Origin of the sequence: Pseudomonas sp. BP01, assembly GCF_022760795.1 — a bacterium.
In the GTDB taxonomy this organism is placed as follows: Bacteria; Pseudomonadota; Gammaproteobacteria; order Pseudomonadales; family Pseudomonadaceae; genus Aquipseudomonas; species Aquipseudomonas putida_Q.
Map to the genome: position 1 here is coordinate 1 of NZ_JAFBKA010000018.1, position 112,796 is coordinate 112,796.

General features: G+C 63.0%; 103 protein-coding genes, 2 tRNA genes and 2 pseudogenes. 65 read left to right on the top strand and 42 right to left on the bottom strand.

Annotated elements, in window-relative coordinates:
- Positions 1 to 65: 65 nt before the first annotated feature.
- The gene (cytX, locus tag JOY50_RS17095) at positions 66 to 1,349 is read left to right on the top strand and encodes a putative hydroxymethylpyrimidine transporter CytX (RefSeq protein WP_132845071.1); all 1,284 of its coding nucleotides are present in this window, start codon (positions 66 to 68) and stop codon (positions 1,347 to 1,349) included.
- Here cytX and JOY50_RS17100 read toward each other — a convergent pair.
- Complete coding sequence (locus JOY50_RS17100) at positions 1,318 to 2,064, bottom strand: RsiV family protein (RefSeq protein WP_132845069.1); 747 nt, start codon at positions 2,062 to 2,064, stop codon at positions 1,318 to 1,320. The genes cytX and JOY50_RS17100 overlap by 32 nt on opposite strands.
- 185 nt (positions 2,065 to 2,249) lie before the next feature.
- On the opposite strand from JOY50_RS17100, the gene JOY50_RS17105 reads away from it, so the two are divergent.
- The 9 genes from JOY50_RS17105 to JOY50_RS17145 all read left to right on the top strand — a co-directional run bounded on the left by JOY50_RS17105 (position 2,250) and on the right by JOY50_RS17145 (position 11,553).
- Positions 2,250 to 2,867, top strand: a complete 618-nt coding sequence (locus tag JOY50_RS17105) for an NUDIX domain-containing protein (RefSeq protein ID WP_016501906.1) — start codon at positions 2,250 to 2,252, stop codon at positions 2,865 to 2,867.
- On the top strand, positions 2,858 to 3,310 hold the full coding sequence (locus JOY50_RS17110) for a DUF1249 domain-containing protein (protein WP_016501905.1): 453 nt from the start codon (positions 2,858 to 2,860) through the stop codon (positions 3,308 to 3,310). Before JOY50_RS17105 ends, JOY50_RS17110 begins: the two co-directional genes overlap by 10 nt.
- 1 nt (position 3,311) lies before the next feature.
- Complete coding sequence (cpdA, locus tag JOY50_RS17115; protein ID WP_138736294.1) at positions 3,312 to 4,109, top strand: 3',5'-cyclic-AMP phosphodiesterase; 798 nt, start codon at positions 3,312 to 3,314, stop codon at positions 4,107 to 4,109.
- Positions 4,110 to 4,355: 246 nt separating this feature from the next.
- A complete protein-coding gene (locus tag JOY50_RS17120; protein ID WP_132845065.1) occupies positions 4,356 to 4,964 on the top strand; it encodes a YqiA/YcfP family alpha/beta fold hydrolase in 609 nt (202 codons plus the stop codon).
- Between the two features lie 35 nt (positions 4,965 to 4,999).
- Positions 5,000 to 6,904 (top strand): DNA topoisomerase IV subunit B, encoded by a 1,905-nt coding sequence (parE, locus tag JOY50_RS17125; RefSeq protein WP_016489465.1) that lies wholly within the window; start codon positions 5,000 to 5,002, stop codon positions 6,902 to 6,904.
- Complete coding sequence (locus JOY50_RS17130; RefSeq protein WP_243055565.1) at positions 6,901 to 7,887, top strand: esterase-like activity of phytase family protein; 987 nt, start codon at positions 6,901 to 6,903, stop codon at positions 7,885 to 7,887. Before parE ends, JOY50_RS17130 begins: the two co-directional genes overlap by 4 nt.
- Complete coding sequence (locus tag JOY50_RS17135; RefSeq protein ID WP_132845061.1) at positions 7,884 to 8,402, top strand: TIGR02281 family clan AA aspartic protease; 519 nt, start codon at positions 7,884 to 7,886, stop codon at positions 8,400 to 8,402. The genes JOY50_RS17130 and JOY50_RS17135 overlap by 4 nt, the downstream gene beginning before the upstream one ends.
- Positions 8,403 to 8,412: 10 nt before the next feature.
- The gene (gene parC, locus JOY50_RS17140) at positions 8,413 to 10,671 is read left to right on the top strand and encodes a DNA topoisomerase IV subunit A (RefSeq protein WP_243055566.1); all 2,259 of its coding nucleotides are present in this window, start codon (positions 8,413 to 8,415) and stop codon (positions 10,669 to 10,671) included.
- Between the two features lie 171 nt (positions 10,672 to 10,842).
- Positions 10,843 to 11,553 carry a membrane integrity-associated transporter subunit PqiC gene (locus tag JOY50_RS17145; protein WP_132845059.1) on the top strand — a complete coding sequence of 237 codons (711 nt, stop codon included), beginning with the start codon at positions 10,843 to 10,845 and terminating at the stop codon, positions 11,551 to 11,553.
- Between the two features lie 168 nt (positions 11,554 to 11,721).
- Here JOY50_RS17145 and JOY50_RS17150 read toward each other — a convergent pair whose 3' ends face one another.
- Positions 11,722 to 13,179, bottom strand: coding sequence for an AhpA/YtjB family protein (locus JOY50_RS17150; RefSeq protein ID WP_132845057.1), 1,458 nt, complete (start codon positions 13,177 to 13,179; stop codon positions 11,722 to 11,724).
- A gap of 134 nt (positions 13,180 to 13,313) precedes the next feature.
- Between JOY50_RS17150 and serB the strand changes: the two genes are divergently transcribed.
- Positions 13,314 to 14,528, top strand: a complete 1,215-nt coding sequence (serB, locus tag JOY50_RS17155) for a phosphoserine phosphatase SerB (protein ID WP_165931638.1) — start codon at positions 13,314 to 13,316, stop codon at positions 14,526 to 14,528.
- Positions 14,529 to 14,711: 183 nt separating this feature from the next.
- Here serB and asd read toward each other — a convergent pair whose 3' ends face one another.
- Genes asd through JOY50_RS17170 form a run of 3 tightly spaced genes read right to left on the bottom strand, consistent with a single transcriptional unit; the run spans position 14,712 to position 17,974 of the window.
- Entirely contained in the window at positions 14,712 to 15,575 is an 864-nt protein-coding gene (gene asd / locus JOY50_RS17160) for an archaetidylserine decarboxylase (RefSeq protein WP_019471321.1), read from the bottom strand.
- Positions 15,576 to 15,584: 9 nt separating this feature from the next.
- Positions 15,585 to 16,394 (bottom strand): rhodanese-like domain-containing protein, encoded by an 810-nt coding sequence (locus tag JOY50_RS17165; RefSeq protein WP_019471322.1) that lies wholly within the window; start codon positions 16,392 to 16,394, stop codon positions 15,585 to 15,587.
- A 44-nt stretch (positions 16,395 to 16,438) separates the two neighbouring features.
- Entirely contained in the window at positions 16,439 to 17,974 is a 1,536-nt protein-coding gene (locus JOY50_RS17170) for an HDOD domain-containing protein (RefSeq protein ID WP_019471323.1), read from the bottom strand.
- 130 nt (positions 17,975 to 18,104) lie between these two features.
- Here JOY50_RS17170 and motA point away from each other — a divergent pair, with 130 nt between their 5' ends.
- A complete protein-coding gene (gene motA / locus JOY50_RS17175; protein ID WP_019471324.1) occupies positions 18,105 to 18,956 on the top strand; it encodes a flagellar motor stator protein MotA in 852 nt (283 codons plus the stop codon).
- A gap of 3 nt (positions 18,957 to 18,959) precedes the next feature.
- Positions 18,960 to 19,994, top strand: coding sequence for a flagellar motor protein MotB (gene motB, locus JOY50_RS17180; RefSeq protein ID WP_132845052.1), 1,035 nt, complete (start codon positions 18,960 to 18,962; stop codon positions 19,992 to 19,994).
- A 153-nt stretch (positions 19,995 to 20,147) separates the two neighbouring features.
- Here motB and rsgA read toward each other — a convergent pair whose 3' ends face one another.
- Positions 20,148 to 21,179 (bottom strand): small ribosomal subunit biogenesis GTPase RsgA, encoded by a 1,032-nt coding sequence (gene rsgA / locus JOY50_RS17185; protein WP_026034441.1) that lies wholly within the window; start codon positions 21,177 to 21,179, stop codon positions 20,148 to 20,150.
- Between the two features lie 152 nt (positions 21,180 to 21,331).
- Here rsgA and orn point away from each other — a divergent pair, with 152 nt between their 5' ends.
- Both orn and JOY50_RS17195 read left to right on the top strand, forming a co-directional pair.
- Positions 21,332 to 21,874, top strand: a complete 543-nt coding sequence (orn, locus tag JOY50_RS17190; protein ID WP_243055567.1) for an oligoribonuclease — start codon at positions 21,332 to 21,334, stop codon at positions 21,872 to 21,874.
- Positions 21,875 to 21,965: 91 nt separating this feature from the next.
- The gene (locus tag JOY50_RS17195; RefSeq protein ID WP_003249516.1) at positions 21,966 to 22,577 is read left to right on the top strand and encodes a trimeric intracellular cation channel family protein; all 612 of its coding nucleotides are present in this window, start codon (positions 21,966 to 21,968) and stop codon (positions 22,575 to 22,577) included.
- A 123-nt stretch (positions 22,578 to 22,700) separates the two neighbouring features.
- Here JOY50_RS17195 and queG read toward each other — a convergent pair whose 3' ends face one another.
- A complete protein-coding gene (queG, locus tag JOY50_RS17200) occupies positions 22,701 to 23,765 on the bottom strand; it encodes a tRNA epoxyqueuosine(34) reductase QueG (protein ID WP_132845050.1) in 1,065 nt (354 codons plus the stop codon).
- A 65-nt stretch (positions 23,766 to 23,830) separates the two neighbouring features.
- Between queG and JOY50_RS17205 the strand changes: the two genes are divergently transcribed.
- The 20 genes and pseudogenes from JOY50_RS17205 to JOY50_RS17295 all read left to right on the top strand — a co-directional run bounded on the left by JOY50_RS17205 (position 23,831) and on the right by JOY50_RS17295 (position 43,397).
- The gene (locus tag JOY50_RS17205) at positions 23,831 to 24,691 is read left to right on the top strand and encodes an NAD(P)H-hydrate dehydratase (protein WP_132845048.1); all 861 of its coding nucleotides are present in this window, start codon (positions 23,831 to 23,833) and stop codon (positions 24,689 to 24,691) included.
- Positions 24,679 to 25,152: a tRNA (adenosine(37)-N6)-threonylcarbamoyltransferase complex ATPase subunit type 1 TsaE gene (gene tsaE, locus JOY50_RS17210; RefSeq protein WP_016489449.1), complete on the top strand. Its 474-nt coding sequence runs from the start codon at positions 24,679 to 24,681 to the stop codon at positions 25,150 to 25,152. The genes JOY50_RS17205 and tsaE overlap by 13 nt, the downstream gene beginning before the upstream one ends.
- Before the next feature lie 11 nt (positions 25,153 to 25,163).
- Complete coding sequence (locus JOY50_RS17215; RefSeq protein WP_019471331.1) at positions 25,164 to 26,594, top strand: N-acetylmuramoyl-L-alanine amidase; 1,431 nt, start codon at positions 25,164 to 25,166, stop codon at positions 26,592 to 26,594.
- Positions 26,591 to 28,489 carry a DNA mismatch repair endonuclease MutL gene (gene mutL, locus JOY50_RS17220; protein WP_132845045.1) on the top strand — a complete coding sequence of 633 codons (1,899 nt, stop codon included), beginning with the start codon at positions 26,591 to 26,593 and terminating at the stop codon, positions 28,487 to 28,489. Before JOY50_RS17215 ends, mutL begins: the two co-directional genes overlap by 4 nt.
- A 1-nt stretch (position 28,490) precedes the next feature.
- A complete protein-coding gene (gene miaA / locus JOY50_RS17225) occupies positions 28,491 to 29,462 on the top strand; it encodes a tRNA (adenosine(37)-N6)-dimethylallyltransferase MiaA (RefSeq protein ID WP_132845043.1) in 972 nt (323 codons plus the stop codon).
- 94 nt (positions 29,463 to 29,556) lie between these two features.
- A complete protein-coding gene (gene hfq / locus JOY50_RS17230) occupies positions 29,557 to 29,817 on the top strand; it encodes an RNA chaperone Hfq (protein WP_016489445.1) in 261 nt (86 codons plus the stop codon).
- Between the two features lie 12 nt (positions 29,818 to 29,829).
- Positions 29,830 to 31,131, top strand: a complete 1,302-nt coding sequence (gene hflX / locus JOY50_RS17235) for a ribosome rescue GTPase HflX (protein WP_016501882.1) — start codon at positions 29,830 to 29,832, stop codon at positions 31,129 to 31,131.
- Positions 31,132 to 31,227: 96 nt separating this feature from the next.
- The gene (gene hflK / locus JOY50_RS17240) at positions 31,228 to 32,409 is read left to right on the top strand and encodes an FtsH protease activity modulator HflK (RefSeq protein WP_019471334.1); all 1,182 of its coding nucleotides are present in this window, start codon (positions 31,228 to 31,230) and stop codon (positions 32,407 to 32,409) included.
- The gene (gene hflC / locus JOY50_RS17245; RefSeq protein WP_012274454.1) at positions 32,409 to 33,278 is read left to right on the top strand and encodes a protease modulator HflC; all 870 of its coding nucleotides are present in this window, start codon (positions 32,409 to 32,411) and stop codon (positions 33,276 to 33,278) included. The genes hflK and hflC overlap by 1 nt, the downstream gene beginning before the upstream one ends.
- A 301-nt stretch (positions 33,279 to 33,579) precedes the next feature.
- Positions 33,580 to 34,767 carry an ATP phosphoribosyltransferase regulatory subunit gene (locus JOY50_RS17250; RefSeq protein WP_019471335.1) on the top strand — a complete coding sequence of 396 codons (1,188 nt, stop codon included), beginning with the start codon at positions 33,580 to 33,582 and terminating at the stop codon, positions 34,765 to 34,767.
- A gap of 56 nt (positions 34,768 to 34,823) precedes the next feature.
- Positions 34,824 to 36,116: an adenylosuccinate synthase gene (locus JOY50_RS17255; protein WP_019471336.1), complete on the top strand. Its 1,293-nt coding sequence runs from the start codon at positions 34,824 to 34,826 to the stop codon at positions 36,114 to 36,116.
- Positions 36,117 to 37,228: 1,112 nt separating this feature from the next.
- Positions 37,229 to 37,441, top strand: a pseudogene (locus tag JOY50_RS29305) (methyl-accepting chemotaxis protein); the annotation flags it as partial.
- 201 nt (positions 37,442 to 37,642) lie between these two features.
- Positions 37,643 to 38,347, top strand: coding sequence for a methyl-accepting chemotaxis protein (locus JOY50_RS29310; RefSeq protein WP_405045993.1), 705 nt, complete (start codon positions 37,643 to 37,645; stop codon positions 38,345 to 38,347).
- 174 nt (positions 38,348 to 38,521) lie between these two features.
- On the top strand, positions 38,522 to 38,974 hold the full coding sequence (locus JOY50_RS17265) for a DUF2867 domain-containing protein (protein ID WP_132845038.1): 453 nt from the start codon (positions 38,522 to 38,524) through the stop codon (positions 38,972 to 38,974).
- Positions 38,975 to 39,223: 249 nt separating this feature from the next.
- Positions 39,224 to 39,712, top strand: coding sequence for a type VI secretion system tube protein Hcp (locus JOY50_RS17270; protein WP_243055568.1), 489 nt, complete (start codon positions 39,224 to 39,226; stop codon positions 39,710 to 39,712).
- A gap of 9 nt (positions 39,713 to 39,721) precedes the next feature.
- The gene (locus tag JOY50_RS17275) at positions 39,722 to 40,693 is read left to right on the top strand and encodes a hypothetical protein (protein ID WP_243055569.1); all 972 of its coding nucleotides are present in this window, start codon (positions 39,722 to 39,724) and stop codon (positions 40,691 to 40,693) included.
- A 379-nt stretch (positions 40,694 to 41,072) separates the two neighbouring features.
- On the top strand, positions 41,073 to 41,732 hold the full coding sequence (locus JOY50_RS17280) for a hypothetical protein (RefSeq protein ID WP_238341947.1): 660 nt from the start codon (positions 41,073 to 41,075) through the stop codon (positions 41,730 to 41,732).
- A gap of 12 nt (positions 41,733 to 41,744) precedes the next feature.
- Positions 41,745 to 42,119, top strand: a complete 375-nt coding sequence (locus tag JOY50_RS17285; protein WP_138736289.1) for a hypothetical protein — start codon at positions 41,745 to 41,747, stop codon at positions 42,117 to 42,119.
- A 447-nt stretch (positions 42,120 to 42,566) separates the two neighbouring features.
- A pseudogene (locus JOY50_RS17290) lies at positions 42,567 to 42,755 on the top strand (chemotaxis protein); the annotation flags it as partial.
- Between the two features lie 174 nt (positions 42,756 to 42,929).
- Positions 42,930 to 43,397, top strand: coding sequence for a DUF2867 domain-containing protein (locus JOY50_RS17295; protein ID WP_132845028.1), 468 nt, complete (start codon positions 42,930 to 42,932; stop codon positions 43,395 to 43,397).
- 103 nt (positions 43,398 to 43,500) lie between these two features.
- Here JOY50_RS17295 and JOY50_RS17300 read toward each other — a convergent pair whose 3' ends face one another.
- From JOY50_RS17300 to JOY50_RS17315, 4 genes are all read right to left on the bottom strand, one after another.
- Positions 43,501 to 45,066 carry an iron ABC transporter permease gene (locus JOY50_RS17300; RefSeq protein ID WP_243055570.1) on the bottom strand — a complete coding sequence of 522 codons (1,566 nt, stop codon included), beginning with the start codon at positions 45,064 to 45,066 and terminating at the stop codon, positions 43,501 to 43,503.
- Positions 45,066 to 46,079, bottom strand: a complete 1,014-nt coding sequence (locus JOY50_RS17305; RefSeq protein WP_132845026.1) for an extracellular solute-binding protein — start codon at positions 46,077 to 46,079, stop codon at positions 45,066 to 45,068. The genes JOY50_RS17300 and JOY50_RS17305 overlap by 1 nt, the downstream gene beginning before the upstream one ends.
- Positions 46,080 to 46,261: 182 nt before the next feature.
- Positions 46,262 to 46,348, bottom strand: a tRNA-Leu gene (locus tag JOY50_RS17310).
- Positions 46,349 to 46,436: 88 nt separating this feature from the next.
- A tRNA-Leu gene (locus JOY50_RS17315) sits at positions 46,437 to 46,523 on the bottom strand.
- Positions 46,524 to 46,795: 272 nt separating this feature from the next.
- On the opposite strand from JOY50_RS17315, the gene rnr reads away from it, so the two are divergent.
- The 7 genes from rnr to dnaB all read left to right on the top strand — a co-directional run bounded on the left by rnr (position 46,796) and on the right by dnaB (position 53,989).
- Positions 46,796 to 49,381 carry a ribonuclease R gene (gene rnr / locus JOY50_RS17320; RefSeq protein WP_243055571.1) on the top strand — a complete coding sequence of 862 codons (2,586 nt, stop codon included), beginning with the start codon at positions 46,796 to 46,798 and terminating at the stop codon, positions 49,379 to 49,381.
- Positions 49,378 to 50,124, top strand: a complete 747-nt coding sequence (gene rlmB / locus JOY50_RS17325; RefSeq protein WP_016489436.1) for a 23S rRNA (guanosine(2251)-2'-O)-methyltransferase RlmB — start codon at positions 49,378 to 49,380, stop codon at positions 50,122 to 50,124. Before rnr ends, rlmB begins: the two co-directional genes overlap by 4 nt.
- A 305-nt stretch (positions 50,125 to 50,429) precedes the next feature.
- Positions 50,430 to 50,855, top strand: a complete 426-nt coding sequence (rpsF, locus tag JOY50_RS17330; RefSeq protein WP_003249557.1) for a 30S ribosomal protein S6 — start codon at positions 50,430 to 50,432, stop codon at positions 50,853 to 50,855.
- 28 nt (positions 50,856 to 50,883) lie between these two features.
- Complete coding sequence (rpsR, locus tag JOY50_RS17335) at positions 50,884 to 51,114, top strand: 30S ribosomal protein S18 (protein WP_003249563.1); 231 nt, start codon at positions 50,884 to 50,886, stop codon at positions 51,112 to 51,114.
- Between the two features lie 33 nt (positions 51,115 to 51,147).
- Positions 51,148 to 52,011 carry a hypothetical protein gene (locus JOY50_RS17340; RefSeq protein ID WP_016489435.1) on the top strand — a complete coding sequence of 288 codons (864 nt, stop codon included), beginning with the start codon at positions 51,148 to 51,150 and terminating at the stop codon, positions 52,009 to 52,011.
- Between the two features lie 20 nt (positions 52,012 to 52,031).
- Positions 52,032 to 52,478, top strand: a complete 447-nt coding sequence (rplI, locus tag JOY50_RS17345) for a 50S ribosomal protein L9 (protein WP_012316464.1) — start codon at positions 52,032 to 52,034, stop codon at positions 52,476 to 52,478.
- A 113-nt stretch (positions 52,479 to 52,591) separates the two neighbouring features.
- Positions 52,592 to 53,989 (top strand): replicative DNA helicase, encoded by a 1,398-nt coding sequence (dnaB, locus tag JOY50_RS17350; RefSeq protein ID WP_019471349.1) that lies wholly within the window; start codon positions 52,592 to 52,594, stop codon positions 53,987 to 53,989.
- A 181-nt stretch (positions 53,990 to 54,170) separates the two neighbouring features.
- On the opposite strand, the gene JOY50_RS17355 is transcribed toward dnaB, so the two are convergent.
- Entirely contained in the window at positions 54,171 to 55,775 is a 1,605-nt protein-coding gene (locus JOY50_RS17355) for an ATP-binding cassette domain-containing protein (RefSeq protein WP_243055572.1), read from the bottom strand.
- 719 nt (positions 55,776 to 56,494) lie between these two features.
- Between JOY50_RS17355 and JOY50_RS17360 the strand changes: the two genes are divergently transcribed.
- Together JOY50_RS17360 and JOY50_RS17365 are read left to right on the top strand one after the other, a co-directional pair.
- Positions 56,495 to 56,758 carry a DUF3077 domain-containing protein gene (locus JOY50_RS17360; protein ID WP_243055573.1) on the top strand — a complete coding sequence of 88 codons (264 nt, stop codon included), beginning with the start codon at positions 56,495 to 56,497 and terminating at the stop codon, positions 56,756 to 56,758.
- Positions 56,759 to 57,041: 283 nt separating this feature from the next.
- A complete protein-coding gene (locus JOY50_RS17365; RefSeq protein WP_132845019.1) occupies positions 57,042 to 59,342 on the top strand; it encodes a YgiQ family radical SAM protein in 2,301 nt (766 codons plus the stop codon).
- A gap of 135 nt (positions 59,343 to 59,477) precedes the next feature.
- Here JOY50_RS17365 and JOY50_RS17370 read toward each other — a convergent pair whose 3' ends face one another.
- On the bottom strand, positions 59,478 to 60,065 hold the full coding sequence (locus JOY50_RS17370; protein ID WP_243055574.1) for a TIGR00730 family Rossman fold protein: 588 nt from the start codon (positions 60,063 to 60,065) through the stop codon (positions 59,478 to 59,480).
- Positions 60,066 to 60,414: 349 nt separating this feature from the next.
- Between JOY50_RS17370 and azu the strand changes: the two genes are divergently transcribed.
- Positions 60,415 to 60,864 (top strand): azurin, encoded by a 450-nt coding sequence (azu, locus tag JOY50_RS17375; protein WP_132844083.1) that lies wholly within the window; start codon positions 60,415 to 60,417, stop codon positions 60,862 to 60,864.
- Between the two features lie 114 nt (positions 60,865 to 60,978).
- Here azu and nadE read toward each other — a convergent pair whose 3' ends face one another.
- Both nadE and pncB read right to left on the bottom strand, forming a co-directional pair.
- Positions 60,979 to 61,806: an ammonia-dependent NAD(+) synthetase gene (gene nadE, locus JOY50_RS17380; protein ID WP_132844085.1), complete on the bottom strand. Its 828-nt coding sequence runs from the start codon at positions 61,804 to 61,806 to the stop codon at positions 60,979 to 60,981.
- Between the two features lie 3 nt (positions 61,807 to 61,809).
- A complete protein-coding gene (gene pncB / locus JOY50_RS17385; protein WP_132844088.1) occupies positions 61,810 to 63,015 on the bottom strand; it encodes a nicotinate phosphoribosyltransferase in 1,206 nt (401 codons plus the stop codon).
- Between the two features lie 525 nt (positions 63,016 to 63,540).
- Here pncB and JOY50_RS17390 point away from each other — a divergent pair.
- The 6 genes from JOY50_RS17390 (at position 63,541) to JOY50_RS17415 (ending at position 70,096) form a co-directional block, all read left to right on the top strand.
- Entirely contained in the window at positions 63,541 to 64,677 is a 1,137-nt protein-coding gene (locus tag JOY50_RS17390; protein WP_025752459.1) for a branched-chain amino acid ABC transporter substrate-binding protein, read from the top strand.
- A gap of 154 nt (positions 64,678 to 64,831) precedes the next feature.
- Complete coding sequence (locus tag JOY50_RS17395; protein ID WP_016489422.1) at positions 64,832 to 65,746, top strand: ABC transporter permease subunit; 915 nt, start codon at positions 64,832 to 64,834, stop codon at positions 65,744 to 65,746.
- 2 nt (positions 65,747 to 65,748) lie between these two features.
- On the top strand, positions 65,749 to 67,050 hold the full coding sequence (gene livM, locus JOY50_RS17400; protein WP_243055575.1) for a high-affinity branched-chain amino acid ABC transporter permease LivM: 1,302 nt from the start codon (positions 65,749 to 65,751) through the stop codon (positions 67,048 to 67,050).
- Entirely contained in the window at positions 67,047 to 67,922 is an 876-nt protein-coding gene (locus tag JOY50_RS17405) for an ABC transporter ATP-binding protein (protein WP_019471451.1), read from the top strand. The genes livM and JOY50_RS17405 overlap by 4 nt, the downstream gene beginning before the upstream one ends.
- Entirely contained in the window at positions 67,919 to 68,635 is a 717-nt protein-coding gene (locus tag JOY50_RS17410; protein WP_019471450.1) for an ABC transporter ATP-binding protein, read from the top strand. The genes JOY50_RS17405 and JOY50_RS17410 overlap by 4 nt, the downstream gene beginning before the upstream one ends.
- A gap of 693 nt (positions 68,636 to 69,328) precedes the next feature.
- A complete protein-coding gene (locus JOY50_RS17415; RefSeq protein WP_243055576.1) occupies positions 69,329 to 70,096 on the top strand; it encodes an SDR family oxidoreductase in 768 nt (255 codons plus the stop codon).
- A 101-nt stretch (positions 70,097 to 70,197) separates the two neighbouring features.
- Here the strand turns inward: JOY50_RS17415 and JOY50_RS17420 are convergent, their stop codons facing one another.
- The 3 genes from JOY50_RS17420 to JOY50_RS17430 form a co-directional block, all read right to left on the bottom strand.
- The gene (locus tag JOY50_RS17420; protein WP_138736283.1) at positions 70,198 to 71,295 is read right to left on the bottom strand and encodes an AGE family epimerase/isomerase; all 1,098 of its coding nucleotides are present in this window, start codon (positions 71,293 to 71,295) and stop codon (positions 70,198 to 70,200) included.
- A gap of 175 nt (positions 71,296 to 71,470) precedes the next feature.
- Positions 71,471 to 72,103, bottom strand: coding sequence for a TetR family transcriptional regulator (locus JOY50_RS17425; RefSeq protein WP_019471447.1), 633 nt, complete (start codon positions 72,101 to 72,103; stop codon positions 71,471 to 71,473).
- Between the two features lie 122 nt (positions 72,104 to 72,225).
- Positions 72,226 to 72,588: a hypothetical protein gene (locus JOY50_RS17430; protein ID WP_132844095.1), complete on the bottom strand. Its 363-nt coding sequence runs from the start codon at positions 72,586 to 72,588 to the stop codon at positions 72,226 to 72,228.
- A 340-nt stretch (positions 72,589 to 72,928) separates the two neighbouring features.
- Here JOY50_RS17430 and JOY50_RS17435 point away from each other — a divergent pair, with 340 nt between their 5' ends.
- Entirely contained in the window at positions 72,929 to 74,995 is a 2,067-nt protein-coding gene (locus JOY50_RS17435) for an AsmA family protein (RefSeq protein ID WP_243055577.1), read from the top strand.
- 111 nt (positions 74,996 to 75,106) lie between these two features.
- Here the strand turns inward: JOY50_RS17435 and JOY50_RS17440 are convergent, their stop codons facing one another.
- Together JOY50_RS17440 and osmE are read right to left on the bottom strand one after the other, a co-directional pair.
- Positions 75,107 to 75,637, bottom strand: a complete 531-nt coding sequence (locus tag JOY50_RS17440) for a bacterioferritin (protein ID WP_132844100.1) — start codon at positions 75,635 to 75,637, stop codon at positions 75,107 to 75,109.
- A 47-nt stretch (positions 75,638 to 75,684) separates the two neighbouring features.
- Positions 75,685 to 76,026 (bottom strand): osmotically-inducible lipoprotein OsmE, encoded by a 342-nt coding sequence (gene osmE / locus JOY50_RS17445; protein WP_019473586.1) that lies wholly within the window; start codon positions 76,024 to 76,026, stop codon positions 75,685 to 75,687.
- A 123-nt stretch (positions 76,027 to 76,149) separates the two neighbouring features.
- Between osmE and JOY50_RS17450 the strand changes: the two genes are divergently transcribed.
- The gene (locus JOY50_RS17450) at positions 76,150 to 77,040 is read left to right on the top strand and encodes a triacylglycerol lipase (protein WP_019473587.1); all 891 of its coding nucleotides are present in this window, start codon (positions 76,150 to 76,152) and stop codon (positions 77,038 to 77,040) included.
- 10 nt (positions 77,041 to 77,050) lie between these two features.
- Here the strand turns inward: JOY50_RS17450 and JOY50_RS17455 are convergent, their stop codons facing one another.
- A complete protein-coding gene (locus JOY50_RS17455) occupies positions 77,051 to 77,923 on the bottom strand; it encodes a DMT family transporter (RefSeq protein WP_132844102.1) in 873 nt (290 codons plus the stop codon).
- A gap of 127 nt (positions 77,924 to 78,050) precedes the next feature.
- Between JOY50_RS17455 and JOY50_RS17460 the strand changes: the two genes are divergently transcribed.
- From JOY50_RS17460 to JOY50_RS17470, 3 genes are all read left to right on the top strand, one after another.
- Positions 78,051 to 78,839, top strand: a complete 789-nt coding sequence (locus tag JOY50_RS17460; protein WP_132844105.1) for a helix-turn-helix transcriptional regulator — start codon at positions 78,051 to 78,053, stop codon at positions 78,837 to 78,839.
- A 62-nt stretch (positions 78,840 to 78,901) separates the two neighbouring features.
- Entirely contained in the window at positions 78,902 to 79,189 is a 288-nt protein-coding gene (locus JOY50_RS17465) for a PsiF family protein (RefSeq protein WP_016501850.1), read from the top strand.
- Positions 79,190 to 79,259: 70 nt separating this feature from the next.
- Positions 79,260 to 80,267, top strand: a complete 1,008-nt coding sequence (locus tag JOY50_RS17470) for an AI-2E family transporter (RefSeq protein WP_016501849.1) — start codon at positions 79,260 to 79,262, stop codon at positions 80,265 to 80,267.
- A 134-nt stretch (positions 80,268 to 80,401) separates the two neighbouring features.
- On the opposite strand, the gene JOY50_RS17475 is transcribed toward JOY50_RS17470, so the two are convergent.
- Entirely contained in the window at positions 80,402 to 81,673 is a 1,272-nt protein-coding gene (locus JOY50_RS17475; RefSeq protein ID WP_243055578.1) for an Hsp70 family protein, read from the bottom strand.
- A gap of 164 nt (positions 81,674 to 81,837) precedes the next feature.
- On the opposite strand from JOY50_RS17475, the gene cbpA reads away from it, so the two are divergent.
- Together cbpA and JOY50_RS17485 are read left to right on the top strand one after the other, a co-directional pair.
- A complete protein-coding gene (cbpA, locus tag JOY50_RS17480; protein ID WP_019473592.1) occupies positions 81,838 to 82,791 on the top strand; it encodes a curved DNA-binding protein in 954 nt (317 codons plus the stop codon).
- Between the two features lie 2 nt (positions 82,792 to 82,793).
- Complete coding sequence (locus JOY50_RS17485; RefSeq protein ID WP_019473593.1) at positions 82,794 to 83,099, top strand: chaperone modulator CbpM; 306 nt, start codon at positions 82,794 to 82,796, stop codon at positions 83,097 to 83,099.
- 126 nt (positions 83,100 to 83,225) lie between these two features.
- Here the strand turns inward: JOY50_RS17485 and JOY50_RS17490 are convergent, their stop codons facing one another.
- From JOY50_RS17490 to cbiE, 17 genes are all read right to left on the bottom strand, one after another.
- Complete coding sequence (locus JOY50_RS17490; RefSeq protein ID WP_243055579.1) at positions 83,226 to 83,741, bottom strand: GNAT family N-acetyltransferase; 516 nt, start codon at positions 83,739 to 83,741, stop codon at positions 83,226 to 83,228.
- A 31-nt stretch (positions 83,742 to 83,772) separates the two neighbouring features.
- Complete coding sequence (gene urtE, locus JOY50_RS17495) at positions 83,773 to 84,471, bottom strand: urea ABC transporter ATP-binding subunit UrtE (protein WP_043200837.1); 699 nt, start codon at positions 84,469 to 84,471, stop codon at positions 83,773 to 83,775.
- A gap of 146 nt (positions 84,472 to 84,617) precedes the next feature.
- On the bottom strand, positions 84,618 to 85,475 hold the full coding sequence (urtD, locus tag JOY50_RS17500; RefSeq protein WP_192902499.1) for an urea ABC transporter ATP-binding protein UrtD: 858 nt from the start codon (positions 85,473 to 85,475) through the stop codon (positions 84,618 to 84,620).
- Complete coding sequence (gene urtC / locus JOY50_RS17505) at positions 85,472 to 86,551, bottom strand: urea ABC transporter permease subunit UrtC (protein WP_132844114.1); 1,080 nt, start codon at positions 86,549 to 86,551, stop codon at positions 85,472 to 85,474. Before urtC ends, urtD begins: the two co-directional genes overlap by 4 nt.
- On the bottom strand, positions 86,551 to 88,071 hold the full coding sequence (urtB, locus tag JOY50_RS17510; RefSeq protein WP_405045992.1) for an urea ABC transporter permease subunit UrtB: 1,521 nt from the start codon (positions 88,069 to 88,071) through the stop codon (positions 86,551 to 86,553). Before urtB ends, urtC begins: the two co-directional genes overlap by 1 nt.
- Before the next feature lie 106 nt (positions 88,072 to 88,177).
- A complete protein-coding gene (gene urtA, locus JOY50_RS17515; RefSeq protein ID WP_132844117.1) occupies positions 88,178 to 89,443 on the bottom strand; it encodes an urea ABC transporter substrate-binding protein in 1,266 nt (421 codons plus the stop codon).
- 272 nt (positions 89,444 to 89,715) lie between these two features.
- A complete protein-coding gene (gene cycA / locus JOY50_RS17520) occupies positions 89,716 to 91,122 on the bottom strand; it encodes a D-serine/D-alanine/glycine transporter (RefSeq protein WP_243055580.1) in 1,407 nt (468 codons plus the stop codon).
- A gap of 237 nt (positions 91,123 to 91,359) precedes the next feature.
- Complete coding sequence (locus JOY50_RS17525) at positions 91,360 to 92,727, bottom strand: PepSY domain-containing protein (protein WP_243055581.1); 1,368 nt, start codon at positions 92,725 to 92,727, stop codon at positions 91,360 to 91,362.
- Positions 92,728 to 92,785: 58 nt separating this feature from the next.
- Positions 92,786 to 94,852 carry a TonB-dependent copper receptor gene (locus JOY50_RS17530; RefSeq protein ID WP_243055582.1) on the bottom strand — a complete coding sequence of 689 codons (2,067 nt, stop codon included), beginning with the start codon at positions 94,850 to 94,852 and terminating at the stop codon, positions 92,786 to 92,788.
- Between the two features lie 66 nt (positions 94,853 to 94,918).
- On the bottom strand, positions 94,919 to 95,350 hold the full coding sequence (locus JOY50_RS17535; protein ID WP_132844125.1) for a DUF2946 domain-containing protein: 432 nt from the start codon (positions 95,348 to 95,350) through the stop codon (positions 94,919 to 94,921).
- 22 nt (positions 95,351 to 95,372) lie between these two features.
- A complete protein-coding gene (locus tag JOY50_RS17540; RefSeq protein ID WP_063422750.1) occupies positions 95,373 to 95,858 on the bottom strand; it encodes a copper chaperone PCu(A)C in 486 nt (161 codons plus the stop codon).
- A gap of 46 nt (positions 95,859 to 95,904) precedes the next feature.
- On the bottom strand, positions 95,905 to 96,294 hold the full coding sequence (locus JOY50_RS17545) for a DUF2946 domain-containing protein (protein WP_019473766.1): 390 nt from the start codon (positions 96,292 to 96,294) through the stop codon (positions 95,905 to 95,907).
- A gap of 207 nt (positions 96,295 to 96,501) precedes the next feature.
- On the bottom strand, positions 96,502 to 97,356 hold the full coding sequence (locus JOY50_RS17550) for an SPFH domain-containing protein (protein WP_132844128.1): 855 nt from the start codon (positions 97,354 to 97,356) through the stop codon (positions 96,502 to 96,504).
- Between the two features lie 26 nt (positions 97,357 to 97,382).
- Positions 97,383 to 97,820, bottom strand: a complete 438-nt coding sequence (locus JOY50_RS17555) for an NfeD family protein (protein ID WP_019473767.1) — start codon at positions 97,818 to 97,820, stop codon at positions 97,383 to 97,385.
- Positions 97,821 to 97,974: 154 nt separating this feature from the next.
- A complete protein-coding gene (locus JOY50_RS17560) occupies positions 97,975 to 98,718 on the bottom strand; it encodes a cobalt-precorrin-6A reductase (RefSeq protein ID WP_132844130.1) in 744 nt (247 codons plus the stop codon).
- Entirely contained in the window at positions 98,715 to 99,809 is a 1,095-nt protein-coding gene (locus JOY50_RS17565; protein ID WP_132844132.1) for a cobalt-precorrin-5B (C(1))-methyltransferase, read from the bottom strand. Before JOY50_RS17565 ends, JOY50_RS17560 begins: the two co-directional genes overlap by 4 nt.
- Positions 99,802 to 101,013 carry a precorrin-6y C5,15-methyltransferase (decarboxylating) subunit CbiE gene (cbiE, locus tag JOY50_RS17570; RefSeq protein ID WP_243055583.1) on the bottom strand — a complete coding sequence of 404 codons (1,212 nt, stop codon included), beginning with the start codon at positions 101,011 to 101,013 and terminating at the stop codon, positions 99,802 to 99,804. The genes JOY50_RS17565 and cbiE overlap by 8 nt, the downstream gene beginning before the upstream one ends.
- Positions 101,014 to 101,256: 243 nt before the next feature.
- On the opposite strand from cbiE, the gene cobG reads away from it, so the two are divergent.
- From cobG to JOY50_RS17605, 7 genes are all read left to right on the top strand, one after another.
- Positions 101,257 to 102,588 carry a precorrin-3B synthase gene (gene cobG, locus JOY50_RS17575; RefSeq protein WP_243055584.1) on the top strand — a complete coding sequence of 444 codons (1,332 nt, stop codon included), beginning with the start codon at positions 101,257 to 101,259 and terminating at the stop codon, positions 102,586 to 102,588.
- Entirely contained in the window at positions 102,581 to 103,207 is a 627-nt protein-coding gene (locus tag JOY50_RS17580; protein ID WP_016489386.1) for a precorrin-8X methylmutase, read from the top strand. Before cobG ends, JOY50_RS17580 begins: the two co-directional genes overlap by 8 nt.
- Positions 103,207 to 103,938, top strand: a complete 732-nt coding sequence (locus JOY50_RS17585) for a precorrin-2 C(20)-methyltransferase (RefSeq protein WP_132844139.1) — start codon at positions 103,207 to 103,209, stop codon at positions 103,936 to 103,938. Before JOY50_RS17580 ends, JOY50_RS17585 begins: the two co-directional genes overlap by 1 nt.
- On the top strand, positions 103,926 to 105,623 hold the full coding sequence (gene cobJ / locus JOY50_RS17590) for a precorrin-3B C(17)-methyltransferase (protein ID WP_243055585.1): 1,698 nt from the start codon (positions 103,926 to 103,928) through the stop codon (positions 105,621 to 105,623). The genes JOY50_RS17585 and cobJ overlap by 13 nt, the downstream gene beginning before the upstream one ends.
- Before the next feature lie 92 nt (positions 105,624 to 105,715).
- Complete coding sequence (locus JOY50_RS17595; RefSeq protein WP_132844143.1) at positions 105,716 to 106,396, top strand: hypothetical protein; 681 nt, start codon at positions 105,716 to 105,718, stop codon at positions 106,394 to 106,396.
- An 83-nt stretch (positions 106,397 to 106,479) separates the two neighbouring features.
- Complete coding sequence (locus JOY50_RS17600) at positions 106,480 to 107,145, top strand: hypothetical protein (protein ID WP_238341924.1); 666 nt, start codon at positions 106,480 to 106,482, stop codon at positions 107,143 to 107,145.
- Complete coding sequence (locus JOY50_RS17605; protein WP_243055586.1) at positions 107,142 to 107,765, top strand: hypothetical protein; 624 nt, start codon at positions 107,142 to 107,144, stop codon at positions 107,763 to 107,765. The genes JOY50_RS17600 and JOY50_RS17605 overlap by 4 nt, the downstream gene beginning before the upstream one ends.
- Here the strand turns inward: JOY50_RS17605 and JOY50_RS17610 are convergent.
- From JOY50_RS17610 to purD, 3 genes are all read right to left on the bottom strand, one after another.
- Positions 107,762 to 108,358, bottom strand: coding sequence for a MarC family protein (locus JOY50_RS17610; RefSeq protein ID WP_132844149.1), 597 nt, complete (start codon positions 108,356 to 108,358; stop codon positions 107,762 to 107,764). The two genes, JOY50_RS17605 and JOY50_RS17610, sit on opposite strands and share 4 nt — an antisense overlap.
- Positions 108,359 to 108,532: 174 nt before the next feature.
- Positions 108,533 to 111,304 (bottom strand): hybrid sensor histidine kinase/response regulator, encoded by a 2,772-nt coding sequence (locus JOY50_RS17615; RefSeq protein ID WP_132844152.1) that lies wholly within the window; start codon positions 111,302 to 111,304, stop codon positions 108,533 to 108,535.
- Between the two features lie 150 nt (positions 111,305 to 111,454).
- The gene (gene purD, locus JOY50_RS17620; RefSeq protein ID WP_019472784.1) at positions 111,455 to 112,750 is read right to left on the bottom strand and encodes a phosphoribosylamine--glycine ligase; all 1,296 of its coding nucleotides are present in this window, start codon (positions 112,748 to 112,750) and stop codon (positions 111,455 to 111,457) included.
- Positions 112,751 to 112,796 lie beyond the last annotated feature (46 nt).

Genomic DNA, 112,796 nt, shown 5'->3' on the forward strand with positions numbered 1-112,796 from the left:
GCGACACAAGGCCGCTCCTACAACGACCGCGTACATCCATATTCCTCTGCCGAGCGCCAGCAAGCATGACCACCCCCAGCCGATTCTCCCCCGACCACCCTGTCCCCACCCACCAGCGTATCTTCGGCGCCCGAGACCTGTTCTCGCTGTGGTTCTCCCTCGGCATCGGCCTGATGGTGCTGCAGGTCGGCGCGATGCTGGCCCCAGGCCTTGGCCTCGCCGGCGCGGTACTGGCCATCGCTCTGGGCACCGGGGTCGGGGTGCTGTTGCTGGGCGCCGCTGGCGTCATCGGCAGCGACACCGGCCTGTCGGCCATGGGCACCCTGAAACTCAGCCTGGGCAGCCATGGCGCGCGCTTGCCGGCTGTGCTCAACCTGCTGCAACTGGTGGGTTGGGGCGCCTTCGAGATCATCGTCATGCGCGATGCCGCCAGCCTGCTGGGCGCGCGGGCGTTCAGCGATGACAGTGCCTGGAACAGCCCGATGCTCTGGACCCTGTGTTTCGGTGCCCTGGCCACCCTGCTGGCCGTCAGCGGGCCCCTGGCCTTCGTGCGCAAGGTCCTGCGCGCCTGGGGTATCTGGGTGTTGCTGGGCGCTTGCCTGTGGCTGACCTGGAACCTGTTCGCCAAGGCCGACCTGGCTGAACTGTGGGGCCGCGCCGGTGACGGTTCGATGTCGTTGGCCGTGGGTTTCGACATCGTCATCGCCATGCCGCTGTCCTGGCTGCCGCTGATCGCCGACTACTCGCGCTTCGCCCGCAACGGCAAGCATGTGTTCGGCGGCACGGTCATTGGCTATTTCATCGGCAACACCTGGCTGATGAGCCTGGGCGTGGCCTACACCCTGGCCTTCGCCGCCAGTGGCGAGGTCAATGCCCTGTTGCTGGCCCTGGCGGGCGCCGGCATGGGTATTCCGTTGCTGCTCATTCTGCTGGACGAGTCGGAAAAGGCCTTCGCCGACATCCACTCGGCAGCGGTTTCCACCGGCGTGCTGGTGCCTGTGAAGGTCGAGCACCTGGCGCTGGCCATCGGCGTGCTGTGCACCCTGATCGCCCTGCTGGCGCCACTGGCCCAGTACGAGAACTTCCTGCTGCTGATCGGTTCGGTGTTCGCGCCGCTGTTCGGCGTGGTGTTGATGGACCACTACGTGGTTCGTCGTCGCCGCTTGCCGGCACAGGTCGGCGGCTTGCACTGGCAGGCACTGGTGGCCTGGTTTGCGGGGGTGGTGGCCTATCACCTGATTGCCGCCAACGCCCCGGAGCTGGGGGCTACCCTGCCAGCACTGCTGCTGGCAGGTGTACTGCATGGGCTACTGAGCTTCAGCCGCGGCCGGGAAACAGCTCAGGCTTGAGTACGCCATTCAGGCGCGGGTAGGGGATTTTCAGCTCCACGTGGCCCATGGAATAGGGCGCGATGGCGTAGACCTCGTACTTGACCACTAACGCGCCGTACGTCAGGGCGATGTGCGGCGACTTCTTGAACGGCCAGGTCTTGACGAACTCGGCGTCCTTGTCCATGCCCACGCTCATCAGCCAGGCGCGGTGCGACTCCTCGACGGTTTTCCAGAAGGTGTCCTCCTGGCCTGGCACCAGCATGTCCTGCAAGGTCAGCACCTTGTCCAGCTTGCGCGAATAGTTGATGAAGCCGCGCCCGGGCATGCCGTGGGCGCCACCGCTGTCCAGGTAGCTGGACAACTCGATGATCACCAGCCCGTCATGCTGCTCGCGTACCTTGGCTTGCAGATAACTGCTGTTACGTTTGTCGGCACTGGCCAGGTATTGCTGTTCGTAGGCCTGCAAGGTGCTTGGCGCGGTGCCATGCTGATTGTCTTCGGTCAGTTGCAGCAGGCGTTTTTCGACGATGCCGTCGAGCGCGGGCAGGGCCGGGAAGTGGACCATGTCGATGTTCACCAGCGGGCAGTCGCTTTCGCTGCAGCCGGGTTTGACATGCTCCCAGGCGTCGCGCTTGACCTCGAGCGGGGCCCGGTAGTTGGGCGTGAACAGGCTCTGGCAGGCGCCCAGAGCGAGTGCCAGCACGGCCACGGAAGTCAGTTTGACAAGTGTCATGATGATCCTTGCAGAACAGGGAAAAGTCGGCCTTTGACCGTCTGCGCGGCCTTCAGTTCGCCACTAAGCTAACAGAGTGAAGACGCGCTGTCCCGAGTGTGCGAACGGTTGCCGGAAAGGGGTGAAACGCGAAAGCGTGCAGAGTAGGATGGCGCGATGCGGTAATTGAGGTAACGAGGATTTCCATGTCAGACACGTTGAATTCGGTGCCCAAGGCGGTCGAGATCGTCAAGCGGGCCAATTGCTTCCAGGGCTTCTACAAGCTCGACAAGGTGCACCTGCGCCACGAGCTGTTTGCTGGTGGCATGGGCCGCGAGATCAGCCGCGAACTGTTTGTGCGCCACGATGCGGTGTGTGTGCTGCCTTACGACCCGTTGCGCGATGAAGTGGTGCTGATCGAGCAGTTCCGTGTCGGCGCGCTGGACAAGGTCGCCAACCCCTGGCTGATCGAGATGGTCGCCGGGCTGATCGACAAGGATGAGCAACCCGAGGAAGTCGCCCATCGCGAAGCCGAGGAAGAAGCCGGCCTGACGTTCAGCGCCCTGTGGCCGATGACCCGCTACTTCCCGTCGCCCGGCGGCAGTGACGAATACGTTCACCTGTTCCTTGGCCGTTGCAGCAGCGAGGGCGCGGGCGGGCTGCATGGCCTGGAAGAAGAGGGCGAAGACATCCGCGTGCGCGTGTGGTCGTTCGAGGATGCCTTGCAGGCGGTGCGCGACGGGCGCATCTGCAACGCGGCGACTATCATCGGCTTGCAATGGCTGGCGCTGAACCGTGACGAAGTAAGAGGTATGTGGAAGTGAACCTGCTGCGCGAGCGCTATCGAGTCGACCTGGTCGGGCTGCAGGCCGCCTGCGAGGCCAACTACGCCCGGCTGATGCGCCTGTTGCCCGACATGCGCACCACCCAGAGCTCGCGCCGCATCGGCATGACCCAGGGCGACCAGATGCTTGGCGTGCTGGTGCTGGACGTGGTGTTGGCCTGCCCGTACACCACCACCTTGCATGTGCGTCAGGAGCACAGCTTGCCGTGGCTGCCGGTGCCGCACCTGGAAGTGCAGGTGTACCATGATGCACGCATGGCCGAAGTGGTCAGTGCCGAACACACCCGGCGCCTGCGCAGTATCTACCCGTATCCGAACGAGGCCATGCACCAGCCGGACGAAAAGGCCCAGCTCAACCTGTTCCTCGGTGAGTGGCTGAGCCACTGCCTGGCCTGCGGCCACGAACTGGCAAGCGTTCGCTGACATGTACCCAGACAACACGCGCCCTGTTCATGTGGTGCAACTGACCGACGCCCATCTTTTCGCCGACCCGGCCGGCAGCATGCTGGGGCTCAATACCCGTGACAGCCTGCGCCATGTGGTGGCCCAGGTGCGGCGCGAGCAGCCGCTTGTCGATTTGCTGTTGTGCACGGGTGATCTGTCCCAGGACGCCAGCGTTGCCTCTTATCAAGCGTTCCGGGATCTGACTGCGCCGTTTGCCGTGCCCACTCGCTGGTTGCCGGGCAACCATGACGAGGCCCGGGTCATGGCCGAAGTGGCCCCGGAGCTTGTGCAAGCGGTAACCGATATTGGCGCCTGGCGTGTTGTCATGCTCGACACGGCGGTGCATGGGGCGACACACGGTCTGCTGGAGCGTGATCAGCTGGCAGTGCTGGAAGCCGCCTTGAAAGAGGCAGGCGAGCGGCATTGCCTGGTGTGTTTCCACCATCAGCCGGTGGACATCGGTTGCGCCTGGATCGCGCCGATCGGCTTGCGCAATGTCCAGGCCCTGTTCGACATCGTCGGGGCTTATCCACAGGTGCGGGCGTTGCTGTGGGGACATGTGCATCAGGAATGGGATGAGCTGCGCGATGGCCGGCGCCTGCTGGCTACGCCCTCGACCTGTATTCAGTTCGCGGCCGGCAGCGAAGACTTCAAGGTGAGCGAAGAGCATCCCGGGTACCGCTGGTTGCGCCTGCACGCCGACGGGCGGTTGGAAACCGGGGTGGAGCGGGCCACGGACTTTGAGGTGAAACTCGACTTCGATAGCCCAGGTTATTGAAGAATCCGGGGCCGCTGCGCAGCCCATCGCCGGCAAGCCAGCTCCCACACCGACCGCATCGGCTTCAAGCCATGTGCAGTACCTGTGGGAGCTGGCTTGCCGGCGATGGGCTGCGCAGCGGCCCCGGCTTTCTTGAAGAAATTGTTGCGAAACCCGTGACACTGCGTCAAAACCCGGCGAACGCGCTACACTGCGCGTCCCTGCGCCCGCATCATCAGGCGCGAAGCCACAGATTCCGGGGGCAGCATGTCGGGTTCCATCCTCTATATCCATGGCTTCAACAGCTCGCCGCTTTCAACCAAGGCGCGCCAGCTCGAAGCCGTGATGCAGCAACTGGGCCTGTCGGCCCAGCTACGTGTGCCCGCCTTGCATCACCACCCGCGGCAGGCCATCGCCCAGCTCGAAGCGGCCATCGCCGAACTGGGTGCGCCACTGCTGGTGGGCAGTTCGCTCGGCGGCTACTATGCCACTCATCTGGCCGAGCGCCATGGCCTCAAGGCCCTGCTGGTCAACCCGGCGGTAACCCCGCACAAGCATTTCGACGGGTACCTGGGCACTCAGCGCAATCATTACAGCGGTGAAACCTGGGAACTGACCCACGATCACGTACAGGCCCTGGCCGAGCTGGAAGTGCCGGCCCCGGTAGATGCCAGCCGCTATCAAGTGTGGCTGCAAACCGCCGATGAAACCCTGGACTATCGCCATGCCGAGCGCTATTACCGTGCATGCGCCCTGCGTATTCAGGCCAGTGGCGATCACAGCTTCCAGGGCTTCGCCGAGCGCCTACCGGCTCTGCTGGCTTTTGCCGGTATTGCTCGCGGGCAGTATGCGGCGCTCGATTTTTCTGTATTTTGACTTTTTTGCACTCACCAGACTGACGACGAGACCCTATGGCCAATCCCAGCGCTAGCGCCTATAACGCAGACGCCATCGAAGTCCTCTCGGGCCTTGACCCGGTCCGCAAGCGGCCGGGCATGTACACCGATACCAGCCGCCCCAACCACCTGGCCCAGGAAGTCATCGACAACAGTGTCGACGAAGCCCTGGCCGGCCACGCCCGTTCGGTCCAGGTCATCCTGCATGCCGACCATTCGCTGGAGGTCAGCGACGATGGCCGCGGCATGCCAGTGGACATCCACCCGGAAGAAGGCGTGTCCGGAGTCGAGCTGATCCTTACCAAGCTGCACGCCGGCGGCAAGTTCTCCAACAAGAACTACCAGTTCTCCGGTGGTTTGCACGGTGTGGGTATCTCGGTGGTCAACGCCCTGTCGACCCAGGTGCGCGTGCGCGTCAAGCGTGACGGCAACGAATACCAGATGACCTTCGCCGATGGCTTCAAGGCCAGCGAGCTGGAAGTGGTCGGCTCGGTCGGCAAGCGCAATACCGGCACCAGCGTCTACTTCAGCCCAGACCCCAAGTACTTCGACTCGCCCAAGTTCTCCATCAGCCGCCTCAAGCATGTGCTCAAGGCCAAGGCCGTGCTGTGCCCCGGCCTGCTGGTCAGCTTCGAAGACAAGGCCAGCGGCGAGAAGGTCGAGTGGCACTATGAAGACGGCCTGCGTTCGTACCTGGTCGATGCGGTCAGCGAGTTCCAGCGCCTGCCTGACGAGCCGTTCTGCGGCAGCCTGGCGGGCAACAAGGAAGCCGCAGACTGGGCATTGCTGTGGTTGCCAGAAGGCGGCGACAGCGTCCAGGAAAGCTACGTCAACCTGATCCCCACTGCGCAGGGCGGCACCCATGTCAATGGCCTGCGTCAGGGCCTGCTGGATGCCATGCGTGAGTTCTGCGAGTTCCGCAATCTGCTGCCGCGCGGCGTGAAGCTGGCGCCAGAGGACGTCTGGGAGCGCATCTCTTTCGTGCTCTCGATGAAAATGCAGGAGCCGCAGTTCTCCGGGCAGACCAAAGAGCGCCTGTCATCACGCGAGGCGGCTGCCTTTGTTTCCGGCGTGGTCAAGGACGCCTTCAGCCTGTGGCTCAATGCCCACCCCGAGCTGGGCATGCAACTGGCAGAGCTGGCCATCAGCAACGCCGGGCGCCGCCTCAAGGCCAGCAAGAAGGTCGAGCGCAAGCGCATTACCCAGGGCCCGGCACTGCCGGGCAAGCTGGCCGATTGCGCCGGCCAGGACCCGATGCGTGCCGAACTGTTCCTGGTCGAGGGTGACTCGGCAGGTGGCTCGGCCAAGCAGGCACGGGACAAGGAGTACCAGGCGATCCTGCCGCTGCGCGGCAAGATCCTAAACACCTGGGAAGTGGACGGTGGCGAAGTCCTGGCCAGCCAGGAGGTGCACAACATCGCCGTGGCCATCGGTGTCGACCCGGGTGCCACAGACCTGGCGCAACTGCGCTACGGCAAAGTCTGCATCCTTGCCGACGCCGACTCCGACGGCCTGCACATCGCCACGCTGCTGTGCGCGCTGTTCGTTCAGCACTTCCGCGCGCTGGTGGAGGCCGGGCATGTGTACGTGGCCATGCCGCCGCTGTACCGCATCGACCTGGGCAAGGAAATCTACTACGCCCTCGACGAAGCCGAGCGTGACGGCATCCTCGACCGCCTGGTGGCCGAGAAGAAGCGCGGCAAGCCACAGGTCACCCGCTTCAAGGGTTTGGGCGAGATGAACCCGCCACAGCTGCGTGAAACCACCATGGACCCGAACACCCGGCGCCTGGTGCAGCTGACCCTGGATGACGTCGAGGCCACCTGCGAGCTGATGGACAAGCTGCTGGCCAAGAAACGCGCCGGTGACCGCAAGAGCTGGCTGGAAACCAAAGGCAACCTGGCCGAGGTCATGGTTTGATTCGGCACGTTCTTGCCGTTTGCCTTGCGTTGGTTGCCTTGCCCGCCCTGGCCGGTAACTGGCCGGAGCTGAAGCTCAGTGTCGAGCACCCGATCGACGGCATGCGCGGTGGCAACCTGTCCGGCCTGGCGCAATGCCGGGGTGGGCTGTGGGGCGTGTCCGACCGCGACGACAACCGCATCTACCGCTTCGACCAGCAGAACCCGACCTGGCGCGCGCAACCGCTGACCTTCACCCCGCCACCGCCGCCGGAAAGCGGCCTGCCGTGGGGCCTCAAGTCGCGCAATTGGGCGGCGTCCTACATTCGCGGTGGGGAGCTGGACTTTGAAGGCATCACCTGTGACCAGGCGGGTAACCTGTACCTGGCAAGCGAAGCCCATGCCGCCGTGTTGCAGTTGCCGGTGCAAGGCGAGCCGGACTGGTTGAAGATCGACCCGGCCATGGTGCGCCAGGCCCGCGCCAGTGGCATGCTGCTGAACTTCAATGCCCTGTTCGAAGGCCTGGCGATCAACCCGGCGGGCGACCGCCTGTGGCTGGCCGCCGAACGCGAGCGCCGTGGCCTGGTGGCCATCGAGCGCCAGCAATCGGTGTGGACCTGCGGACGCAGCTGTGTGCTGCTGAGCGAGGCCGGGGTCGAGATGCAGCCTGCGCAAATGCCCAACGCCCGGGCACTGTCGCGCGACTTTGCCGACCTGGCCTGGTTCGAGGGCAAGCTGTTCACCCTCGAACGCAATGCCTACCGGGTCTGTCGGCGGGATGCCGACAGCGGCAAGGTCGAGCGCTGCTGGTCGTTTGCGGCCGATGCCCTGGTCGACGCGCGCCGCTACCCGCAACCGTTCGGCCTGGCCGAGGCCCTTGTGATCGATGCCAAGGGCGCCTGGGTCGGCCTGGACAACAACAACGGCGCCCGCGCCGATGGCGAGACGCGCCCGATCGTCTGGCGCTTCGAGGCACCGGAAGGTGGCTGGAGCGCCAAGCCATGAGCCAGGCGCCGGGCAAGCGGGCGGGCAGGGTACTGATGATCGTCGCCTGGGCGGCGGCGCTGTTCCTTGCCACGCGCTTTTTCGGCCAGTGGGAAGACAGCCAGCGCAACCCCAATGCCCAGGTGCAGTCCGAGCATGGCGACGGCTTTGTCGAAGTGCGCCTGCTGGGCAACGGCCAGGGCCACTTCATGGTGGATGGCGCGATCAACGGCCAGCTGGTGCATTTCATGCTCGACACCGGCGCCACCGATGTGGCGATCCCCGAGGCGTTGGCCCGTGGCCTGAACCTTGAGCGCGGCAGCCCGGTGCTGCTCAGTACCGCCAATGGCCGCACCGAAGGCTACCGCACACGCCTGGCCAGCCTGCAGCTGGGCGATATCCGCCTGCAGGATGTGCGCGCCATCGTGGTGCCGGGGCTGGACGGGCAAACCGTATTGCTGGGCATGAGTGCCCTGAAACAACTTGAATTTACCCAGCGCGGCGGCACCATGCTGCTACGCCAGAACCTGAAATGACGAGGCCCGCATGAGCGACTCACTGGAACTCAGCCTGGACGGCGTCGAACGCCGCTCGCTGGCTGACTTCACCGAACAGGCCTACCTCAACTATTCCATGTACGTGATCATGGACCGCGCCTTGCCGCACATCGGCGATGGCCTGAAGCCGGTGCAGCGACGCATCGTCTATGCCATGAGCGAGTTGGGGCTCGATGCCGATGCCAAGCACAAGAAGTCGGCGCGTACCGTCGGTGACGTGCTCGGCAAGTTCCACCCCCACGGCGACTCGGCCTGCTACGAGGCCATGGTGCTGATGGCGCAACCGTTCAGCTACCGCTACACGCTGGTCGATGGCCAGGGTAACTGGGGGGCGCCGGACGATCCGAAGTCGTTCGCCGCCATGCGTTATACCGAGGCGCGGCTGTCACGCTACGCCGAAGTGCTGCTCAGCGAAGTTGGCCAAGGTACCGTGGATTGGGTACCGAACTTTGACGGTACCCTGCAGGAGCCGGCCGTGCTGCCTGCGCGCCTGCCCAACATCCTGCTCAACGGTACCACCGGTATCGCCGTGGGCATGGCCACCGACGTGCCTCCGCACAACCTGCGTGAGGTAGCCAGTGCCTGCGTGCGCCTGCTCGACGAGCCCAAGGCCACCATCGAGCAGTTGTGCGAGCACATCCAGGGGCCGGATTACCCCACCGAGGCGGAAATCATCACGCCACGGGCAGAAATCCTCAAGATGTACGAAAGCGGCCGCGGCTCGATCCGCATGCGTGCCGTTTACCGCGTCGAGGATGGCGACATCGTTGTGACTGCACTGCCGCACCAGGTCTCCGGGGCCAAGGTGCTGGAGCAGATTGCCGCACAGATGCAGGCCAAGAAACTGCCGATGGTGGCGGACCTGCGTGACGAATCCGATCACGAGAACCCGTGCCGCATCGTCATCATCCCGCGCTCCAACCGTGTGGATGCCGACGAACTGATGCAGCACCTGTTCGCCACCACCGACCTGGAGAGCAGCTACCGGGTCAACGTCAATATCATTGGCCTGGACGGCCGCCCGCAGTTGAAGAACCTGCGTGCAATATTGGTTGAATGGCTGGAGTTTCGTACCAACACTGTTCGCCGCCGGCTGCAGCATCGCCTGGACAAGGTAGAAAGGCGCCTGCACCTGCTGGATGGTTTGCTCACCGCATTCCTCAACCTGGATGAAGTGATCCACATCATCCGTACCGAGGAGCACCCCAAGCAGGCCCTGATTGCCCGCTTCGAGCTGAGCGAAATCCAGGCTGAGTACATCCTCGAGACCCGCCTGCGTCAGCTGGCGCGCCTGGAAGAGATGAAAATCCGCGGTGAACAGGACGAACTCCTCAAGGAACAAGCCAAGCTGCAGGCGCTGCTGGGCAGCGAGGCCAAGCTACGCAAGCTGGTGCGCAGCGAACTGATCAAGGACGCCGAAACCTACGGCGACGCGCGCCGTTCGCCCATCGTCGAGCGCGTCGAAGCCAAGGCCCTGTCGGAAAACGAGCTGATGCCGACCGAGCCGGTCACCGTGGTGCTGTCGGAGAAGGGCTGGGTGCGTTGCGCCAAAGGCCACGATATCGACGCCACCGGTTTGTCGTACAAGGCCGGTGATGGCTTCAAGGCCGCGGCAGCCGGGCGTTCCAACCAGTTTGCCGTGCTCATCGACTCTACGGGCCGCAGCTACTCGGTGGCGGCTCACAGCTTGCCCTCGGCACGTGGTCAGGGCGAGCCGCTGACCGGCCGCCTGACGCCACCGCCAGGGGCCACCTTCGAGTGTGTGCTGTTGCCGGAGGACGACGCGCTGTACGTGGTTGCCTCGGATGCGGGCTACGGCTTCGTGGTCAAGGGTGAAGACTTGCAGGCCAAGAACAAGGCCGGCAAGGGTTTGCTCAGCCTGCCTAACGGCGCCAAGGTCATGACCCCGCGCCCGGTGGCCAATCGCGAGGAGGACTGGCTGGCAGCCGTGACCACTGAAGGCCGCCTGCTGGTGTTCAAGGTCAGCGACTTGCCGCAGCTGGGCAAGGGCAAGGGCAACAAGATCATTGGCGTGCCGGGCGACCGGGTCGCCAGCCGTGAAGAATTTGTCACCGATCTGGCCGTGATTGCCGAAGGCGCGACCCTTGTATTGCAAGCCGGCAAGCGTACCCTATCTCTGAAAGCGGACGACCTGGAGCATTACAAGGGCGAGCGCGGACGGCGAGGCAGCAAGCTGCCACGCGGCTTCCAGCGCGTCGATGGGTTGCAGGTGGAAGTGCCGGCGTAAAGGGCAGAAATGTCTGGAACGGCAATTTCAGCGCCGTTCCGGGCAGAAATGCTGGAGTCGGACGGTTATTTCGCGGATGATATGGCCCTCGCGGTGCCGACGTAGTCGTGTGCCCGTTTGAATCTATATGTATCACTGCGGTGGCCTGTAGGCGACCGCCTGGATGGGATGATGAAACTTCTGCGCCTTCCATTTGCGCTGTTGATGACTGGCCTGCTGGGCCTTGGCGGGTGCACCATGCATCAGCCGGTTGCCCTGTACCAGCTCGACAGTGGTGATCCTGGCCAGCCGTCGCAGAGTGCGGGCATGGCCGTGGTACTCGGCCCGGTATCGGTGGCCGATTACCTGCAGCGTGAGACGTTCCTGCAGCGTCAAGCCGACGGCAGCCTGAGCGCGGCCACTGACGGCCGTTGGGCGGGCAGCCTTTCGTCGGATATCGACCAGCTGCTGGTGCGTCAACTGGCCTGGCGCCTGGACAGCCAGCGCGTTGTGCTGGCCCCGGCGACCGCTGGCTTCAGCCCGGACGTGCAGGTACTGTTGTCGATCACGCGGCTGGACTCGGGCAAAAACCAGCCGGCCATCCTGGATGCCCAGTGGCGTCTGCTGGACCGCCGTGGCCATGTGCGTGACAACCGTATCGTTCACCTCGAGCAGCCGCACGAGGGCAGCGAGTCGTCGCAGGTTCAGGCCCAGGGCCAACTGCTGCAGAAGCTGGCCGAACAGCTGAGCACCGCGGTCAAGCCGCTGGCCAACCAGCCGGCGATTGCCGAAGAAGCACCGAAAAAGCCCGCTGCACCGGTGCAGGTCAAGAAAGGGCCGGAGAAATCCAGGATCCCGATGGCCTCGCCGATTCGCACCGACATGGAAGTTTATCGGTTCTGATCGAACTGACACCCACAAAAAAGCCCGCATATGTTGCGGGCTTTTTTGTATCTAAAGGATAGATGCGGACTTTGTGGGAGCGGGCGTGCCCGCGAACACCGGCGCAGCCGGTGCCATGCACCGCGGCGCCTGATTCGCGGGCGCGCCCGCTCCCACAAGGGGAAACTGTCAGGCGCGGCGCTCGTGCATGCGTGCCAGCTGGCGCTCCAGCATCGACGGGTAAGGCTCCATCAAGCGTTCCACGCAGCAGGCACCCTCAGGGCTGGCGATCGGGCGAATGCGGGCGCGCTGCCGAATCAGCGCGTCATCGCTGATCTGCCGCTCCACCAGCAACAGGTTGCGGCTGTGCTGTGACAGTGCCAGGGCATCCTGGGCCTTTTCGGCCATCAGCAGGTCCACCAGCTCCAGCCCTTGCAGGTCGTTGCCCAGAACCAGGCCCAGTTGCAGCTGAAGGGTGATGCCGCTGTCGGCCACTTCGATCTGCAGGGCATGACCCAGGGCGCGCAGCAGCTCGCCGCAGCAGATGGCGTTGGTCAGGTAGTCCTCGCCACAGTCGCGGCTGTGGAACAGTACCAGGGTGCTGCCGTCGTTGAGCGTGTGGGTTTCACCGTCATAGAGCGAGGCAGCATGCTCCAGGCAATCGCGGTAGCGTTCGGTCAGCTCGGTCAGGCGGGTACGCGGCAGGCGGCGCAGTTGCTCTTGCGAGCCCAGTTGCACGGCTAGTACGGCGCTGTACTGCGGCTCGTCAGACTCGACCGGGGCGGCTTTGGGCGCACTGTCGTCGTCCATCAGGCCGGCGAAGGCTTCGTCGTCATCTTCCTCGGCCAATGCGGCAACCTTGGGGCGCGGTGCGGCCTTGGGGGCCGGCGCTGCGTCGTGGAAGTCGTCGAAATGCTCGTCGTCCTCTTCCTCCAGCTCTGGCTCCGGCGGTGGCGGCGGGGCCAGGCGCGCATGCAACTGGCGGGCGATGTCGCCGATCTCATCCTGGCGGTCGGTGGCCGGGGTATAGGGCTGCGGGTCTCGCAGCCACACCCGCAATTGCAGCAGCGGCAGGGTGATGTGGCGGCCCTGTCGCAGGCTCAGGCTGAGGGCCAGGGCCAGCAGGATGGCTGCCATGATCCCCATGCTCTGCAGGCTGATCAGCATCGGCTGCTGGAACTGGCTCATGTCCAGGCTGATGCGCAGTTGCCCGGCCGTCACGTCCTGGAAGGTGATCTTGGTCTGGTACAGGCCCTCGGCCTCGCCCAGCAGGCTGTTGCGTGGGCGCTGGCCGGCCTCGGCGAGGATGCGGTTGTCCACGCTGTAGATGGCCGCGTGGGCCACCAGCGGGTTTTTCACCAGGTTGCCCAGCAGCACGTTGAGACTGAGGATGTCGTTGGACACCAGCAGCTCGGTCGCCGAGGTGGCGGTCTGGGTGGTCAGGCTCTGGCCAAGGGCATCGGCCTGCTCGTGCATGGCCTGCTTGAACTGCAGGCCCATCACGCAGGCATAGATCACCAGCGCCAGCGCGACCAGGAAGATGTTGGTGCAAGCGATGCGCAGTGCCAGCGGCACGCGGCGTTGACTCAGGGCACGATAGATCATCAGGAAGAAATTGTCTGGTTTGACGGGCGTGGGCCGGTTCACTGAGCTCGGCTCTTAATGGCAGAAAGTGTGGGGCAGTATAGCGACCCGGGTTTTGTCGGCAAAGTATCGTTGGCGCCCGATGGTCACGGAAAATCGGTAGAATGCGCATTTTTCATCGAAGTCGGAGCCAGGTTGTGCGCGAAATCGTCCTGATCAACATCACCGGTGAGGACCGTCCCGGTCTCACTGCGGCTATCACCGGCGTCCTGCTGCAGGGCGGTGTGAGCATCCTCGACATCGGCCTGGCGGTCATGCACGGCACTTTGTCGTTCGGTATCCTGGTCGACATCCCTGACAACGAAGTGGCTACCGCCCTGCTGCAAAGCGTGCAGGCCAAGGCCCATGAACTGAACCTGCAGGCCCGCTACACGCCGATTTCCGAGGCGGACTACCAGCACTGGGCTGACGGCCAGGGCGAAGCGCGCCATATCGTCACCCTGCTCAGCCGCAAGATCACCCCCGAGCAATTGCAGCGGGTGAGCGCGGTGATCAGCCAGTACGGCCTCACCATCGAGCGCATCGAGCGTTTGTCGGCGCGTGTGGCGCTGGATGCCGAAACCGACAAGGGCAAGGCGGCCATCGAGATCTCCGTGCGTGGTGCGCCGAGCGATGCCCAGGCCCTGCGTGCGGACTTCTTTGCCCTGGCCGAAGCGCTGAGCATCGACATCGCCTTCCAGAAGGACGACTTGTTCCGCCGTAACCGCCGCCTGGCGGTGTTCGACATGGACTCGACGCTGATCGAAGCCGAAGTCATCGACGAACTGGCCAAGGCGGCCGGCGTGGGTGAGCAGGTGGCCGCGATCACCGAGCGCGCCATGCGCGGTGAACTGGACTTCCGCGCCAGCTTCAAGGAGCGCATGGCGCTACTCAAAGGCCTGGATGTGGGTGTGCTGGACGAAATCGGTGCCTCGCTGCGCTTGACCGAGGGTGCCGAAAACCTGTTCGCCGAGCTCAAGCGCCTGGGTTACAAGACCGCCATCCTGTCCGGTGGCTTTACCTACTTTGCTCGCCAGGTGCAGGCGCGCCTGGGCATCGACTATGTGTTTGCCAACGAGCTGGAAGTGGTCGACGGCAAGGTGACCGGCGTGGCTGTCGAGCCAATCGTCGATGCCCAGCGCAAGGCCGAGCTGCTGCAACAGCTGGCCAGCGAAGAAGGCTTGCAGCTGGAGCAGACCATCGCCGTGGGTGATGGCGCCAACGACCTGCCGATGCTGTCGCTGGCCGGCCTGGGCGTAGCGTTCCGCGCCAAGCCGCTGGTGCGCCAGTCGGCCAAGCAGGCGATTTCCACCCTGGGGCTGGATGGCGTGCTGTACCTGTTGGGCCTGCGCGACCGCGAGGCTCGCGGCTGACCCGGGAACCTGGGGCTGCTTCGCAGCCCTTCGCGGGCATGCCCGCTCCCACAGTGATCGCGCGAACCTTCAAAGCGTGAGTAGACACCATGCTTTGTGGGAGCGGGCGTGCCCGCGAAGGGCCGCACAGCGGCCCCAATGAAAAGGCCCCGCATGAGCAGGGCCTTTTTCATCCAGCTTGAATCAAGCCTGGGCGGGCTCTGCCAACAATTGCCCCATGCTTACAGCGGAGCCAGCGCCCAGGTTCTCAGCCCACTTCACCTGCTCCGGCCCGAACAGCACGATGGCGGTCGAGCCCAGCTTGAAGCGGCCCAGCTCGGCACCTTTCTCCAGGTGGATCGGCGCACGGCTGGCTTCGTCGTAACGGAAGGTCTTCAGCTCACGCTTGGGCGGCGTCACCAATCCAGCCCACACGGTTTCGATCGAGGCGACGATCATCGCACCCACCAGCACCACGGCCATCGGCCCGCGCTCGGTGTCGAACAGGCACACCACGCGCTCGTTGCGGGCGAACAGCTCGGGAACGTTCTCTGCGGTGGTCTGGTTGACCGAGAACAGACGGCCCGGCACATAGACCATTTCGCGCAGGGTGCCGGCCAGCGGCATGTGCACGCGGTGGTAGTCCTTGGGCGACAGGTAGATGGTGGCAAACTCGCCGCCCATGAACGGCGCTGCCAGGGCCGGGTCGCCGCCCAGCAGCTCTTGCGCGCTGTAACCGTGGCCCTTGGCCTGGAAGATGCGGCCGTGCTCGATCGGGCCGAGCTGGCTGACGGCGCCGTCGGCCGGGCACAGGATGGCGCCCGGGGTTTCGTCCAGCGGGCGTGCACCGGGCTTCAGGGCGCGGGTGAAGAACGCATTGAAGTGCTCGTAAGCGCTCAAGTCCTCGACCAGCGCTTCAGACATGTTTACCTGGTAGCGCTTGGCGAACCAGGCGGTAAAGGCATTCTTGAACCAGCGCACGCGGCACTCGGCGATGCAGCCGGCCAGCCGCGACAGCAGGTGGTGCGGCAGCAGGTACTGGCTGATGATGAACAAACGGGATTTCATGCAGGTTCCTTAAACTTCTACAGGCGTGTCCGGGTGGTTGCCCCATTCGCTCCACGAGCCGGCGTAGGCCTTGACGCGTGGGTAGCCGAGGGCCTTGGCCACCAGATAAGTGAAGCCGGAGCGGCGGTGGGTCTGGCAGTGGGTGATCACTTCCTTGTCAGGGGTGATGCCCAGCTGCTCGAGGACTTGTTTGATGTCCTGGCGAATGCGCAGGTGGTCGTTGAGGTCCATGCCGGCGGTCCACTCGAAGTTGATAGCACCGGGTATGTGCCCGCCCTTTGCTGCCAATACCTTCTCGCCGCTGAATTCCTGCGGGCCGCGAGCGTCCCAGATGACCAGGTCATCGGCGCCCAGGCGGCTTTGCAGGTACTCGCGGGTGGCGGTGGGGGCGTTGTCGATACGCAGATGCACCGGGCTGTTGCCGCTGGCGGGCACGTCGGTGGACAACGTGTCTGCCGGCCAGGCCTGGATACCGCCATTGAGGTAGTGATACGCCTTGTGGCCGATCACGTCGAGCAGCCAGATGAAGCGCCCGGCCCAGCCACCGCCTTCATCGTCGTACACCACATAGACAGCGTCGTCGCGGTGGCCGAGTTCGCTGAACAGTTTTTCCAGCTCGCCCAGGGGCGGCAGCAGGCCGGGCGCAGGAGGCTGGCCAAGCTGGGTACGCTTGCCTTCGACAAAGCGTGCGCCGGGGATATGCCCGCTGACATAGCGGTTGGCACTGCTCAGGTCGACCAGGATCAGCTGTGGCGAACCCAGGCGTGGCAGCAGGTCCGCGGCTTCGATCACCAGGGGCAGGCCGGAAAAGTCAGTCATCCACGGTCTCCAGTGTGGAAAGAGGGGCGATTGTAGCGCAAGGCTCAGCCCTTGCGGTTGGCAAACACCGACAGTGCCCGCTCGGTGCATTGTGCGGTCTTGCCGAAGGCCTGCACGCTGATATCGGCCAAAGGCCGGCAGCCCTGGTCGGCCACTATCAGCATCAGCACCTGGTCGTTCACCGCCAGCGAGCGCAGCAGCACGTGCTCGCTGCGGAACAGGGCGCGCAGCGGGGCTGGCAGCAAGGCCGAGAACTGGCTGTGGTTTTCTGGGGTGATGCGCAGCTGCCCGGCCTGCGCCATCAGCTTTTGCAGCAGTTTGTTTTGTGACACCTGCAGGGCCAGGGCCCCCGCCTCTTTGGGTAGACCGGCAATCTGCTGCACGCGCAGGTAGTCACTGGCTTTATCCAGGCTCAGCAGCATGATGCGTTGCATGCCGCAGGCCAACAGGGCTTCACGGGCCTGGGTGGCCAGGTGCACGGTATTGGTGAACGGGCTGGGCTGGGCCAACAGGTCCTGGCACAGCTTGCGCCAGCGCGCCAGGTCGTCGCTGCTGGGTGGCGGCGGCGCCAGCATGTCCGGGTGCGGGCGGCGCTGGTGCCAGGGCCAGATCAGTGCTTCAGCCGGGTGGAACAGGGCATGCCTGGCGTGGCGGCGGGCGCTGGCGGCAGCTTGTTGGTGTACTTGCTGCTGCACGTCTTCCAGCGAGGTCTGCAGGTACAGCGCCGTCAGCAGTTGCCAGCGCAGCAGGTGCGGGTTGTCCCAGCCCACCTGCGCCGCCAGTGCAAGGTTGTTGGCCAGCAGCACGGTGTTGGCCGGCTGGTTGAACCAGCGGCGCAGGCCGGGCTCGGCATCCAGGCGGTGTTGCTGGCTGAGCAGGTCTTCGTCGCGGGCGATGCTCAGCACTTGGGCCAGTTGTTCGCGTTCCTCCAGCAGCAGGCGGTAACCCTGTGTTACCCACTGCGGCAGGCGCCAGTACTCCGCCATGGTTTGGCACAGCGCCATGATGCGCACGCCAAACAGCTCATCCTCTACCTGGGCGGCGTCCTCACCCTTGTGGATAACCCGCAGCTCCCAGGTGTCGAGCAGCTTGGGGTAGGCCAGTGCCAGCGGCCACAGCGGTGACAGGAACAGCAGGCTGCCCCAGTGAATTTCCTGCCACAGGCGTGCCAGGCGGCTGGCGAACAGGCCGCTGGCCTGCTGCGAGGCGTGCTGGCTAATCAGCTGGAACTGGCTGAGCACTGGCGGGATTTCTTCGACGGGCAGCGCGGGCAGGCGCTTGAGCAGTTGCTCGCTGCGCGCCAGGCCCAGGCGGTTGAGGGCGACTTCCAGGCTTTCGGCGGGCTCGGCCTGGCTGGCGTTGGTGGGGTGATTCGCTTCGCGCATCACCGAAAGCACCAGTGCCGGGCTGTCCTGCATCAGTTCGGCGATGTCGCGCAGCGAGCGGCGGCTATCGTGGATGGCAGCCATGACCCGGTCGTAGCTGTGCTTCGGCACGGGGATGCGAACACTCTCTAGCAGCTTTACCCAGGCCTCTAGCGTACGCGGAGCCTGAGCGGGCACCTTGGTTTCGATTGGCATTTTGACATCAGTCCGAACTGGCTTTTCGCATTGAGTGGCTATAGTCTGGCGCAGTTCTGCCGATAAGTAGAAGAAGAGTTTTAAAGCTCCCGTCTCTTCCCCTGACCACGACAGCAAGTGCTTTGAACCTATGGCTAAAATTATCGGCATCATCGTCGTATTCGCGAGCGTGCTCGGCGGCTACGTGCTCTCCCACGGCAAGATCGCGGCGCTGATCCAGCCGTTCGAAGTACTGATCATCGGCGGTGCGGCCTTTGGCGCATTTCTGCAGGCCAACCCTGGCCACATGACCATGCACGTCATCAAGAAGTCGATGAAGATGTTCGGCTCGCGCTTCACCCATGCCTACTACCTGGAGGTGCTGGGCCTGGTGTACGAGATCCTCAACAAGAGCCGTCGCGAAGGCATGATGGCCATCGAGGCCGACATCGAGGACGCCGCCGCCAGCCCTATCTTCGCCAAGTACCCGACGGTGCTGGCCGACGAGCGCATGACTGCGTTCGTGTGCGACTACTTGCGCATCATGTCCACCGGCAACATGGCCCCGCACGAACTCGAGGGCTTGTTCGACATGGAGCTGCTGAGCATGAAGGAAGAGCTGGAGCACCCGTCCCATGCGGTGACCGGCATCGCTGACGGCATGCCTGGTTTCGGTATCGTCGCGGCGGTACTGGGTATCGTGGTAACCATGGCCTCGCTGGGCGAGGGCGACCAGGCAGCCATCGGCATGCACGTGGGTGCGGCGCTGGTCGGTACCTTCTTCGGTATTCTGGCTGCCTACGGCTTCTTCGGCCCGCTGGCCAAGTGCCTGGAGCACGATGCCAAGGAGGAGCTGAACCTCTACGAGTCGATCAAGGCTTCGCTGGTTGCCTCGGCCTCGGGCATGCCACCTTCGCTGGCCGTCGAGTTCGGGCGCAAGGTGCTGTACCCAAGGCACCGCCCAAGTTTCGCCGAGCTGGAACAAGCGGTTCGCGGTCGCTGAGTCATGGAAAACAATCAGCCCATCATCGTCAAGCGCGTCAAGCGCTTTGGCGGCGGCCACCACGGCGGCGCCTGGAAAATCGCCTTTGCCGACTTTGCTACGGCAATGATGGCGTTCTTTCTGGTGCTGTGGTTGATGTCCACGGCCACACCGGAGCAGAAAATCGCCATTGCCGGCTACTTCCAGGACCCGATCGGCTTCACGGAAAGCGGCACGCCCTATGTCATCGACCTCGGTGGTTCGCCTGAACTGGCACCGGAGAAAACCATCAACCCGGAAGTCAAATCCGAGCCGATGCCCGAGTCCACAACCCAGATGAGCAAGGACCAGGTCGAGACCATGGCCGAGCAGGTCGAGCGCGAGCGCCTGGAGTTGCTGCTGCAGGAACTGCAGAACAAGGTGGAAGAGAACCCGCAGCTGCAGAAGTTCAAGGACCAGATCCTGTTCGAAATCACCCAGGACGGCCTGCGCATCCAGATCATGGATGCCGAGAACCGGCCGATGTTCGACATCGGTAGCGCCCGCTTGCAGCCGTACTTTGAAGACATCCTGCTGGCCATGGCCGATACCATCAAGGCGGTGCCGAACAAGATCAGCATCAGCGGCCACACCGATGCCAAGCCGTATGCCGGCAGTGGTGAGTTCGGCAACTGGGAGCTGTCGGCCAACCGTGCCAACGCTGCGCGCCGTGCGCTGGTGGCTGGGGGTTACCCGGACGGGCAGGTGGCGCGGGTGGTGGGTTATGCCTCGTCGTCGCTGTTCGACCGCAAGGACCCGTTCAACCCGGTCAACCGCCGTATCGATATCATCGTGCTGACCAAGAAGGCCCAGCGCAATATCGAGGGTGAGCAGGGTGCGCCGGAAGCGCCGGCCGCCGACCCTGCTGCACCGCCGGCTAGCGCCCCTGCGCCAGGGGCTGGCGCACCGCAAGCCCCTGGGGCAACTGAGCAAGCACCGATGCAACCGCGTGAGCTGCGCCAGAAGCTGAACATCTTTGAAGATGGCACGCTGAAGATGGATGAGGCCAAGGAGCAGTAAGCCTTGCTCGGTACTGTAGGAGCGGCCTTGTGTCGCGATGGGCTGCAAAGCAGCCCCGGCGATCTATGCGGCAACGCTGAAATCCTGGGGCCGCTTTGCGGCCCATCGCGACACAAGGCCGCTCCTACAAGGACCGCGTAAGGCTCACAACGATCAGTAGCTGTCTTCTGTCAGGCTGGCGATGATCGAGCGGTAGCTGTTCATGCGTTGCGGCTTGATGCGCCCCTCGTCCAGGGCCTTGAGCAGCGCGCAGCCCGGTTCGCGGTCATGCTTGCAGTCGCGGAAGCGGCAGGTGCCGAACAGGTCGCGGAACTCGATAAAGCCATCTTCCACGTCGTCGCGGCTGACATGGCCAAGGCCGAACTCACGGATGCCCGGCGAGTCGATCAGATCGCCGCCGTTAGGGAAGTGGTACAGCCGCGCCGTGGTGGTGGTGTGGGTACCTTGGCCAGACCATTCCGACAGGTCGCCGACACGGGTACCGGCATCTGGCAGCAGGCTGTTGACCAGCGACGACTTGCCCACCCCTGACTGGCCGACGAACACACTGATGTGGCCGTCAAGCAGCTGCTGCAGGCGCTGCATGCCGTCGCCCTGGTGTGCCGATACTTCCAGCAGCGGGTAGCCCAGTTCACGGTAGACTTCCAGCAGCGCATGCAGGCCGGGGCCATTCTCGTCGTTGATCAAGTCGGCCTTGTTCAGCAGCAGCAGCGGGCGCAGGCCGGCGTGCTCGGCCGCGACCAGGTAGCGGTCGATCAGGTTTGGGTGCGGTTCTGGCGCCGGTGCGAACACGATCACGATCAGGTCGACGTTGGCGGCCACCGGCTTGAGTTGGCCGTGGTTGTTTGGCCGGCACAGTTCGGTGCTGCGCGGCATCTGCGCCACGATTACGCCGATGCCCTGGTTACCCGCACGCCACACGACACGGTCGCCGGTGACCAGCGCCGGCAGGTTGGCGCGCAAATGGCAGCGGAACACCTGGCCTGCGGTTTCGCCATCCTGGGCTTCAACTTCTACCTGCACGCCAAAGTGCGCGATCACCAGGCCCAGTTGCTCTGGCCCCAGGTCGCCGCCTTCCAGTTCCTGCAGCGCATGCTGCTCGCGTTTGGCGGCGCGAGCGGCGCGCTCGCCCTGGATTTTTTCGATCCGCCAGTTCTGGCGGCGATTGAGCTGGCGTTTGGCCATGAAGGTACCGTGAGAAAGGCCCAGGTAGGGCATTGAAAACGGCTGGCAGTTTAGCACGCCAGGCTCTGGACCATTGCGCTTACCTTTGATGCGGTGAATGGGCGTGCATTGGCCACTAGGCTAATATGACGGCCTATATGAGGAGCCCCTGCATGCAAAACCCACAGAACCTGGTCTGGATCGACCTGGAAATGACCGGCCTGGATCCGGACAGTGATGTCATCATCGAGATGGCCACCATCGTTACCGACAGCCAGCTGAACACCCTGGCTGAAGGGCCGGTGATCGCCATCCACCACAGTGACGAAGTGCTGGCGCGCATGGACGAATGGAACACCCGTACCCATGGTGCTTCGGGCCTGACCCAGCGCGTGCGCGAGAGCAAGGTCAGCATGGCTGAAGCCGAGGCGCAGACCATCGCCTTCCTCGAGCAGTGGGTGCCCAAAGGCAAGTCGCCGATCTGCGGCAATAGCATCTGCCAGGACCGCCGCTTCCTCTACCGCCACATGCGCAACCTGGAAAACTACTTCCATTACCGCAACCTGGATGTCTCCACCCTGAAGGAACTGGCCGCGCGCTGGGCACCGGACGTGCGTGACAGCTTCAAGAAGGGCAATACCCACCTGGCGCTGGACGATATCCGCGAGTCGATCGCCGAGCTGCGCCACTACCGCGAGCACTTCATCAAGCTGTGAGCCGAAAAGGCGCAGATATTGTATCTGCGCCCCCTTTTGGTGCCCTGGGCAACTGGTTAGACTGCGCGCCTTTCTCGCACGGACCCGCGCCATGTTGTTGATGCTCTACCTCATCGCTATCACCGCCGAAGCCATGACCGGCGCCTTGTCTGCCGGGCGTCGCGGCATGGACTGGTTCGGCGTGGTGCTGATTGCCTGCGTCACCGCCTTGGGTGGCGGCTCGGTGCGCGACGTGCTGCTCGGGCATTACCCGCTGACCTGGGTGAAGCACCCGGAGTACCTGGTGCTGACCAGCTTTGCGGCGTTGCTGACCATTTTCATTGCGCCGATGATGCGCCGCCTGCGCTCGCTGTTCCTGGTGCTCGATGCCCTGGGGTTGGTGGCCTTTACCCTGATTGGCTGCATGACCGCGCTGGAGATGGGGCAGGGCATGCTGGTGGCGTCGATCAGTGGGGTGATTACCGGGGTGTTTGGCGGGATCTTGCGGGATATCTTCTGCAACGACATTCCACTGGTGTTCCGCCGTGAGCTGTATGCCAGCGTGTCCTTTGCGGCGGCGTGGTTCTATCTGGGGTGCGTGTATTTCAAGGTGCCGGCAGAGCAGGCGATGCTGCTGACCTTGTTCGGCGGGTTCCTGGTGCGGTTGCTGGCGATCCGCTTCCACTGGGAAATGCCCAAGTTCCACTACAACGACCAGCAGTAGGTCATTTTTCAGCCCTGAGGCAGTCTTTGTGGGAGCGGGTTCACCCGCGAAGAATGCAACTCGGTGTATGGCACCGGCTGCGCCGGTGTTCGCGGGTGAACCCGCTCCCACAGGGGCATGTGGTTATTGGATGTTGTGCCGGGCCAATGCCCACTCCACATGCTCGCGCACCAGTTCTGATTCATCCTCGCGCCGGGCCTTCAGGGCCTCGATCACAGGGATGGTGGAAGGCGCATTGCCCAACCCCACCGCCAGGTTGCGCAAGAACCGCTCATACCCCGCCCGCCGCAATGGCCCGCCCTCGGTCTTGCGCAGGAAGGTGCGTTCATCCCACAGGAACATCTGCGCCAACTCGGCATTCTCCAGCCCATGCCGCGGCTGGAAGTCCTGTTCCTGGGTGTGCTTGGCAAAGCGGTTCCATGGGCAGACGATCTGGCAGTCATCGCAACCGAACACCCGGTTACCCATCATTGAGCGCAACTCGACAGGGATCGCGCCCTTCAGCTCGATGGTCAGGTACGAGATGCAACGCCGCGCATCCAGCACATAGGGCCCGACAAACGCCTGGGTCGGGCAGATGTCCAGGCAGGCCTGGCAGCGCCCGCAGTGCTCGCTGGTAGTCGCTTCGTCCACCGGCAGCGGCAAATCGACAAACAGCTCGGCAAGGAAGAAGTAACTGCCCGCCTTGCGGTTGAGCAGCAGGGTGTTCTTGCCGATCCAGCCCAGCCCGGCCTGTTCGGCCAGGGCTTTCTCCAGCACAGGGGCACTGTCGACGAATGCGCGGTAGCCGAACGGGCCAATGGCTTCCTGGATGCGGTCGGCCAGGAACTGCACGCGCTTGCGCACCAGCTTGTGGTAGTCCCGGCCCAGCGCATAGCGCGATATGTAGGCCTTTTCCGGCTGTGCCAGGCGCTGCGCCATCTGTGTGTCGCCGGGCAGGTAGTCCATGCGCAGCGACACCACACGCACCGTGCCGGGAATCAGTTGCTCGGGGTGCGCGCGCTTGCTGCCGTGCGCACCCAGGTACTCCATCTCGCCCTGGTAGCCGGCATCGAGCCAGCGCTGCAGGTGGTGTTCGTGTTCGCCAAGGTCGACCCCGGCGATGCCAACGTGGGCAAAACCGAGTTCCTGGCCCCAAATCTTGATCGATTGGGCCAGTTGGGCGAGGTCAGGTGTGCAGCTGGACATGGATGGGCAAGGCAATACGGGCTCAGGTGCGTATAATTCTGCCAGACATTGGAGCCTTTGACCCCATGCCGCAGACCAAACACCCAAGCCATGCCCCGCAACGGCTCAGCAGCGTGACCGTCGCGCACCTGCCGACACGGCATGCGCATGCCCATAAAGGCGACTTCGGCCATGTACTGGTGGTGGGTGGCGACCTTGGCACCGGCGGCGCGGTGCTGTTGAGCGCTGAAGCCGCCCTGCGCTGTGGTGCCGGGCTGGTCAGCGTAGCGACGCGCCCCGAGCATGTTGGCGCGAGCCTGGCCCGGCTGCCCGAAACCATGTGCCTGGGCGTCAGCTCGGCCAACCAGCTGATGGGCGTGCTGGAGCGCGCCTCGGTGCTGGTGGTTGGCCCGGGGCTGGGGCAGGCGGCGTGGGGGCGTAGCCTGCTGTCGGCAGTGGCCAACGCCGAGCGGCCGCAGGTGTGGGACGCCGATGCCCTGAATTTGCTGGCGCGTACCCCACTGGCCCTGCCCAGTGGCAGCATCCTCACCCCGCACCCGGGGGAGGCGGCGCGGCTGCTGGGTATTTCCACCGAGGCGGTGCAGGCCGACCGCCAGGGCGCTGCGCGCAAGCTGGCGCGCCGTTACAACAGCGTTTGCGTGCTCAAGGGCGCCGGTACGCTGGTGGCCGACCCGGCCGGGCAGCTGATGCTGTGCGAGCGGGGCCACCCGGCGATGGCCGGGGCCGGCCTTGGCGATGTGCTGACCGGTGTGCTGGCGGCGTTGCTGGCCCAAGGGCTGGGTGCCTGGCAGGCCGCTGGCCTGGGGGTGTGGTTGCATGCCTGTGCTGGTGAGCGGCTGGGTGTAAAAGGTAGAGGCCTGGTGGCCAGTGATCTGGCGCCGGTCATTCGTGAGTTACTCGAGGAGCATTCTGCGTGTCTGGCATAACCCTGTTTCTGGCCGATGAAGACGCCACGGTCAAGTTTGGCGCAGCCCTGGCCGAGGTGACCGGCGGTCGCGGCGTGATCTTTCTTGAAGGTGACCTGGGTGCGGGCAAGACTACGCTTTCCCGAGGGCTGATCCGTGGCCTGGGCCATACCGGTGCAGTGAAAAGCCCGACCTTCACCGTGGTCGAACCCTACGAAATTGGTGAGGTGCGGGCCTTCCACTTCGACCTGTATCGCCTGGTCGATCCGGAGGAGCTGGAGTTCATGGGTATTCGTGACTATTTCGAGGGCGACCCGCTGTGCCTGTTCGAGTGGCCACAAAAGGGTGCGGGCGTTTTGCCAAAGCCTGACCTGACCATTACCATGACCCCCCAAGCGGGCGGACGCTCGCTGATCCTTTCGCCGCAGGGGGCTCGCGGCGAGGCCTGGTGCGTGGCACTGGCCAAACACTATAAACAGTAAGTGGGGTAGGTATGCGCATACGCGCACTGGTTGCCATCGTTGGGCTGCTGCTGACAACGGTGACCGTTGACGCTCTGGCCGTCACTCAAGTCAAGAGCGTGCGCCTGTGGCGCGCGCCAGACAACACGCGGCTGGTCTTCGACCTGTCTGGCCCCGTGCAGCACAGCGTCTTCACCTTGAGCGCGCCTGATCGCCTGGTTATCGACATCAATGGCGCGACACTGGCCGCGCCATTGAACGTGGCCACCTCCAACACGCCGATCACTAGCGTGCGTTCGGCTCAGCGCACCCCGACCGACCTGCGGGTGGTGGTCGACCTGAAAAAGTCGGTCACCCCGAAAAGCTTCACGCTGGCGCCGAACGCCCAGTACGGCAATCGCCTGGTGGTCGACCTGTACGACCAGGAAGCCGATGCCATTGCGGCCAGCGCGCCACCGCCGGCCCCGGCGCCGGTACAGACGCCGGCTACCACACCAGCGGTGCCGGTCTCCCCGGCCCAGCCCGCCATCAAGTTGCCGCCGGTACCTAGCGGCAAGCGTGAAATCGTGGTGGCCATCGATGCCGGCCACGGTGGCGAAGACCCGGGTGCGTCCGGTTCGCGCGGCCAGCATGAAAAAGACATCGTGCTGCAGATTGCCAAAGAGCTTCAGCGCCAGATCAACAGCGAAAGGGGCTTCCGTGCCGAATTGACCCGTACGGGCGACTATTTCATTCCGCTGCGCAAACGCACCGAGATCGCTCGCAAGAAGGGTGCCGACCTGTTCATCTCGATCCACGCCGACGCCGCGCCGTCGCGGGCTGCATTTGGTGCTTCGGTGTTCGCCTTGTCCGACCGCGGCGCCACCTCCGAGACCGCGCGCTGGCTGGCAGACACGGAAAACCGTTCCGACCTGATCGGCGGTGCCGGCAACGTCAGCCTCGATGACAAGGACCGCATGCTGGCCGGCGTGCTGCTGGACCTGTCGATGACCGCCACGCTCAGCTCCAGCCTCAATGTGGGGCAGAAGGTGCTGGGCAACATGGGCCGTGTCACCTCGCTGCACAAGCAGCGTGTGGAACAGGCCGGCTTCATGGTGCTGAAGTCGCCGGATATCCCGTCGATCCTCGTTGAAACCGGGTTCATCTCGAACAACAACGAAGCTGCCAAGCTGGCCACCGCCAGCCATCAGCAGGCCTTGGCCCGTTCGATTCATACCGGTGTGCGTCAGTACTTCCAGCAGAACCCGCCGCCGGGTACCTATATCGCCTGGCTGCGTGATACCGGCAAGATTGCCGCCGGCCCACGTGAGCACACCGTGCGCCCTGGCGAAACCCTGGCGATGCTCGCCGTGCGCTACCAGGTCAGCGTGGCCAGCCTGCGCAGCACCAACAGCCTCAAGACGGATGAACTGAAGGTCGGCCAGCGCCTCGACATCCCTGCAACCACATTGGCCGCGCAATGAGTGGCGGTTCGCGCATCCAGCTGCTCAGCCCGCGGCTGGCCAACCAGATCGCCGCCGGCGAGGTAGTCGAGCGGCCGGCCTCTGTCGCCAAGGAGCTGTTGGAAAACAGCCTGGACTCCGGCGCCCGACGCATCGACGTGGACGTGGAGCAGGGCGGCGTCAAGTTGCTCAAGGTACGGGACGATGGCAGCGGAATTTCTGCTGACGACCTGCCGCTGGCCCTGGCCCGACACGCCACCAGCAAGATTCGCGAGCTGGAAGACCTTGAAGGGGTATTGAGCCTGGGTTTCCGTGGCGAGGCCTTGGCATCGATCAGCTCGGTGGCGCGGCTGACCCTGACTTCGCGTACCGCCAGTGCCAGCGAGGCCTGGCAGGTCGAAACCGAAGGCCGTGACATGACCCCGCGCGTGCAGCCGGCGGCGCACCCGGTGGGTACCTCGGTAGAAGTCCGCGATTTGTTCTTCAATACCCCGGCGCGGCGCAAATTCCTGAAGGCCGAGAAAACCGAATTCGATCACCTGCAGGAAGTCATCCGCCGGCTGGCGCTGGCGCGTTTCGACGTTGGCTTCCACCTGCGCCACAACGGCAAGAGCATCCTCAGCCTGCACGAGGCCCATGACGAAATGGCCCGGGCGCGGCGGGTGGGCGCCATCTGCGGCCCGGGCTTCATGGAGCAGGCGCTGCCGATCGACGTCGAGCGCAACGGCTTGCGCCTGTGGGGCTGGGTGGGCCTGCCGACCTTCTCGCGCAGCCAGGCAGACCTGCAGTACTTCTTCGTCAACGGCCGTGCGGTGCGCGACAAGCTGGTCGCCCACGCTGTGCGCCAGGCTTACCGTGACGTGTTGTTCAATGGTCGGCACCCGACATTCGTGCTGTTCCTGGAGCTGGAGCCCAACGGCGTCGACGTCAATGTGCACCCGACCAAGCACGAAGTGCGCTTCCGCGAGGGGCGTTCGGTGCACGACTTCCTGTATGGCACCCTGCACCGCGCACTGGCCGATGTGCGTCCGGAAGACCAGTTGGCCGCGCCTGCCGCCGTACCCGAGATAATCCGCCCCACCGGCCAGCAGGCCGGTGAGTTCGGCCCGCAGGGCGAAATGCGCCTGGCGTCGCCAGTGCTTGAGCGGCCCCAGGCGCCGCAGCATGCGATCTCCAATGGCGGCAGCGGCGCCGGTTACCAGTACCAGTACACACCACGCCCTTCGCAGCCGCTGCCGGCCGCCGAGGCGCAGGCGGTGTACCGCGAGTTCTACAAACCGCTGGAAGACGGAGCGGCACCGGTAACCACGCTGCCCGAAAGCCAGGGTGACATTCCCCCGTTGGGCTACGCACTGGCGCAGCTCAAGGGTATCTACATCCTGGCCGAGAACGCCGTTGGCCTGGTGCTGGTGGACATGCACGCGGCCCACGAGCGCATCATGTACGAGCGCCTCAAGGTGGCCATGGCCAGCGAAGGCCTTAGCGGCCAGCCGCTGCTGGTGCCCGAAACCCTGGCCCTGAGCCAGCGTGAAGCTGATTGCGCCGAAGAGCATGCACAGTGGTTCCAGCGCCTGGGCTTCGAACTGCAGCGCCTGGGCCCTGAGACCTTGGCGATTCGCCAGATTCCGGCCTTGCTCAAGCAGGCCGAGGCCAACCGCCTGGTTCAGGACGTACTTGCCGACCTGATGGAGTACGGCACCAGCGACCGTATTCAGGCCCACCTCAATGAACTGCTCGGCACCATGGCCTGCCACGGCGCCGTGCGCGCCAACCGGCGCCTGGCAATCCCCGAAATGAATGCCCTGCTGCGCGACATGGAAAACACCGAACGCAGTGGCCAGTGCAACCATGGCCGTCCCACCTGGACCCAGATGGGCCTGGACGATCTGGACAAACTTTTCCTGCGCGGTCGATGAAATGAGCGGCAAGCCCCCTGCAATATTCCTGATGGGCCCGACGGCGGCCGGCAAGACCGACCTGGCCATCGAGCTGACCAAAGTGCTGCCGTGCGAGCTGATAAGCGTCGACTCGGCGCTGGTCTATCGCGGCATGGACATCGGTTCGGCCAAGCCGTCAAAAGAAATTCTGGCTGCCCACCCCCACCGCCTGATCGACATCCGCGACCCGGCCGAGAGTTATTCGGCCGCGCAATTTCGCGCCGATGCTCTGGAGGCCATGGCCGACATCACCGCGCGGGGCAAGGTCCCGCTGCTGGTGGGCGGCACGATGCTCTATTACAAGGCGTTGATCGATGGCCTGGCCGACATGCCGGCAGCGGATGCCGCGGTGCGAGCCGACCTGGAAGCCCAGGCCCAGGCGCTTGGGCTGGCCGAACTGCACCGCCAGCTGGCCGAGATTGACCCCGAGTCGGCGGCGCGCATCCACCCCAACGACCCGCAGCGCTTGATTCGCGCGCTGGAGGTGTACCGGGTGAGTGGCGAGAGCATGACAGCCCATCGCCAGCGTCAATTCGCGGAAAGTCGCGGCGCAGACGCAGGCGCTGGCGGACATTTGCCCTATACTGTCGCGAGTTTGGCGATTGCTCCTACAGATCGTCACATTTTGCATCAGCGAATTGCGTTACGATTTTCGCAGATGTTGGAACAGGGCTTCGTTGACGAGGTCCGATCGCTGCGAGCCAGAAGTGACTTGCACGCCGGGCTGCCGTCTATACGGGCAGTGGGTTATCGGCAGGTCTGGGATTACCTGGACGGCACGCTGACTGAGAATGAGATGCGAGAACGCGGTATCATTGCTACCCGGCAGCTGGCCAAGCGGCAGTTCACCTGGTTGCGTAGCTGGCCTGATGTGCACTGGCTTGACAGCATGGCCTGCGACAATCTGTCCCGCACCTTGAAATACCTTGGGGCCATCTCCATATTGAGCTGAGTCCCTGCTGATTGCCGTCTATTCTTGCGAAGGGGCGGCCTAATTTATCGATTTTCTTGATTTTCTATTATTTATCCTTACAGGAGTGCGGCATATGTCAAAAGGGCATTCGCTACAAGACCCTTACTTGAACACCTTGAGAAAAGAAAAGGTTCCGGTATCCATCTACCTGGTCAACGGCATCAAACTGCAGGGCTCGATCGAATCGTTCGACCAGTTCGTGGTACTGCTGAAGAACACCGTCAGCCAAATGGTCTACAAACACGCCATTTCGACCGTGGTGCCTGCCCGTCCGGTTCGCCTGCCAAGCCCGTCCGATTCCGACCTCGGCGACAGCGAGCCAGGCAACGCCTGATAGGAGCCTGCATTGTTCTTTGAGCGCCACGGTGGTGGTGAACGGGCGTTGCTCGTTCACTTGGAAGGTCAGAACCCTGAGGCGCGCGAAGATCCGCAGGAGTTTCGGGAGCTGGCACTGTCGGCCGGGGCGGACATCGTCTCGCTGGTGACTGTGACAAGGCATCAGCCAACGGCCAAATACCTGATTGGCAGCGGCAAGGTCGAGGAATTGCACGACCTGGTCCATGCCGAACAGGTAGACCTTGTGATTTTCAATCACACCCTTACGCCCAGTCAGGAGCGCAACCTCGAACGTGTGTTCGAGTGCCGTGTGCTCGATCGTACCGGGCTGATCCTCGATATTTTCGCCCAACGGGCGCGTACCCATGAAGGCAAGCTGCAGGTCGAACTGGCCCAGCTTGATCACATGAGCACGCGGCTGGTGCGCGGCTGGACCCACCTTGAGCGACAAAAAGGCGGTATCGGCCTGCGTGGCCCGGGTGAAACCCAGCTGGAAACCGACCGCCGCCTGTTGCGGGTGCGCATTCGCCAGATCAAGTCACGCCTGGAGAAGGTACGCAGCCAGCGTGAGCAGGCGCGTCGCGGGCGCAAGCGCGCGGATATCCCTTCCGTTTCGCTGGTGGGTTACACCAACGCCGGCAAGTCCACGCTGTTCAACGCCCTGACCGAATCCGAGGTGTACGCCGCGGACCAGCTGTTCGCCACCCTCGACCCGACCCTGCGCCGGCTTGAGCTCAACGACCTGGGGCCGATCGTGCTGGCCGACACCGTGGGCTTCATTCGCCACCTGCCGCACAAGCTGGTCGAGGCATTTCGGGCTACGCTCGAAGAGTCGAGCAACTCCGACCTGCTGCTGCACGTGATCGACGCCCATGAGCCAGAGCGCATGGAACAGATCGAGCAGGTGCTGGCTGTGTTGGGCGAGATTGGCGCTGAAGGCTTGCCCATCCTCGAGGTGTATAACAAACTCGACCTGCTCGAAGATGTCGAGCCACAGATCCAGCGCAATGCCGACGGCAAGCCGGAACGGGTCTGGGTATCGGCACGCGATGGGCGTGGTCTGGAGCTGGTTGGCCAGGCGATTGCCGAGTTGCTGGGGGATGATCTGTTTGTCGGTACCCTGTGCCTGGAGCAGCGTTTTGCCCGCTTGCGCGCGCAATTCTTTGCTCTGGGTGCCGTGCAGAGTGAAGAGCATGATGAAGAAGGGCGCAGCCTGCTGAGCGTGCGACTGCCCATGGTCGAATTGAATCGCCTGGTCAGCCGCGAAGGCATGGAGCCGCAAGTGTTTGTCGAGCAACACACTTTGCAATAAATGCTCGTCGAGGTCGCCGGGCAGCAGTGACAGGCATTCTGTAGCATTGGACGGCGCGCCGTGGGCGCGTCTTTGCTTTATCAGATGGAGAGCGCTATGGCTTGGAACGAGCCGGGTGGCAACTCGAACAATCAGGATCCCTGGGGCGGCCGCCGTGGTGGCGGTGGCGGTGGTGGTGACAAGAAAGGTCCGCCGGATCTGGACGAGGCCTTCCGCAAACTGCAGGACAGCCTGAACGGCATGTTCGGCGGTAACAAGAAACGTGGCGGCGGTGACCGCAATGTCGGCAAGGGCGGTGGCCTGGGCCTGCTGGGCATCGGCCTGGCGGTACTGGCTGCCATCTGGCTGTACAGTGCCGTGTACGTGGTCGACGAGCAGGAGCAGGCTGTGGTGCTGCGCTTCGGCAAGTACCATGAAACGGTCGGTCCCGGCCTGAACATCTACTTCCCGCCGATTGATCGCAAGTACATGGAAAACGTCACGCGTGAGCGTGCCTATACCAAGCAGGGCCAGATGCTGACCGAAGACGAGAACATCGTCGAGGTCCCGCTGACCGTCCAGTACAAGATCAGCAACCTGCAGGACTTCGTGCTTAACGTCGACCAGCCTGAGGTGAGCCTGCAGCACGCGACCGACAGTGCCTTGCGCCACGTGGTGGGTTCCACCTCGATGGACCAGGTGCTGACCGAAGGCCGTGAACAGATGGCCGTGGATATCCGCGAACGTCTGCAGCGCTTCCTCGACAACTACCGTACCGGTATCACCGTTACCCAGGTCAACGTACAGAGCGCGGCAGCCCCGCGTGAAGTGCAGGAAGCCTTCGACGACGTGATCCGTGCCCGCGAAGACGAGCAGCGTGCCCGCAACCAGGCCGAGTCCTACGCCAATGGCGTGGTGCCGGAAGCCCGTGGTCAGGCCCAGCGCATCATCGAGGACGCCAACGGTTACCGCGACGAAGTCATCGCCCGGGCCAAGGGTGAGGCCGACCGCTTCACCAAGCTGGTGACCGAGTACCACAAGGCACCTGAGGTGACCCGTCAGCGTCTGTACCTGGAGACCATGCAAGAGGTCTACAGCAATTCGAGCAAGGTCATGGTGGCAACCAAGGACGGGCAGAACAACCTGCTCTACCTGCCACTGGACAAGATGGTCGAAGGCAGCCGCAATTCGTCCGCGCCAACCACCAGCGTGTCGCCATCGGCCAACGATGCGGCCGCCCGTGCGGCGCAGGACCTGCAACAGCAACAGCAGCCGCTGCGTACTAGGGAGAGCCGCTGATGAGCAACAGATCGCTGATCGCCCTGATCGCCGCCGTCGTTCTGGCCATCGTGGCCTGGAACAGCTTCTACATCGTGTCCCAGACCGAGCGTGCGGTACTGCTGCGCTTTGGTAAGGTGGTCCAGGCGGACGTTCAGCCAGGCCTGCACGTGAAGATTCCGTACGTGAACCAGGTGCGCAAGTTCGACGCCCGCCTCATGACCCTCGACGCCCCGACCCAGCGGTTCCTCACCCTGGAGAAGAAAGCGGTGATGGTCGACGCCTACGCCAAGTGGCGCGTCAAGGATGCCGAGCGCTTCTACACCGCCACGTCCGGCATGAAGCAGATCGCCGACGAGCGTCTGTCGCGTCGTCTGGAAAGCGGCCTGCGCGACCAGTTCGGTAAACGTACCCTGCATGAGGTGGTTTCCGGTGAACGTGACGCACTGATGGCCGACATCACTGCATCGCTGAACCGCATGGCCAACAAGGAGCTGGGCATCGAGGTGGTCGACGTGCGCGTCAAGGCCATCGACCTGCCGAAGGAAGTCAACCGCAGCGTGTTCGACCGCATGAGCACCGAGCGTGAGCGTGAAGCTCGCGAGCACCGTGCCAAGGGTAACGAGCTGGCTGAAGGTATTCGTGCCGATGCTGACCGCCAGCGCCGTGTGCTGCTGGCCGAGGCCTACCGCGAAGCAGAAGAAACCCGTGGTGACGGCGACGCCCAGGCGGCCGCCATCTATGCCAAGGCCTACAGCCAGGACGCTGATTTCTATGCGTTCCACCGTAGCCTGCAGGCATACCGCGAGAGCTTCTCGAGCAAGAGCGACGTGCTGGTCCTGGACCCGAAGAACGAGTTCTTCCGTTACCTGGACAAGAGCAAGCCGTGATGCTCAGGCCCTGACTTTCGTGCAGGGGCGCCCCGCCGGGCAGCTAAAATACCAGGCGGGGTGCATCCTGAATGAAAAGGGGTGTATGATGAGGCAGCCGGGAAATTTCCCGGCTTTTTTGCGTCTGAAAGGTTGATTGGCGAAGCGCCAGTTGACGGTTTGGTCAGCTCGCAAGGCAATTCGAGGGTATCGGGTACGGTGGCTGCGCTGGGATCAGTGCTGCCCGCTGCTGTGCGCGATACCGGCTTTACTGACGGCTCGCCAGCTGGCAAGCCGCCCGGACCAGAGGGGAAATGGCGTAATGGCAACGGTAGACCGCTGGCTGCTGCCAGATGGCATCGAGGAAGTACTGCCACCTGAGGCTGCGCGCATCGAGATCGCGCGCCGCCAGGTGTTGGACCTGTTCCAGAGTTGGGGCTACGAGCTGGTCGTCACCCCGCATATCGAGTACCTGGAGTCGCTGCTCACCGGCGCCGGCCAGGACCTGGATCAGCGCACCTTCAAGGTAGTGGACCCGCAGTCCGGCCGCCTGATGGGCTTCCGCGCCGACTTCACCCCGCAGGTGGCGCGCATCGACGCCCACACCCTGCGCCGTGAAGGCCCGAGCCGCCTGTGCTACGCCGGCAGCGTGCTGCACGCCCAGCCGCGTGCACTGTCCACCTCGCGCAGCCCGATCCAGCTGGGCGCCGAGCTGTATGGCGATGCCAGCCCGACCAGCGACGTGGAAGTCATCAGCCTGATGCTGGCCACGCTGCAACTGGCCGATGTGCCGGACGTACACATGGACCTGGGCCACGTCGGTATCTACCGCGGCCTGGCCCGTGCTGCCGGCCTGTCCGGTGCGGTCGAGCAGCAGCTGTTCGACGCCCTGCAGCGCAAGGCCGTCGATGAAGTGCAGGCACTGACCGCCGACCTGCCGAAGGACCTGGGCAACATGCTGCGCGCACTGGTCGAACTGTGCGGTGGCCGCGAAGTGCTGGCAGAAGCCCGCGTGCGCCTGGGCCGTGCCCCGGCCAGCGTGCTGGCTGCGCTGGACGACCTGCTGGCGATCGCCGATCGCCTGACGTCGCGCTACCCGGACCTGCCGCTGTACTTCGACCTCGGCGAACTGCGCGGCTACAACTATCACACCGGCGTGGTGTTCGCGGTGTTCGTGCCGGGCGAGGGTCAATCGATCGCCCAGGGCGGGCGCTACGACGACATCGGCGCCGACTTTGGCCGGGCACGCCCGGCCACCGGTTTCTCCACGGATTTGAAGACCCTGGTCACACTGGGGCGAGCGGAGGTCGTATTGCCAACGGGCGGCATCTGGATGCCGGACAGTGGCGACGCGGCCCTCTGGCAGCAAGTCTGCCAGTTGCGCACCGAGGGCCAGCGTGTGGTCCAGGCCCTGCCTGGCCAGCCGTTGAGTGCTGCTCTCGAGGCGGATTGTGATCGGCAATTGATTCAGCAAGACGGGCGCTGGCAGGTTCTGCCGCTGGCCCAGTGAGTTTCTGCGTCGGCAACAGGCCGGCAACCAAGTTTGCGTGAATGAGGACCAATGTAATGGGTAAGAATGTCGTCGTCCTGGGCACCCAGTGGGGTGATGAGGGCAAAGGCAAGATCGTCGATCTGCTGACCGAACATGCTGCCGCCGTAGTGCGCTACCAGGGGGGCCACAACGCGGGTCACACCCTGGTGATCAACGGTGAAAAGACCGTTCTGCACCTGATTCCGTCCGGCATCCTGCGTGAAGGCGTACAGTGCCTGATCGGCAACGGCGTGGTCGTTGCCCCAGACGCCCTGATGCGCGAAATCACCAAGCTGGAAGAAAAAGGCGTACCGGTGCGCGAGCGCCTGCGCATTTCCCCGGCTGCGCCGCTGATCCTGTCGTACCACGTGGCCCTGGACCAGGCCCGCGAAAAAGCCCGTGGCGAAGCCAAGATCGGCACCACCGGCCGTGGTATCGGCCCAGCCTACGAAGACAAGGTCGCGCGCCGCGGCCTGCGCGTGGGTGACCTGTTCCACCGCGAGCGTTTCGCTGCCAAGCTGGGTGAGCTGCTGGACTACCACAACTTCCAGCTGGTGAACTACTACAAAGAGCCGGCCATCGATTTCCAGCAAACCCTGGACGAGTGCATGGCCTACGCTGAACAGCTCAAGCCGATGATGCTCGACGTCACCGCCGAGCTGCACAACCTGCGTCGCGCCGGCAAGGACATCATGTTCGAAGGTGCCCAGGGCTCGCTGCTGGACATCGACCACGGTACCTACCCGTACGTCACCAGCTCCAACACCACCGCTGGCGGTATTTCCACCGGTTCCGGCGTTGGCCCGATGTACCTGGACTACATCCTGGGCATCACCAAGGCCTACACCACTCGCGTGGGTTCCGGTCCGTTCCCGACCGAACTGTTCGACGAGACCGGCGCCACCCTGGCCAAGCGTGGCCACGAGTTCGGCTCCACCACTGGCCGTGCCCGTCGTTGCGGCTGGTTCGATGCCGTCATCCTGCGTCGCGCCATCGACGTCAACAGCATTTCGGGCATCTGCCTGACCAAGCTGGACGTACTGGACGGCCTGGAAACCATCAACATCTGCGTTGGCTACAAGAACGAGAACGGTGCTGTCATCGACGCGCCTTCTGATGCCGACAGCTACATCGGCCTGGAGCCGGTGTACGAAGAGATGCCAGGCTGGAGCGAGTCGACCCTGGGTGCAAAAACCCTGGAAGAGCTGCCGCAAGCTGCGCGTGACTACATCAAGCGCATCGAAGCGTTGGTTGGCGCGCCGATCGACATCATTTCGACCGGCCCGGACCGCAACGAGACCATCGTGCTGCGTCACCCGTTCGCCTGATCTGCCCTCCAGGCTGATCTGACGCCGTGGCCCTGAAAGGGGCTGCGGCGTTTTCATTTATGGTGTATGCCTGCATCGGCCCTATCGCCGGCAAGCCAGCTCCCACAGCATCTTCATAGATCTCGAGATGTGTGAAGCTCCTGTGGGAGCTGGCTTGCCGGCGATAGGGCCGGTACAGGCAACCCCCTTGCTGAACCTTGGCGCTTATCCCTGCTGCCTTCGGCACAACCCTTGCTGTAAGAAGTTTCTGTAGATGCCATCAAAATAGTGGCGCCAGAAAACACGAGGGTTACACCGTGTCTGCCATCCTCTCACTGTTACGAAGCCGCCTTTTGCGGCCTGTGTTTGTTGCCCTTGGTATCGCTCTTTTGGTGCAGGTGCTGGTTGCCGTTGCGCTCACCCGAAGCACGGTCACCGCCCTGGAGGCCGACCTTGGCGAGCGCCTGGGTAACGACAGCCGCCAGCTGGCCAATGACCTGGAGCAAGCCGGGCAAGATGTGCGCTCGGGCCTTGACGGCCTGTCCAGCAGCACCCGCCAGCGCCTGAGCGCCGGGTTGTCGGAGCGCCTGCAAAGCGAACAGCAGCAACTGCGCAGCACCCTGGAAAAGAACCTGAAGGACTCCGCCAACGACATGGCCGAGCTGCTGGCTTCGGTCGCCCCGCGGGCAATCTGGGACAACGACGTGCCAGTGCTCTCTGACTTTGCCCGGCGTGCCCAGCGCAACCCCAACGTGCTGTTCGTGGTTTACGACGATGCTCAGGGCCAGCACCTGACCCGTTACCTGAACCGGCAAAACCCGATCAACCAGGCTTTGATGGACAAGGGCCAGGGCGAGCGTGCGCTGGACAAGGTGATCGATGCCGCCCGACACGACCCGGCGGTGTACTTTGTCGAAGCTTCGATCAATCCCAATGGCGCAGAAATCGGCAAGGTGGTGATGGGGGTTTCCACGGCGGGCATCGACCAGGAGCTCAAGGCCCTGGACCAGCGCTTCGCGGCGCTGATTGCCAGCGGTGAGCAACTGGTTGGCGACAGCCTGGTGGGGGCTGCCGCCGACAGCGGCAAAACCCTGCGTGAGCGCCTGGAGAAGGCGCAAGGCAGTGCTGCAGCGATGCAGGCCAATACCGCACAGACTGTGCGCGATGCCGCTGCCGAACTGCGCTGGCGCATTGGCCTGGGCCTGGTGCTGGTCGGCCTGGGTGTGCTGCTGGTGGTGGCCGTGGTGCTTGGCCGCCGAGTGCTGAGCAAGCTGCGCCTGCTGATTGCGGCCCTGGACGACCTGGCGGCGGGCGAAGGCGACCTGACCAAGCGCGTGCCGCTCGACAGCCGCGACGAAATTGGCGACATGGCTTCGGCGGTTAACCGTTTTGTCGACAAGCTGCAACCGATCGTGCGCGAGGCGGGCGAGGTGGCGCAGCGTACCGGTGTCGAGATTGGCGCGATGGCCCAGCGCAATGCCGGCGCCGATGCGGCTGCGGCACTGCAACGCGATGAAGTGGCAGCCAGCCTGCGCGACCTTTCGAGCATGGCCGACGAAGCTCAGGCCGAAAGCCACGCGATGCAGGCGGCCTTGAAACAGGTGGTGGATATCCGCCAGGCCACCGACGAAAACAGCCGCACCTCGACCCAGCTCGCGGGGTTGATCGAGAATCTGGCAGGCCAGGTCGAGACCGGCTCCCAGGTGATCGAGCGCCTGGCCAAGCAGAGTGAGCAGATCGAAGTGGTGTTGACGGTGATCCACGGCATTGCCGAGCAGACCAACCTGCTGGCGCTGAACGCGGCCATCGAAGCCGCCCGGGCAGGCGAGACCGGGCGCGGGTTTGCCGTGGTGGCCGATGAGGTGCGGGCGCTGGCGAGCAAGACGCAAAGCTCCACGGGGGATATCCAGTCGCACATCGCGGCGCTGCAGAAGGGCGCCAAGGAAGCCGTGGCGACCATCAGCCAGGCCGGGCTCAAGGCCAGCGAAGGGCTGCTGGTACTGCGTGATAACGAGCGCCGGCAGCAGTCTGTGCAGGCAGCGGTAGAGCAGGTGCATGCGGCCATTGGCCTGGCCACCCGTGCCGCCGAGCAGCAGGCGAGCGGGGCGCAGGCAGTGCGTGGGCGGGTGGAGACTATCCATGCCCAGGCTGAGCGCTCGGCCGAAGTGGTGATGCAGACCACGGCCAGCAGCAAGGTACTGGATGACCTGGCCGCGCAGCTGCGGGCAAGCCTTGGCCAATTCCGCGCCTGACGCGGTCCCTGTAGGAGCGGCCTTGCGTCGCGATGGGCTGCGCAGCAGCCCCAAGATACCGGCATTAATGCAGATATTGCCGGGGCTGCTGCGCAGCCCATCGCGACGCAAGGCCGCTCCTACAGCGAGAGGTGTTGCTATGATGGCGGCGACACATGGCAAAAGGAGTTGTTCATGTCCGCCCAACTAATCGCCGCCCAGGCTGACCTGAATTTCCTGCACAGTGACAGCGTGCAGCTCACTGACCCGATGACCGCCCTGCAAGCCTACTGCGCTATGACCTCGGACGTCCCCGACTGGCTGACCCGGGCCTTCCGCATTCGCGACTTCATCTCACGCCGTTTCAATGTCGCTGATATCCACGGCTTCACTCGCGCCGACCCAACGCATGTGCCAGCCGTCGGTGAGCGCCTGGACTTCTTCACTGTCGAGACCATCAGCGACCAGCAACTGGTGCTGACTTCGCGCGACACGCACTTGGCGGTGATGGTCTGCATGGATGTGTACGGGCAAAGCTTGAGCGTGACCACATCGGTGCTGTGCCTCAATACTTTTGGCCGGTTGTACATGCTGCCGGTCGGCATGGTGCATTGCCTGATCGTAAGGAAAATGCTGGAGAAGCTTTAAGCAGCATCGAACCTGACCAGGAAACATTCTTTTACTGATCAAATCGTCATCATCGCCGAATCTGTAGGAAATTTCCCAAATATTCCTTGATAGGGCGTTTGCTGTTGCAGTGGCTGACACAGGGGTTAATGTCGTAGTGAGCCTGAAGGCGGTCGGTACCAGCCGCCGTTTTACTTCGGGAACAGCCTCAGGATGACGATGTCCGAACATCGTCGTTATCAGTCCAATCTTTACCAAGGAGAGGTAAGCATGGCTTTCGATGCTTATGTTCAAATCGCGGAAATCACTGGCGAAGCACTGGATGAGCAGTACGCCAACTGGATCGAAATCATCGGCTACAAGTTCGGTGCCAACCAGAGCACCTCTGCCACCGCAAGCACCGCGGGCGGCGCATCATCAGGCCGCACCACACTCACCAACTTCACCTTCACTAAGTACCTGGACAGTGCCAGCTGCAAGCTGCTGGAGGCAAGCTGTGCCGGGCAGCACCTGAAGGAAGTGAAGCTCGTGCTGTGTCGTGCGGGTGGCGACAAGCTCAAGTACTACGAAGTCGTCCTGGAAGAAGTGATCATTGCCGATTACGCCCAGAGCGCCAGCGCTGGGGTGCCAGTGGAAGTCGTGCAGCTGAACTACGGGCGCATCAAGACAACCTACACGCGGCAGAAACGCCTCGACGGCAGCGCTGGCGGCAACGTCACGGGCGGATGGGACCGCATCAACAACAAGAAGTATGCGTGAGGTACGACCATGTCCGAGGCACGCAGCTTCATTAATCCGCAAGCGCAGTCGTATGAGTCGCTGAAGGCCGATACGCCCATGAACGCGAATCAGCGGGCCAAGTTTGATGTGCTGAATGCGCATGTCGTCAACACTGTTGTATTCCCTGGCGAGCTGATAATTGTGGGTGACCCAAGCACGCCATCCTGTACTGCTCATGAGGCATTTCTCATGGGTAAGGCGTTAGGTATACACCTTGACATCGAATTGAACGGCGGTGGGTTTGACGGGTTCCTTCTGGAGAATTTTGAGCTGCTGCAGAGCTTACTGGCCCGTGCTTCCATCGGCGCTGGTACTGCTAGTGACGCTTGGAGTAAGCATCTTGAAGCTATCAAGAAAACGTTAGAGGGGATAGAGCAGCTACATCGAGATTATTTGCTTAAAGGTACGTTGAAAGCGCGTGATGAATTCTACTCGAAGCGCACAGCGCTGTTTTTAAAGTTGGAGGCGCAGCTGGATAGTACGGCTGCGTATGGGGCGGGGCTGCGCAATCGGGGCAAAATCAAGCGTGCGCTGGATATATCCACCAAAAGATTTCTTCACGGTGGTGAGATTAAAGGGTATGCAGAAAAAATATCGGGCGTAGCGAAGGCGGCTAATTGGGTAAAAAAAGGTACGTATTTAGGGATGGCGCTTGATGTGGCTTCAACTGAGCTGTCAATTCGTAACGCTTGCGTGCTTGGGCGGGAGGAGGAGTGCAGAAAGGCTGAGTATGTCGAGAGGAGTTCGCTAGTTGCGAGCTTGGGGCTAGGAGGAATGGGTGGATATGTCGGGGGCCTATTGGGGCCAATAGCATGTGTTGCTGTAGGTATTCCCACCGGTGGAACGGCAACTTTCGCATGTGCGGTATTGGGAGGGGCGGCTGGAGGTATTGCTGGCGGTGAGTTTGGTGAGGTATTGGGAGAAAGAGTGGGGGAGGTTTTGTATGAGGCAGTGCGATGAGTAACTTGCACTTGGCAATGCTTGGAGTGTTTGTAATCATTTCTCCGTTTTTGATGTTTGGTGTGTGGGTATTCGTTGCGTATCGATATCTGGATCGTATCGAATCAATCTTGTCAAATAGCCGAATGGTGGCCGTGAACAGAGAAATATATTCTCATGCTGGGCTGCTCGGGAAAGTCATGCGGCTAGGGTCAATTTCTGCAATGCTATCTATGAAATATTTTAGCGTTCGAAAGGGGCTATTAGATAGCAATGATGTTAGTAAGGCTCCCGTCGACCTGCAAAGGCTGTTAGTGCGCTTGTGGACTGTACAAATTTTGCTGATTGCACTGATTGTTCTGTTTTTTGTTTGGATAGAGTACTTGAGGTAAGCTCGTGTGTGTCGTACGAAATTCCAGGCTACTCGCCAGCCTGGATTCGTTCTCAAGCCTTGGAGTCCATCAAGAAGACGCTAGAGGAAATTGATGAACTGCATAGAGCATATTTGGGTGAAGGATCACTCAGGGCGCGTGATGAGTTTTATGCAAAGCGAGCGGCCTTGTTCCTGACGCTGGAGGGCAAACTCGAAAAAATGGCCGCGTTCGGATCAGGTTTGCGTAACAGGGGCTCGATCAAGAGGATGCTGGAAATATCCACCAAAAGCTATCTGCATACAGGGGAAGTTGCTAGGTATGCAGATAAAGTGACCGGTGTTGCGAGTGCGGCGAACTTTATAAAAAAAGGGACTTATCTTGGCTCGGCATTGGAAGTGGCTTCTACAGGCCTCGCCATCCACAAGGCTTGCACTTTAGGTCGAGAGGAAGATTGCAGAAAAGCCAGATATGTAGAGACCAGCGCCTTGGCCGGTAGGATGTCTGGTAGCGCCGGTGGTGGGGTGGCGGGAGGTGCGTTGCTAAGCTCTCTGTGTGTAGCGATTGGAATTCCTTCGGCGGGGTTTGGAGGGATCACATGCGTCGTTATTGGTGCGGCGGTGGGAGGTAAATATGGAGGGGACTACGGTTGGGGTGTGGGGTGGCGGTCTGGGGGAGTTGATTTATGAGAGAGTGCGAGAATGAGTACCGAAGCTTTGACGATAATCGCGTCTATCCTGCTCGCTTGTATGGCAATCAGCGTGTGTGTGATGATTTACTTGGTTTGTCGATTTATAGAGGCTATCGAAAAACCTTTAGCGAAATGCAAGTATATTCAGAGTAATAGGGAGAGCTTTTCAGCGGCTGGTCTTGTTGGAAAATTAATGCGCACTTGCCTGGCGGCAAATATGCTCATGATTCCAGGGTTGTTTGTTCGAAAAGGTATGGCAGATATTTCAGATCTCGAGAGTTTCCCAAGGTCTATGAAAAGAGTTTTGTTATCGTCTTGGGTGGGGCTTGTAGTATCGACGACTTTGTTCTTTACTTTCAACTGGCTACTGGAAGTTTTAAAGTGAATTTGTGGTAAAGTCTCAGGTGGGAAATATTTTGGTGACATACTTTATCGTAGTGTAAATCCATGATAATCAATGTGATGGAACTAGTTGTATTGGCCTGTTTTGTTTTGGCGGTACTATCGCTCTTGGTGTTGGTGTATTTATCGTATCGTTATCTAGAGTTCATAGAAACCATGCTTTCCAACTCTAGCCTTGTGATGGGGAATAAAAACCTGTATTCACGGGCGGGCTTGATTGGGCGTGTCATGCGGATCTGCACGGTGTCGATATTATTGACGGTGCCAAAGTTATTCGTGTATAGAGGGCTGGTTGACTCACGGGAGGTAGATAGGTTTCCGGTGGCGATGCGGTGTGTATTGGTTGTGTTATGGAATCTTATGCTGATCTCGTTTTTAATCTTTGTCTGTATGAGTGGATAATGAATTGGTGGCTGCGAATGTTGGGGTCATTGGCCGGGTCGCCGGTGCCGCCGAGCAGCAGGCGAGCGGGGCACAGGCAGTGCGTGGGCGGGTGGAGACTATCCATGCCCAGGCTGAGCGATCAGCTCAGGTGGTGATGCAGACCACGGCCAGCAGCAAGGTGCTGGATGACCTGGCCGCGCAGCTACGGGCAAGCCTTGGCCAATTCCGCGCCTGACGCGGTCCCTGTAGGAGCGGCCTTGCGTCGCGATGGGCTGCGCAGCAGCCCCAGGATACCGGCATTAATGCAGACATTGCCGGGGCTGCTGCGCAGCCCATCGCGACGCAAGGCCGCTCCTACAGCGAGAGGTGTTGCTATGCTGTCGGCGACACATGACAAAAGGACTTGCTCATGTCCGCCCAACTGGTCGCTGCTCCGGCTGAACTGGATTTTCTTCATAGCGATGGCATTGGCGTCACCGCCCCAATGACCGCCATCCAGGCATACTGCGCCATGACCTCGGACGTTCCGGGCTGGCTGGCCATGGCCTTTCGCCTGCGCGACTTCATCTCGCGTCGGTTCAACGTTGCCACTATCCACGGTTTTTCATCACGCAACCCCGAGCGGGTGCCGGCGGTGGGTGAGTTGCTGGATTTCTTTACCGTCGAGGCAATCAGCGACCAGCAACTGGTCCTGACCTCGCGTGACACGCACCTGGCGGTGATGGTGAGCATGGATCTGGATGAAGCAGGGCAGGACCGGCAGCGCTTGAGCGTGACCACCTCGGTGCGGTGCTTCAATCGTTTCGGCCGCCTCTACATGCTGCCCGTCGGCAAGGCTCATGGGCCAATCGTCCGCCGCATGCTGCGTAACATCTGATGGCCTCATCCCCGGCAAGCCGGCTCCCACAGGTACTGCACAGGCCTTGCGGGCGGCGCGATACCTGTGGGAGCTGGCTTGCCGGCGATGAAGGCGACGCGGATCAAGCCTTGTTCAGGTACATCCGCGTCGTCAGCAGGTAAACCGGCAACCCCGACACTACGATCAGCAATGCCGCATAAGGCGCCGCTGCCGCGAACTCGACGTTGGCTGTATGGGCCCACACCTCGGTGGCCAGTGTGGTCATGCCCGTGGGGCTGAGCAGCAGCGTGGCAGTCAGCTCCTTCATGGCATCCAGAAACACCAGTGCAAAAGCCGCCGCCATGGCCGGGAAGATGATCGGCAGGGTCACCCGGCAGAACGCGGTAAAGCTGCTCGCGCCCAGGGTGCGTGCAGCTTCCTCAAGCGTTGGCGAGGCCTTGTTCAGCGCGGTGCGCACTGGCGACTGCGCCAGTGGCAAAAACAGCAGCGCATAGGCCAGCAGCAGCAATGCGGTGGTCTGGTACAGCGCCGGCACGTAGTGCAGGGCGAAGAACACCAGGGTCAGGGCAATCACCAGGCCGGGCAGGGCGTGCAGCAGGTAAGGCAAGCGCTCGGCCCAGATCGCCAGGCGACCCTTGTAGCGCACCACCAGGAAGCTGATCGGCAGGGCCAGCAGCACGCAGAAGCCAGCACCGCCAAGCGACACCGACAACGAAGTGAACAGTGCCTTGGAGATGGCCGCCACCGGGAACGCTGCCGACGACCCCACGCTCAGCCAGTAGCCGAGCATGGCCAGCGGAATACCGCTGCCCAGCACCGCCAGGCCCACGCAGAACAGCTGTGCCAGCACCGCCCAGCCACGCAGCCGCACCGGTTGCCCACGCCGCGCCACGCCCTGGCCGATGCGCACATGGCGGGCTTTGCCGCGTACACGCAGTTCCAGCCACAGCATCACCAGGCACATCGCCAGCAGCACGGCAGACAGCATGGCCGCGTTGGCATTGCTGAACTCCAGTTCGAACTGCTGGTAGATGGCCGTGGTAAACGTCTGCAGGCCGAGGATCGACAGTGCACCGAACTCCACCAGCATGTGCAGGGCAATCAGTAGCGCGCCGCCGAGCATCGACGGCCACAGCAGCGGCAGGGTGACCTTGCTGAACACGCCCCAGCGGCTGCAACCCAAGGTGCGCGCCGACTCCTCCAGCGAGGTGTCGAGGTTGCGCAGGGTTGCGGCAACGGGCAGGAACACCAGCGGGTACTTGGACAGGGCCATGACCATGATCGCCCCGCCGAGGCCTTCGAAGTCCGAACTCAGCGACACCCAGGTGAAGCTGCTGACGAACGACGGCACGGCGAACGGCAGGCACAACACCACGCCCCACAGCCTGCGGCCGGCCAGGTTGCTGCGCTCCAGCAGCCAGGCCAGCGCCAGGCCGACCACCATGCACGTCAGCGTCACCCCGACCATCAGCAACAGGGTGTTGCGCATCAGCCCCCAGACAAAGGGGCGCCACAGCAGGTGCAAGGCTTCGCGCCAGCCGGCTTCCCAGGCTTTGATGGCGACATAGGCCAGTGGCAGCAGGCTCATCGCTACCAGGAACAGCACAGGCAGCACCACCCAGATGGAGGGGCGCTTGCGGCGCGGTACGAAGCGCACCGGCGCCGGTGCGGACAGGGCGGCAGTCATCAGAGCAGACCGACCTCGCGCTCAAGCTCGATGGCTTCCTCGGCGTTACCCAGGTCGGCCGGCGAGATCTTCGGCGGGCGCAGCTCGTCGAACGGCTTCAGGCCACGGTCAGAAACCATGCCCTTGTGCAGCGGGTACTCGGCGGTGGTCTGGGTGATCACGCGCTGGCCTTCTTCGCTGGCCATCCAGTTGAGCAGGGCCTGGGCTTCTTTCGGATGCTTGCTGGCCTTGACCACGGCCGCGCCGGAAATGGTGACCAGGTTGCCGGCATCGCCGTCGGCCAGGTAGTAGAGTTTGGTGTCCAGTTTGCCGCGTTCGCGTTCAAGCGCGTACCAGTAGTAGTTGTTTACCAGTACCGCAGCCACTTCGCCTTTTTCCACGGCTTTGAGGGCGACCATGTTGTTGGTGTAGGTCTTGCCAAAGGCTTTCAGGCCAGTCAGCCATTCTTCGGTGGCTTCACGGCCGTGCATTTTCAGGATGGCCACGGCCTGCTCCTGGAATGCGCCACTGGTGGGTACATAACCCACGCGGCCTTCCCACTCAGGGTTGGCGAAGTCCATCACTGTGGTGGGCAGGTCTTTTTCGTCGACCTTCTTCGGGTTGTACACCACGATGCGCGTACGGGCCGTGATACCCATCCAGGTGCCGTTGGCGCCAACGTACTCCTTGGGCACCATGCTCGAGGTGGCGTCGTCGATCTTCGCCAGCAGGCCCAGCTCGCCCAGGTTGTTCAGGGGCGGGGATTCTTCGGTGTAGATGATGTCGGCGGGCGAGCGGTCGCCTTCCTCGATGATCTGGCTGGCCAGCTGGTTGCTGCTGCCCTTGCGGATATCGATGTGAATACCGGTCTTGGCCTCGTAGGCCTTGGCGATGGCTTCGCCGATTTCCTTGTGCTGACCGTTGTACATGGTCAGGGTGACCGGTGCGTCTGCCATGGCGGCCGGAGCGCCGATGACCAGGCTCAGCACGGCGGCGGCCAAGGTGCGCATCAGCGGTTGCGGGCGGATCGTCATGCGGGTACTTCCTCGCTTACGGCTACATATTTGGAAACAATGGTAAACGAAATCGTTTCTCAAGTGGCCGTATGACGAGAAATTCATGGGCAGACCATGGTGTAGACACTGGGAGCGCGGGGAGGGCGGAGCAAAAAACGCAGGCAAGAAAAAACCCACTAGCAAGCTAGTGGGTTTTTGTATGGTGCCCAGGAGAAGACTCGAACTTCCACGACCTTGCGGTCACTGATACCTGAAACCAGCGCGTCTACCAATTCCGCCACCTGGGCAAAGCTTTACATCATCTGTAGAAGGCGACTATCGTTCGCTTTCACACAGTAGTAACAGATCCTTGGTCATCTGTTACTTGAAAATATTTGGTGCCCAGGAGAAGACTCGAACTTCCACGACCTTGCGGTCACTGATACCTGAAACCAGCGCGTCTACCAATTCCGCCACCTGGGCACACATTCGAGATTAAAAGATGCTTTACAGCGCCGTTCATCTCTACTACAACGTCGGGGTTGTCCGTCGTTGTGGTGCGCACTATACGGACGCTCCCCAAGGCTGTAAACCCCCCAATCAAAAAAAAATTCAAAAAATTCAACTTGTTGATTCCACAGGCCTATTACCGTTCTGGATGCACAGCGGTGGGGGCTGTCCAAGGCAGACATTTCCGGTTTCAATAGGCCTATGCCAGAATTCATATCTATATACCCCAAGGTGAACCCCTTCTGATGGCCGATTGGCAATCCCTCGATCCCGAGGCCGCTCGCGAAGCGGAAAAATACGACAACCCCATTCCCAGCCGTGAGCTGATCCTGCAGCGCCTTGCCGACCGCGGCGAGCCCGCCGCGCGCGAGGAGCTGGCGAAAGAGTTTGGTCTGTATGAAGAAGACCAGATCGAAGCCCTGCGCCGCCGCCTGCGTGCCATGGAGCGCGACGGCCAGCTTATCTATACCCGGCGCGGCACTTATGCCCCGGTGGACAAGCTCGACCTGATCTGCGGCCGTATCTCCGGCCACCGCGATGGGTTTGGTTTCCTCATTCCCGATGATGGCAGCGATGACTTGTTCCTCAGCCCGTCGCAGATGCGCCTGGCCTTCGATGGCGACCGCGCGCTGGCGCGTGTTTCCGGTACCGACCGCCGTGGGCGCCGTGAAGGCGTGATCGTCGAGGTCATCTCCCGTGCCCACGAAAGCGTGGTCGGCCGCTACTTTGAAGAGGGCGGCATCGGCTATGTAACCCCGGACAACCCGAAGATCCAGCAGGAAGTGCTGGTGACCGCCGGGCGTAACGGTGGTGCCAAGATCGGCCAGTTCGTCGAAATCAAGATCACCCACTGGCCAACACCGCGCTTCCAGCCGCAAGGCGACGTGGTGGAAGTCATCGGCAACTACATGGCGCCGGGCATGGAAATCGACGTTGCCCTGCGCAGCTACGACATCCCGCACGTCTGGCCCGATGATGTGGTCAAGGAAGCGCGCAAGTTCCGCTCCGAAGTCGAAGACAAAGACAAAGAGAAGCGCGTCGACCTGCGTCATTTGCCGTTCGTCACCATCGACGGTGAAGACGCCCGCGACTTCGATGACGCTGTCTATTGCGAACCGCTGGGCAAGCTGCGCCTGTTCTCCGGTGGCTGGCGCCTGTATGTGGCCATCGCCGACGTGTCCAGCTACGTGCGCCTTGGCTCGGCCCTGGACGTCGAGGCCCAGCAGCGCGGTAACTCGGTGTACTTCCCCGAGCGTGTGGTGCCGATGCTCCCCGAAGAGCTGTCCAACGGCCTGTGCTCGCTGAACCCGCACGTCGACCGCTTGGCCATGGTCTGTGAAATGACCATGAACAAAGCCGGCCAGATGGTCGACTACCAGTTCTACGAAGGTGTCATCCACTCCCACGCCCGCCTGACCTACAACAAGGTCAGCAGCATGCTCGAGCACGCCCGCACCCGTGAGGGCAAGGCGCTGCGCGAGGAGTACAAGGCGGTCGTGCCTGACCTGAAGAACCTGTACAACCTGTACAAGGTGCTGTTGGATGCCCGCCACACCCGCGGTGCCATCGACTTCGAGACCCAGGAAACCCGCATCATCTTCGGCGATGAGCGCAAGATCGCGGAAATTCGCCCGACCGTGCGCAACGAAGCCCACAAGCTGATCGAGGAATGCATGCTGGCGGCCAACGTGGCCACCGCCGAGTTCCTGCAGAAGCACGGCGTGCCGGCACTGTACCGCGTGCACGACGGCCCGCCGCCGGAGCGCCTGGAAAAACTGCGTGCCTTCCTGGGTGAGCTGGGCCTGAGCCTGCACAAGGGCAAAGACCCGTCGCCGAAGGATTACCAGGCCCTGCTGGCGAGCATCGCCGGGCGCCCGGATTTCCACCTGATCCAGACAGTAATGCTGCGCTCGCTGAGCCAGGCGGTGTACAGCACCGAGAACAACGGCCACTTCGGCCTGAACTACGAGGCGTATACCCACTTCACCTCGCCGATCCGCCGTTACCCGGACCTGCTGGTGCACCGCGCCATCCGCAGCATCATCCGTTCCAAGGTAGACACCCCGCACGTCAAGCGTGCCGGCGCCATGAGCATCCCCAAGGCGCGCATCTACCCGTACGACGAAAACACCCTTGAGCAGCTTGGCGAGCAGTGCTCGATGACCGAGCGCCGGGCTGATGAAGCCACCCGTGACGTGGTCAACTGGCTCAAGTGCGAGTACATGAAGGACCGCGTGGGCGAAACCTTCCCAGGCGTGATCACCGCGGTGACCGGCTTCGGCCTGTTCGTCGAGCTGACCGATATCTATGTAGAAGGCCTGGTGCACGTCAGTGCGCTGCCGGGCGATTACTACCACTTCGACCCGGTCCACCACCGCCTGTCCGGTGAACGCACCGGGCGCAGCTTCCGCCTGGGCGACACGATTGAAGTCAAGGTCATGCGTGTTGACCTGGACGAGCGCAAGATCGACTTCGAAGTGGCCGACAAGACGCTGGCTGCGCCGATCGGCCGCAAGCAGCGCGGCGCCGCGCCGGCTGCCGACAAAGCCGACAAGCCCGAGCCAGCACCGGTCGAGGCCAGGGCCACGCCGAAGCCGCGCAGCCGCAAGAGCGAAACCTCCGAGGCGTATTTCCCGAAAGACGCCGTGCAGCGTAACGCCGAAGTTCGCAAGAGCCGTGAAATGAAAAAGGCGCTGATGAGCGATGCCCGCACCGGCAGCTCGTCCAGCAGCAAGTCGGACAAAGGCGGCAAGCCCGCCGGCAAGCCGACCAAGCACCGTAAAGGCCCGCCGAAGTCCGGTGCGCCACGCAAGAGCAAGAGCAAGTCATGAGTCAGCTGGAAAAGATCTACGGCGTGCATGCCGTGCAGGCGTTGCTGCAGCACCATCCGAAGCGGGTCAAACAGATCTGGCTGTCGGAAGGGCGCAGCGAGCCACGCCTGCAGACCCTGCTGGCGCTGGCTGCGGAAAACCGCGTGCAGGTTGGCCAGGCCGAGCGCCGTGAGATGGATGCCTGGGTTGAAGGCGTGCACCAGGGCGTTGTCGCCGAGGTGAGCCCAAGCCAGGTGTGGGGCGAATTGATGCTCGAAGAGTTGCTCGAGCGCACCGAAACGCCGCCGCTGATCCTGGTGCTGGACGGTGTCACCGACCCGCATAACCTTGGCGCGTGCCTGCGTACGGCCGATGCGGCCGGTGCCACGGCGGTGCTGGTGCCCAAGGACAAGTCTGCGACCCTGACGCCTGTAGTGCGCAAGGTGGCGTGCGGCGCGGCAGAGGTCATTCCGCTGGTGGCCGTGACCAACCTGGCGCGCACGCTGGAGAAGCTGCAGCAGCGTGGCCTGTGGGTGGTGGGTACTGCCGGCGAGGCCGAGCAGGAGATCTACCAGCAGGACCTGACCGGGCCTCTGGTGATGATCATGGGCGCAGAAGGCAAAGGCATGCGCCGGCTGACCCGTGAACATTGCGACTTCCTGGTGAAGTTGCCGATGGGCGGTAGCGTCAGCAGCCTGAACGTTTCGGTGGCGACCGGGGTTTGCCTGTTCGAAGCCGTGCGTCAGCGTCAGGCCAAGCGCTGATCTTCAGCCTGTTCCGGCCCATTCGCGGGCGCGCCCGCTCCCACAGGTTTTTCACTGGCTTTCAAGCAGTGGGGTCCCTGTGGGAGCGGGTTTACCCGCGAAAGGGCCGGTAGCCTGTGAATATGTTTCAGGCTGTTCAAATATTCGCCAATTGCCTTGCTTGTGCGCCACGCCTTCTCTACAATTGCGCCCCTTGCCGAGCTGGCAGGCGCTCATGTGCCTCCCCTCCGTGCAAGACATACAGTGTCATTCACTCCTTGTCTGACCAGATACGCTGGCAGACTACTAACCCGTAAGGAGCATTCATGCGTCATTACGAAATCATCTTCCTGGTTCACCCGGACCAGAGCGAGCAAGTCGGCGGCATGGTTGAGCGTTACACCAAGCTGATCGAAGAAGACGGTGGCAAAATCCACCGCCTGGAAGACTGGGGCCGTCGTCAACTGGCCTACGCAATCAACAATGTTCACAAGGCTCACTACGTGATGCTGAACGTTGAGTGCACCGGCAAGGCCCTGGCCGAGCTGGAAGACAACTTCCGCTACAACGATGCCGTTATCCGTAACCTGGTCATCCGTCGCGACGAAGCCGTTACCGGCCAGTCCGAGATGCTGAAGGCTGAAGAAAACCGCAGCGAGCGCCGTGAGCGTCGTGAGCGTCCTGAGCATGCTGACTCCGCCGAAGGCGACGACAGCAATGACAGCGACTCCAGCGATAACGCTGACGAGTAATCCACGGACCTTTAGAGGAGCCTATTAAATGGCACGTTTCTTCCGTCGTCGTAAATTCTGCCGCTTCACTGCTGAAGACGTGAAAGAGATCGACTTCAAAGATCTCAACACCCTGAAAGCTTACGTATCCGAAACCGGCAAGATCGTTCCAAGCCGCATCACCGGTACCAAAGCTCGTTATCAGCGTCAGCTGGCTACCGCTATCAAGCGCGCCCGCTTCCTGGCCCTGCTGCCCTACACCGACAGCCACGGCCGCTGAGACCGGGCCGTCGACAAGCAGTAAGGGATTAGCATGCGAGCGTTAGCAAGTTTCATCATGCGCGGTCGTGTGCAGGCCACCCTCGTGGTGGTCATCAGCGCGGTACTGCCGCTGCTGTTCTGGTTGAGTGCCGCTGCCTGCAGCCTTGTGCTGCTGCGGCGTGGGTTCAAGGATGCTACAACGGTCATCGCCGGCGGCCTGCTGGCGGGTCTGGCCGTGTGGGTCATGGGCGATCCCATCACCTTTCTGGTGATTGCGGGTGCCCTGGCCTTGGCCGCCATGTTGCGTGCCGAGCATCCCTGGAGCCGGGTGTTGCTGGTCAGTGCCGTGTTCGCCGTGGCTTTCAGCCTCGTGCTCGATCTGGCGCTGGCACAAACCTTCGATGTGCTGGCCAAGGCGTTTGCCGAAGCCATGCCGAAAATCGAGGGGCAGCCGGTACTCTCCGGTGAGCTGATCCGCCCTGTGCTGGTCGCTTCCACAGCAGTGACGGTGCAATTGTTCAGTGTGCTGGCCTTGGTGCTGGCGCGCTACTGGCAGGCAGCGTTGTACAACCCTGGAGGCTTCGGTCGCGAGTTTCGCGCCCTGAAGTTGCCAAAACAGACCATGGCGGTCTTGGTGGCAGTGATGGTGGTGGCTCCGTTTATCGGGCCGCAGTTCATCATCCTGGCATCGGCTTCGAGCCTGGTACTGGTACTGGCCGGCATCGCTTTGATGCATGGGCTGGTGGCGCAGGGCCGACTGGCCGGTTTCTGGCTGGTGGGCATGTACGTGACGTTGCCGCTGATCATGCAGCTGATTTATCCGTTGCTGGTGGTTTTGGCCATTGTCGACAGCCTGATTGATTTTCGCGGTCGCAAGTCCCCCAAGGGGAATGACTCCGCGAACGGTGAAGGTTAAAAGTTAAGAGGTTTTACCAAATGGAACTGATCCTGCTGGAAAAAGTCGCTAACCTGGGCAACCTGGGCGACAAAGTAAAAGTTAAGGCTGGTTACGGCCGTAACTTCCTGCTGCCATTCGGCAAGGCCACCGTTGCCAACGCCGCCAACCTGGCTGCGTTCGAAGAGCGTCGCGCCGAGCTGGAAAAAGCAGCTGCTGACCGTAAATCGTCGGCTGAAAGCCGCGCTGCCCAACTGGCCGAGCTGGAAGTGACCATCACTGCCACCGCTGGCGACGAAGGCAAGCTGTTCGGTTCGATCGGCACCCACGACATCGCTGACGCCCTGACCGCCTCCGGCGTTGAAGTGGCCAAAGCTGAAGTTCGTCTGCCGAACGGCACCATCCGTCAGGTTGGCGAATACGACGTAGCCGTGCACCTGCACAGCGACGTTGAAGCCACCGTACGCGTGGTCGTCGTAGCTGCCTAAGCTGCGCTAACTGGCTGGCTCCTTGCGGGTCAGGCGGTTAACATCGGGCACGGTCCTGTTTAGTACAGGCCGTGCCCTTTGTCTTTTTCATCCTCCAGAATTATTTCGTGGCCATGAACGAGATCACCACCTCCGAACAGCTAGACCTGCAAACCGCCGCCCTGAAGGTGCCGCCGCATTCCATCGAGGCCGAACAGGCTGTGCTCGGTGGCCTGATGCTGGACAACGAGGCCTGGGAGCGAGTGCTGGACCAGGTGTCGGACGGCGATTTCTACCGGCATGACCACCGGCTGATCTTCCGCGCCGTGCACAAGTTGGCCGATGCCAACCAGCCATTTGACGTGGTGACCCTGCACGAGCAGCTGGACAAGGAAGGCCTGTCCTCGCAGGTAGGCGGCCTGGCTTACCTGGCTGAACTGGCCAAGAACACCCCGTCGGTGGCCAACATCAAGGCCTACGCCGCGATCATTCGCGAACGGGCCACACTGCGCCAGCTGATCAGCATCAGCACGGACATTGCCGACAACGCGTTCAACCCGCAGGGGCGCAACGCTGCAGAGATTCTGGACGATGCCGAGCGGCAGATCTTCCAGATCGCCGAGGCACGTCCAAAGACCGGCGGCCCGGTAGGCGTCAACGAGCTGTTGACCATGGCCATCGACCGCATCGATACGCTGTTCAACTCCGACAGTGATATCACCGGTATTTCTACCGGCTACACCGACCTGGACGAGAAAACCAGCGGCCTGCAGGCAGCCGACTTGATCATCGTCGCCGGCCGTCCGTCGATGGGTAAAACCACCTTCGCCATGAACCTGGTGGAAAACGCCGTGCTGCGCAGCGAAAAGGCGGTGCTGGTGTTCTCCCTCGAGATGCCAGGTGAATCGCTGATCATGCGTATGCTGTCGTCCCTGGGCCGTATCGACCAGACCAAGGTGCGTTCCGGCCAGCTGGACGACGACGACTGGCCGCGGCTTACCTCCGCAGTCAACCTGCTCAACGACCGCAAGCTGTTCATCGACGATACCGCCGGCATCAGCCCGTCGGAAATGCGTGCGCGCACGCGTCGCCTGGCGCGTGAGCACGGTGAAATCGGCATGATCATGGTCGACTACCTGCAGCTGATGCAGATCCCGGGCTCTTCCGGTGACAACCGCACCAACGAAATTTCCGAAATCTCCCGCTCGCTCAAGGCCCTGGCCAAGGAGTTCAACTGCCCGGTCATTGCCCTGTCGCAGCTGAACCGCTCCCTGGAACAGCGCCCCAACAAACGCCCGGTGAACTCCGACTTGCGTGAATCGGGTGCAATCGAGCAGGACGCCGACGTGATCATGTTCGTGTACCGGGACGAGGTGTACCACCCCGAGACCGAGCACAAGGGCGTGGCCGAAATCATCATCGGTAAACAGCGTAACGGCCCCATTGGCTTCGTGCGCTTGGCGTTTATCGGCAAGTACACCCGCTTCGAGAACCTTGCGCCGGGCATGTACAACTTCGACGATGACGAGTAACGCCGGTAAGTCGTAACTGGTTCAAGGCTTTTGGGGCTGCTGCGCCGCCCATCGCCGGCAAGCCAGGCTCCCACAGGTACGGCGTAAGTTTTAAGCTTTGCACCGTACCTGTGGGAGCCCGGCTTGCCGGCGATGGGCCGCAAAGCGGCCCCGATTAAAGGATCATGGCTTTTAGCTCTGTTCAGCTCTGACAGACGACCCGCCCTTCGCTCATCGTGATTACCCGGTCAAATCGCGGCAGGGCACTCTGATCATGAGTAACGCAGATCAGCCCCTTTCCTTGGAATGTTTCGAACAGAAGATCCCAGGTCTGCTCTGCCGATCCGGCGTCCAGGCCGCTTGTAGGTTCGTCAAAGAAATTGAATTCGCCAGGCTGGTTAAGTACCCGCAGCAACGTCAGCCTGCGCGCCTCTCCACCCGAAATGGATTCTGCGCGAGCATCCAGATCAAGTTCGTACCAGTCTTTGCTCAAGCCCAGTCGTTCAAGCCATTGTTCGATCTGAGCGCGATCATGAGCATGTTCGAACAGCACTGCGCGGGGCAGGGGGCCGGGTATGAAATGCGCATCCTGAGGGCAGAGCCGTAAACGGCTGAACTGCTCACACCCCTCAAGCGCAGCCAGGCTTCTGCCATACAAGTGAACGTGCTTGCGCAACTGGAATACCGTTCCTGCCAGCGCATGCAGAAGTGTCGACTTACCAGACCCGCTGGGCCCAACCAGCGCGACTCGTTCTCCTGCCCGTATTACCAAGGGCTCATCGATCAGCAGTTGCAGCGCGTTTCGAGCGCTGAGTTGGCAGGGGGTGATGCGAAGCCCTGCGTGTTCATCCAAGGGCTCTGCCTCCATGGAGTCTGTCGGGCCGAACACAGGGAGTTGGAGCCAGTGTTCGAGCTTGCGTTTGTCGAGCCGGAACTGGTCGAGTACCCGCCAAGCTTCCGCCAGTTGTGCAACGCCTGCGAGCAACCCACTCACCAGCGTAAAGAGGGCAACAAGCTCGCCCAGGCTCAGATGCGGTGTTGCCTGGGATTGATCATGGATGCCCCACAACAGCAAACCCCCACTGCCCAGGCCAATGAACAGGGTACGCAAGCCCTGAAGCCAACCCCCACTGCGGGCTACCCGCACTGCCGAATCGGCGTAGTCCGAGAGTGTCTGGTTAACCGGGAGCATCGCCGCATCCTCAGCCCTTTCCAGTTTGACCGTTGCCGCGCTGGCGAAGGTATCCACCCATTGTTCCGCCAGTTCATCCTCTCGCGAGTTTACTGCCTCGATATGAGGCCTACGCCAGCGTACCAGGCGATCGTTGGCCCATAGATATGCCAAGCTCAAGGGGATGAGGCCGATTAATACCGAAGTAGCCCCGAGGTATGCGAACAGTGTGACCAGCACCACCGCTTCGGCCAGTACCGGCCATGCTGAGCCAATCAGAAAGCCTAGCCATCGCTCCTGGGCCGTTATTCCTCTATCCAGTACCTTTACCAAGGTCCCGCCATGGAGTTGTCCATAAGCCTCGAAGCGTTTGTCCAGCAACCCTCGGCACCAACGCATCGAAAGCTGCTTCACGCGTTCTTGGCAGAGGCGCGCCAGGCACCAGGCTTGCAAAGGGGTCAACGAGGCTTGTAGCGCGACAAGGCATATGAAGGCACCGAGCAGAGTGAATGAAGACGAGGCCGATGTGGACAGGTTGTCGATGATGTCAGCCAGGATCAGGGCTGGTACGACGGTCGCGACTTTCAAGACTAGTGTTGCGCTCAGAGCTGCGATGATTCCTTGATAGATATGCATATGCCTTGCGTGCGTTCTGCAGGAGGTGGATGCGGGGCCTGATTGGCTGGAGAGGCTGTGGAATGGTGTGTTGCTTGAAGGGCGTATCTTTCAACAAGTCCGGCCGGTTGTCTGCCTGCCAAGAGTTTGGAAATGTATCCGGCTGGCGCTGTTTGGCAGGACATAATCAGATTTTTCCCGTTGCGCGTAGGCCATTTCTGAAATAGCTTCCTACGGCCTTTACACCATTGCGGTGGTTTTCTGGGCGGCCTAGTCTCGCCCTGTCGTTGGAAAAACAGCGACCGGGCCTGCAAGCCCGCAGACGATTTAGTACCGCTTTCCGGATTGCCGTAACTCGGCAATCTCGGTTAATGGTGGCTGCGTGCGGGAGATCCTCGGATCTGCCGGTTCGTCTGTCCGGTCTTGCAGACCCGTACGTAGCCGCCACCCATCAAATGCAAGTGATGTCGTGGTGGTCCATTTCGGAATCAGACGAGATTACACCATGCTCAAGATTGTCCCCGATCCACCCCTCAATCCCCTTTCCTTGAACACAGCTCTACTCAGGCCGAATGCCCACCGTAAGGCTTGATTGATATTGCGCCTGGCCGGGCCCTTTCGCGGGTGAACCCGCTCCCACAGGATCACCACAGCTTTCAGGCTTGCACAGTACCTGTGGGAGCGGGCGTGCCCGCGAAAGGGCCGGCCCAGGTTTTAGAGAAATTTCAGGGGATTGAACAATGACAACAGAAGACACCCAATGTACTGTCGGTAAGACCACGTTCTATCAGGGCGAGAACGGCACTCATCCATTGTTCCGCATCGAGCCCGGTATCCCGTGCAGAGATGCCCGCGAGCAGTCTTCAGAGTTGATGGGCTATGTGCGCGAATTGACCATCACCGGGCTGATGGATGAAAAGCCGATGATGATCTGGGCTGCCCATTACCTGAGTGCGATGGCCAAGGCGCTGATGGATGATGCGGAGTTGGGCATGAAGCAGTGAGGGGTTGGCCTTCAGGCTGCATGAAGGCCGCCATGTATTCGACACAACAGTTTCAGCGCCTGTGAGATCGAGCGCCGCCCGCGCGGCGCTCGATCTCACAGGCGCTGAAACTGCTGTGTCGGACAACTTGCGACTCCACTACAAGCCCCAAGCCAAGCACCTGGCAGCTTTCACCCAACCGTCGCCCAACCCACCAATCCCCACGAAGACAGTCGGATTTGGTCAAAATTTGTGCTATATTCCGCGCCCGCGATTTCCCTGCACACCAGAACCGGTCACTGACATGCAAGCAGCCAAACCACTCTACGACTATCCCAAGTACTGGGCCGAATGCTTCGGGCCAGCACCTTTCCTGCCAATGAGCAGGCAGGAGATGGATCTGCTCGGCTGGGATTCCTGCGACATCATCATCGTGACCGGTGATGCCTACGTCGACCATCCGTCGTTCGGCATGGCCATCATCGGCCGCCTGCTGGAAGCCCAGGGCTTTCGCGTAGGTATCATCGCCCAGCCGAACTGGCAGTCGAAAGACGACTTCATGAAGCTTGGCGAGCCGAACCTGTTCTTCGGCGTGGCCGCGGGCAACATGGACTCCATGATCAACCGCTACACCGCCGACAAGAAGATCCGTTCCGACGATGCCTATACCCCTGGTGGCCTGGCAGGCAGCCGTCCGGACCGCGCCAGCCTGGTGTACAGCCAGCGCTGCAAGGAAGCCTACAAGCATGTGCCGATCGTACTCGGCGGCATCGAGGCTTCGCTGCGCCGCATCGCCCACTACGACTACTGGCAGGACAAGGTGCGTCACTCGATCCTGATCGATGCCAGCGCTGACATCCTGCTGTTCGGCAACGCCGAGCGTGCGGTGGTCGAGGTGGCCCAGCGCCTGGCCAGTGGCGAGACGATCGAGAGCATCACTGACATCCGCGGCACCGCGTTCGTGCGCCGTGACACCCCGCAGGGCTGGTACGAGATCGACTCCACCCGTATCGACCGCCCAGGCCGGGTCGACAAGATCATTAACCCGTACGTGAACACCCAGGACACCCAGGCCTGCGCCATCGAGCAGGCCAAGGGCGACCAGGAAGACCCGAACGAAGCCAAGGTGGTGCAGATTCTCGACAGCCCGGCCGTGACCCGGGAAAAGTCGGTAATCCGCCTGCCTTCGTTCGAAAAGGTGCGTAACGACCCGGTGCTCTATGCCCACGCCAACCGCGTGCTGCACCTGGAGACCAACCCGGGCAACGCCCGCGCCCTGGTGCAGAAGCATGGCGAAGTGGATGTGTGGTTCAACCCGCCACCCATCCCCATGACCACCGAAGAAATGGACTACGTGTTCGGCATGCCTTACGCCCGTGTGCCGCACCCGGCCTATGGCAAGGAGCGCATCCCGGCCTACGAGATGATCCGTTTCTCGGTGAATATCATGCGTGGCTGCTTCGGTGGCTGTACCTTCTGCTCGATCACCGAGCACGAAGGCCGCATCATCCAGAACCGCTCGCACGAGTCGATCCTGCACGAGATCGAAGAAATGCGCGACAAGGTGCCGGGCTTCACCGGCGTGGTCTCCGACCTTGGCGGGCCAACCGCCAACATGTACCGCATCGCCTGCAAGAGCCATGAAATCGAGAAGCACTGCCGCAAGCCGTCGTGCGTGTTCCCGGGTATCTGCGAAAACCTCAACACCGACCACAGCTCGCTGATCGAGCTGTACCGCAAGGCCCGTGCCCTGCCAGGTGTGAAGAAGATCCTGATCGCCTCGGGCCTGCGCTATGACTTGGCCGTGGAGTCACCGGAGTACGTCAAGGAACTGGTTACCCACCACGTGGGCGGCTACCTGAAGATTGCCCCGGAGCACACCGAGCGTGGCCCGCTGGACAAGATGATGAAGCCGGGTATCGGCTCGTACGACCGCTTCAAGCGTATGTTCGAGAAGTACTCGAAAGAGGCGGGCAAGGAGCAGTACCTGATCCCGTACTTCATCGCCGCGCACCCGGGCACCACCGACGAAGACATGATGAACCTGGCCCTGTGGCTGAAAGGCAACGGCTTCCGCGCCGACCAGGTACAGGCGTTCTACCCGTCGCCGATGGCCTCGGCCACGGCCATGTACCACTCGGGCAAGAACCCGCTGCGCAAGGTGACCTACAAGAGTGAAGGGGTTGAGATCGTCAAGAGCGACGAGCAACGCCGCCTGCACAAGGCGTTTTTGCGCTACCACGACCCGAAGGGCTGGCCGATGCTGCGTGAAGCCCTGGAGCGTATGGGCCGCGCCGACCTGATTGGGCCGGGCAAGCACCAGCTGATCCCGTTGCACCAGCCGCAATCCGACACGTACCAGAGCGCGCGCCGCAAGAACTCGACGCCAGCGGGCAGCCATAAAGTGGGCAAGGAGCAGAAGATCCTCACCCAGCACACCGGCCTGCCGCCGCGTGGCAGCGATGGCAGCAAGCCGTGGGACAAGCGTGAGAAGGCCAAGGCCGAGGCGTTTGCGCGTAACCAGCAGGCGGCCAAGGAACGCAAGGAAGCAGCCAAGGGCGGCAAGGGTAACAAGAAGCCGCGTCAGCCCGTTATTCCGCGCTGATTTCGGGGGCCGCTTTGCGGCCCAATTGCCGGCAAGCCAGCTCCCACAGTGACAGCGCAAGCTTTGGGCTTTGTGCAATCTCTGTGGGAGCTGGCTTGCCGGCGATTGGGCTGCATAGCAGCCCCTGTATCGGGTTTAGTCAGGCTGCTTGCCGACCCACTTTGGCACCACCGGCGCCACAAAGCGGTCCATCCCGTCCAGCAGCGCGTCCGGCTGCTGCCCCAGCAGCAACATCGCCCGATGCTGCGGCCGCACAAAACCTTCTTCGACGATATGGTCGAGGAACCCGCCCAGCTTCGCGTAGAAGCCGTTCACATCCAGCAGCCCCAACGGCTTGGCGTGATAGCCCAGTTGCCCCCAGGTCCAGACTTCGAACAATTCTTCCAGCGTACCCAGCCCACCCGGCAGGGCGATGAAGGCATCGCTCAGCTCGGCCATGCGTGCCTTGCGTGCATGCATGCCGTCGACCACTTCCAGGCGGCTGAGGCCCTTGTGGCCGATTTCGGCGTTCATCAGGCTTTCGGGGATGATCCCGATCACTTCGCCACCGGCCGCCATGGCCGCGTCGGCCACGGTGCCCATCAGGCCGACCGCACCGCCGCCATAGACCAGGGTCAGGCCGCGACGCGCTATGGCCTGGCCAAGTGCGATGGCGGCTTCACGGTAGGCAGGGTTGGCGCCGATGCTGGCGCCGCAGAACACACAAACGGAACGTACGGGCATTGCTCATCTCCTGTCACTCAGGTGGACAGGGTACGGCGCATGCCCGTCGCTTCCAAGGCCGTGTTCATTCCGGGCGGGAGAATTCGCAGATGGCACCCGTGGCCCCGTGGGCATAGGCGGCGAGCAGGCTGTTAATGAAGGCAGAGATGGGCATTTGGTATTGCTCCTAAATGAGAGGTTGTCCCATCGTCTAGTAAAAGGGCATGATGTGCTCTTAGATTGGTTGTATACAATCCATTGAACAATTCTACTGGCTGGCCTCTTGACGCCCCCTTGACTCATATCAGAAAGGGGCCGAACGGTTTCAGGCAGTCTCGCAATTGATAAAACCCTGCCAAGGAGATTCATGATGTTTGCGAAAGCTGTAGCGGTATCCCTGCTGACCCTCGCCAGCGCCTCTGTCTTTGCAGCCGAATGTTCGGTGACTGTCGAATCGACGGACCAGATGTCCTATACCACCAAGGAATTCACCGTCGACAAGAGCTGCAAGGAATTCACCGTCAAACTGACCCACTCCGGCAACCTGCCGAAGAACGTCATGGGCCACAACCTGGTGATCAGCAAGACTGCCGACATGCAGGCCATTGCCACTGAAGGCATGACCCAGGGCATTGAAAAGGGCTACCTGAAGGAAGATAACGCCAACATCATCGCCCACACTGCGATGATCGGCGCACCGGAAAAAGAGACCGAAGTGAAGTTCGACACTTCCAAGCTGGAAGCCGGTGGTGACTACAGCTTCTTCTGCACCTTCCCGGGCCACATCTCGATGATGAAAGGCAAGGTCGTCGTCAAGTAATGACAGCTGTGTAGGCCTCTCGGGCCTATTCGCGGGCACGCCCGCTCCCACAGGTTAATCACTGTTTTCAAGGGCAGTGACAATCCTGTGGGAGCGGGCGTGCCCGCGAAGCTTTTACGGGGCGAACGGCAGTTCGCGCTTGTGCTGGGTCTTGCGGTAGGTAGCAACGATGATATCGAACGCCGCCTGATCAACCGGCAACCCATGCAGGAAAGCGTCGATCTGCTGGTAGGTCACGCCATGGGACGCTTCGTCCGGTTTGCCCGGCTCCAGGTCCTCAAGGTCGGCAGTCGGCACCTTCTCCACCAGTGCCTCTGGTGCGCCAAAGCTGCGCGCAATGGCCCGTACCTGGTTCTTCACCAGCCCGCTCAGCGGCGCCAGGTCGCAGGCACCATCACCAAACTTGGTAAAGAAGCCCATCACCGCCTCGGCGGCGTGGTCGGTACCGATCACCAGGCCCGCGCGGGCGCCGGCGATGGTGTACTGGGCAACCATGCGGGTACGTGCCTTGACGTTGCCCACCACAAAGTCCACCAACGTCGGCGAGCCGTTCTTCAACGCCTCCACTTCAGCGGCCAATGCACGCACCGCCGGGGCGATATCCACCGTGTGCACTTCATCGGCCTTGATCACGTCCAGGCAGGCCTGGGCGTCATGTTCGTCATGCTGCACCTGGTAGGGCAGGCGCACGGCAATGAAGGTGTAGGCCTTGTCGCCGGTTTCGGCGCGCAGTTCATTCACGGCGCGCTGGGCGAGCAGGGCGGCAGTCAGCGAGTCGACACCGCCGCTGATGCCCAGCACCAGGGTCTTGAGCCGGGCGTTGGCCAGGCAGTCCTTGATGAACGCCACACGCCGGGCGACTTCGGCCTCAAGCGCGGTAGCGTCGGCGAACGGCGGCTGTACCTTCAGCGCCTGGGCAATCTCTTGCTGAACCGCTTGCATGGGTTACTCCTTGCTGGGGACTTTGAATACGTGGCGCATGTAGGCGACGAAGTTCTCGTCACGGCACTGGGTCTTGGCGGCTTCGTCCGAGATCTTGGCCACCGGCGCGCCGTTACAGTCGGTCATTTTAAGCACGATGCTCATCGGGGCCACACCCGGTATGTCACATGTCAGGTTGGTGCCGATGCCAAAGCTGACGTTGATGCGACCACGCAGGGCACGGAAGATCTCCAGCGAGCGGGTCAGGTTGAGGCCGTCGGAAAACACCAGGGTTTTGGTCATCGGGTCGATACCCAGCTTCTGGTAATGGGCAATGGCTTTCTCCGCCCAGGCCACCGGCTCGCCCGAGTCGTGGCGCAGGCCGTCGAAGAGCTTGGCGAAGTACAGGTCGAAATCGCCGAGGAACGCATCCATGGTGATGCAGTCGGTCAGGGCAATGCCAAGCAGGCCGCGGTACTCGCGCACCCAGCAGTCCAGTGCGGCGATCTGGCTGTCGATCAGCCGTGGGCCGAGCTGCTGGTGGGCCATGATCCATTCATGGGCCATGGTGCCCAGCGGCTTGATATCCAGTTTCCATGCCAGGTCGACGTTGCTGGTGCCGACGAAGCGGGCCGGGAAGTCGTCGCGTAGCACCCGCACCACGTCTTCCTGGACACGGCTGGAAAAACGCCGACGGGTGCCGAAGTCGGCTACCTGCAGTTCGGCCAGTTCGTCATCGCTGGCATGCGCACGCAGCCAGTCGAACTTGCGGTACAGCTGGTCGCGCGCTTCGGCCAGGCGCATGTGCGGGTGCAGATGGCGGTTGCGCACTTCGCTGATGATGGCCAGCAGCGGGACTTCGAACAGGATCACATGCAGCCACGGGCCTTTCAGGCGCAGGAACAGCTGGTCGTTTTCAATGCCGATACGCACGTACCGAAGGTTGAAGCGGAACAGGCGCAGAAAGCGCAGGAAGTCGGGCTTCAGGAAGCTGATGCGTTCGAGGAAGGCCAGCTGGCCATCATCCAGGGTGAGGTCGCTGAGCAGTTCGAGCTGGTGGCGGATATCGCCCAGGTAAGGGCGCAGGTCCTCGCCGTTGCGGCAGCGGAATTCCCATTCGACGTCGGCGTCCGGGTAGTTGTGCAGCACACCCTGCATCATGGTGAGTTTGTAGAAGTCGGTGTCGAGCAGGTTGTGCACGATGCGCTCGGCGAATGCGCTTTCGCTCATCAAGGGGGCTCCGGAAGCGGCGAATGGCCGACATTGTGCCAGCCTTTTACACCTTGTGTGGCTGTTCCGGCCTCTTCGCGGGCTCGCCCGCTCCCACAGGGACCCCGCTGAGACACAGGTGAGCGCCATACCTGTGGGAGCGGGCGAGCCCGCGAAGAGGCCGGAACAGCCAAAACAGAGGTGTTTTTCTGTGCACCGGCTAGCCTTCAAACGGTGCCGCCTGTAGCAGTCGCGCACCAGCGGTGTGCACTTCGGTGACGTCCGCTGTTACAGGGCGGTTGCACGTAAACACTTGCCAGGGTTGCAATGATGGCACATGGCGGTTGCTCCTTGTCTGTACGTGTGGTGGCGCCTGCCGCGCGGCAGACGGTTGCACGCTCAATAAAGAAAAGGCCGTCGGTCGCCTGCAGTGCACCTGCGCAGTGTGTTTTCCCGGAAGACAAAACCTATGGCACGGCCCTTGCTCTGAGCACAGGGTTGAGAAGTTGTAGTGCCAACCAAAAAAAACTCTAGGAGCACCACCTCATGTCGCAGACGTTTTACAAGAAAGGTTTCCTGGCACTGGCCGTCGCTACGGCCCTGGGTGTTTCTTCGTATGTTCAGGCCGACGTCAAGATCGGTGTAGCGGGCCCAATGACCGGGGCTAACGCGGCGTTTGGCGAGCAGTACATGAAAGGTGCGCAGGCAGCGGCCGACAAGATCAACGCAGCCGGTGGCGTCAACGGCGAGAAAATCGTCCTGGTCAAAGGCGACGATGCCTGCGAACCGAAGCAGGCCGTGGCGGTAGCCAACCGCCTGGCCGATCAGGACAAGGTGATCGGCGTAGTGGGCCACTTCTGTTCTTCCAACACCATTCCGGCGTCCGAGGTGTATGACGAAGCGGGCATCATCGCCATTACTCCGGGCTCTACCAACCCACAAGTGACCGAGCGCGGCCTCAGCGCGATGTTCCGCATGTGCGGCCGTGACGACCAGCAGGGCATCGTGGCCGGTGACTACATCGTCGACGTGCTCAAGGGCAAGAAAGTCGCGGTGCTGCACGACAAGGACACCTACGGCCAGGGCCTGGCCGATGCGACCAAGGCGCAGCTTGAGAAGCGCGGCGTGAAGCCGGTGCTGTATGAAGGCCTGACCCGTGGCGAGAAAGACTTCAGCGCCGTGGTTACCAAAATCCGCTCCACCGGTGCCGACGTTGTCTACTTCGGCGGCCTGCACCCAGAGGCCGGCCCGCTGGTACGCCAGCTGCGCGAGCAGGGCCTGAAGGACGTCAAGTTCATGTCCGATGATGGCATCGTCACCGACGAACTGGTGTCTACCGCTGGCGGCGCGCAGTACGTCGATGGCGTGTACATGACCTTCGGCGCCGACCCGCGCCTGCTGCCAGACAGCAAGGCGGTGGTGGAAGAGTTCCGCAAGGCCGGTACCGAACCTGAAGGCTACACCCTGTACGCCTACGCCTCGCTGGAAGCCTTGGCCGCTGCGTTCAACGGCGCCAAGTCGAACAAGGGCGAAGACGCGGCCAAGTGGCTGAAGGCCAACCCGGTCAAGACCGTCATGGGCGAGAAGAAGTGGGACAGCAAGGGTGACCTGACCGTGTCCGACTACGTGGTCTACCAGTGGGACAAAGACGGTAAGTACCACCAGCTGGAAAAACAAAAATAATAACGGCCCACGGCCCGGGCTGATGCTCGGGCCCAAGCCCCTGCGGTACCTGTCTTTATTCGGAGATCTGCACGGTTCTGCACTGCGGGGGCCGCTTTATCCGTGGCCTGCTGTGGTCGGCGCTCGTGCAATCTCCATCAGGTGAGATTGCGTTATGGATGGTATTTTCCTGCAGCAACTGGTCAACGGCCTGACCCTCGGGTCGGTCTATGGCCTGATCGCCATCGGCTACACAATGGTCTATGGCATTATCGGCATGATCAACTTCGCGCACGGCGAGGTGTATATGATTTCCGCGTACCTCGCGGCAATCAGCCTGGCATTGCTGGCCTACTTCGGCGTCGAGTCGTTCCCGCTACTGATGTTGGGTACGCTGTTGTTCACCGTCGTCGTCACGGGCGTCTATGGGTTCACCATCGAACGCATCGCCTACAAACCCCTGCGTAACTCCACCCGCCTGGCGCCGCTGATCAGTGCCATCGGCATCTCGCTGATCCTGCAGAACTACGCACAGATCAGCCAGGGCGCCCGCCAGCAAGGCGTGCCCACCCTGCTTGAAGGGGCTTTGCGTGTCGAAGTCGGCACCGGCTTCGTGCAACTGACCTACACCAAGATCTTCATCCTGATCGCCGCCTTCGTGGGCATGGGCCTGCTCACCTACGTGATCAAGTACACCAAGCTCGGCCGCATGTGCCGTGCCACCCAGCAAGACCGCAAGATGGCCTCGATCCTGGGCATCAACACCGACCGGGTGATTTCCTACGTGTTTGTCATCGGTGCGGTAATGGCCGCCCTGGCCGGTGTGTTGATCACCATGAACTACGGCACCTTCGACTTCTACGCCGGCTTCATCATCGGCATCAAGGCGTTCACCGCCGCAGTGCTCGGTGGTATCGGCTCGCTGCCTGGCGCCATGCTTGGCGGCATCATCCTGGGTATTTCCGAGTCGCTGTTCTCTGGCCTGATCAACTCCGACTACAAGGACGTGTTCAGCTTCTCGCTGCTGGTGATGATCCTTATCTTCCGCCCACAAGGCCTGCTGGGTCGCCCGCTCGTGGCTAAGGTGTGAACATGTCCGTTGCCAAAACTGCCTCTGTCAGCGAAACCAAGGGTTTCGACCTTAAACGCAGCCTGCTGGAGACCCTCGTCGCCGGCCTGCTGGCACTCATCGTGTTTGGCCCGGTCGTCGGCGTAGTGCTCGACGGCTACACCTTCAATGCCGAGCCGCGCCGGGTGGCCTGGCTGGTCGGCGGGGTGATGGTGGGGCGCTTCCTGCTCAGCCTGTACCTGCAGAGCGCCGCTGGCGTGCGCATGCTCCAGGGCTTCGACAGCGGTGGCTCGGGTGTGCATGTGAACGCACCGGACTACAAGTCGCGCTTGCGCTACATCATCCCGGCGCTGGTGGTGATTGCCATCGTCTTCCCGATCTTTGCCAACAAGTACCTGCTGACCGTGGTCATCCTCGGCCTGATCTACGTGTTGCTGGGGCTTGGCCTTAACATCGTGGTCGGCCTGGCCGGCCTGCTCGACCTGGGCTACGTGGCGTTCTATGCCATTGGTGCCTACGGCCTGGCACTGGGTTACCAGTACCTCGGCCTGGGTTTCTGGAGCGTGCTACCCCTGGCGGCCATCGCCGCCGCGTTGGCGGGGTGCATACTGGGCTTCCCGGTGCTACGAATGCACGGCGACTACCTGGCTATCGTGACCCTGGGCTTTGGCGAGATCATCCGCCTGGTGCTGAACAACTGGTTGTCGTTCACCGGTGGCCCCAACGGCATGCCGGCCCCTTCGCCAACCTTCTTCGGCCTGGAATTCGGCCGCCGGGCCAAGGATGGCGGGGTACCGATCCACGAGTTCTTCGGCTTCGATTACAACGCCAACCTCAAGTTCGTGTTCATCTACGCGGTGCTGTTCCTGGTGGTGCTGGCTGTGCTTTACATCAAGCACCGCCTCACCCGCATGCCGGTCGGCCGCGCTTGGGAAGCGCTGCGTGAAGACGAGATCGCCTGCCGCTCGATGGGCCTGAACCACGTACTGGTCAAGCTTTCGGCGTTTACCCTGGGGGCCTCCACTGCCGGCTTGGCCGGGGTGTTCTTTGCCACCTACCAGGGCTTCGTCAACCCGTCGTCGTTCACCTTCTTCGAGTCGGCGCTGATCCTCGCCATCGTCGTGCTGGGTGGCATGGGCTCGACCGTGGGCGTAGTGATCGCGGCGTTCGTGCTGACCGTGGCGCCCGAACTGCTGCGCAGCTTCTCTGAATACCGGGTGCTGTTGTTCGGGGTGCTGATGGTGCTGATGATGATCTGGCGACCGCGTGGGCTGATCCGCATCAGCCGTACCGGTGTGACCCCGCGTAAAGGAGTGGCGCCATGAGCGACGATATCATTCTCTCGGTCGACAACCTGATGATGCAGTTCGGCGGCATCAAGGCGCTGAGCGATGTCAGCCTGAAGGTCCGGCGCAACCAGATATTCGCCCTGATCGGCCCCAACGGGGCGGGCAAGACCACGGTGTTCAACTGCCTGACGGGTTTCTACAAGGCCAGTGGCGGGCGCATCGAGCTGAACGTGCGCGGCAGCCACACCAACGTCATCCAGCTGCTTGGCGAGCGCTTCCAGGCGGCGGACTTCATCTCGCCGGCGCGCTTTGCCAACCGCATGTACTACAAGATGTTCGGCGGTACCCACCTGGTCAACCGCGCAGGCCTGGCGCGCACCTTCCAGAACATTCGCCTGTTCAAGGAAATGTCGGTGGTGGAGAACCTGCTGGTGGCCCAGCATATGTGGGTCAACCGTAACCTGCTGGCCGGGGTACTCAACACCAAGGCCTACCGCAAGGCCGAGAGCGATGCGCTGGACCACGCATTCTACTGGCTGGAAGTGGTCGACCTGGTCGACTGCGCCAACCGCCTGGCCGGCGAGCTGTCGTACGGCCAGCAGCGCCGCCTGGAAATTGCCCGGGCCATGTGCACGCGGCCGAAGATCATCTGCCTGGACGAACCGGCGGCGGGCCTGAACCCGCAGGAAACCGAAGCCCTCAGCCGCATGATTCGTGTGCTGCGTGACGAGCACGACATCACCGTGGTGCTGATCGAGCACGACATGGGCATGGTCATGAGCATTTCCGACCATATCGTGGTGCTGGACCACGGCAACGTGATTGCCGAAGGCGCGCCGCAGGAAATCCGCCACAACCCGACGGTGATCGCCGCCTACCTGGGTGCAGATGAAGAGGAACTGGTATGAGTGCACCCATTCTCGAACTGAAAGACCTGGACGTGTTCTACGGGCCGATCCAGGCGCTGAAAAAGGTTTCGATGCACATCAACGAGGGCGAGACGGTCAGCCTGATCGGTGCCAACGGGGCTGGCAAGTCGACCCTGCTGATGTCGATCTTCGGCCAGCCTCGCGCTGCGTCCGGGCATATCGTTTATCGAGGCACCGACATTACCCGCAAGTCGTCGCACTACATTGCTTCCAACGGTATCGCCCAATCGCCGGAAGGGCGCCGGGTGTTCCCCGACATGTCCGTCGAGGAGAACCTGATGATGGGTACCATCCCCATCGGCGACAAGCATGCCGATGAAGACATGCAGCGCATGTACGAGCTGTTCCCGCGGCTGAAGGAGCGGCGTAACCAGCGGGCCATGACCATGTCCGGGGGCGAGCAGCAGATGCTGGCGATTGCCCGGGCGCTGATGAGCCGGCCGAAGTTGCTGTTGCTGGATGAGCCCTCGCTGGGGCTGGCGCCGATCGTGGTCAAGCAGATCTTTTCGACCCTGCGTGAGCTGGCCAAGACCGGGATGACCATTTTCCTGGTGGAGCAGAACGCCAACCATGCGTTGAAGCTGTCCGACCGGGCGTATGTGATGGTCAACGGGGAGATTCGCATGACCGGGACCGGGCAGGAGCTGCTGGTCAACGAGGAAGTGCGCAACGCCTATCTTGGCGGGCACTGAGTTACATCCGGGGCCGCCTTGCGGCCCATCGCCGGCAAGCCAGCTCCCACAGAGATCGCACAAACCTTGAAGGCAGTGTTTTACCTGTGGGAGCTGGCTTGCCGGCGATGGGCTGCAAAGCAGCCCCATTTCCCATGTGGACAACTTGCCGCGTCTTGCTCTCGATACCCGCCAATATTCCCTCGCAAGCCCTTGTTTCCACAGGCTTGATCTTGTCCACGGATAATGTGGAACCGCCTGTGGAAAACATGGTGGCATCTCGCTCAAGCCCTTTGATATCGTGCCCTGCAGCGATGCGATCATTTTTTGATCACATCCTTCCTGTGGATGACTTTTCAAGCTTTTTCACAGGCCCGAAAGCACCTCCAAATCAGCGCCAAGGCTGTGGATAACTCTGTGGGAAAACCTTGGACAGACTGCTGCAGGCAGCATGCTTGAAAGCTTTGCATCCTCACCGAAAAGATATCCACCGACCACGCAACGCTGAAAGGGTTCCGCACTGTGGACGAGTTGCCCCCAATCCGTGGGGAAAGCCTTGTGGATAACATGCGCATAGCTGGCGCCGAGCCTTCTGCCGCAAGGGTTTGCCGCACATGTACAAAAAATGTACAGCCCCCTGAACGGCTTGCTGCCAGCGCACGGCGCGGGCATGCTGCAAAGCTGCCGATGACAACCTACCGTGAGGAACAGAGCATGACGTTCACCGTATTCATCACTGGCGCCACATCCGGTTTCGGCGAGGCCACCGCCCGCCGCTTTGCCGAAGCTGGCTGGAAGCTGGTGCTCACTGGCCGCCGCAAGGAGCGCCTGGACGCCCTGTGCGCCGAGCTGTCGGCCAAGACCGAAGTACACGGCCTGGTGCTTGACGTGCGTGACCGCAAGGCTATGGAACAGGCTATCGCCAGCTTGCCGGCCGGGTTCGAAAAGATTCGCGGCCTGGTCAACAATGCCGGCCTGGCACTGGGTGTGGATGCGGCGCAGAACTGCAGCCTGGACGACTGGGAAACCATGGTCGACACCAACATCAAGGGCCTGATGTACACCACCCGCCTGCTGCTGCCACGCCTGATCGCCCACGGTCGCGGCGCGTCGATCCTCAACGTAGGTTCTGTGGCGGGCAACTACCCGTACCCGGGCAGTAATGTGTACGGCGGCACCAAGGCTTTTGTCGGCCAGTTCTCGCTGAGCCTGCGCTGCGACCTGCGTGGCACTGGCGTGCGCGTGAGCAATATCGAGCCGGGCCTGTGCGAGAGCGAGTTCTCGCTGGTGCGCTTCGGCGGTGACCAGGCCAAGTACGACGCCACTTACGCGGGTGCCGAGCCGATCCAGCCGCAGGACATTGCCGAGACCATCTTCTGGATCCTCAACCAGCCGGCGCACATCAACATCAACAGCCTGGAGCTGATGCCGGTGAGCCAGGATTGGGCTGGGTTCTCCATCGACCGTTCGGTCAAGGGCTGATTCAGGAAAGCGGGGCCGCTTTGCGGCCCATTCGCAGCACAAGGCTGCTCCTACAGGCATTGCGCAGGTTTCTGTAGGAGCAGCCTTGTGCTGCGAAAGCGTCAGCTCAGACGCTGCAACCCTTCCAGGCAGGTCGCCAAATGATAGGGCGTAGTAGAAGGCATATCATGCCGGCTGACGTTGCCCTCACCATCCCGGCACTCATACCAGCCTGCTTCCCGCAAGAACCGCGCTTCCAGCACCTGCAACTGCTCCGGCAATTTCGCCTCCCCGCCAGCGCGCAGCACCAGCGCTCGCAGGTACTCCGCCTGTGCCCAAACCCGTTGTGTGGCATCCAGCACCTGGCCATCCACATCCAGCATCGCCAGCACTGCACCATTCTTCACCCCGAACTGCTCGGCAAAGCCGAACGCCCGGTCGATGGATGCATGCAGCGGCGTGTCACGCAGCAGCGGCGAGGTATGCAGCAGGTAGAACCACTCGAACTGGTGCCCCGGCTCGAACCAGTTATCCACAGCCCCGCGTGGCTTTTCCAGCATCAGGCCGTGGGCCGGTTCGATGAAGTGCGCCTCAAGCGCCCGGCACAGTTGCAGCAGCGACTGCTGGGTATGTTCATCGTCACGCACCGCCAACACCTGCAGGAACGCCTCGGCCAGGTGCATCTGCGGGTTCTGCAGCGGGCCGCTGGCGAGGTCTGCCCAGTCTTCGCCCAGGCTGGCTTCGTACAGGCCGTCGTCACGGGCGAACTGTTGGTCGATGATGTCCAGCGCGGCGTTCAGTGTGGATTCCACCAGGCTTTCGCGCACCTTGCCCCAGTAGTGCGCGCAGGCAAACACGATGAACGCGTGGGTGTACAGGTCCTTGCGCCGGTCCAGCGGCTTGCCCTGGGCGTCGATGCTGTAGAACCAGCCACCGTGTTCGGCGTCGTGAAAATGCTTTTGCAGCGAGCGGAACAACGCCGCCGCCCGCTCGGCTGCGCCCGGTTGCCCGATACGGCTGCTGAACAGGTACAGCTGGCGTGCGCAGGCCATGGCCCGATAGCGCTGCACCGGCAAGGGCTGGTGCTGGGCGTCCAGGGCCTCGTAGGGCAGGGCCAGGTCGGCATTCCAGCCCGGGCCTTGCCACAACGGCACGATGCATTCGGCGAAGTGCTGGTTGAAGCGGGCCAGTTCAGGCAGGGTGGGGCGGGGGTCGGACATTTCGGCGCTCGTCGCTGTCGGGCAGGGCGCCATGGTAGCAGAACTGGCGTTTTCAGTAGCCTGTGCCGGCCCCTTCGCGGGCTTGCCCGCTCCCACAGGATCACCACAGGCCCGAGCTATATGGGTGACCTGTGGGAGCGGGCAAGCCCGCGAAGGGGCCGGCACAGGCAACCCATCAGCCCGGGTTGCCGAGCCCTTGCCAATGCCGCGCGCCGACGAAGATGAAGCGCAATTGCTGGGTGATCTTTTCCTGCGCCGTCAGTGCCTGTGGATAACTTGAATCGGGGCTGTCGATAAGCTCGGGCAGGGTAGCGAACACGGTCTTCACTACCAGGTCGGCCATCACCGCCAGTGCGGCGCTGTCCAGGTGCTGCCAGCGCTTCATGCGCGCAAGGTCGGTGGCCAGATCGTCGCTGATATCCTGGCGCAGGCGGGCGATGGCTTGGCGCACGGCCTGTGAGCCGCCGTACTGTTCGCGGGCCAGGAACAGGAACTGCGCGCGGTGGGCGGCTACCACGTCGAGGAAAATGCGCACCGAAGCATCGGTGATGCCGCCCAGTTCGAATTCGTTCTGGCGCACCAGGCGGATGGTCTGGCGGAAGGTGGTGTCGATTTCGGCCACCAGGGCCAGGCCCAGGGCGTCCATGTCGGGGAAATGCCGGTAGAAGCCGGTCGGCACGATGCCAGCGGTCTTCGCCACTTCGCGCAGGCTGACACTGCCGAAACCACGGCCACTCTCCATGAGCAGGCAGGCGGCATCGAGCAGGGCCTGGCGGGTCTGTAGCTTCTGTTCGGCGCGCGGCAGCATGATGCGGGCTTCTGTGACGGTAAGGCTGGGCACTCTAGATAAAAAAACAAAGCCCGGTCAATGGACCGGGCCTGGAGGGGAGCAAGCGGTGTGACATAGGTTGTTCTTTTCCGCCATGGTGATCAGCTCACACGGCTGATTTCAACCAGGCGATCGGAGCCACCTTCAGCAACGCGGCCAGCCTGTTCGATCAGGCGATCGGAGCCACCTTCAGCAACGCGGCCAGCCTGTTCGATCAGGCGATCGGAGCCACCTTCAGCAACGCGGCCAGCTTGTTCGATCAGGCGGTCCGAGCCACCTTCGGCTACGCGGCCAGTGCGTTCGATCAGGCGATCAGAGCCACCTTCGGCAATGGTTTTCAGCGGCTGGGCGATTTCGGCAGCGCTGGAGCGGGATTCGGCGGTGAGGTGTTGCTCGTCGGCTGGCAGGGCAAAAGCGTTGGCAGCCAGGATGGACAGGGTCAGGGTCAGCAGGTGGCGTTTCATGATTTCGGTGCTCCTCTCGGGGGCTGGAAAGTGGGTACGGAGCCAATGCTACGCTCGGTAACGCCAGAGAGAAGTTCATACGGGTAATGGTAACAATCGACCGCATTGATAGAGGTTGGAAACCTCTCTAGAAAGCCCTTTTCCGGTCGGCTGGCGACGACTTGAACCGGCTGCTGCCGGGTGGCAGGCAGCGCCTGGCGCGACGTATTGCTGAGCAAAGGGCCAGGAAAACTTCGCTATCATGGCGCTCTCGATAAAACCCCACGGGTTTTCCACAGTCCGACATATTGACTGCCATCGCTGCACCCGTTTTGTGCCATACCGCAAGGAGAATCACGCAATGACGCGTCCCGCCAGAATCCTCCTCTGGGCCCTCGCCACCCTGTTAACCCTGCTGGCGATTCTGGTGGTGGTGATCGCTACCTTCGACTGGAACCGCGTAAAGCCCCTGCTCAACGAAAAGGTTTCCGAGGCCCTGCACCGGCCCTTCGCAATCAACGGCAACCTGGCCGTGCACTGGCGCACCGAGCCTGAAGAGGGTGGCTGGCGTGCCTGGGTGCCATGGCCGCATTTCATTGCCGAGGACCTGACCCTGGGCAACCCGGATTGGCTCAAGGAACCGAAGATGGTCGGCCTGGAGCGCGTGGAGTTCCGCCTGGCGCCGTTGCCGCTGCTGTTCCAGCAGATCAGCATCCCGCGCATCGACCTGACCAAACCCACTGCCAGCCTCACTCGCCTGGCCGATGGCCGTGCCAACTGGACGTTCGACTTCGGCCCCAAGGATGAAAACGCAGAACCGTCCACATGGAAGCTGGACATCGGTGCGATCGGTTTCGACCAGGGTAATGTCAGCTTCGACGACCAGACCCTGAAAACCAGCATGAAGGTGCAGATCGACCCGCTGGGCAAGCCGATCCCGTTCAGCGACATTGTCGGCAAGGCCAGCGCCGAGAAGGCCGGTGGTGCACAGGACTACGCCTTCGGCCTCAAGGCCCAAGGCCGCTACAAAGGCCAGCCGGTGTCCGGCACCGGCAAGATCGGCGGCCTGCTGGCCCTGCAGGACGCCAGCCAGCCGTTCCCGCTGCAAGCCGATGTGCGCATCGCCGACACCCATGTGGTGCTCGCCGGCACCCTGACCGACCCGCGCAACCTCGGCGCGCTCGACCTGCGCCTGCGTCTGTCCGGTGCCAGCCTGGGCAACCTTTACCCATTGACCGGGGTGACCCTGCCGGACACCCCGGCCTACTCGACCGACGGTCGTCTCAGCGCCAACCTGCATGCGCCGCAAGGCGCAACGTTCAACTACCAGGGCTTCAACGGCAAGATCGGTGACAGCGACATCCACGGTGACCTGGCCTTCGTCGCCAGCCAGCCACGGCCCAAGCTGTCCGGCAACCTGGTGTCTAACCAGTTGCTGTTCAAGGACCTGGCGCCGCTGATCGGCGCCGATTCCAACGCCGAGCAGAAGGCCCGCGGTGGTGCCAGCAAGCAGCCGACGGGCAAGGTACTGCCGGTTGAAGAATTCCGCACCGAACGCTGGCGCGCGATGGACGCCGACGTCACCTTTGCCGGCAAGCGCATCGTGCACAGCACGCAACTGCCGTTCAATGACCTGTCGGCCCATGTGATGCTCGAAGACGGTCTGTTGCGCCTGGAGCCCCTGCGGTTTGGCGTCGCCGGCGGCAACCTGGCCTCCAAAATCCGCCTGGACGGCCGCAGCGTGCCCTTGCAGGGCCGCGCCCAGCTGACTGCCCGGGGCTTCAAGCTCAAACAATTGTTCCCCACCTTCGCACCGATGCAGACCAGCTTTGGTGAACTGAATGGCGATGCCGACATCAGCGGCCGTGGCAATTCGGTTGCGGCCTTGCTGGGGACGGCCAATGGCGACCTGCGCATGCTCATCAACGATGGCGCGATCAGCCGCAGCCTCATGGAAATCGCCGGCTTGAACGTGGGCAACTACGTGGTCGGCAAGCTGTTTGGTGATGAGGATGTGAAGATCAATTGCGCAGCGGCCGATGTCGGTCTCAAGGACGGCCTGGCGACTACGCGGTTGTTCATCTTCGATACCGAGAACGCGATCATCTACATCAACGGCACGGCCAACTTCGCCAGCGAGCAGCTGGACTTGAAGATCACCCCGGAATCGAAAGGGCTGCGTCTGTTCTCGCTGCGTTCGCCGCTGTATGTGCGGGGGCCGTTTGCCAAACCGAATGCGGGTGTACAGGCGTTGCCGCTGGCGCTGCGCGGAGCGGGAATGGTGGCGCTGGGGGTGGTGGCTGGGCCGGCGGCAGGGTTGCTGGCGCTGATTGCGCCCAGCAGCGGGGATGATCCCAACCAGTGCACGCCGCTGTTGCAGCAGATGAAGGCGGGCAAGGCGCCAGCTGAAGTGAAAGGCAAGAAGTGATGGGGGCCGCGTTGCGGCCCATTCGCGGCACAAGGCCGCTCCTATAGGGGAAAGCGATCCCTTGTAGGAGCGGCCTTGTGTCGCGAAAGGGGCGCAAAGCGCCCCCAGCAATTACAGCCCTTGCAGCAGGTCGGACATGTCGTCCGCGTGCTCTTCTTCCTGGGCCAGGATGTCTTCGAAGATGCGCCGCGTAGTCGGGTCCTTGTCACCGATGTACTGGATGATCTCGCGGTAGCTATCAATGGCAATCCGCTCTGCCACCAGGTCTTCCAGCACCATCTCTTTCAGCGAATTACCCGCCACGTACTGGGCATGGGAGTTTTTTGTCAGGTTATCCGGGTTGAAGTCCGGCTCACCGCCCAACTGCACGATGCGCTCGGCCAACTTGTCGGCATGTTCGGCTTCCTGGTTGGCATGCTCCAGAAACTCCTCGGCAGCCGCGCTGGCCTTGATGCCGCTGGCCATGAAGTAGTGGCGCTTGTAGCGCAGCACGCAGACCAGCTCGGTGGCCAGCGATTCATTCAGCAAGCGCAGGATTTCCTGACGGTCGGCGTGGTAACCCTCGGTCACGGCGCCTTGCTCCACATGCTGGCGGGCACGTTCGCGCAGGGTTTTCACATCGGTCAGTTCAGTCGCATTCATGTTCATCTCCGGAAGCATCAGGGTGGTCATGGGAGGTCTTGAGAGGCTTACGCGCCGCGGACGGCGTCGCTGTCTTCTTCACGTTGTTTGCAGGTTTTGAAGCCCTTGGCATCGACGTGGCCGGTGGCATCGAAGCGCACGTAGTAGGGCTGCTGTTTGCCGTCGCGGTTGAGGATGTAGTCGTTGCAGGTACCCCCGTGCGGCAGGTCGATCACATTCGATGGGCTGCCGCCGATGGCGATGACCTTTTGCATGGTCATGCCGTGCTCCACCTGCTTGACCAGCGGTTCGTCGCGGTAGGTGACATAGTCCACCGGGTTTTCCGGGCGGCTGCCGCAGGCGGCCAGGGTGGCGCTTGCCAGAAGGATTGCCAGGGTCTGCTTGTACATGGTCCCGCTCCTTGCAAAGGGTCTGTGTGGTTTGGAACCACAGCGCGCGCCGGGAGTTCGATTGCGATGGTCATGATTGGCGCTGTAGTGTTGGCCGGTCGTCCACGGAAAGGGGCTGGGGTAATGCAGCAGGAATTGGCCACGCGATACCCGTTGGTGCTGGTGCCGGGCATGCTCGGGTTTGTCCGGGTAGTGCTCTACCCCTACTGGTTCGGCATCGTTCCAGCCCTGCGCAAGGGCGGGGCGCAGGTGTTCCCGGTGCAGGTGTCGCCGCTGCATTCCAGCGAAGTGCGCGGCGAGCAGTTGCTGGAGATCATCGAAGATATCTGCACCCGTACCGGTGCCGACAAGGTCAACCTGATCGGCCACAGCCAGGGTGCCCTGAGCGCGCGCTACGCAGCCGCCAAGCGGCCGCAGCGTGTGGCTTCGGTCACCTCGGTGGCCGGCCCCAACCACGGCTCGGAACTGGCTGACCACCTGGAGCGCACGGCGCCTGGCGATTCACCCCAGGGGCGCATCCTCAAGGCCGTGCTGCATGGTTTTGCCGTGTTGCTGGTGTGGCTGGAAACCGGCTGGCGCCGCGACCCGCTGCCGGTCGATGTGCACGCCTCGCACCAATCGCTGACCACAGACGGGGTGGCGCTGTTCAACCAGGCGTATCCACAGGGGCTGCCGCAGACCTGGGGCGGCGAAGGGGCCTATGAGGTCGATGGCGTGCGCTATTACTCGTGGTCCGGCACCTTGCAGCCCGGCCTGACCGACCAGGGGCGCAACCGCTTTGACGGCAGCAACCGCTTCTGCCGCCTGTTCGCGCGCGGCTTCGTCAAGGAAAAGGGCCATTGCGACGGCATGGTCGGGCGTTTCAGTTCGCACCTGGGGCAGGTGATCGGCGATGACTATCCACTCGATCACCTGGACATCGTCAACCAGTCGCTCGGCGCCGTGGGCAAGGGCGCCGAGCCGGTGCGGCTGTTCACCGAACATGCAGCCCGGCTCAAGGCTGCCGGGCTTTAGTTTCAGGGCTTCAGCGGCGTATCGGCGTGCTCCAGCGCTCGGCCAGCACTACCCCTGCCAGGGTCAGCAGGCCGCCGACCAGGTGATAGCGCGCCAGTTGCTCGTCGAGCACCACGGCGGCGATCAGTGCGGTGATCAATGGCAGCAGGTTGAAGAACAGCGTGGTGCGGCTTGGCCCCAGCCGATGCACGGCCTGCATCCACACCAGCGGCGCGATCATCGAGGCCAGCACGCAGGCATACAGCACCAGGCCAGTGTTATGGCTGTTCAGGCCGGTCTTGTCCGACAGCAGGAACAGCGGCAGCAGCACCACGATTGCCACCAGCACCTGCAAGTAGAGCAACTGCAAGGGTGGCAGGCGCAGCTGCCATTTCTTCAGCAGGAAGCTGTACAGCGCATAGGCAAGGGTGGCGACCAGCATCAGCAGGTCGCCGCTGTTCAAGCCCTGCTGCAGCAGGCTGGCGGGGTGGCCGGCACTGACCACTTCCAGCACGCCGAAGAATGACACCACCGCGCCCAGCAGGGCGCCGTAGCTCAGGCGCTGGCCCAGCCAGGCGATGGACAGCGCCAGCGACATCAGCGGCATCAGCGAAAGGATGATGCCCATGTTGGTGGCGCTGGTGATGCCGGCGGCAAAATAGGCCAGGCTCTGGTACATCGCCATGCCCAGCACGCCCAGCACGAATACTTTGCCCAGGTGTGGGCGAATGGCTGCGCGGTTGCGCCACACGGCGGGCAGCAGGAATGGGGTGAACAGCAACCCGGCCAGCAGCCAGCGGTAGAAGCCGATCTCGGCAGGGTGGATGGCGCCAGCGGACATCTTGGTGACCACGGTGTTACCGGCCCAGATGAGGATGGCGGTGAGGGGGAACAGGTAATTCATGTAGCGGGTTACTCATTGGGGCCTGGATTGGGCCTGCAAGGCAGGCCCTCGATAGGCCTGTATTATCGAGTGTCTGTCCACAAGCCTATACTCTTATCCAGACAACCCACCCCGCAAAGCAGACAGCATGCCGCGCAAATACCTCGATATCCCCCAATTCACCCAACTGCCGGCCCCGGTGTACTTCCGCCACGACGAGTTCGTTGCCGACACCCACAGCGCTGTGCACTGCCACGCCTGGGGCCAGCTGAACTACTCGGCTCACGGCGTGATGCACCTGGATGTGGCCGGCCAGCGTTTCCTGTCGCCGCCGCAATACGCCGTGTGGGTACCGCCCGATACCGCGCATGGCTGCTACAACCCCCAGGCCATCGTCTACCGCTCTATCTATCTCGACCGCAGCCTGTGCGCAGCCCTGCCACCGCAACCGTGCAGCCTGATGATCAGCGATATCCTCAAGGCCATCCTCGGCGACTTTGCCCGGCGCGACCTCAAGGTGGCGGAGGACGAGCGCGACCAGCGCCTGGTGCAGGTACTGCTCGACCAGCTGCTGCTGGCGCCTACCCAGGCCTGCTACCTGCCGTTTGCCCGCAGCGATGGCCTGCGCCAGGTACTCGACGCCCTCGGTGCCGAGCCCGGCGACAACCGCCCGCTGGCCGACTGGGCCGCCCGTGTGCATGTCAGCGAACGCACCCTGGCCCGCCAGTTTTTGCGCGAACTGGGCATCAGTTTTGGCGAGTGGCGCCTGCGCCTGCGTTTTCTGCGTGCCATCGAAGCGCTGGAGGCCGGCCTGCCGATTCAGGCCATTGCCTTCGACCTGGGCTACAGCAGCGCGTCGGCGTTCATCGCCATGTTCCAGCGCCAGGCTCAGTGCACCCCCGAGCAGTACCGCCGGCAGGCACGGGCGGGGCGCTGAAATTCTTGGCTACACTCAGCTCGACCCCCGTGCGTCGGGCACGGAGCCAAGGAGACCACTCCATGAAAGTGCTGCAAATTCCATTGCTGGCGTTGGCTGTGTTGTTCAGTGCTCAGGGCTTCGCGGCCAATACGGCGCAGCAGGAAAAGATGAAAACCTGCAATGCCGACGCTACTACCAAAGCCCTCAAGGGCGATGAGCGCAAAGCGTTCATGAGCACTTGCCTGAAGAAGGACGTGCCACAAACCCAGCAGGAGAAGATGAAGACCTGCAACGCCGACGCCACCACCAAAGCCCTGAAGGGTGACGAGCGCAAGGCGTACATGAGCGACTGCCTGAAGAAGAAATGACCTGCGCCTATGCCTGCGCCGCCAAGGCTGGCAGACTGCGGGCATTCCCGCTGTCTGCCGTCGAGGCTGTATGACCTTTACCCCCCGTCAGATCACTCTGGCCAGCCTGATCATCGTCATGGCGGGCCTGCTGCTGGCTTTGCCCCTGAAGTTGCTGCCCAGCCTGCTGGCCGGCCTGCTGGTGTTCGAACTGGTCAACATGCTGACCCCGCGCCTGCAACCGCTGCTGGCCGGCCAACGCGCGCGCTGGCTGGCCGTGGCGCTGCTCGGTACGCTGGTGGTCATTACCTTGACGCTGTTGATTGCCGGTGCCTTCAGCTTTTTGTTGCACGAGGCGGAAAACCCTGGCGCCTCGCTGGACAAGTTCATGGCCCTGGTCGAGCGTGCCCGCGGTCAGCTGCCGCCCTTCATCGAAGGCTACCTGCCCGCCAGTGCCGCAGAGTTCAAGGTGGCCATCGGCGACTGGATCAAGAGCCACCTGAGCGACTTGCAACTGGTGGGCAAGGGCATGGCGCACATGTTCGTGACGCTGCTGATCGGCATGATCCTCGGCGCGATCATCGCCTTGCAGCGTATTCCCGATGTTTCCCGGCGCAAGCCCCTGGCGGCAGCGCTGTTCGAGCGGCTGAACCTGCTGGTGAAGGCGTTTCGCAACATCGTGTTCGCGCAGATCAAGATCTCGCTGCTCAACACGGCCTTTACCGGCATCTTCCTGGCGGTGGTGATGCCGCTGTTCGGCGTGCACCTGCCGCTGACCAAGACGCTGATCGTGCTGACCTTCCTGCTCGGCTTGCTGCCGGTGATCGGCAACCTGATGTCCAACACCCTGATCACCATCGTCGGCCTGTCGCTGTCGATCTGGGTGGCGGCGGCGGCACTGGGCTACCTGATCGTCATCCACAAGGTCGAGTACTTCCTCAACGCGCGGATTGTTGGCGGGCAGATCAGTGCCAAGGCATGGGAGCTGCTCCTGGCGATGCTGGTGTTCGAGGCGGCATTCGGGCTGCCCGGGGTGGTGGCGGGGCCGATCTACTATGCCTACCTGAAGAGTGAGCTGAAGCGCGAAGAGCTGGTCTGATTCTCTATTAGCCTGTACCGGCCTCTTCGCGGGTAAACCCGCTCCCACAGGTACTGCACAAGTCTCAAGTACTGTGCGATCCCTGTGGGAGCGGGTTTACCCGCGAAGAGGCCAGTCCAGGCCATAGAGATGAATCAGGCAGCGCCGTAACGCTTGCGGGCTTCGATGGCCAGGCCGCTACCAATGCTGCCAAAGATGTTGCCTTCCACATGCCGCGCATTCGGCAGCATCGCCGACACACTGTTGCGCAGCGCCGGAATGCCGCTGGAGCCGCCCGTGAAGAACACTGTGTCAACCTGGCCTTCGCTCACGCCAGCCTTGGCCAGCAGCTCGGTCACGCTGCCGCGCACACGCTCCAGCAAACCTTCGATCGCCTCTTCGAACAGCGCTCGGGTCAGTTGCGCAGTCAGTTCGGGCTCGACACGGCGCAGGTCGATGTGGCGGCTGTCTTGCTCGGTCAGCTCGATCTTGCTGGCCTCCACTTCCATCGCCAGCCAGTGCCCGGCGCGCTGCTCGATCAGTTTGAACAGGCGGTCGATGCCAAAACTGTCCTCGATGTCATAACGCATGCTGCCCAGCGCCAACTGCGACTTCTGCGAGTACAGGGCGTTGATGGTGTGCCAGGTGGCCAGGTTGAGGTGGTAGCTGGTGGGCATCAGTGCCCCGCTTTTCATGCGGCTGCCGTAGCCGAACAGCGGCATCACGCCCTGCAGGCTCAGCTGCTTGTCGAAGTCGGTACCGCCGATGTGCACCCCGCCGGTGGCGAGAATGTCGCTTTGGCGTTCGGCGATCAGGTGGCGCTCGGGCGACAGGCGGATCAAGGTGAAGTCTGAAGTACCGCCGCCGATGTCGACGATCAGCACCAGCTCTTCACGGCTGATGCCCGACTCGTAGTCGAAGGCCGCGGCAATCGGCTCGTACTGGAACGACACATCCTTGAAGCCGATCTTGCGCGCCACGTCGGCCAGGGTGTCCTCGGCTTCCTGGTCGGCAGCCGGGTCTTCGTCGACGAAGAACACCGGCCGGCCCAGCACCACCTGGTCGAACTCACGGCCAGCGGCAGCCTCGGCGCGCTTTTTCAGCTCGCCGATGAACATGCCCAGCAGGTCCTTGAACGGCAGGGCGCTGCCCAGCACGCTGGTATCGTGCTTGATCAGCTTGGAGCCCAGCAGGCTCTTCAGCGAGCGCATCAGGCGGCCTTCGTAGCCTTCCAGGTATTCATGCAGTGCCAGGCGGCCATACACCGGGCGCCGTTCTTCGATATTGAAGAACACCACCGAGGGCAAGGTGATCTTGCCGTCTTCCAGGGCAATCAGCGACTCCACGCCAGGGCGGTGCCAACCGACCGTGGAGTTGGAGGTGCCAAAGTCGATGCCCAGGGCGCGGGCCGGGGATACGTCAGACATGGGAAATCAGCTTCCGGAGGGAAAACGGCCGCGCAGTTTATGCCACTTGGCTACAGAATCAAGACCAGTCGTCTGCCATGGCGCAAACCCAAGGCGGTCTTGAAAGGCTATGCTTGACCCCTATCTTCTGTTGCAACACGCACATTCACATTGGTGATCCACAGATGGACTTCAAAGACTATTACAAGATACTCGGCGTAGAGCCCACGGCGGACGACAAGGCAATCAAGGCCGCGTACCGCAAGCTTGCGCGCAAGTATCACCCCGATGTCAGCAAGGAGCGCGACGCCGAGGACAAGTTCAAGGAGGCCAACGAGGCCTACGAAGTGCTGGGCGACGCGCAGAAACGGGCCGAGTTCGACGAAATTCGCAAGTATGGCGGCCAGCATGGCCGGCCGTTCCAGGCACCACCGGGCTGGGAGAGCCGCGGCGGTGGCGGCGGCTTCGAGGGCGGCGACTTCTCCGACTTCTTCAGCTCGGTCTTCGGTGGGCGGGGTGGCAACCCCTTCGGTGGCGCCCGGCAGCAGCAACGCAGTGCCGGCAGGCGAGGGCAGGATGTGGAGCTTGAACTGGCGGTGTTCCTTGAAGAGACCCTGAGCAAGGAGTCCAAGCAGATCAGTTTCCAGGTGCCGCAAACCAATGCTTTGGGCCAACGCACCGGCTTCACTACCAAGACCCTGAACGTGAAGATTCCGGCCGGCGTAACCGACGGCGAGCGTATCCGCCTGAAGGGGCAGGGCGCGCCGGGCAGCGGTGGTGGGGCCAATGGCGACCTGTTCCTGACCATCCGCATGGCACCGCACCCGCTGTTCGATGTCGAAGGCCATGACCTGATCATCACTGTGCCGCTGGCACCGTGGGAGGCGGCCCTGGGCACCAAGGTGGCCGTGCCGACCCTGGAAGGCAAGATCAACCTGACCATCCGCCCCGATAGCCAGAGCGGCCAGCGCCTGCGCGTACCGGGCAAGGGGCTGGCGAACAAGAGCGGTGAGCGCGGCAACCTTTATGCGCAACTGAAAGTGGTCATGCCGCCGGCTTCCGATGAGGCTGCCCGCGAACTGTGGACCAAACTTTCCGAGACCGCGGCGTTCAACCCGAGGACACAATGGAGTAAGTGATCATGAGCAGCACCCTGATCGTTCAACTGGACATGCGTACCCTGTGTCAGGAAGCCGATGTCACGGCCGACTGCGTGATCGAAATCGTCGAGCACGGCATTGTCGAACCCTCCGGGCGAACGCCTGAGGACTGGTTGTTCGACGATCAGGCGCCGTTGGTGGCCAAGCGCGCGGCGAAGCTGCACCAGGAGCTGGAACTGGAGTGGGAAGGGGTGGCGCTGGCGCTGGAGCTGTTGCAGGAAGTGCAGCAGTTGCGCAGCGAGAACAGCATGCTGCGCCAGCGGCTGGGCAGGTTTACCCAGATGTAAGGTTTGCAGGCCCGGCCTCTTCGCGGGTAAACCCGCTCCCACAGAGATCCCACATTGCCCAAGACATGTGAGGTACCTGTGGGAGCGGGTTTACCCGCGAAGAGGCCAGCACAGCCGACATCAATTTCAGGTCGGTTCGGCCCCGGGGTTCAGCACCAGCTGCATGAAGGTCAGGTCCAGCCAGCGGCCAAACTTCACCCCCACCTGCGGCATCTGCCCGGTCACCACGAAGCCCAGCCGCTCATGCAGGCGCACCGACGCCGCATTGCCACTCTCGATGGCCGCCACCATCACATGCTTGCCACACCCGCGCGCACGCTCCACCAGCGCTGCCATCAATGCCGGCCCCAGCCCTTTGCCACGCTGGTCGCCGCGGATATACACCGAGTGCTCCACGGTGTTGCGAAAGCCCTCGAACGGCCGCCAGTCGCCAAACGAGGCATAACCGAGCACGCCAGTGTCGTCCACCGCCACCAGGATCGGGTAACGCTGCTGCGCCCGCGCCTCGAACCAAGCCTGACGGTTGCCGAGGTCCACCGGGGTTTCGTTCCAGATCGCCGTGGTGTTGCGCACTGCGTCGTTGTAGATGTCGAGGATGCCCGGCACGTCGGTGGGCAGGGCGTCGCGGATTTCGTAACTCATGACAGCGTCTCGCAGGGTCGTTGCTTGCAGATTAAATGGTTACCAGGCCACGCACACCTTCGGCTTGCATGTTTTCGCCGCGGCCATGCTGCACGATCTCGCCACGGGCCATGACCAGGTACTGGTCGGCCAGTTCTTCGGCAAAGTCGTAGAACTGCTCCACCAGCAGGATCGCCATGTCGCCACGCTGGGCCAGGCGGCGGATGACGGCACCGATTTCCTTGATCACGGAGGGCTGGATGCCTTCGGTCGGCTCGTCGAGAATCAGCAGCCGTGGGCGGCTGGCCAGGGCGCGGCCGATGGCCAGCTGTTGCTGCTGGCCGCCAGACAGGTCGCCGCCACGGCGCTGTTTCATTTGCTCCAGCACCGGGAACAGTTCGTAGATGAAGGCGGGCACTTCGCGGGCCTCACGGGCCGGGAAGCGTGACAGGCCCATCAGCAGGTTTTCCTCGACGGTAAGGCGCGGGAAAATTTCGCGGCCCTGGGGTACATAGGCGATACCGGCCTGGACCCGTTGCTGGGGCTTGAGGCTGGTGATCGGCTTGCCCTCCCATTCGATGCTGCCGTCACGGGCGGGTACCAGGCCCATCAGGCAGCGCAGCAGGGTCGTCTTGCCCACGCCATTGCGGCCCAGCAGGCAGGTGACTTCGCCGACCTTGGCTTCGAAGGACAGGCCGCGCAGGATGTGGCTGCCGCCGTAGTACTGGTGCAGGGTGTCGATCTTGAGCATGTGAGTGTTCCTGAAAGAGTTACTGTGCCTGTGCTGGCCCTTTCGCGGGCTTGCCCGCTCCCACAGGTGAAGCGCAAGCCTCTGGCCCTGTGGAGCTCTTGTGGGAGCTGGCTTGCCGGCGATAGGGCCGGTACAGGCGTCAATGTCTAGCGGCCCAGATACACCTCGACCACCCGCTCATCCGCCTGCACCTGCTCCAGCGACCCTTCTGCCAGCACACTGCCCTGGTGCAGCACGGTCACATGGTCGGCAATGCTGCCGACAAAGCCCATGTCATGCTCCACCACCATCAGCGAATGCTTGCCAGCCAGGCCCTTGAACAGCTCGGCGGTGAACTCGGTCTCGGCATCGGTCATGCCGGCCACCGGCTCATCCAGCAGCAGCAATTGCGGCTCTTGCACCAGCAACATGCCAATCTCCAGAAACTGCTTCTGCCCGTGCGACAGCAAGCCGGCCTGGCGCTGGGCCAGGGGCAGCAGGCGCAAGGTGGTCAGCACTTCTTCGATGCGCTGTCGCTGCTCACTGCCCAGGCGCGCTGCCAGGCTGGCCCATACCGACTTGTCGGTCTTCAGCGCCAGCTCCAGGTTCTCGAACACCGTCAGCGCCTCGAACACCGTGGGCTTCTGGAACTTGCGGCCAATGCCGGCCTGGGCGATCTGGTATTCGCTCATGCGGGTCAGGTCGAGGGTGTCGCCAAAGTAGGCGCTGCCGGTGTCGGGGCGGGTCTTGCCGGTGATCACGTCCATCATCGTGGTCTTGCCGGCGCCATTGGGGCCGATGATGCAGCGCAGTTCGCCCACGCCGATGTACAGGTTCAGCCCGTTGAGCGCCTTGAAACCGTCGAAGCTGACGCTGATGTCTTCCAGGCTCAGCACCGTGCCGTGGCGGGTGTCGAGGCCGGCCTTGCGGCTTTGGCCCAGGCCGATGGCGTCGCGGCCGGCGCCGAGGTTGTCGAACACCGGTTCGAGCATGAATTCCGGGTGGACCGGGGGCACGCCTCTCATGGCTGGCTCCTTTTCTTCAACAGGCCGACCACGCCCTTGGGCAGGTACAGGGTGACGAGGATGAACAGCGCGCCAAGGAAGAACAGCCAGAACTCCGGGAACGCCACGGTGAACCAGCTCTTCATGCCATTGACCAGCCCGGCGCCGAGCAGCGGGCCGATCAGCGTGCCGCGCCCGCCCAGGGCTACCCACACGGCGGCTTCGATGGAGTTGGTCGGTGACATTTCGCTGGGGTTGATGATGCCCACCTGCGGCACATACAGCGCGCCCGCCAGGCCGCACAGCACGGCGCTGAGCACCCACACCAGCAGCTTGAAGCCCCGCGGGTCGTAGCCGCAGAACATCAGGCGGTTCTCGGCGTCGCGCACGGCGGTGAGCAGGCGGCCGAACTTGCTGCGGGTCAGGCGCCAGCACAGGTACAGGCTGGCCAGCAGCAGGGTGACGGTGAGCAGGAACAGCACCGCGCGGGTACCTTGGGCGGCAATGTCGAAGCCCAGGATGGTGCGGAAGCTGGTGAAACCGTTGTTGCCGCCAAAGCCGGTTTCATTGCGGAAGAACAGCAACATGCCAGCGAAGGTCAGGGCCTGGGTCATGATCGAGAAGTACACGCCCTTGATCCGCGAACGGAAGGCGAACCAGCCGAACACCAGTGCCAGCAGCCCAGGCGCCAGCACCACCAGGCACAGGGCCCAGGCGAAATGCTGGGTACCGGCCCAGTACCACGGCAGCTCGGTCCATGACAGGAAGGTCATGAACCCCGGCAGGCCGTCACCGGCCGCCTGGCGCATCAGGTACATGCCCATGGCGTAGCCGCCCAGGGCGAAGAACAGGCCGTGCCCCAGCGACAGCAGGCCGGCATAGCCCCAGACCAGGTCCAGGGCCAGGGCGACGATGGCGTAGCAGAGGATCTTGCCGACCAGGGTCAGCGTGTAGGCCGACACCTGCAGCGCGTGATCCGCCGGCAGCAGCGACAGCAGCGGCAGGGCCAGCAACAGCAGGACGACGAGGGCGCCGATGGCCAGGGTCAGGCGCGGCCCGGCCTTTTGCGTAGCGGTGACAAGCAGTGGCTGGTTCATCAGTCGATTACCCGTCCCTTGAGGGCGAACAGGCCTTGCGGGCGTTTCTGGATGAACAGAATGATCAACGCAAGGATGAGGATCTTGCCGAGCACGGCGCCGATCTGCGGCTCCAGCAACTTGTTGGCTATCCCTAGGCCGAACGCGGCCCAGAGGCTACCTGCCAGTTGCCCGACACCGCCCAGCACCACCACCAGGAACGAGTCGATGATGTAGCTCTGGCCCAGGTCCGGGCCGACGTTGCCGACCTGGCTCAGGGCCACGCCACCGAGCCCGGCGATGCCAGAACCCAGGCCGAAGGCAAGCATGTCGACGCGCCCGGTGGACACGCCGCAGCAGGCGGCCATGTTGCGGTTCTGGGTGACCGCGCGCACGTTCAGGCCCAGCCGTGTGCGGTTGAGCAGCAGCCAGGTGAGCAGCACCACGGCCAGGGCGAAGCCAATGATGACCAGGCGGTTGTACGGCAGCACCAGGTTGGGCAGCAATTGGATACCGCCCGACAGCCATGTCGGGTTGCTGACCTCGACGTTTTGCGCGCCGAACAGCAGGCGGATGGCCTGAATCAGGATCAGGCTGATGCCCCAGGTGGCCAGCAGGGTTTCCAATGGGCGGCCGTAGAGGTGACGTATGACCGTGCGCTCCAGCGCCATGCCCACGCCGGCGCTGACAGCGAAGGCCACCGGCAGGGCAATCAGCGGGTAGAACTCGATGGCGCCCGGGGCGTAGCGTTGCACCAGCACCTGGACCATGTAGGTGCTGTAGGCGCCGAGCATCAGCATCTCGCCGTGGGCCATGTTGATCACCCCGAGCAGGCCGAAGGTGATGGCAAGGCCGAGCGCGGCCAGCAGCAGGATCGAGCCCAGCGACAGGCCGCTGAACGCCTGGCCGAGCAGTTCGCCGACCAGTAGCTTGCGTTTGACCTGGGCCAGGCTGGTTTCGGCCGCGGTGCGCACGCCCGGGTCGGCTTCTGCGTCGGGTTGCAGCAGCGCTTCAAGGCGGGTGCGGGCCACTGGGTCACCGGTTTCGCCCAGCAGGCGCACGGCGGCCAGGCGCACAGCAGGCTCGCTGGCGCCCAGTTGCAGGTTGGCCAGGGCCAGGCCGATGGCGGCGTGCACGGCGGCATCCGGCTCGCTGGCGAAGCGCCGGTCGAGGAAGGCCATTTGCGCGGGTTGTGCGCTTTTTTGCAGTTGCTGGGCGGCGGCAAGGCGCGTTTCGCTGTTGTCGCTGAGCAACTGGTGGCTGGCCAGGGCGTTGTCGATCAGGCCGCGCAGGCGGTTGTTCAGGCGCACCTTGCGGGTGTCGTCGGTGGCGATTCGGCCCTGGCGCAGGTTGTCCAGCAGCGACAGGCGCGCGGCATCGGGTTGCGCCGCCCAGCTTTCGAGCAGGCGAGCCTGCTCGGCGGGCTTGGCGGTGAGGAAGAATTCGCCCTCGCTGGCCTGGGTGGCCATGGGGAGTAGCAGAAGCAGGGTGAGCAGCATTCTGAGCATGCGGGCAATCCTGGGAATCGGTGTTGGATTCATCGCCGGCAAGCCAGCTCCCACAGGTCCTCCAAAGGCCTTGGGGGCGGTGCTTTCCTTGTGGGAGCTGGCTTGCCGGCGATTGGGCTGCAAAGCAGCCCCGTTGCACTCAGTTACCTTTCACTGCGTAGTCAGGTCGCTTGTCATTCCCTGGAATGAACGGGCTCCAAGGCTGCGCACGCAGTGGCTGCTCGGTTTCCCACACCACACTGAACTGCCCGTCATCCTGGATCTCGCCGATCATCACCGGCTTGTGCAGGTGGTGGTTGGTCTTGTCCATGGTCAGGGTGAAGCCAGACGGTGCCTTGAAGCTCTGCCCAGCCAGCGCTTCACGCACCTTGTCGACGTCGGTGGACTTGGCCTTCTCGGCGGCCTGCGCCCACATGTGGATGCCCACGTAGGTGGCCTCCATCGGGTCGTTGGTCACCGCCTTGTCAGCACCTGGCAGGCCCTTGGCCTTGGCGTAGGCCTTCCAGTCGGCGACGAACTTCTGGTTCACCGGGTTATCCACCGACTCGAAGTAGTTCCACGCGGCCAGGTGACCCACCAGCGGTTTGGTGTCGATGCCGCGCAGTTCTTCTTCGCCTACCGAGAACGCTACCACCGGTACGTCGGTGGCCTTCAGGCCCTGGTTGGCCAGTTCTTTGTAGAACGGCACGTTGGAGTCGCCGTTGACCGTGGAAATCACCGCCGTCTTGCCGCCGGCGGAGAACTTCTTGATGTTGGCAACGATGGTCTGGTAATCGGCGTGGCCGAACGGCGTGTACACCTCTTCGATGTCCTTGTCGGCCACGCCTTTGCTGTGCAGGAAGGCGCGCAGGATCTTGTTGGTGGTGCGCGGGTAGACGTAGTCGGTACCCAGCAGGAAGAAGCGCTTGGCGCTGCCGCCGTCCTCGCTCATCAGGTATTCAACGGCAGGAATGGCCTGCTGGTTGGGGGCGGCGCCGGTGTAGAACACGTTCGGCGACATCTCTTCGCCCTCGTACTGCACCGGGTAGAACAGCAGGCCGTTGAGCTCTTCGAACACCGGCAGCACCGACTTGCGCGACACCGAGGTCCAGCAGCCGAACACCACGGCGACCTTATCCTGGGTCAGCAGCTGGCGGCTTTTTTCGGCGAACAGCGGCCAGTTGGAGGCCGGGTCGACCACCACCGGTTCGAGCAGCTTGCCGTTCACGCCACCCTTGGCGTTGATCTGGTCGATGGTCATCAGCGCCATGTCCTTGAGCGATGTCTCGGAAATGGCCATGGTCCCCGACAGCGAATGCAGGATGCCAACCTTGATGGTCTCGGCGGCCTGGATACTCCAGCTCAGGCCCATCGCCGCAATCGATGCGCTGAGGGTAAAGGCCTTGATCAGACTGCGACGCTTCATGTGCTCTCTCCGCTGAGTTATTTTTGGGTGTTGGCCAAGCGGGGAGGGGCGTTGCAAGGGGTGTGCCTAATGGCGAAAGGGGCGTAATAGAGGGGGTGTGCGAGGTGTTGGGGCGTTTGCGAGGTCCAGGTTGGTGCCTGGGACATTGATGTGCACAGGATTGGGGCCGCTGTGCGGCCCATCGCGACACAAGGCCGCTCCTACAGGAAAATGCGATCCCTTGTAGGAGCGGCCTTGCGTCGCGATGGGCTGCAAAGCAGCCCCCTAGGCCATTAGCCGTTACGCACAGCCGAACGCGGATGGCGCCTGCTGCGTACAAACTGATACGTCACCGCCAGCAGCACGAACCAGATCGGCGTCACCACCAGCGCTGAGCGCGTATCCGCCTCCAGGCTCAGCAACACCAGAATGAAGGCGAAGAACGTCAAACACACGTAGCACATGAAGCGCCCGCCCGGCATCTTGTACTTCGACGCCTGGTGCAGCGCCGCGCGGTGTTTGCGGTACTTCAGGTACGACAGCAAAATCAGCGTCCACACGAACATGAACAGCACCGCCGAAACCGTGGTCACCAGGGTGAACGCCTCGACCACGTTCGGCACCAGGTAGATCAGCACTGCACCGAGCAACAGGCAGGTGCACGAGAAGTACAGGCCGTTGGCCGGCACCGAACGGCTCGACAGTTTTTCGAATGCCTTGGGCGCGTCACCTTCTTGCGACAGGCCGAAGAGCATGCGGCTGGTGGAGAACACCCCGCTGTTGGCCGACGAAGCCGCCGAGGTCAGCACCACGAAGTTGATGATACTGGCCGCCGCTGGCAGGCCAGCCAGCACGAACAATTCCACGAACGGGCTCTTGCCCGGTACCACGTCGCGCCAAGGCGTCACGGCCATGATCGCGATCAGCGCCAGCACATAGAACACGATGATGCGGATCGGGATCGAGTTGATCGCCCGCGGCAGGGTGCGCTCCGGGTTTTTCGCTTCGGCGGCGGTGGTGCCCACCAGTTCGATACCGACGAAGGCGAACACGGCGATCTGGAAACCGGCGAAGAAACCCATCAGCCCATGGGGGAACATGCCGCCGTCATTCCACAGGTTGGCCAGCTGTGCAGTGCGCCCGCTGGGCGAGGTGAAGCCGGTGATGACCATGTACATGCCGGTGGCGACCAGGCCGAGGATGGCGATGATCTTGACCAGGGCGAACCAGAACTCCATCTCGCCGAACATTTTTACCGTCACCAGGTTCAGCGACAGCAGCAGCCCTACGCAGGTCAGCGCCGGTATCCACTGTGGCAGGTCGGGGAACCAGAACTGCGTGTAGGCGGCAATGGCGACCACGTCGGCGATACCGGTGACCACCCAGCAGAACCAGTAGGTCCAGCCGGTGAAGTAACCGGCCCAGGGGCCGAGCAGGTCGGCCGAGAAGTCGATGAACGATTTGTAGTTCAGGTTCGACAGCAGCAGTTCGCCCATGGCGCGCATGACGAAAAACAACATGAAGCCGATGATCATGTAGACGAAGATGATCGACGGGCCCGCCAGGCTGATGGTCTTGCCCGAGCCCATGAACAGGCCGGTACCGATCGCGCCACCGATGGCGATCAGCTGGATGTGGCGGTTGGTCAGGTTGCGTTGCAGGTGCTGCTCTTCTTGTGGTTTTGGTGAAATTGCGGTCATAAGCTGCATTCCCTTGAAAGTCGCCGGCTAGGCTAACACGGGCGTTCCAATTCGAGATCGCGACAGATCGACACGATTTTCAGATGGCAGCTGTGCTCTCGCAGGAATAATTCGCCACATTTAGCGGCCTCTTCGCGGGTGAACCCGCTCCCACAGGGACCGCGCCAAGCTTGAGCGCAGCACGATACCTGTGGGAGCGGGTTCACCCGCGAAGAGGTCCGGTCAGGCAACACAAGGTCAGGCGCTGGCCAGCTCCCGGCGGCGGCGCACTACCAGGCTGTCCACCACCCACATCACCACCATCGATACGCCCACCAACGGGAACATCACCCCGAGCACCAGCATCACCCCCACCGCCGCCTTCCAGCGCGGCAGGTCATGGCGCAGCGGCGGCACACCCAGCCCGCCTTCGGGCCGGCGCTTCCACCACATCACCAGCCCGCTGACCGAGCCCAGCAAGATCATCAAGCACACCACCAGGATGATGATCTGGTTGAACGCCCCGAACATCTTGCCTTCGTGCAGCATCACCCCCAGCTCGGTGGCGCGGGCGACCGGGCTGTAGTCCTGCCAGCGCACATCCGCCAGGACCTTGCCGGTGTACTGGTCGACATGCAGGGTAGCGTCGTTGCGCGGGTCGTCGGCGAACACGGCAATGGTGAACACACCGTCTGCCGTGGTCGGCAGGGTAATGCTGTAGCCCGGCTCGACCTGGCGGGAGGTGGCGATGTCTTCGACCTGCTGCACGCTCACCTGGGGCGCCGCAGGCATGTCCGACATCATGTGGTGCCCGGCGTGTTCGGCGTGTGCGCCGGACTGCGGCATCGGTGTGTTTTCCATCGCCCAAGGCACGGTCTGGCGGTGCGCGTTGTTCAGCTCACCTGCCTGCTGGTCAGACTTGGGCACGTCGTTCCACATGGCTGCCGGGAAACGGTTCCACAAATCGGCGTACTGCTTGCCCCACAGGCCGGTCCAGGTCATGCCGCTGAGCAGCATCAGCAACAGCAGGGCCGAGCCCCAGAAGCCGGTGACCGCGTGCAGGTCGCGCCAGAACAACCGGCCGGGGGCCGACAGCCGTGGCCACAGCACGCCAGCGCCATTGCGCCCGCGTGGCCACCACAGGTACAGGCCCGACACCACCAGCACGATGCCCCAGCCTGCGGCCAGCTCCACCAGGCGGTCACCGACCGTGCCGACCATCAGCTCGCCATGCAGGGCGCGGGCGATGGCCTGCAGGTTCTGCTTGCCGTCCTGCTCACCGAGCACCTTGCCGCTGTACGGGTCGACGAACACATTCAGTTCGCGCCCGCCGTCATGCACCACGAACTGCGCACTGCGCTCGGCGTTGATGGGCGGCAGGTACTGGCCGACGTGGCCCTTGGGGTAAGCCTGGCGCACTTCGGCCAGCATCGCATCGGCGCCCTGCCGGTGGTGGCCGGCTTCGACCACCATCAGGTCGCGATACAGCAGCGGGTCGAGTTGCGGCTTGAACAGGTAGATGATCCCGGTAATCGCCAACAGGATCATGAACGGGGCCACGAACAGCCCCGCATAAAAGTGCCAACGCCAGGCCAGGTTATAGAAATTGCTGCGTGTTCCTCTCATGGGAACCTCCTGTTTGACCAGCAGATGGGCGCAACCGAAGCTGCGCCCGTGGTTGTTGTCAGAAGCTGAAGTCGACCTTGGTCCAGAAGGTCCTGCCTGGCTCGTTGACCGGCTGTGGATCGGTAGCCGGGTAGCCGAACCCGGCGTTCCCGGCCAGGTTCAAGTGCTCGGCGTAGGTTTTGTCGAACAGGTTGTCGACCCCCGCGCTGAGCTTGAGGTTGTCGTTCACCTTGTAGGCGCCGTTCAGGGAGAACACGCCGAAGCCGGCGCTCTTGTCGTAGTCCTTGCCGACCACGTTGCCTTGGTTCTCGGCGATGCGGTTCTGCGCAGCTACCAGCCGCCACAGTGCGCCGACGCTCCAAACGTCGCGGCTGTAGGTCAGGCCCAGGCGGCTTTCCAGCGGCGGCATCTGAGGTAGCGCTTTGCCATCACTGCTGTTCTTGCCCCAAGCGTAGGCCAGCGTGCCGTCGGCCTTCCAGTTTTCGGTCAGCTGGTAGGCGGCCCCCAGTTCGCCGCCCATGATGCGGGCGTCGATGTTCTGTGCCTGGGACGTGCTCATGCCCATCATGCCGGTGCGGTAGTCGAACAGGATGTAGTCGCGGATCTGCCCTACATAGCCCGAAGCCCAGGCTTCCAGGCGCTCAGTGCGGTACTGGATGCCGAAGTCGAGCTGGGTGGTCTTCTCTGGCTTGATGCCGTCGAAGGCATTTGCTGCACCGGGCGGTGCCAGCTTGGGCGAGAACAGCTCCCAGTAATCGGGGAAACGCTGGGCATGGCCGAGGCCGATATAGGTGGTGGCCGGGATGGCTGCCAGGTCGTGCTCGTAGCGTATGAAACCGCTGGGCAGGGTGTCGGCGCGGCTATCACCTTCTGCGGCGCTGCCTTTACGGAAGTCGCGGGCCGAGGCGCGGTCCAGGCGGGCACCGGTGATCAGCCGGTCTTCACCGCTGACGTACCAGGTCAGTTCGCTGAAGGCACCGTAGTTGTGGAAGTCGGCGTCCTTGGTCCAGGCCTGGCCCTTGTGTGCGTCTACGCCCATGCCGCCACGTTGGCGATGTTCGTTGGTTTGCGCGTCGATGCCACTGATCAGCTGCACATCGGCCCACCGCCAGGTGGCCTTGATGCGTGCGCCCAGGGTGCGACGGTCGACGTTGCTGACCATCGGCATGCCCATCATGCCGCTGCCCGAGGGCGTGCGCAGGCTGTAGTTGTCCATCACATGGTCGGCATAGTTGTAGTAGACCTGCGCCTCGACCTTGTCGAGCACCTCGCCGAGGTTGGACTTTTCAAAGCGCAGGCCCAGGCTTTCGCGCTTGAACTGCGAGCCGTCCATGCCGCGCCCGGCATAGCGGGCCTCGCCATCGCCCTTGCCGGCCGTCAGCTCCAGCAGGGTGTCCTGATCGGGCGTCCAGCCGAGGGCGACATCGCCGTTCCATTTTTCCCAGCGCGACGGCACGGTGTCGTTGTTGCCGTCGTGGTAATCATCCGAGCGTGACTGGTTGCCGACGAAGCGGGCGTAGGCCTGGCTGTTGCCGGCGGCGGCATCCAGCACCTTGTCGAAGCGGCCGTTGGAGCCGGCCAGCAGGCTGGCGTTTACGCGGCTGCCGAGGGTGCCGAACTTTTCAGGTTCACGCTCGAAGAGAATGGTGCCTGCCGAGCCGCCCGGGCCCCAGATCACGCTTTGCGGGCCTTTGATCACGGTCAGGCGGTCGTAGGTCTCTGGCGAAATGTAGGAGGTGGGGGCGTCCATGCGGTTGGGGCAGGCGCCCAGCATCAGGCCGCCGTTGGTGAGGATGTTCAGGCGCGAGCCGAACATGCCGCGCAGCACCGGGTCGCCGTTGGTACCGCCGGCACGGATCGCCGAAAAGCCTGGGATGGTCTTCAGGTAGTCGGCGCCGTCGCTGGCCGGCACCGGCTGGCGCGGGTCTTTCGGGTTGGTGACCACGGTCAGTGGCGAACTCGGGGCCACGGCGGTGATCACCGTCGGGCTCAGCTCGGGTGCGTCGTGCGCATGGCCGTCATGGCCAGGGTCGGCGGCCAGGGCCACGGGCGCGAGCAGCGAGCCGCACACGGCGGCGATGGCCCCACGCAGGGACAAGGCAAAAACAGGGGTGCAGCCGGACATAATGATTCCAGTCGATCAGTCATGAGTTAGCGCGAAGCCTCCTGGCTCCGTGCGCAAAATGTGGGTTCAGACGCTGATCGAGGAGGGTGGGGCGCGGCTGCGCGCACCGGGGAATACAGCCTGCCGGGCATGGCCCTGGTGCGTTGGTGCAAGCAGGTGGGTGGTGGGGACGACGCTGCCGGCGCTGAGCGGGCTGAGGGCCTGGGGCAGGGCCGGGCAGTTGAACAACAGGCTGCAGTAACCGCACTTTTCCCACATCACATGCAGCTGGCCATCACCGCCGTGGCCGTGATGGGTGTCGCCGCCATGCTGGTGGGCAGCCGCCATCGGCATGTCCATCGGCATGCTCATGCCGGCGTGGTGGTCCATCGGCATCGACTGGGAAATCAGCGGGCCGATGAAGATCATCCACATGGCGAACAGGCTCAGCCATCCGCCACCGGCGCGCCTGCGGTCAGGGCGGGTGGTACGGCTGATGCTGTTGCGCGGCAGGCTCATGGCGGGTGCCTGTCAGCAGGTGTCAGTGCGCGTGTTCGTGGGCTTGCGGCTGGTCCGCTGGCGCCTGCTTCTGCACGGCCACTTCGACGGTGACGTCGCCGGCCTTTTCGAAATGCAGGGTCAACGGGAAGCGCTTGCCGTCGCTGAGCAGGCTGCGGTCCTTGGGCTGCATCAGCATCACATGATAGGCGCTGGGGGCGAAGGTCAGGTCCTTGCCGGCAGGCACCACCACGCTGGGTACTTGCTGCATCTTCATGGCGCCGCTGGCGCTCATGGCATGCTCGTGCAGTTGCGCGTCATCGCTGATAGGGCTGTCGACGCTCAGCAGGCGGTCATCGGCCTGGCCATTGTTGTGCACCACGAAATACGCGGCGACATTGGGGGCGTTGGGGGGCAGCTGCAGCGACCAGGGGTGGGCGATGTGCAGGTCGCCCACGCTGTATTCGTGGGCATTGGCAAAGGCGCCGGGCAGCAGCAGGGCGGCCATGACGAGGGCGTGCTTGAGCATGGTGAATCTCCGTTCTGTTCAGGTTCAGGCAGACAGCGGGATGAACTCAGGCCAGCGGAGAGGCACGGGGGTTTAACGCGGGCCAGAGCTGGCGCGGCGTGGGTTGGTAGTCGGCGGGGGGCGGCAGCAGGCCGGCAACCAGTGTTGGCGGGTTGTGCAGCTGCGGCGGGTAGCCGGGCAGGGCCAGCAGTGGTGCAGCGCCCGAGCAGCACCAGCAATTCATCATGCTGGCGCTGTCGTCGCTTTGCGGGCCGAGGTCGATCTTGGCCAGGGCCTGGACGTCGACCTTGGCCTTGTTGGCCATGCTGGAACAGAAAGCCCCCCACAGCAGCTGCTCGGCCGGGCCCTTGGGCACGGCAGAGGCCAGCGGCATGGCCAGCAGGTTGAACAGCACTGCAAGGCAGGCTATCCAGGCAATGTGCCGACGTGGGGGCATGGAGAGATCCGGTCAGGAATCGTGGTGGGTATTGTAAGGCGCAGTATAGGTAAAAAAGGCGGGGTGCGGTGAAGTGACGCAGGCAGGCAGTTGAACCGGTGTCGCCTGCTTCGCGGGCACGCCCGCTCCCACAGGATTACCAACAACCTTGAGAGCTGCGGGGTACCTGTGGGAGCGGGCGTGCCCGCGAAGAGGGTGAAATCAATCTCAAGCCTTGTTACGGCCCATCAGGCCACGCACGGTTTCCTGCAGGTCCGCCGGCAGCACCACCACCTTGGCATTGCTGCTGCTCGCCAGGTTCTCCATGGCCCCGACATAACGCTCACCCAGCAAATACATCGCCGGCACGGTCTCGTTGCCTACCGCTTCCTTGACCAGCGAAATCGCCCGCGCCGAGGCCTCGGCCAGGCTGATCTGTGCTTCGGCATCCAGCCTGGCCGCCTGCAGGCGTGCTTCCGCTTCAAGGATCGCGGCCTGCTTGGCACCTTCGGCGCGGGTCACATCGGCCTTGCGCTCACGCTCTGCCGCCGCCTGGCGCTCCATGGCCAGTTGCATGTTTTCCGAAGGCTTGATGTCCTGGATTTCCACCGAGCGCACGGTCACGCCCCAGTCTTCGGTCTGCTCCGACATTGCCTCGCGCAGGCGTGCCTTGATCTGCTCGCGGCTGGACAGCGCTTCGTCCAGGTCCATGGCGCCGACGATGGCGCGCAGCGAAGTCATGGTCAGGCTGGTGACGGCGAACGAGAAGTTTTGCACGCCATAGGAGGCCTTCTGCGGGTCGACCACTTTGGCGAAGCACAGGGCGTTGGCAACGATGACGGCGTTGTCCCTGGTGATGATTTCCTGCTGCTGCACATCGAGGATGATGTCTTTGGTCGGCAGGCGATAGGCGACCACATCCATGTACGGGATGAGGATGTTCAGGCCGGGCTTGAGGGTACTGTGGTAGCGGCCCAGGCGCTCGACGATCCATTCCTCGCCCTGGGGCACGATACGTACCCCCTTGAACACGGTGATCAGGACGAACAGGGCGATGGCGGCGACGACGATGAGGCTGGTCATGATGCGAAATTCCTTTTAGTGCGGGTTCAGGCCCGGATGACTCGGGCAGTGTTGCCCTCAATGGCGGTCAGGCGTACCCGTTCGCCGGCGGCGATCTGGCTATCGGCGACGCAGGTCCATTCTTCGCTGCCAAGGATCGGCTTCTGGAAACGCACGCGGCCTTTCTGAAACTCCGAAACGCCAGCGGTCAGCAAGCCCACTTCGCCGATCACGCTGTCGGCGGTCCAGCGCACGTCTGGCTGCTTGCGCCGGAATACCTTGAACCACAGCGCGGTGGTGACAGACGACAGCAGTACCCACAGCAGCACCTGCATGTCCAGTTGCAGGCTGGGGGCGGCGAGCGAGATGAGTGAGACCAGCACGGCACCAATGCCGAACCAGAGGATGAAGAACGTCGGCAGGACCAGTTCGAGCAGGATCAGCGCGATGCCGAAGACCAGCCAGATCCACCATTGCATTTCCATATGGGTGAAACCTTCCGGGGGAGGGGCGTTGAGTTTACGGCAGCAGGAGGACCCAGAGCCACGTGCGGGCCTGAAAGAAAAATCCGAAAGGGCTGTAGGGTAACGGTCACATACAGGTTTTAAGGCTGGCACGGTCTTCTTGGGGAGCGGGCCCCTAGTGTGCTTGCGAGAGGTGTTGATGCAGGTCGAGTGCTGCTGCCATGTCAGCCTGCGATTCGAATGCGCGGTCAACATCCGGCAACGCCGGGCGCTTGAGGATCAGCACCGGCACACCAAGCTCCCGCGCCACCTCGAGCTTCGGCTCGGTCGCCACACTGCCGCTGTTCTTGCTGATCAGCACATCGATATTGCGGCGCTGGAACAACGCCCGTTCATCCACAATATGGAATGGCCCTCGCGCGGCAATCACTTCGCAGCGCTCGTTGCCAGGGCACGCTTCCAGTGCACGCAGCGTCCAGAACTGCTCCGGCGGAATCTCCTCCAGATGCTGCAGGGGTTCACGCCCCAGCGTAAATAGCGGTCTGCGAAACGGCTTGAGCGCCTCTATCAGCCCTGCCCAGTCCTCGACTTCGCGCCAATCATCCCCCGCTTGGGCCTGCCAGGCCGGGCGACGCAAGGCCCAGCACGGGATGCCAGCGTTGCGTGCTGCACTGGCGGCATTGCGGCTGATTTGCGCGGCATAGGGATGGGTGGCATCAATCAGCAGGGTGATGCCTGCTTCGCGCAGGTAGCTGGCCAGGCCCTCGGCGCCGCCAAAGCCCCCGACCCGTACCTGGCATTGCAGGTCCTGCGGGACGCGGCCGATACCGGCCAGGCTATAGACATGCTGTGGGGCGAGGCGGCGGGCAAGGGCGAGGGCTTCAGTGACACCGCCCAACAGCAGTATGCGTGCAGTCATTGCACACCTGCCCGGCCGACGATGCCGCCTTGGCGGTCGATGGCGAACACTTCCACTTGCACCTGCGCCGGCACGACGCTGCGGGCGAAGGCGAGTGCGTGGGCGCACACCGCGTCACCCAGGGCAACGCCGGCCGCATGAGCCAGTGCGAGCGCTTGCTGGCTGGTGTTGGCGCCGGTTATGGCCGCTTGCAGGGTTTCGTCGGCGCCAATGTCTGCAGCCCAACCGGCCAGTTGCGGCAAGTCGATACTGGAGTGACGGCTGTGCAGGTCCATGTGCCCGGCGGCCAGTTTGCTGATCTTGCCGAAGCCACCACACAGGGTCAGGCGTGGCACCGGCACCTTGCGCAGGTGCTTGAGCACTGCGCCGACGAAATCGCCCATTTCGATCAGGGCGATTTCCGGCAGGCCGTAGACCCGGCGCATGGTGTCTTCACTGGCGTTGCCGGTGCAGGCGGCGATGTGCGTGTAGCCGTTGGTGTGGGCCACGTCGATGCCCTGATGGATCGAAGCGATGTAGGCCGCACAGGAGAACGGCCGCACGATACCGCTGGTGCCGAGGATCGACAGCCCGCCGAGGATGCCCAGGCGCGGGTTCATGGTCTTGAGTGCCAGCTGTTCGCCGCCCTGCACATTGACCGTGACCTCGAAACCACCGAGGTAGCCGCACTCGTCGGCCAGGCGTTGCAGGTGTTCAGTGATCATGCGCCGTGGCACCGGGTTGATGGCCGGCTCACCCACCGCCAGCACCAGCCCCGGGCGGGTCACGGTGCCGACGCCGGTGCCGGCGACAAAGCGGATACCCGGTTCGCCCAGCAGGCGTACCTGGCTGTAGAGCAGGGCGCCGTGGGTCACGTCCGGGTCGTCGCCAGCATCCTTGAGGGTGCCGGCTTCGGCACGCTCGCCAATCAGGCGGCAGAATTCCAGGCGCATCTGCACCACCTTGCCCTTGGGCAGGGTAATGCTGACGGCGTCGCTGCTTTCGCCGTTCAGCAGCAAGCGCGCGGCTGCCAGGCTTGTGGCGGTGGCGCAGCTGCCGGTGGTCAGGCCGCTGCGCAGGGGCGCGGGCTGTTCACGGGTTTCTTCACGCATCGACGGGTTTCACCACTTCCAGCAGGGTGATCGGCAGCGCCTGGCGCCAGGTGTCGAACGCGCCCAGGGGCTGGGCATGGGCGACATGGATGCGGGTCAGCTCACCACCGTGCTGCTCGCGGAAATGCGCCAGGGCCAGTTCGCTTTGCAAGGTCACTGCATTGGCCACCAGCCGCCCGCCAGGCCGCAGGTTGGCCCAGCACAGGTCCAACACGCCTTCGCGGGTGACGCCGCCGCCGATGAAGATTGCATCGGGCTGCTCCAGGCCTTGCAGGGCTGCAGGTGCCTTGCCGCAGACCAGTTGCAGGCCGGGTACACCCAGCGCGTCCCGGTTGTGTTCGATGAAGCCTTGGCGGCCTTCGTCGGCCTCGATGGCCAGGGCGCGGCAGGCGGGGTGGGCGCGCATCCATTCGATGCCGATCGAGCCGCAGCCCGCGCCTACATCCCACAGCAGTTCGCCGGGCTGGGGCGCCAGGCGCGCCAGGGTGATGGCGCGGACATCGCGTTTGGTCAGCTGGCCGTCGTGCCGGAAGGCGGTGTCCGGCAGCCCGGCCAGTCGGTGCAGGCGTAGGGCATCGGGCGCGGCCAGGCACTCGATGGCCACCAGGTTGAGCGTGGCGATATCGGCGTGCGGCCAGTCCTGGGCGGTGCCGGCCAACTCGCGTTCTTCCTGGCCACCCAGGTGCTCGAAAACCCGCAGGCGGCTTGGCCCGAAGCCACGTTCGCGCAGCAGTGCAGCAATTGCCGCCGGGCTGTCGCCATCGTTGCTCAGCACCAGCAGGCGCACACCGCTGTGCAGGTAAGCATTCAGCGCCGCCAGGGGACGGGCCACCAGCGACACCACTTGCACCTCCTGCAGCGGCCAGCCCAGGCGGGCGGCGGCCAGGGCGCAGGAGGAGGGCATCGACAGCACGCGCATTTCAGCGGCAGGCACCTGGCGCGCCAGGCTGGCGCCGACGCCGTAGAACATCGGGTCGCCGCTGGCCAGCACGCACACCGGCTCGCCGCGCAGGGCCAGCACCGGGGCCAAGGAAAACGGGCTTGGCCAGCCCAGCCTTTCGCCGGGCATGCAGCGCGGCAGCAAGGCCAGCTGGCGCGGGCTGCCGAAGACCCGCGCAGCGCCCAGCAGCGCGCGCCGGGCCTGCTTGCCCAGGCCACTGAAGCCGTCTTCGCCGATGCCTACTACTGTCAGCCAGGGTGCCATGTATTTCATTCCGCCATTTTTGGGGCCGCTTCGCGCCCCTTCGCGGGCACGCCCGCTCCCACAGGTACAGCGCAACCATTGAGGGTAGCGATGATCCTGTGGGAGCGGGCGTGCCCGCGAAGAGGGCGACACAGTCCTGAATTTCTCCTCAATCGATGAGGATGCTCGACCACCGGCTTTTCATGCCGCCGGACAAAGCAGGCATAATACCGCGCCTTCTACACTCAAGCGCATTTTCACAGATTGCCGGACGCCCCTTTGACGCAGGCCCATGCCCCCAACGTTCCGCCCCGCCCCTCGGCCTGCCCGGGGTTGTGGCGTATTGTCAGTGCCCGTGATGGCGGTATCTGCCGCATCAAGCTGCCGGGTGGCCTGCTGCTGGCCGACCAGGCTGAAGCGGTGGCGTCGGCAGCCGAGCGCTTCGCCGGCGGTGTGATCGAGGCCACCAACCGTGGCAACCTGCAGATCCGCGGCATTGGCAACGAGCATCGCGCCCTGGTGGAGACACTGCTCGCAGCCGGCCTGGGCCCGCGCGACGCGGCCGGTGACGATGTGCGCAACCTGATGATCAGCCCGCTGGCCGGGCATGACCCGGCGATGCTGCTGGACGCACGGCCGTTGGCGGGGCAGATCCTCGACCTGTTGGAAGGGACCCCGCGCTTTCACCAGTTGTCGGCCAAGTTTGCCGTGCAGCTGGATGCCGGCGAACGCCTGGCCATGCTCCAACACCCCCACGACCTGTGGCTATCGGCCCTGCGTCTGGAGCAGCAGACCTGGCTGGCGTTCGGCCTGGCGGGCTGCCCGGCGGACGGCCAGGTGCTCGGCGCCGTGCCGCTGGCGCAGGGCCTGGGGCTGGTGCGTGCGGTGCTGGAGCGCTTTCTCGACCTGGCAACCCCGATGCAATCGCGCATGCGCCAGCTGCTCGAGGTGTGCCCGGCAAGCGATTTCGTCGATGGGCTCGGCCTGGACATCCGCCGCGATGCCGCCGTGCTCGCCTGGCAACGCACACAGCACCGCGCCTCTTGGCTGGGCACGCTGCCGCAGGCAGATGGCGTTGCCCTTGGCGTAGCCCCGCCGCAAGGCCGCCTGACCCCGGCCATGCTGCGCGGCGCCGCGCGGGTTGCCCGTGAACGGGGCGATGGCAGCTTGCGCCTGAGCCCTTGGCAAAGCCTGGTGCTGACCAACCTGCAAGCCGACCACATCGACCAAGCTCAGGCTGAACTGTCGGCCCTGGGCCTGCTGTGCCACGACCATGAACCGCTGGCGCGCATCAGCGCCTGCACGGGTGCCAGCGGCTGCGCCAAGGCGCTTGGCGAGACAAAGGCCGACGCCGTTGCCTTGGCCGCGCTGCTGGGCCCTGGCGTGCCCGCCAGCGTGCACCTGTCTGGCTGCCCCCGTTCCTGCGCCGTGGCCCATGTTGCCCCGGCCACCCTGCTGGCCCGCTCGCCGGGCCGATATGACCTTTATCTGCGTGACGCGCGCCAACCGGGCTTCGGCGCCCTGCGCGGCACCGACCTTACCTTGAATGAAGCAGGCGCCATGCTCGACCTGCCGACGGAGCACCTTGATGATTGACTACATCCGCGATGGTCAGGAGATCTATCGCAATTCCTTCCGGATCATCCGTGAGGAAGCCCGACTCGAGCGGATTCCCGCAGACCTCGAAAAGCTCGCCGTGCGCGTGATCCACGCCTGTGGCATGGTCGACGCCATCGATGGCCTGCAGTTCTCCGAAGGCGCCGGCCGGGCCGGGCGCGAGGCGCTGCTTAACGGCGCGCCGATCCTGTGCGATGCGCACATGGTCGCCGAAGGCATCACCCGCGCCCGCCTGCCAGCCGACAACAAAGTCATCTGCACCCTGCGCGACCCAAGCGTGCCGGGCCTGGCCAAGGACGCCGGCAACACCCGTTCTGCCGTAGCCCTCGAGCTGTGGCGCCCGTACCTGGAAGGCAGCGTGGTGGTGATCGGCAACGCGCCCACCGCCCTGTTCTACCTGCTGGAGATGATTGACGCCGGTGCACCCAAGCCGGCGCTGATCCTCGGCTTCCCGGTCGGTTTCGTCGGCGCTGCCGAGTCCAAGGCGATGCTCGCTGCCGACAGCCGTGGCGTGCCGTTCGTGATCATGCAAGGCCGCCTGGGCGGCAGCGCGATGGCCGCCGCCGCGGTCAACGCCCTGGCCACGGAGGTGGAGTGATGGCGCCGCGTGGACGTCTGCTGGGCCTGGGCGTGGGCCCGGGCGACCCTGAACTGATCACTCTCAAGGCCCTGCGCCTGCTGCGCGAAGCGCCAGTGGTCGGCTATTTCGTGGCCAAGGGCAAGCGCGGCAATGCCTTTGGCATCATCGAGGCGCACCTGCAAGCGCAGCAGACGCTGTTGCCGCTGGTCTACCCGGTCACCACCGAAGCCCTGCCGGCGCCGCTGTCCTACGAGCAGGTGATCAGCGACTTCTACGACGAAGCCAGCGTGCAGGTGGCCGAGCACCTGGATGCCGGTCGCGACGTGGCGGTGATCTGCGAAGGTGACCCGTTCTTTTACGGGTCCTACATGTACCTGCACGACCGCCTGGCGCAGCGCTATGAAGCCGAAGTGATCCCCGGCGTGTGCTCGATGCTCGGGGGCGCCTCGGTGCTGGGTGCGCCGCTGGTGTACCGCAACCAGAGCCTCTCGGTCTTGTCTGGCGTGTTGCCCGCCGAAGAGCTCAAGCGCCGCCTGGCCGACGCCGATGCAGCGGTGATCATGAAGCTTGGGCGCAACTTCCCTAAAGTACGCCAAGTACTGACCGAACTGGGCCTGCACGAGCGCGCGCTGTATGTGGAGCGGGCCACCATGGCCAACCAGAAGATCGTGCCGCTGGATCAGGTCGACCCACAGTCGTCGCCGTACTTCTCGCTGATCATCGTGCCGGGGGAAAAATGGCAGGGTTGAACATGCACAGGGCGCCGGCAATCGTCATTCTCGGCCCAGGCAGCCTGGTGACGGCGCAGCGTATCCAGCAATGTTATCCACAGGCCACGATCCATGGCCTGGAAGGGCGCGTCGAGGGTGCAGACCAATCGTACAGCTCGTTCGGCGATACCCTGCGCGGGTTGTACCAGCAGGATACGCCGATCATCGCCCTGTGCGCTGCGGGCATTGTCATCCGCAGCCTGGCCAGCCTGCTCAGCGAGAAGGGCAGCGAGCCGCCGGTACTGGCCGTGGCCGAAGATGGCAGTGCGGTGGTGCCGCTGCTCGGTGGCCTGGGTGGCGTGAACGTGATGGCACGCGAAATCGCAGAGGCACTGGGCGTTGCTGCTGCGATCACCACCAGTGGCGAGCTGCGTTTCGGCACTTGCCTGCTGAACCCGCCGCAGGGTTATGCATTGGCGGACATCGAGCAAGGCAAGCGCTTTGTCTCTGATTTGCTGGCTGGCGAGGCGGTGCGCATCGAAGGTGATGCGCCGTGGTTGCAACAGGTGCAGTTGCCTGCCAGCGAAGCAGCCCGGCGCACCATCCATGTGGGGCATCAGGCCCGCCCGGCCAACCGCGACGAACTGCTGATCCACCCGCGCTCGGTGGTGGTGGGTGTTGCAGGTGGCAACCTGCACGGCATTCGTGCTGCGTTGCAGCAGGCCGGTATCGCCGAGCCATCTGTTGCCTGTGTGCTGGCGGACGAGCAAGCCATGGCCGACAGTGCCTTGCACGAGGCTGCGCAGGCTTTGGGTGTCGCCTTGCGCTTCGCTGCCAGGCCAGGCGATGTGGCCAGCATGGTGGCTGCAGCGTTGCCAGGCGCAGAGTTGATAGAACAGGCCGAAGTGGTCATCGCAGTGGCGCCTGCCCCGGTCGATGTGGCGCAGGTTGGCCGCCGTCGTGGTCGTCTGGCTGTTATCGGCCTGGGCCCGGGAGCCGCTGAACTGATGGTGCCGGCGGTCAAGGCCGAGCTGGCACGCGCCGAGGACATCCTCGGCTACGAAACCTACGTGCGCATGGCCGGGCCGTTCCGTGACGACCAGGTGCTGCACTGCACCGACAACCGTGAAGAGATGCAGCGCGCCCGGCATGCCTTCGAGCTGGCGGCACAAGGCCGTTCGGTGGTGGTGGTCTCGTCGGGCGACCCTGGTGTGTTCGCCATGGCCGCTGCGGTGCTTGAAGCGCTGCACGAATCCAGTGACCCGGCCTGGCAGCGCGTCGACCTCGAGATCCTGCCTGGGGTGTCGGCCTCGCTCGCTACGGCTGCGCAGGCGGGGGCACCGCTGGGGCATGACTTCTGTGTGATGTCGCTGTCGGACAACCTCAAGCCCTGGTCGATCATTGAAAAGCGCCTGGACCTGGCGGCCCAGGCAGACCTGGTGCTGGCCTTCTACAACCCGATTTCCAAGTCCAGGCCGCACCAGCTCGGGGTTGCGCTGGAGGTTGTGCGTCGCCACCGCGAGGGGAACACGCCTGTAGTCCTTGGGCGCGACATCGGTAGGCCGGGGCAGACGCTGAAGGTAGTCACCTTGGCCGAGCTGCTGCCGGAAATGGTCGATATGCGCACCATGGTTCTGGTCGGCTCCTCTACAACCTGTGTATTCCCTCGCCTGTCGGGTGGGGTGTGGGCCTACACGCCGCGTTGGTACCCCACCGCCAACTAGTTGCGTCGGAAACCCTTCAGCGCGCTTTGTGACCAGCGCGCTGGCTAAGGTGATTGCCCCTGACTCAAGGGGCAACCATCAAGGAGTTTCCAATGTCCGATGCAACCCAAATCACCACCAGCGATGCCGCCATCCTGGTAGAAGGCAACCTGCTTGCCTGCGGCGCGGGCATGTCTGCGCAAAGCCGTCACGATGTGAAAAATGCCTTCCACTTCGCCACGTTGGTCGCCGACAAAGCGTTTAACGCCGAAAAGCAGAGCCGGGAGTGGTACGACAAATTCATCGATGTCATGCGTGACCTGGGCTTTACCATCCCACGCCGTACCTTCGAACTTGAAACTTCGGCGGAACTGTCCGTCACCGTGGGCGCCGTGGCCATCCGCACCATAGGTGTGGTTGGCAATGCGATGCTGGGCGGCACCAAGCTGGGTGAAGTGGCAAAGCGGGCCTTCGACAAACTGACCACTGTCGAAAACGACGCCAAGGTGATCGACCACAAGCGCAAGAACAAAGCCAGGGGCATGGTTGGCATGGCCGCCTGTATTGAAACCGCAAACAACGATGTGGTCATGGTGGTGAGCTGCATCCAGGCCTCTGCCCCAACACTGGACGACGACGTGCTCGGCATTCAGTGGAAGCTGGACAAGACCGCGTACTACGCCGGCACGGCAGTGCTCACACTCAATAACTTTGTCTACGACAAAATCCGCGAAACCGTAGAAAACAAACTCGGCGTGCGCAGTGTCGAGAACGTGCTCGAGTACGACATCTGATTGCCCGGCGGCGTAGTCGCAACGCCGCCTTGTTCGGTTCTTTGTGATGAGGTAACACGATGGATAGAGCAGCTGAGCAACTGATGTTGATTGGCGGAACAGCCTTGCTGTATTCGCCGGGCGCGGTCGAGGCACAACGTCAGGCCGCTTTCGATTCAATCCTGTACGCACAGTTGGTAGCCAACAAGCACGCCGGTTCACGCGTTGACCATTATGAAAACTGGTATGCCGCCTATCGGGAGGCCTACCGCCAACTGGGCTGGATCAAGCTGGCCAGCACCCATGACCTGAAACCGTTAGGGCGCCCGGTGCGCAACGCGCATGTACAGCCACTTGAAGCGTGGCTGAAAATGCGTTCGCTTCGCCATGAGGCCGTGCTGGCGGCGATAAAGACGGGCCTTGGTCAATCTGCCGAAGGCTTCCGGCACTTGCTGAAGTTCTGCGCGCATGATCAGGCGCAGTGCTCCACGCTGGTCATCGAACTTGGCGTACTCAAGCCGGGGCCGGCGCTGGACCTGTGCAGCATCTCGCTGCAAATCGACAAGCCACTCTCGCTCGTTTCGCTGGAGACATTTCTGGGCGAACAAGTCCTTGAGGGCGAGGCCGAGTTCAACGGCGTTTCCCTGGCGTTGGATGAAGGACGCTTCCAACGCCAGCGTGATGAATTGCAGGCCTTGATGAAAACCAAGGATGCACAGGCCGTTTACCGGTTCGACCCTTACGCACAACCTACAGGAGCAGCATCATGAGTGAAGCCACGTCTGCCGTTATCGGTGCTGGGATCGTTTCGTTCTTGCCGGGCATTGATGCCGCGCAGAAAAACAAGGTGAAGCTGGCCTTGGCGATGGCCGAGCGCGCCACTGATACCGCTTACAAGGAGGGGCTGATTAAAGACTGGTTCGCATATTACCGTAACCAGCTCAAGTTCATGGGGTGGGATGCTGTCACGGCCGAGCAGATCCATTGGCCGGACAAGACGCGTACCCAGCAGACTGACCACGTATTGCAGACCCTGTCCAAACCGGCCGGGAACAGCTTTGCGTCGTCGGTCAAAGTTTCCATCCAGACGTTGCTGACCAAGCCCTCGGTGCTGAACGAACTTGAGAAAAAGGCATTCGAGAGGCAACACTTTCAAGTGTTGGCCTGCGCGCCGGCCGGCAATAACCGGGTGGACATGGTGATTTACCACGAAGCGGACAAGCAGTCTGTTTTCAGTGCAGGGTTCATGAGCCGCAAGCGCAGTTACAAGAATGTGCGTGCGGAACTGGTACGGTTCAATATTCTGGCCTTTGAGAACAGCGTATTGCCAAAAGTGCAGGAAAGCGTGGTCAAGGTATCCCTCGCGCGCATTCATGACTATGCCATTTAAGGCACCAGGTACCCTTTGATCCCGGTAAAGATGATCTGCGCCGCCAGGGCACAGACGAACAGCCCCATCAGACGGCTGACGATCTGCAGGCCCTGGTCGCCCAGGATCCGCTCGATACCGTGCGACAGGTAAAGCACCAGGCCGACGGTGAAGCTGGCCAGCGCGATACTGATGATGGCCAGCAGTTTGTCGTCCCAGTGCGGCTGGCTTACACCCATCACCAACAATGCACCGATGGTACCGGGGCCAACCGTCAGCGGAATGGTCAGCGGCACGATGGTTACATCCTGCTGCACGTTATCGGCCTGTACCGCCGGCTTGCCCTGGGCCATGCCCAATGCCGAAATGAACAGCACGCTGCCGGCACCGATGCGGAAGGCGTCGGCGGTGATGCCGAAAATGCCGAAGATCACCCGACCGAACAGGTACAGCAGCACGCTGGCGACCAGGGCTGCGAAGGCGACCTTCCAGGCCAGTTGCTTGCGCTCCTTGCTGGAGTGACCGCGGGTCAGGCTGATGAAGCACGACAGCACGAAGAACGGGCTGTAGAGCACGAGCATTTTCAGGTAGACGCTAAACAACTCATGGAGCATGGGGTAGCCCCTTGCAGGGAAGGTGACGGGAAGTGTATCAGCAGCATTGTGGTTGTCTTCACTGGCCTCATCGCCGGCAAGCCAGCTCCCACAGGTACTGCGCATGGCTTGAGAACGATGCGATCGAGGTGGGAGCTGGCTTGCCGGCGATGAGGCCAGTACAAGCACTACAGATCAGGAAGTATGCGCCGGGTCCGCCTTGGCTTCCCGGTGATTGGCCCAGTACTGGATCAGTTCGCGCAACTGCGACAGCTCGACCGGCTTGGCCATGTGCCCGTCCATGCCCGCCAGCCGGGCGCGTTCCTTGTGTTCTGTAAGAATGTGCGCAGTCAGCGCCACCACCGGTGTGCGCTGGCGCTGGTTCGCGGTTTCCCACGCACGCAGCTGCTGGGTGGCCGAGAAACCGTCCAGAACCGGCATTTCGCAGTCCATCAGCACCAGGTCATAGCGCTGGTTTTTCATCGCCTGCAGGGCCTCCTCGCCATTGCACGCGGTGTCGGGCTCAAGGTTTAGCTTGCCAAGCATGCCGCGTATCACCTTGGTCGAAATGCTGTTGTCCTCGGCAACCAGCACGCGGAAGTCGCCGGGCAGGTCCAGCGCCTGCGGGACACCGGGCAGGCTGGCCGGCACTGCCTGATCGCGGCCGCGCTGGGCCAGTTCTTCGGCCAGGGTGGTTTTCAGCGTGTAGCCGGCCACCGGCTTGGCAAGTATCCGTTTCACCCCGGCGTTGCGTGCGATGACCTTGCTCGGCGCATTGCTGATGCCGGTGAGCATCACCACCAGGATGTCGTGGTTCAGGCTCGGGTCTTCCTTGATCTTGGCGGCCAGCTGCATGCCGGTCATGCCGGGCATGTTCTGGTCCAGCAGCACGGCGTCGAAGTAGTCGCGCAGGTGTGCTTTGGTGCGCAGAAGCGCCAGGGCCTCCTTGCCTGATGGCACCGCGCTGACGTTCATGCCCCAGGCGCTGCACTGTTGCACCAGCACCTTGCGGCAGGTGTCATTGTCGTCCACTACCAGCACGCGGGCATCGCGCAGCGGGCTGTCGAGGTCGGTCGGTGGCTGTTCCAGGCGAGAAGGGTCCAGCGGCAGGGTCAGCCACAGGGTGTTGCCCATGCCGGTGCTGCTTTTTATGCCGAACTCGCCCTGCATCAGGCCGATCAGCTGCTTGGCGATGACCAGCCCCAGGTGGCCGCCCAGCTTGTTGCTGGACAAGAAGTGGTGGCTGTGCAACTCGGCCTGCAACAAGGCTTCACGGTCTGCGGCGGCCAACGGCTCGCCGCTGTCCTGCACGGCGATGCGCAGGCGCGGTACCTCACCCCGTTGGTCCAGCGCCACCACCAGCAGGATCTCGCCGTGGTCGGTGTTTTTCAGGGCGTTTTCCAGCAGGCTCGACAAGGCCTGACGCAGACGCGTCGGGTCGCCACTGATCACCCGCGGGACTTGCGGCTGGGTAAAGCTGATCAGCTCGATGTTCTGCTGCTCGGCCTTGGCGCGGAAGATGTTCAGGCAATCCTCGATCAGCGCATTGAGGTCGAACTGCACGTCATCCAGTTCGATCTGCCGGGATTCCAGCTTGGAAATGTCGAGAATTTCGTTGATCAGCGTCAGCAGCTCGTTGCCGGCGCTGTGGATGGTCTGCACGTAGTCACGCTGTTTGACTGACAGCGGTGTGCCCAACAGCAATTCAGTCATGCCCAGCACACCGTTCATAGGGGTGCGGATTTCGTGGCTGATCTTGGCCAGGAACTCGGCCTTGGCGTTTATTTCGGCATCGCTGGCGGCCAGGGCGCGGCTGGCGCTGAAGCGCTCCTCGCTCATGCGGCGCAGGCGCTCGCTGACTGCCAGGTTGAGCAGCAGGCCGCTGGCCACGGCCAGCCCCAGCAGGATGCACAGTAGCCAAGGCGTCGAGGTGCGGGTCAGGCCTAGCAGTGCCGGCAGCAGCACCAGCCCCCCCAGGTTGAACACCACCATGGCCAGGCTGAACAAGCGGCCGGGCGCGTAGCCCCGGTACCAGTGGTAGCTGCTGACCAGCAGCATGCTCACGCTGCCCAGGGCCATCAGGGCGTAGGTCATCAGGTTGAGCGGCAGGGTGTCGACAAACAACAGCACCAGCCCGCTGAGCCCGACCACCAGCATTTCGCCCTGCAGCAGGCGGTTGATCCGCGGGGCGTTGCACGGGGTGAAGAAGTGCTGGGTGAAATACAGCCCCGCCAGGCCGGCCAGTACCAGCGTGAGGTAGGCGGCCGGGGTTTGCGCGTTGTGCCACACGTGCCACCAGGGGCCACTGAGGTTCAGCAGGATCAGGCCGCTGAGCAGCATCAGGCCGTGGTACAGCGCCAGGATCAGGGTGGTGGTGGAGCGGCTGTAGAGGAAGCGGATCAGGTTGTGCAGGATCAACATGACCAGGCCGCCGAACAGCATGCCGAACAGCAGTGGCTGGCTCTGGTCCGAGGCGGCTACGGCCGCAGGTTCCAGGCTGATGGCTGGGCGCAACTGGTGCTCGGAGACCAGGCGCAGGTAGATGTCCAGCGGTTGCCGGCTGTTGGGCAGGGGCAGTACATGGTCGCTGCCACGCAGGGTCGGGCTGGCATTGCCGGCCTGGCGCCCGTGGTGCAGCTGACGCAGAAGTTGATCGCCTTCGAGGGCGTACAGGTCAAGGCCAGAAAGGTCGGGGGCGAATACCCGTAGCAGTTGCTCCTGGTCGCCTGGTTCCAGGCGGTAGTGCAGCCACAAGGCCTGTTCCGGCGGCGCGGCATCCAGTTCGGCAAGCACCAGTGGGCTGAACTGGTTGCGGTAGCGCTCGGAGCGTACATCGCTCAGTTGCAGGTTAGCCTGTTCGTCGAGCAGAACGGTCCAGCCTGCGTCATGTTCGGCTGCAGCCGGGAACATGCAGAGCAGGGTCAGCAAGGTGACGATCAGAGCTGAGGCAATCCGAAGCCGACGCACTACGAGATCCCTTCTTAGCCGATGTGCCGGGTACTAACTATGCGCGGCGCGCCAAGTCGAAGGCAAGGCCCGTGCCGGGCCTTGTCGACGAGCCGGATGCCGTGCGCCGGGCGGTTGACAGCCCTGGGCGGCACGGCGTTCCGGTAATGCTTACTGCTGGTGCTCACCGCGCTCGCGGGCAATGGCCCGGTAGCCGATGTCAGTGCGGTAGAAACTGCCGTTCCAGCTCACTTCCTTGGCCAGGCGGTAAGCCTGCTGCTGCGCATCGGCAACCGTGCTGCCCATTGCCGTGGCGCACAGCACGCGCCCGCCGTTGGTGGCCACTTGGCCGTCCTTGAGCGAAGTACCGGCATGGAACACCTTGCCTTCGATCTTGGCTGCTGCGTCCAGGCCGCTGATCACGTCGCCCTTGGCGTAGTCGCCCGGGTAACCGCCAGCCGCCAGCACAACGCCCAGGCTCGGGCGCGGGTCCCATTGCGCTTCGACCTTGTCCAGCGCCTTGGCGAAGGCGGCTTCGATCAACAGCACCAGGCTCGACTCCAGTCGCAGCATGACGGGCTGGGTCTCAGGGTCGCCGAAGCGGCAGTTGAACTCGATGACTTTGGGGTTGCCCGCCTTGTCGATCATCAGGCCTGCGTAGAGGAAGCCGGTATACACGTTGCCTTCCTCGGCCATGCCGCGCACGGTTGGCCAGATAACCTGGTCCATCACGCGTTGATGCACGTCGGCAGTGACCACCGGGGCAGGGGAGTAGGCACCCATGCCGCCGGTGTTCGGGCCGGTGTCCTGGTCGCCGACGCGCTTGTGGTCCTGGCTGGTGGCCATGGGCAGCACGTTGTGGCCGTCGACCATGACGATGAAGCTGGCTTCTTCGCCGTCGAGGAACTCTTCGATGACCACGCGCGAACCCGCTTCACCGAAGGCGTTGCCGGCCAGCATGTCACGCACGGCGGCTTCGGCTTCTTCGAGGGTCATGGCGACGATCACGCCTTTGCCCGCAGCCAGGCCGTCGGCCTTGATCACGATCGGCGCACCTTTTTCTTGCAGGTAGGCCAGGGCCGGCTCGATTTCGGTGAAGTTCTGGTAGTCGGCGGTCGGGATCTTGTGACGCGCCAGGAAGTCCTTGGTAAAGGCCTTGGAGCCTTCCAGCTGGGCGGCACCTTTGGTTGGGCCGAAGCAGTCCAGGCCACGGCTGCGGAACAGGTCGACCACACCGATGACCAGCGGTGCTTCCGGGCCGACGATGGTCAGGTCGACGTTTTTCTCGGCGAAGTCGGCCAGTTGTTCCAGGGCGCACACGTCGATGGCGACGTTCTCGCACTTGGCTTCAATGGCGGTACCCGCGTTGCCTGGGGCAACGAAGACTTTCTCGACGCGTGGGTCCTGGGCAACTTTCCAGGCCAGGGCGTGCTCACGGCCGCCGCTGCCGATGATCAAAACTTTCATGTCAAAACCTCGAATTCTTTCGGGCGCAAGGCGAAGCCTCACGCTG

What these genes read in the sequence shown, in the direction of transcription:
- asd (WP_019471321.1), bottom strand. Translation starts at nt 15,575, where the DNA reads ATGAAATCCCGTTTGTTCATCATCAGCCAGTACCTGCTGCCGCACCAC.
- motA (WP_019471324.1), top strand. Translation starts at nt 18,105, where the DNA reads ATGGCTAAAATTATCGGCATCATCGTCGTATTCGCGAGCGTGCTCGGC.
- motB (WP_132845052.1), top strand. Translation starts at nt 18,960, where the DNA reads ATGGAAAACAATCAGCCCATCATCGTCAAGCGCGTCAAGCGCTTTGGC.
- JOY50_RS17405 (WP_019471451.1), top strand. Translation starts at nt 67,047, where the DNA reads ATGAGCGACGATATCATTCTCTCGGTCGACAACCTGATGATGCAGTTC.
- JOY50_RS17285 (WP_138736289.1), top strand. Translation starts at nt 41,745, where the DNA reads ATGAGTACCGAAGCTTTGACGATAATCGCGTCTATCCTGCTCGCTTGT.
- JOY50_RS17605 (WP_243055586.1), top strand. Translation starts at nt 107,142, where the DNA reads ATGAGTGAAGCCACGTCTGCCGTTATCGGTGCTGGGATCGTTTCGTTC.
- JOY50_RS17535 (WP_132844125.1), bottom strand. Translation starts at nt 95,350, where the DNA reads ATGAGCCTGCCGCGCAACAGCATCAGCCGTACCACCCGCCCTGACCGC.
- parC (WP_243055566.1), top strand. Translation starts at nt 8,413, where the DNA reads ATGAGCGACTCACTGGAACTCAGCCTGGACGGCGTCGAACGCCGCTCG.
- hflC (WP_012274454.1), top strand. Translation starts at nt 32,409, where the DNA reads ATGAGCAACAGATCGCTGATCGCCCTGATCGCCGCCGTCGTTCTGGCC.
- urtD (WP_192902499.1), bottom strand. Translation starts at nt 85,475, where the DNA reads ATGAGAGGCGTGCCCCCGGTCCACCCGGAATTCATGCTCGAACCGGTG.
- JOY50_RS17490 (WP_243055579.1), bottom strand. Translation starts at nt 83,741, where the DNA reads ATGAGTTACGAAATCCGCGACGCCCTGCCCACCGACGTGCCGGGCATC.
- JOY50_RS17215 (WP_019471331.1), top strand. Translation starts at nt 25,164, where the DNA reads ATGCGCATACGCGCACTGGTTGCCATCGTTGGGCTGCTGCTGACAACG.
- JOY50_RS17145 (WP_132845059.1), top strand. Translation starts at nt 10,843, where the DNA reads ATGAAACTTCTGCGCCTTCCATTTGCGCTGTTGATGACTGGCCTGCTG.
- mutL (WP_132845045.1), top strand. Translation starts at nt 26,591, where the DNA reads ATGAGTGGCGGTTCGCGCATCCAGCTGCTCAGCCCGCGGCTGGCCAAC.
- JOY50_RS17205 (WP_132845048.1), top strand. Translation starts at nt 23,831, where the DNA reads ATGCCGCAGACCAAACACCCAAGCCATGCCCCGCAACGGCTCAGCAGC.
- cobJ (WP_243055585.1), top strand. Translation starts at nt 103,926, where the DNA reads ATGGCAGGGTTGAACATGCACAGGGCGCCGGCAATCGTCATTCTCGGC.
- JOY50_RS17165 (WP_019471322.1), bottom strand. Translation starts at nt 16,394, where the DNA reads ATGACTGACTTTTCCGGCCTGCCCCTGGTGATCGAAGCCGCGGACCTG.
- hfq (WP_016489445.1), top strand. Translation starts at nt 29,557, where the DNA reads ATGTCAAAAGGGCATTCGCTACAAGACCCTTACTTGAACACCTTGAGA.
- JOY50_RS17560 (WP_132844130.1), bottom strand. Translation starts at nt 98,718, where the DNA reads ATGACTGCACGCATACTGCTGTTGGGCGGTGTCACTGAAGCCCTCGCC.
- JOY50_RS17430 (WP_132844095.1), bottom strand. Translation starts at nt 72,588, where the DNA reads ATGAAACGCCACCTGCTGACCCTGACCCTGTCCATCCTGGCTGCCAAC.
- JOY50_RS17390 (WP_025752459.1), top strand. Translation starts at nt 63,541, where the DNA reads ATGTCGCAGACGTTTTACAAGAAAGGTTTCCTGGCACTGGCCGTCGCT.
- JOY50_RS17135 (WP_132845061.1), top strand. Translation starts at nt 7,884, where the DNA reads ATGAGCCAGGCGCCGGGCAAGCGGGCGGGCAGGGTACTGATGATCGTC.
- JOY50_RS17360 (WP_243055573.1), top strand. Translation starts at nt 56,495, where the DNA reads ATGACAACAGAAGACACCCAATGTACTGTCGGTAAGACCACGTTCTAT.
- JOY50_RS17450 (WP_019473587.1), top strand. Translation starts at nt 76,150, where the DNA reads ATGCAGCAGGAATTGGCCACGCGATACCCGTTGGTGCTGGTGCCGGGC.
- JOY50_RS17340 (WP_016489435.1), top strand. Translation starts at nt 51,148, where the DNA reads ATGCGAGCGTTAGCAAGTTTCATCATGCGCGGTCGTGTGCAGGCCACC.
- JOY50_RS17565 (WP_132844132.1), bottom strand. Translation starts at nt 99,809, where the DNA reads ATGCGTGAAGAAACCCGTGAACAGCCCGCGCCCCTGCGCAGCGGCCTG.
- queG (WP_132845050.1), bottom strand. Translation starts at nt 23,765, where the DNA reads ATGTCCAGCTGCACACCTGACCTCGCCCAACTGGCCCAATCGATCAAG.
- rplI (WP_012316464.1), top strand. Translation starts at nt 52,032, where the DNA reads ATGGAACTGATCCTGCTGGAAAAAGTCGCTAACCTGGGCAACCTGGGC.
- livM (WP_243055575.1), top strand. Translation starts at nt 65,749, where the DNA reads ATGTCCGTTGCCAAAACTGCCTCTGTCAGCGAAACCAAGGGTTTCGAC.
- JOY50_RS17395 (WP_016489422.1), top strand. Translation starts at nt 64,832, where the DNA reads ATGGATGGTATTTTCCTGCAGCAACTGGTCAACGGCCTGACCCTCGGG.
- JOY50_RS17600 (WP_238341924.1), top strand. Translation starts at nt 106,480, where the DNA reads ATGTTGATTGGCGGAACAGCCTTGCTGTATTCGCCGGGCGCGGTCGAG.
- JOY50_RS17305 (WP_132845026.1), bottom strand. Translation starts at nt 46,079, where the DNA reads ATGACGATCCGCCCGCAACCGCTGATGCGCACCTTGGCCGCCGCCGTG.
- azu (WP_132844083.1), top strand. Translation starts at nt 60,415, where the DNA reads ATGTTTGCGAAAGCTGTAGCGGTATCCCTGCTGACCCTCGCCAGCGCC.
- JOY50_RS17470 (WP_016501849.1), top strand. Translation starts at nt 79,260, where the DNA reads ATGACCTTTACCCCCCGTCAGATCACTCTGGCCAGCCTGATCATCGTC.
- rsgA (WP_026034441.1), bottom strand. Translation starts at nt 21,179, where the DNA reads ATGGCCAAACGCCAGCTCAATCGCCGCCAGAACTGGCGGATCGAAAAA.
- JOY50_RS17295 (WP_132845028.1), top strand. Translation starts at nt 42,930, where the DNA reads ATGTCCGCCCAACTGGTCGCTGCTCCGGCTGAACTGGATTTTCTTCAT.
- JOY50_RS17420 (WP_138736283.1), bottom strand. Translation starts at nt 71,295, where the DNA reads ATGTCCGACCCCCGCCCCACCCTGCCTGAACTGGCCCGCTTCAACCAG.
- JOY50_RS17105 (WP_016501906.1), top strand. Translation starts at nt 2,250, where the DNA reads ATGTCAGACACGTTGAATTCGGTGCCCAAGGCGGTCGAGATCGTCAAG.
- JOY50_RS17410 (WP_019471450.1), top strand. Translation starts at nt 67,919, where the DNA reads ATGAGTGCACCCATTCTCGAACTGAAAGACCTGGACGTGTTCTACGGG.
- urtB (WP_405045992.1), bottom strand. Translation starts at nt 88,071, where the DNA reads ATGAATCCAACACCGATTCCCAGGATTGCCCGCATGCTCAGAATGCTG.
- JOY50_RS17530 (WP_243055582.1), bottom strand. Translation starts at nt 94,852, where the DNA reads ATGTCCGGCTGCACCCCTGTTTTTGCCTTGTCCCTGCGTGGGGCCATC.
- JOY50_RS17460 (WP_132844105.1), top strand. Translation starts at nt 78,051, where the DNA reads ATGCCGCGCAAATACCTCGATATCCCCCAATTCACCCAACTGCCGGCC.
- rpsR (WP_003249563.1), top strand. Translation starts at nt 50,884, where the DNA reads ATGGCACGTTTCTTCCGTCGTCGTAAATTCTGCCGCTTCACTGCTGAA.
- JOY50_RS17415 (WP_243055576.1), top strand. Translation starts at nt 69,329, where the DNA reads ATGACGTTCACCGTATTCATCACTGGCGCCACATCCGGTTTCGGCGAG.
- JOY50_RS17250 (WP_019471335.1), top strand. Translation starts at nt 33,580, where the DNA reads ATGGCAACGGTAGACCGCTGGCTGCTGCCAGATGGCATCGAGGAAGTA.
- JOY50_RS17275 (WP_243055569.1), top strand. Translation starts at nt 39,722, where the DNA reads ATGTCCGAGGCACGCAGCTTCATTAATCCGCAAGCGCAGTCGTATGAG.
- JOY50_RS17195 (WP_003249516.1), top strand. Translation starts at nt 21,966, where the DNA reads ATGTTGTTGATGCTCTACCTCATCGCTATCACCGCCGAAGCCATGACC.
- JOY50_RS17580 (WP_016489386.1), top strand. Translation starts at nt 102,581, where the DNA reads ATGATTGACTACATCCGCGATGGTCAGGAGATCTATCGCAATTCCTTC.
- JOY50_RS17425 (WP_019471447.1), bottom strand. Translation starts at nt 72,103, where the DNA reads ATGCTGCCGCGCGCCGAACAGAAGCTACAGACCCGCCAGGCCCTGCTC.
- JOY50_RS17585 (WP_132844139.1), top strand. Translation starts at nt 103,207, where the DNA reads ATGGCGCCGCGTGGACGTCTGCTGGGCCTGGGCGTGGGCCCGGGCGAC.
- rpsF (WP_003249557.1), top strand. Translation starts at nt 50,430, where the DNA reads ATGCGTCATTACGAAATCATCTTCCTGGTTCACCCGGACCAGAGCGAG.
- JOY50_RS29310 (WP_405045993.1), top strand. Translation starts at nt 37,643, where the DNA reads ATGGCCGACGAAGCTCAGGCCGAAAGCCACGCGATGCAGGCGGCCTTG.
- JOY50_RS17370 (WP_243055574.1), bottom strand. Translation starts at nt 60,065, where the DNA reads ATGCCCGTACGTTCCGTTTGTGTGTTCTGCGGCGCCAGCATCGGCGCC.
- nadE (WP_132844085.1), bottom strand. Translation starts at nt 61,806, where the DNA reads ATGCAAGCGGTTCAGCAAGAGATTGCCCAGGCGCTGAAGGTACAGCCG.
- JOY50_RS17455 (WP_132844102.1), bottom strand. Translation starts at nt 77,923, where the DNA reads ATGAATTACCTGTTCCCCCTCACCGCCATCCTCATCTGGGCCGGTAAC.
- purD (WP_019472784.1), bottom strand. Translation starts at nt 112,750, where the DNA reads ATGAAAGTTTTGATCATCGGCAGCGGCGGCCGTGAGCACGCCCTGGCC.
- JOY50_RS17435 (WP_243055577.1), top strand. Translation starts at nt 72,929, where the DNA reads ATGACGCGTCCCGCCAGAATCCTCCTCTGGGCCCTCGCCACCCTGTTA.
- orn (WP_243055567.1), top strand. Translation starts at nt 21,332, where the DNA reads ATGCAAAACCCACAGAACCTGGTCTGGATCGACCTGGAAATGACCGGC.
- JOY50_RS17550 (WP_132844128.1), bottom strand. Translation starts at nt 97,356, where the DNA reads ATGACCAGCCTCATCGTCGTCGCCGCCATCGCCCTGTTCGTCCTGATC.
- JOY50_RS17475 (WP_243055578.1), bottom strand. Translation starts at nt 81,673, where the DNA reads ATGTCTGACGTATCCCCGGCCCGCGCCCTGGGCATCGACTTTGGCACC.
- cycA (WP_243055580.1), bottom strand. Translation starts at nt 91,122, where the DNA reads ATGACCGCAATTTCACCAAAACCACAAGAAGAGCAGCACCTGCAACGC.
- JOY50_RS17300 (WP_243055570.1), bottom strand. Translation starts at nt 45,066, where the DNA reads ATGACTGCCGCCCTGTCCGCACCGGCGCCGGTGCGCTTCGTACCGCGC.
- JOY50_RS17610 (WP_132844149.1), bottom strand. Translation starts at nt 108,358, where the DNA reads ATGCTCCATGAGTTGTTTAGCGTCTACCTGAAAATGCTCGTGCTCTAC.
- JOY50_RS17440 (WP_132844100.1), bottom strand. Translation starts at nt 75,637, where the DNA reads ATGAATGCGACTGAACTGACCGATGTGAAAACCCTGCGCGAACGTGCC.
- urtA (WP_132844117.1), bottom strand. Translation starts at nt 89,443, where the DNA reads ATGAAGCGTCGCAGTCTGATCAAGGCCTTTACCCTCAGCGCATCGATT.
- dnaB (WP_019471349.1), top strand. Translation starts at nt 52,592, where the DNA reads ATGAACGAGATCACCACCTCCGAACAGCTAGACCTGCAAACCGCCGCC.
- rlmB (WP_016489436.1), top strand. Translation starts at nt 49,378, where the DNA reads ATGAGTCAGCTGGAAAAGATCTACGGCGTGCATGCCGTGCAGGCGTTG.
- urtC (WP_132844114.1), bottom strand. Translation starts at nt 86,551, where the DNA reads ATGAACCAGCCACTGCTTGTCACCGCTACGCAAAAGGCCGGGCCGCGC.
- JOY50_RS17465 (WP_016501850.1), top strand. Translation starts at nt 78,902, where the DNA reads ATGAAAGTGCTGCAAATTCCATTGCTGGCGTTGGCTGTGTTGTTCAGT.
- JOY50_RS17355 (WP_243055572.1), bottom strand. Translation starts at nt 55,775, where the DNA reads ATGCATATCTATCAAGGAATCATCGCAGCTCTGAGCGCAACACTAGTC.
- JOY50_RS17555 (WP_019473767.1), bottom strand. Translation starts at nt 97,820, where the DNA reads ATGGAAATGCAATGGTGGATCTGGCTGGTCTTCGGCATCGCGCTGATC.
- parE (WP_016489465.1), top strand. Translation starts at nt 5,000, where the DNA reads ATGGCCAATCCCAGCGCTAGCGCCTATAACGCAGACGCCATCGAAGTC.
- JOY50_RS17270 (WP_243055568.1), top strand. Translation starts at nt 39,224, where the DNA reads ATGGCTTTCGATGCTTATGTTCAAATCGCGGAAATCACTGGCGAAGCA.
- cbpA (WP_019473592.1), top strand. Translation starts at nt 81,838, where the DNA reads ATGGACTTCAAAGACTATTACAAGATACTCGGCGTAGAGCCCACGGCG.
- JOY50_RS17100 (WP_132845069.1), bottom strand. Translation starts at nt 2,064, where the DNA reads ATGACACTTGTCAAACTGACTTCCGTGGCCGTGCTGGCACTCGCTCTG.
- cbiE (WP_243055583.1), bottom strand. Translation starts at nt 101,013, where the DNA reads ATGGCACCCTGGCTGACAGTAGTAGGCATCGGCGAAGACGGCTTCAGT.
- osmE (WP_019473586.1), bottom strand. Translation starts at nt 76,026, where the DNA reads ATGTACAAGCAGACCCTGGCAATCCTTCTGGCAAGCGCCACCCTGGCC.
- JOY50_RS17485 (WP_019473593.1), top strand. Translation starts at nt 82,794, where the DNA reads ATGAGCAGCACCCTGATCGTTCAACTGGACATGCGTACCCTGTGTCAG.
- cytX (WP_132845071.1), top strand. Translation starts at nt 66, where the DNA reads ATGACCACCCCCAGCCGATTCTCCCCCGACCACCCTGTCCCCACCCAC.
- JOY50_RS17170 (WP_019471323.1), bottom strand. Translation starts at nt 17,974, where the DNA reads ATGCCAATCGAAACCAAGGTGCCCGCTCAGGCTCCGCGTACGCTAGAG.
- miaA (WP_132845043.1), top strand. Translation starts at nt 28,491, where the DNA reads ATGAGCGGCAAGCCCCCTGCAATATTCCTGATGGGCCCGACGGCGGCC.
- pncB (WP_132844088.1), bottom strand. Translation starts at nt 63,015, where the DNA reads ATGAGCGAAAGCGCATTCGCCGAGCGCATCGTGCACAACCTGCTCGAC.
- JOY50_RS17120 (WP_132845065.1), top strand. Translation starts at nt 4,356, where the DNA reads ATGTCGGGTTCCATCCTCTATATCCATGGCTTCAACAGCTCGCCGCTT.
- JOY50_RS17265 (WP_132845038.1), top strand. Translation starts at nt 38,522, where the DNA reads ATGTCCGCCCAACTAATCGCCGCCCAGGCTGACCTGAATTTCCTGCAC.
- JOY50_RS17545 (WP_019473766.1), bottom strand. Translation starts at nt 96,294, where the DNA reads ATGCCCCCACGTCGGCACATTGCCTGGATAGCCTGCCTTGCAGTGCTG.
- JOY50_RS17255 (WP_019471336.1), top strand. Translation starts at nt 34,824, where the DNA reads ATGGGTAAGAATGTCGTCGTCCTGGGCACCCAGTGGGGTGATGAGGGC.
- JOY50_RS17525 (WP_243055581.1), bottom strand. Translation starts at nt 92,727, where the DNA reads ATGAGAGGAACACGCAGCAATTTCTATAACCTGGCCTGGCGTTGGCAC.
- hflK (WP_019471334.1), top strand. Translation starts at nt 31,228, where the DNA reads ATGGCTTGGAACGAGCCGGGTGGCAACTCGAACAATCAGGATCCCTGG.
- cpdA (WP_138736294.1), top strand. Translation starts at nt 3,312, where the DNA reads ATGTACCCAGACAACACGCGCCCTGTTCATGTGGTGCAACTGACCGAC.
- rnr (WP_243055571.1), top strand. Translation starts at nt 46,796, where the DNA reads ATGGCCGATTGGCAATCCCTCGATCCCGAGGCCGCTCGCGAAGCGGAA.
- JOY50_RS17540 (WP_063422750.1), bottom strand. Translation starts at nt 95,858, where the DNA reads ATGCTCAAGCACGCCCTCGTCATGGCCGCCCTGCTGCTGCCCGGCGCC.
- JOY50_RS17365 (WP_132845019.1), top strand. Translation starts at nt 57,042, where the DNA reads ATGCAAGCAGCCAAACCACTCTACGACTATCCCAAGTACTGGGCCGAA.
- JOY50_RS17595 (WP_132844143.1), top strand. Translation starts at nt 105,716, where the DNA reads ATGTCCGATGCAACCCAAATCACCACCAGCGATGCCGCCATCCTGGTA.
- urtE (WP_043200837.1), bottom strand. Translation starts at nt 84,471, where the DNA reads ATGCTCAAGATCGACACCCTGCACCAGTACTACGGCGGCAGCCACATC.